The organism is Tenacibaculum caenipelagi, from assembly GCF_004363005.1.
Taxonomy (GTDB): Bacteria; Bacteroidota; Bacteroidia; order Flavobacteriales; family Flavobacteriaceae; genus Polaribacter; species Polaribacter caenipelagi.
Map to the genome: position 1 here is coordinate 264,287 of NZ_SNYH01000003.1, position 115,343 is coordinate 379,629.

General features: G+C 30.7%; 120 protein-coding genes (1 of these 120 cut by a window edge). 70 read left to right on the top strand and 50 right to left on the bottom strand.

The window, feature by feature from the left end; all coding sequences use genetic code 11:
* The 11 genes from DFQ07_RS07760 to DFQ07_RS07810 all read left to right on the top strand — a co-directional run.
* Positions 1-1,032: DUF4249 domain-containing protein (locus DFQ07_RS07760; RefSeq protein WP_166627752.1), on the top strand; the 1,032-nt coding region annotated here is incomplete at its 5' end.
* Between the two features lie 143 nt (positions 1,033-1,175).
* The gene (locus tag DFQ07_RS07765) at positions 1,176-2,378 is read left to right on the top strand and encodes a DUF4249 domain-containing protein (RefSeq protein WP_133535725.1); all 1,203 of its coding nucleotides are present in this window, start codon (positions 1,176-1,178) and stop codon (positions 2,376-2,378) included.
* Between the two features lie 14 nt (positions 2,379-2,392).
* Positions 2,393-4,060 (top strand): hypothetical protein, encoded by a 1,668-nt coding sequence (locus DFQ07_RS07770; protein WP_133535726.1) that lies wholly within the window; start codon positions 2,393-2,395, stop codon positions 4,058-4,060.
* 167 nt (positions 4,061-4,227) lie between these two features.
* A complete protein-coding gene (locus DFQ07_RS07775) occupies positions 4,228-4,992 on the top strand; it encodes a ParA family protein (protein ID WP_133535727.1) in 765 nt (254 codons plus the stop codon).
* A gap of 9 nt (positions 4,993-5,001) precedes the next feature.
* On the top strand, positions 5,002-5,889 hold the full coding sequence (locus tag DFQ07_RS07780) for a ParB/RepB/Spo0J family partition protein (RefSeq protein ID WP_133535728.1): 888 nt from the start codon (positions 5,002-5,004) through the stop codon (positions 5,887-5,889).
* Positions 5,890-6,468 (top strand): DUF5683 domain-containing protein, encoded by a 579-nt coding sequence (locus DFQ07_RS07785; RefSeq protein WP_133535729.1) that lies wholly within the window; start codon positions 5,890-5,892, stop codon positions 6,466-6,468.
* 1 nt (position 6,469) lies between these two features.
* The gene (gene dapB / locus DFQ07_RS07790; protein WP_133535730.1) at positions 6,470-7,171 is read left to right on the top strand and encodes a 4-hydroxy-tetrahydrodipicolinate reductase; all 702 of its coding nucleotides are present in this window, start codon (positions 6,470-6,472) and stop codon (positions 7,169-7,171) included.
* Between the two features lie 78 nt (positions 7,172-7,249).
* Complete coding sequence (lepB, locus tag DFQ07_RS07795; protein WP_133535731.1) at positions 7,250-8,830, top strand: signal peptidase I; 1,581 nt, start codon at positions 7,250-7,252, stop codon at positions 8,828-8,830.
* Positions 8,830-9,450, top strand: coding sequence for a WbqC family protein (locus tag DFQ07_RS07800; RefSeq protein ID WP_133535732.1), 621 nt, complete (start codon positions 8,830-8,832; stop codon positions 9,448-9,450). The genes lepB and DFQ07_RS07800 overlap by 1 nt, the downstream gene beginning before the upstream one ends.
* Before the next feature lie 37 nt (positions 9,451-9,487).
* Complete coding sequence (locus DFQ07_RS07805) at positions 9,488-10,060, top strand: Crp/Fnr family transcriptional regulator (RefSeq protein WP_133535733.1); 573 nt, start codon at positions 9,488-9,490, stop codon at positions 10,058-10,060.
* 186 nt (positions 10,061-10,246) lie between these two features.
* Positions 10,247-10,834 carry a Crp/Fnr family transcriptional regulator gene (locus tag DFQ07_RS07810; protein ID WP_133535734.1) on the top strand — a complete coding sequence of 196 codons (588 nt, stop codon included), beginning with the start codon at positions 10,247-10,249 and terminating at the stop codon, positions 10,832-10,834.
* A 112-nt stretch (positions 10,835-10,946) separates the two neighbouring features.
* Here the strand turns inward: DFQ07_RS07810 and DFQ07_RS07815 are convergent, their stop codons facing one another.
* From DFQ07_RS07815 to DFQ07_RS07835, 5 genes are read right to left on the bottom strand one after another with little or no spacing between them, the layout of a single operon-like run.
* Complete coding sequence (locus tag DFQ07_RS07815) at positions 10,947-12,452, bottom strand: lipopolysaccharide biosynthesis protein (RefSeq protein ID WP_133535735.1); 1,506 nt, start codon at positions 12,450-12,452, stop codon at positions 10,947-10,949.
* A gap of 4 nt (positions 12,453-12,456) precedes the next feature.
* A complete protein-coding gene (wecB, locus tag DFQ07_RS07820; protein WP_133535736.1) occupies positions 12,457-13,539 on the bottom strand; it encodes a non-hydrolyzing UDP-N-acetylglucosamine 2-epimerase in 1,083 nt (360 codons plus the stop codon).
* On the bottom strand, positions 13,536-14,816 hold the full coding sequence (locus tag DFQ07_RS07825; RefSeq protein ID WP_166627753.1) for a glycosyltransferase: 1,281 nt from the start codon (positions 14,814-14,816) through the stop codon (positions 13,536-13,538). Before DFQ07_RS07825 ends, wecB begins: the two co-directional genes overlap by 4 nt.
* Position 14,817: 1 nt before the next feature.
* Positions 14,818-15,990: a glycosyltransferase family 4 protein gene (locus DFQ07_RS07830; RefSeq protein WP_133535738.1), complete on the bottom strand. Its 1,173-nt coding sequence runs from the start codon at positions 15,988-15,990 to the stop codon at positions 14,818-14,820.
* Positions 15,987-16,514, bottom strand: a complete 528-nt coding sequence (locus DFQ07_RS07835) for a methyltransferase domain-containing protein (protein ID WP_133535739.1) — start codon at positions 16,512-16,514, stop codon at positions 15,987-15,989. The genes DFQ07_RS07830 and DFQ07_RS07835 overlap by 4 nt, the downstream gene beginning before the upstream one ends.
* Before the next feature lie 312 nt (positions 16,515-16,826).
* Between DFQ07_RS07835 and DFQ07_RS07840 the strand changes: the two genes are divergently transcribed.
* Complete coding sequence (locus tag DFQ07_RS07840) at positions 16,827-18,512, top strand: helix-turn-helix domain-containing protein (RefSeq protein ID WP_133535740.1); 1,686 nt, start codon at positions 16,827-16,829, stop codon at positions 18,510-18,512.
* A 7-nt stretch (positions 18,513-18,519) separates the two neighbouring features.
* On the opposite strand, the gene DFQ07_RS07845 is transcribed toward DFQ07_RS07840, so the two are convergent.
* Positions 18,520-20,922, bottom strand: a complete 2,403-nt coding sequence (locus DFQ07_RS07845; protein WP_133535741.1) for a YfhO family protein — start codon at positions 20,920-20,922, stop codon at positions 18,520-18,522.
* A 1-nt stretch (position 20,923) separates the two neighbouring features.
* The gene (locus DFQ07_RS07850; protein WP_133535742.1) at positions 20,924-21,205 is read right to left on the bottom strand and encodes a DUF4834 family protein; all 282 of its coding nucleotides are present in this window, start codon (positions 21,203-21,205) and stop codon (positions 20,924-20,926) included.
* A 139-nt stretch (positions 21,206-21,344) separates the two neighbouring features.
* On the opposite strand from DFQ07_RS07850, the gene DFQ07_RS07855 reads away from it, so the two are divergent.
* From DFQ07_RS07855 to DFQ07_RS07885, 7 genes are all read left to right on the top strand, one after another.
* A complete protein-coding gene (locus tag DFQ07_RS07855; RefSeq protein WP_133535743.1) occupies positions 21,345-22,679 on the top strand; it encodes a transporter in 1,335 nt (444 codons plus the stop codon).
* 19 nt (positions 22,680-22,698) lie between these two features.
* On the top strand, positions 22,699-23,817 hold the full coding sequence (locus DFQ07_RS07860) for a GTP cyclohydrolase (RefSeq protein WP_133535744.1): 1,119 nt from the start codon (positions 22,699-22,701) through the stop codon (positions 23,815-23,817).
* On the top strand, positions 23,817-24,527 hold the full coding sequence (locus DFQ07_RS07865; protein WP_133535745.1) for a 16S rRNA (uracil(1498)-N(3))-methyltransferase: 711 nt from the start codon (positions 23,817-23,819) through the stop codon (positions 24,525-24,527). Before DFQ07_RS07860 ends, DFQ07_RS07865 begins: the two co-directional genes overlap by 1 nt.
* 146 nt (positions 24,528-24,673) lie before the next feature.
* Positions 24,674-25,741, top strand: a complete 1,068-nt coding sequence (locus tag DFQ07_RS07870) for a helix-turn-helix domain-containing protein (protein WP_133535746.1) — start codon at positions 24,674-24,676, stop codon at positions 25,739-25,741.
* Positions 25,742-26,260: 519 nt separating this feature from the next.
* Entirely contained in the window at positions 26,261-26,902 is a 642-nt protein-coding gene (locus DFQ07_RS07875) for a DUF4159 domain-containing protein (protein WP_133535747.1), read from the top strand.
* The gene (locus DFQ07_RS07880) at positions 26,886-27,803 is read left to right on the top strand and encodes a bile acid:sodium symporter family protein (protein WP_133535748.1); all 918 of its coding nucleotides are present in this window, start codon (positions 26,886-26,888) and stop codon (positions 27,801-27,803) included. The genes DFQ07_RS07875 and DFQ07_RS07880 overlap by 17 nt, the downstream gene beginning before the upstream one ends.
* Positions 27,800-28,846, top strand: coding sequence for a lysophospholipid acyltransferase family protein (locus DFQ07_RS07885; RefSeq protein WP_133535749.1), 1,047 nt, complete (start codon positions 27,800-27,802; stop codon positions 28,844-28,846). The genes DFQ07_RS07880 and DFQ07_RS07885 overlap by 4 nt, the downstream gene beginning before the upstream one ends.
* On the opposite strand, the gene DFQ07_RS07890 is transcribed toward DFQ07_RS07885, so the two are convergent.
* The 4 genes from DFQ07_RS07890 to DFQ07_RS07905 form a co-directional block, all read right to left on the bottom strand.
* Positions 28,827-31,757: a glycoside hydrolase family 3 N-terminal domain-containing protein gene (locus tag DFQ07_RS07890; RefSeq protein WP_133535750.1), complete on the bottom strand. Its 2,931-nt coding sequence runs from the start codon at positions 31,755-31,757 to the stop codon at positions 28,827-28,829. The two genes, DFQ07_RS07885 and DFQ07_RS07890, sit on opposite strands and share 20 nt — an antisense overlap.
* Before the next feature lie 77 nt (positions 31,758-31,834).
* A complete protein-coding gene (locus DFQ07_RS07895; protein WP_133535751.1) occupies positions 31,835-32,320 on the bottom strand; it encodes an ABC transporter ATPase in 486 nt (161 codons plus the stop codon).
* Between the two features lie 96 nt (positions 32,321-32,416).
* Positions 32,417-33,244 carry a 3'-5' exonuclease gene (locus DFQ07_RS07900; RefSeq protein WP_133535752.1) on the bottom strand — a complete coding sequence of 276 codons (828 nt, stop codon included), beginning with the start codon at positions 33,242-33,244 and terminating at the stop codon, positions 32,417-32,419.
* A 75-nt stretch (positions 33,245-33,319) separates the two neighbouring features.
* The gene (locus DFQ07_RS07905) at positions 33,320-34,174 is read right to left on the bottom strand and encodes a PPK2 family polyphosphate kinase (RefSeq protein ID WP_133535753.1); all 855 of its coding nucleotides are present in this window, start codon (positions 34,172-34,174) and stop codon (positions 33,320-33,322) included.
* Between the two features lie 145 nt (positions 34,175-34,319).
* On the opposite strand from DFQ07_RS07905, the gene DFQ07_RS07910 reads away from it, so the two are divergent.
* The 3 genes from DFQ07_RS07910 (at position 34,320) to DFQ07_RS07920 (ending at position 36,016) form a co-directional block, all read left to right on the top strand.
* Entirely contained in the window at positions 34,320-34,862 is a 543-nt protein-coding gene (locus DFQ07_RS07910) for a flavodoxin family protein (RefSeq protein WP_133535754.1), read from the top strand.
* Positions 34,863-34,940: 78 nt separating this feature from the next.
* Positions 34,941-35,219 carry a putative quinol monooxygenase gene (locus DFQ07_RS07915; RefSeq protein WP_133535755.1) on the top strand — a complete coding sequence of 93 codons (279 nt, stop codon included), beginning with the start codon at positions 34,941-34,943 and terminating at the stop codon, positions 35,217-35,219.
* A gap of 5 nt (positions 35,220-35,224) precedes the next feature.
* Entirely contained in the window at positions 35,225-36,016 is a 792-nt protein-coding gene (locus DFQ07_RS07920) for a helix-turn-helix domain-containing protein (RefSeq protein WP_133535756.1), read from the top strand.
* Here the strand turns inward: DFQ07_RS07920 and DFQ07_RS07925 are convergent.
* Genes DFQ07_RS07925 through DFQ07_RS07945 form a run of 6 tightly spaced genes read right to left on the bottom strand, consistent with a single transcriptional unit; the run spans position 36,013 to position 39,517 of the window.
* Positions 36,013-36,768, bottom strand: coding sequence for a LytR/AlgR family response regulator transcription factor (locus tag DFQ07_RS07925; protein ID WP_133535757.1), 756 nt, complete (start codon positions 36,766-36,768; stop codon positions 36,013-36,015). The genes DFQ07_RS07920 and DFQ07_RS07925 overlap by 4 nt on opposite strands.
* 17 nt (positions 36,769-36,785) lie before the next feature.
* On the bottom strand, positions 36,786-37,097 hold the full coding sequence (locus DFQ07_RS15730) for a 2TM domain-containing protein (RefSeq protein WP_208107681.1): 312 nt from the start codon (positions 37,095-37,097) through the stop codon (positions 36,786-36,788).
* A 6-nt stretch (positions 37,098-37,103) separates the two neighbouring features.
* On the bottom strand, positions 37,104-37,394 hold the full coding sequence (locus DFQ07_RS15735; protein ID WP_208107682.1) for a 2TM domain-containing protein: 291 nt from the start codon (positions 37,392-37,394) through the stop codon (positions 37,104-37,106).
* A 16-nt stretch (positions 37,395-37,410) separates the two neighbouring features.
* Entirely contained in the window at positions 37,411-37,701 is a 291-nt protein-coding gene (locus DFQ07_RS07935; RefSeq protein ID WP_133535758.1) for a 2TM domain-containing protein, read from the bottom strand.
* Positions 37,702-37,706: 5 nt separating this feature from the next.
* Positions 37,707-39,059 (bottom strand): 2TM domain-containing protein, encoded by a 1,353-nt coding sequence (locus DFQ07_RS07940; protein ID WP_133535759.1) that lies wholly within the window; start codon positions 39,057-39,059, stop codon positions 37,707-37,709.
* Positions 39,060-39,100: 41 nt separating this feature from the next.
* Complete coding sequence (locus DFQ07_RS07945) at positions 39,101-39,517, bottom strand: DUF2141 domain-containing protein (RefSeq protein WP_133535760.1); 417 nt, start codon at positions 39,515-39,517, stop codon at positions 39,101-39,103.
* A 151-nt stretch (positions 39,518-39,668) separates the two neighbouring features.
* Between DFQ07_RS07945 and DFQ07_RS07950 the strand changes: the two genes are divergently transcribed.
* Together DFQ07_RS07950 and DFQ07_RS07955 are read left to right on the top strand one after the other, a co-directional pair.
* Entirely contained in the window at positions 39,669-40,163 is a 495-nt protein-coding gene (locus DFQ07_RS07950; RefSeq protein ID WP_133535761.1) for an RNA polymerase sigma factor, read from the top strand.
* Positions 40,164-40,167: 4 nt separating this feature from the next.
* On the top strand, positions 40,168-40,821 hold the full coding sequence (locus tag DFQ07_RS07955) for a hypothetical protein (RefSeq protein WP_133535762.1): 654 nt from the start codon (positions 40,168-40,170) through the stop codon (positions 40,819-40,821).
* A 39-nt stretch (positions 40,822-40,860) separates the two neighbouring features.
* Here DFQ07_RS07955 and DFQ07_RS07960 read toward each other — a convergent pair whose 3' ends face one another.
* On the bottom strand, positions 40,861-41,880 hold the full coding sequence (locus tag DFQ07_RS07960; RefSeq protein WP_133535763.1) for a threonine aldolase family protein: 1,020 nt from the start codon (positions 41,878-41,880) through the stop codon (positions 40,861-40,863).
* Between the two features lie 36 nt (positions 41,881-41,916).
* Here DFQ07_RS07960 and prfB point away from each other — a divergent pair, with 36 nt between their 5' ends.
* Together prfB and arsC are read left to right on the top strand one after the other, a co-directional pair.
* Positions 41,917-43,011 carry a peptide chain release factor 2 gene (gene prfB, locus DFQ07_RS07965; RefSeq protein ID WP_133535764.1) on the top strand — a complete coding sequence of 365 codons (1,095 nt, stop codon included), beginning with the start codon at positions 41,917-41,919 and terminating at the stop codon, positions 43,009-43,011.
* Positions 43,012-43,035: 24 nt separating this feature from the next.
* Positions 43,036-43,377, top strand: coding sequence for an arsenate reductase (glutaredoxin) (gene arsC / locus DFQ07_RS07970; RefSeq protein WP_133535765.1), 342 nt, complete (start codon positions 43,036-43,038; stop codon positions 43,375-43,377).
* A 34-nt stretch (positions 43,378-43,411) separates the two neighbouring features.
* Here arsC and DFQ07_RS07975 read toward each other — a convergent pair whose 3' ends face one another.
* From DFQ07_RS07975 to DFQ07_RS08030, 12 genes are all read right to left on the bottom strand, one after another.
* Positions 43,412-44,365 carry a glycosyltransferase gene (locus DFQ07_RS07975; protein WP_133535766.1) on the bottom strand — a complete coding sequence of 318 codons (954 nt, stop codon included), beginning with the start codon at positions 44,363-44,365 and terminating at the stop codon, positions 43,412-43,414.
* Positions 44,365-45,144, bottom strand: coding sequence for a DUF3050 domain-containing protein (locus DFQ07_RS07980; RefSeq protein ID WP_133535767.1), 780 nt, complete (start codon positions 45,142-45,144; stop codon positions 44,365-44,367). Before DFQ07_RS07980 ends, DFQ07_RS07975 begins: the two co-directional genes overlap by 1 nt.
* 71 nt (positions 45,145-45,215) lie before the next feature.
* Positions 45,216-46,028, bottom strand: a complete 813-nt coding sequence (locus DFQ07_RS07985) for an enoyl-ACP reductase FabI (RefSeq protein ID WP_133535768.1) — start codon at positions 46,026-46,028, stop codon at positions 45,216-45,218.
* A 51-nt stretch (positions 46,029-46,079) separates the two neighbouring features.
* The gene (gene recN / locus DFQ07_RS07990; RefSeq protein WP_133535769.1) at positions 46,080-47,732 is read right to left on the bottom strand and encodes a DNA repair protein RecN; all 1,653 of its coding nucleotides are present in this window, start codon (positions 47,730-47,732) and stop codon (positions 46,080-46,082) included.
* A gap of 106 nt (positions 47,733-47,838) precedes the next feature.
* A complete protein-coding gene (gene porD / locus DFQ07_RS07995; RefSeq protein WP_133535770.1) occupies positions 47,839-48,729 on the bottom strand; it encodes a type IX secretion system protein PorD in 891 nt (296 codons plus the stop codon).
* Entirely contained in the window at positions 48,722-49,933 is a 1,212-nt protein-coding gene (gene coaBC, locus DFQ07_RS08000) for a bifunctional phosphopantothenoylcysteine decarboxylase/phosphopantothenate--cysteine ligase CoaBC (RefSeq protein WP_133535771.1), read from the bottom strand. Before coaBC ends, porD begins: the two co-directional genes overlap by 8 nt.
* 1 nt (position 49,934) lies before the next feature.
* Positions 49,935-50,255 (bottom strand): DNA-directed RNA polymerase subunit omega, encoded by a 321-nt coding sequence (locus DFQ07_RS08005; protein WP_133535772.1) that lies wholly within the window; start codon positions 50,253-50,255, stop codon positions 49,935-49,937.
* Between the two features lie 3 nt (positions 50,256-50,258).
* Complete coding sequence (locus DFQ07_RS08010; protein WP_243743949.1) at positions 50,259-51,071, bottom strand: outer membrane protein assembly factor BamD; 813 nt, start codon at positions 51,069-51,071, stop codon at positions 50,259-50,261.
* A gap of 133 nt (positions 51,072-51,204) precedes the next feature.
* Entirely contained in the window at positions 51,205-51,717 is a 513-nt protein-coding gene (locus DFQ07_RS08015; protein ID WP_133535774.1) for a ferritin, read from the bottom strand.
* A gap of 100 nt (positions 51,718-51,817) precedes the next feature.
* Entirely contained in the window at positions 51,818-52,693 is an 876-nt protein-coding gene (gene dapA, locus DFQ07_RS08020) for a 4-hydroxy-tetrahydrodipicolinate synthase (RefSeq protein ID WP_133535775.1), read from the bottom strand.
* On the bottom strand, positions 52,693-53,205 hold the full coding sequence (locus DFQ07_RS08025; RefSeq protein ID WP_133535776.1) for a DUF6913 domain-containing protein: 513 nt from the start codon (positions 53,203-53,205) through the stop codon (positions 52,693-52,695). Before DFQ07_RS08025 ends, dapA begins: the two co-directional genes overlap by 1 nt.
* A 28-nt stretch (positions 53,206-53,233) precedes the next feature.
* Positions 53,234-54,307, bottom strand: coding sequence for an esterase-like activity of phytase family protein (locus DFQ07_RS08030; RefSeq protein WP_133535777.1), 1,074 nt, complete (start codon positions 54,305-54,307; stop codon positions 53,234-53,236).
* A 75-nt stretch (positions 54,308-54,382) separates the two neighbouring features.
* On the opposite strand from DFQ07_RS08030, the gene DFQ07_RS08035 reads away from it, so the two are divergent.
* Positions 54,383-54,772: a DoxX family membrane protein gene (locus DFQ07_RS08035; protein ID WP_133535778.1), complete on the top strand. Its 390-nt coding sequence runs from the start codon at positions 54,383-54,385 to the stop codon at positions 54,770-54,772.
* A gap of 39 nt (positions 54,773-54,811) precedes the next feature.
* Here the strand turns inward: DFQ07_RS08035 and DFQ07_RS08040 are convergent, their stop codons facing one another.
* From DFQ07_RS08040 to DFQ07_RS08075, 8 genes are all read right to left on the bottom strand, one after another.
* On the bottom strand, positions 54,812-55,270 hold the full coding sequence (locus tag DFQ07_RS08040) for a GyrI-like domain-containing protein (RefSeq protein WP_166627754.1): 459 nt from the start codon (positions 55,268-55,270) through the stop codon (positions 54,812-54,814).
* 22 nt (positions 55,271-55,292) lie between these two features.
* A complete protein-coding gene (locus DFQ07_RS08045; protein ID WP_133535779.1) occupies positions 55,293-55,925 on the bottom strand; it encodes a hypothetical protein in 633 nt (210 codons plus the stop codon).
* Between the two features lie 76 nt (positions 55,926-56,001).
* A complete protein-coding gene (locus DFQ07_RS08050) occupies positions 56,002-56,682 on the bottom strand; it encodes a helix-turn-helix transcriptional regulator (RefSeq protein ID WP_133535780.1) in 681 nt (226 codons plus the stop codon).
* A gap of 5 nt (positions 56,683-56,687) precedes the next feature.
* Entirely contained in the window at positions 56,688-57,344 is a 657-nt protein-coding gene (locus DFQ07_RS08055; protein WP_133535781.1) for a lysoplasmalogenase, read from the bottom strand.
* Between the two features lie 65 nt (positions 57,345-57,409).
* Positions 57,410-59,404 (bottom strand): NAD-dependent DNA ligase LigA, encoded by a 1,995-nt coding sequence (gene ligA, locus DFQ07_RS08060; RefSeq protein ID WP_133535782.1) that lies wholly within the window; start codon positions 59,402-59,404, stop codon positions 57,410-57,412.
* A gap of 5 nt (positions 59,405-59,409) precedes the next feature.
* A complete protein-coding gene (locus DFQ07_RS08065) occupies positions 59,410-59,973 on the bottom strand; it encodes a hypothetical protein (RefSeq protein WP_133535783.1) in 564 nt (187 codons plus the stop codon).
* Between the two features lie 120 nt (positions 59,974-60,093).
* Positions 60,094-61,536: a glyceraldehyde-3-phosphate dehydrogenase gene (locus DFQ07_RS08070; protein WP_133535784.1), complete on the bottom strand. Its 1,443-nt coding sequence runs from the start codon at positions 61,534-61,536 to the stop codon at positions 60,094-60,096.
* A 137-nt stretch (positions 61,537-61,673) separates the two neighbouring features.
* Positions 61,674-63,056: a trypsin-like peptidase domain-containing protein gene (locus tag DFQ07_RS08075; protein WP_133535785.1), complete on the bottom strand. Its 1,383-nt coding sequence runs from the start codon at positions 63,054-63,056 to the stop codon at positions 61,674-61,676.
* Positions 63,057-63,192: 136 nt separating this feature from the next.
* Between DFQ07_RS08075 and dapF the strand changes: the two genes are divergently transcribed.
* From dapF to DFQ07_RS08095, 4 genes are all read left to right on the top strand, one after another.
* Complete coding sequence (dapF, locus tag DFQ07_RS08080; RefSeq protein ID WP_133535786.1) at positions 63,193-63,969, top strand: diaminopimelate epimerase; 777 nt, start codon at positions 63,193-63,195, stop codon at positions 63,967-63,969.
* Complete coding sequence (locus tag DFQ07_RS08085; RefSeq protein ID WP_133535787.1) at positions 63,969-64,493, top strand: GNAT family N-acetyltransferase; 525 nt, start codon at positions 63,969-63,971, stop codon at positions 64,491-64,493. The genes dapF and DFQ07_RS08085 overlap by 1 nt, the downstream gene beginning before the upstream one ends.
* A complete protein-coding gene (gene mltG / locus DFQ07_RS08090) occupies positions 64,486-65,514 on the top strand; it encodes an endolytic transglycosylase MltG (protein WP_133535788.1) in 1,029 nt (342 codons plus the stop codon). Before DFQ07_RS08085 ends, mltG begins: the two co-directional genes overlap by 8 nt.
* Before the next feature lie 222 nt (positions 65,515-65,736).
* Positions 65,737-66,300: a peptidoglycan-binding protein LysM gene (locus DFQ07_RS08095; protein ID WP_394346859.1), complete on the top strand. Its 564-nt coding sequence runs from the start codon at positions 65,737-65,739 to the stop codon at positions 66,298-66,300.
* 46 nt (positions 66,301-66,346) lie between these two features.
* On the opposite strand, the gene DFQ07_RS08100 is transcribed toward DFQ07_RS08095, so the two are convergent.
* From DFQ07_RS08100 to dnaA, 3 genes are read right to left on the bottom strand one after another with little or no spacing between them, the layout of a single operon-like run.
* Complete coding sequence (locus DFQ07_RS08100) at positions 66,347-67,051, bottom strand: SAM-dependent methyltransferase (protein ID WP_133535790.1); 705 nt, start codon at positions 67,049-67,051, stop codon at positions 66,347-66,349.
* Positions 67,051-67,506 carry a low molecular weight protein-tyrosine-phosphatase gene (locus DFQ07_RS08105; RefSeq protein ID WP_133535791.1) on the bottom strand — a complete coding sequence of 152 codons (456 nt, stop codon included), beginning with the start codon at positions 67,504-67,506 and terminating at the stop codon, positions 67,051-67,053. The genes DFQ07_RS08100 and DFQ07_RS08105 overlap by 1 nt, the downstream gene beginning before the upstream one ends.
* Before the next feature lie 37 nt (positions 67,507-67,543).
* Positions 67,544-68,968 (bottom strand): chromosomal replication initiator protein DnaA, encoded by a 1,425-nt coding sequence (dnaA, locus tag DFQ07_RS08110; protein ID WP_133535792.1) that lies wholly within the window; start codon positions 68,966-68,968, stop codon positions 67,544-67,546.
* Between the two features lie 174 nt (positions 68,969-69,142).
* On the opposite strand from dnaA, the gene DFQ07_RS08115 reads away from it, so the two are divergent.
* The 4 genes from DFQ07_RS08115 (at position 69,143) to secA (ending at position 73,944) form a co-directional block, all read left to right on the top strand.
* On the top strand, positions 69,143-69,547 hold the full coding sequence (locus DFQ07_RS08115) for an acyl-CoA thioesterase (RefSeq protein WP_133535793.1): 405 nt from the start codon (positions 69,143-69,145) through the stop codon (positions 69,545-69,547).
* Between the two features lie 25 nt (positions 69,548-69,572).
* Positions 69,573-70,145 (top strand): cob(I)yrinic acid a,c-diamide adenosyltransferase, encoded by a 573-nt coding sequence (locus tag DFQ07_RS08120; RefSeq protein WP_133535794.1) that lies wholly within the window; start codon positions 69,573-69,575, stop codon positions 70,143-70,145.
* A 99-nt stretch (positions 70,146-70,244) separates the two neighbouring features.
* On the top strand, positions 70,245-70,466 hold the full coding sequence (locus DFQ07_RS08125; RefSeq protein ID WP_047789198.1) for a DUF2795 domain-containing protein: 222 nt from the start codon (positions 70,245-70,247) through the stop codon (positions 70,464-70,466).
* 127 nt (positions 70,467-70,593) lie between these two features.
* On the top strand, positions 70,594-73,944 hold the full coding sequence (secA, locus tag DFQ07_RS08130) for a preprotein translocase subunit SecA (protein ID WP_133535795.1): 3,351 nt from the start codon (positions 70,594-70,596) through the stop codon (positions 73,942-73,944).
* Positions 73,945-74,007: 63 nt separating this feature from the next.
* On the opposite strand, the gene DFQ07_RS08135 is transcribed toward secA, so the two are convergent.
* A complete protein-coding gene (locus tag DFQ07_RS08135) occupies positions 74,008-75,099 on the bottom strand; it encodes a DUF2911 domain-containing protein (RefSeq protein ID WP_133535796.1) in 1,092 nt (363 codons plus the stop codon).
* Positions 75,100-75,360: 261 nt separating this feature from the next.
* Here DFQ07_RS08135 and DFQ07_RS08140 point away from each other — a divergent pair, with 261 nt between their 5' ends.
* Positions 75,361-76,233, top strand: coding sequence for a UDP-2,3-diacylglucosamine diphosphatase (locus tag DFQ07_RS08140; protein WP_133535797.1), 873 nt, complete (start codon positions 75,361-75,363; stop codon positions 76,231-76,233).
* 93 nt (positions 76,234-76,326) lie between these two features.
* Positions 76,327-77,343: a glycosyltransferase family protein gene (locus tag DFQ07_RS08145; RefSeq protein WP_133535798.1), complete on the top strand. Its 1,017-nt coding sequence runs from the start codon at positions 76,327-76,329 to the stop codon at positions 77,341-77,343.
* Here the strand turns inward: DFQ07_RS08145 and DFQ07_RS08150 are convergent.
* Positions 77,330-77,995, bottom strand: a complete 666-nt coding sequence (locus DFQ07_RS08150) for a uracil-DNA glycosylase (RefSeq protein ID WP_133535799.1) — start codon at positions 77,993-77,995, stop codon at positions 77,330-77,332. The two genes, DFQ07_RS08145 and DFQ07_RS08150, sit on opposite strands and share 14 nt — an antisense overlap.
* 37 nt (positions 77,996-78,032) lie before the next feature.
* On the opposite strand from DFQ07_RS08150, the gene DFQ07_RS08155 reads away from it, so the two are divergent.
* The 12 genes from DFQ07_RS08155 to DFQ07_RS08210 all read left to right on the top strand — a co-directional run bounded on the left by DFQ07_RS08155 (position 78,033) and on the right by DFQ07_RS08210 (position 89,597).
* On the top strand, positions 78,033-80,243 hold the full coding sequence (locus tag DFQ07_RS08155) for an endonuclease MutS2 (RefSeq protein WP_133535800.1): 2,211 nt from the start codon (positions 78,033-78,035) through the stop codon (positions 80,241-80,243).
* 187 nt (positions 80,244-80,430) lie between these two features.
* Complete coding sequence (locus DFQ07_RS15575; protein ID WP_166627755.1) at positions 80,431-80,607, top strand: hypothetical protein; 177 nt, start codon at positions 80,431-80,433, stop codon at positions 80,605-80,607.
* 149 nt (positions 80,608-80,756) lie between these two features.
* Complete coding sequence (locus tag DFQ07_RS08160; RefSeq protein ID WP_133535801.1) at positions 80,757-81,071, top strand: hypothetical protein; 315 nt, start codon at positions 80,757-80,759, stop codon at positions 81,069-81,071.
* A gap of 163 nt (positions 81,072-81,234) precedes the next feature.
* The gene (locus DFQ07_RS08170; RefSeq protein ID WP_133535802.1) at positions 81,235-82,014 is read left to right on the top strand and encodes a hypothetical protein; all 780 of its coding nucleotides are present in this window, start codon (positions 81,235-81,237) and stop codon (positions 82,012-82,014) included.
* A 211-nt stretch (positions 82,015-82,225) separates the two neighbouring features.
* On the top strand, positions 82,226-82,645 hold the full coding sequence (locus tag DFQ07_RS08175; protein ID WP_133535803.1) for a hypothetical protein: 420 nt from the start codon (positions 82,226-82,228) through the stop codon (positions 82,643-82,645).
* A 182-nt stretch (positions 82,646-82,827) separates the two neighbouring features.
* Positions 82,828-83,814 (top strand): helix-turn-helix domain-containing protein, encoded by a 987-nt coding sequence (locus tag DFQ07_RS08180; protein WP_208107683.1) that lies wholly within the window; start codon positions 82,828-82,830, stop codon positions 83,812-83,814.
* A 122-nt stretch (positions 83,815-83,936) separates the two neighbouring features.
* Positions 83,937-85,574, top strand: coding sequence for a serine hydrolase domain-containing protein (locus DFQ07_RS08185; RefSeq protein WP_133535805.1), 1,638 nt, complete (start codon positions 83,937-83,939; stop codon positions 85,572-85,574).
* Between the two features lie 163 nt (positions 85,575-85,737).
* On the top strand, positions 85,738-86,238 hold the full coding sequence (locus DFQ07_RS08190) for a GNAT family N-acetyltransferase (protein ID WP_133535806.1): 501 nt from the start codon (positions 85,738-85,740) through the stop codon (positions 86,236-86,238).
* Positions 86,239-86,406: 168 nt separating this feature from the next.
* A complete protein-coding gene (locus DFQ07_RS08195) occupies positions 86,407-87,138 on the top strand; it encodes an acetolactate decarboxylase (protein ID WP_133535807.1) in 732 nt (243 codons plus the stop codon).
* Positions 87,139-87,227: 89 nt separating this feature from the next.
* Positions 87,228-87,665: a GyrI-like domain-containing protein gene (locus tag DFQ07_RS08200; protein ID WP_133535808.1), complete on the top strand. Its 438-nt coding sequence runs from the start codon at positions 87,228-87,230 to the stop codon at positions 87,663-87,665.
* Complete coding sequence (locus tag DFQ07_RS08205) at positions 87,665-88,876, top strand: winged helix-turn-helix domain-containing protein (RefSeq protein WP_133535809.1); 1,212 nt, start codon at positions 87,665-87,667, stop codon at positions 88,874-88,876. The genes DFQ07_RS08200 and DFQ07_RS08205 overlap by 1 nt, the downstream gene beginning before the upstream one ends.
* Positions 88,877-89,036: 160 nt before the next feature.
* The gene (locus DFQ07_RS08210; RefSeq protein ID WP_133535810.1) at positions 89,037-89,597 is read left to right on the top strand and encodes a hypothetical protein; all 561 of its coding nucleotides are present in this window, start codon (positions 89,037-89,039) and stop codon (positions 89,595-89,597) included.
* Positions 89,598-89,660: 63 nt separating this feature from the next.
* Here DFQ07_RS08210 and DFQ07_RS08215 read toward each other — a convergent pair whose 3' ends face one another.
* Positions 89,661-90,548: a LysR family transcriptional regulator gene (locus tag DFQ07_RS08215; RefSeq protein ID WP_133535811.1), complete on the bottom strand. Its 888-nt coding sequence runs from the start codon at positions 90,546-90,548 to the stop codon at positions 89,661-89,663.
* A gap of 137 nt (positions 90,549-90,685) precedes the next feature.
* Here DFQ07_RS08215 and DFQ07_RS08220 point away from each other — a divergent pair, with 137 nt between their 5' ends.
* The 10 genes from DFQ07_RS08220 (at position 90,686) to DFQ07_RS08265 (ending at position 100,052) form a co-directional block, all read left to right on the top strand.
* The gene (locus DFQ07_RS08220; protein ID WP_133535812.1) at positions 90,686-91,078 is read left to right on the top strand and encodes a rhodanese-like domain-containing protein; all 393 of its coding nucleotides are present in this window, start codon (positions 90,686-90,688) and stop codon (positions 91,076-91,078) included.
* Between the two features lie 11 nt (positions 91,079-91,089).
* Entirely contained in the window at positions 91,090-91,533 is a 444-nt protein-coding gene (locus tag DFQ07_RS08225; protein WP_133535813.1) for a GNAT family N-acetyltransferase, read from the top strand.
* 407 nt (positions 91,534-91,940) lie between these two features.
* The gene (locus tag DFQ07_RS08230) at positions 91,941-92,336 is read left to right on the top strand and encodes a VOC family protein (RefSeq protein WP_133535814.1); all 396 of its coding nucleotides are present in this window, start codon (positions 91,941-91,943) and stop codon (positions 92,334-92,336) included.
* Positions 92,337-92,618: 282 nt separating this feature from the next.
* Positions 92,619-93,950: a TolC family protein gene (locus DFQ07_RS08235; RefSeq protein ID WP_133535815.1), complete on the top strand. Its 1,332-nt coding sequence runs from the start codon at positions 92,619-92,621 to the stop codon at positions 93,948-93,950.
* Between the two features lie 10 nt (positions 93,951-93,960).
* On the top strand, positions 93,961-95,181 hold the full coding sequence (locus DFQ07_RS08240) for an efflux RND transporter periplasmic adaptor subunit (protein WP_133535816.1): 1,221 nt from the start codon (positions 93,961-93,963) through the stop codon (positions 95,179-95,181).
* 2 nt (positions 95,182-95,183) lie between these two features.
* The gene (locus DFQ07_RS08245; RefSeq protein ID WP_133535817.1) at positions 95,184-95,933 is read left to right on the top strand and encodes an ABC transporter ATP-binding protein; all 750 of its coding nucleotides are present in this window, start codon (positions 95,184-95,186) and stop codon (positions 95,931-95,933) included.
* A complete protein-coding gene (locus DFQ07_RS08250; protein ID WP_133535818.1) occupies positions 95,930-97,150 on the top strand; it encodes an ABC transporter permease in 1,221 nt (406 codons plus the stop codon). The genes DFQ07_RS08245 and DFQ07_RS08250 overlap by 4 nt, the downstream gene beginning before the upstream one ends.
* Positions 97,151-97,155: 5 nt before the next feature.
* Positions 97,156-98,190, top strand: a complete 1,035-nt coding sequence (locus DFQ07_RS08255; RefSeq protein ID WP_133535819.1) for a sensor histidine kinase — start codon at positions 97,156-97,158, stop codon at positions 98,188-98,190.
* A 6-nt stretch (positions 98,191-98,196) separates the two neighbouring features.
* Entirely contained in the window at positions 98,197-98,940 is a 744-nt protein-coding gene (locus DFQ07_RS08260) for a LytR/AlgR family response regulator transcription factor (RefSeq protein WP_133535820.1), read from the top strand.
* A gap of 152 nt (positions 98,941-99,092) precedes the next feature.
* Positions 99,093-100,052, top strand: a complete 960-nt coding sequence (locus DFQ07_RS08265; RefSeq protein WP_133535821.1) for an MBL fold metallo-hydrolase — start codon at positions 99,093-99,095, stop codon at positions 100,050-100,052.
* Positions 100,053-100,188: 136 nt separating this feature from the next.
* On the opposite strand, the gene DFQ07_RS08270 is transcribed toward DFQ07_RS08265, so the two are convergent.
* Positions 100,189-100,671, bottom strand: a complete 483-nt coding sequence (locus tag DFQ07_RS08270; protein WP_133535822.1) for a group I truncated hemoglobin — start codon at positions 100,669-100,671, stop codon at positions 100,189-100,191.
* Positions 100,672-101,050: 379 nt separating this feature from the next.
* On the opposite strand from DFQ07_RS08270, the gene DFQ07_RS08275 reads away from it, so the two are divergent.
* Positions 101,051-101,464 carry an amino acid-binding ACT domain-containing protein gene (locus DFQ07_RS08275; protein WP_133535823.1) on the top strand — a complete coding sequence of 138 codons (414 nt, stop codon included), beginning with the start codon at positions 101,051-101,053 and terminating at the stop codon, positions 101,462-101,464.
* Positions 101,461-101,937: an OsmC family protein gene (locus DFQ07_RS08280; RefSeq protein WP_133535824.1), complete on the top strand. Its 477-nt coding sequence runs from the start codon at positions 101,461-101,463 to the stop codon at positions 101,935-101,937. Before DFQ07_RS08275 ends, DFQ07_RS08280 begins: the two co-directional genes overlap by 4 nt.
* A gap of 73 nt (positions 101,938-102,010) precedes the next feature.
* On the opposite strand, the gene DFQ07_RS08285 is transcribed toward DFQ07_RS08280, so the two are convergent.
* Both DFQ07_RS08285 and DFQ07_RS08290 read right to left on the bottom strand, forming a co-directional pair.
* Positions 102,011-102,235, bottom strand: a complete 225-nt coding sequence (locus tag DFQ07_RS08285) for a hypothetical protein (protein ID WP_133535825.1) — start codon at positions 102,233-102,235, stop codon at positions 102,011-102,013.
* Entirely contained in the window at positions 102,222-103,610 is a 1,389-nt protein-coding gene (locus DFQ07_RS08290) for an MATE family efflux transporter (RefSeq protein WP_133535826.1), read from the bottom strand. Before DFQ07_RS08290 ends, DFQ07_RS08285 begins: the two co-directional genes overlap by 14 nt.
* A 115-nt stretch (positions 103,611-103,725) precedes the next feature.
* On the opposite strand from DFQ07_RS08290, the gene tpx reads away from it, so the two are divergent.
* From tpx to ribB, 6 genes are all read left to right on the top strand, one after another.
* Positions 103,726-104,223, top strand: coding sequence for a thiol peroxidase (tpx, locus tag DFQ07_RS08295; protein ID WP_133535827.1), 498 nt, complete (start codon positions 103,726-103,728; stop codon positions 104,221-104,223).
* 6 nt (positions 104,224-104,229) lie between these two features.
* A complete protein-coding gene (locus DFQ07_RS08300; RefSeq protein ID WP_133535828.1) occupies positions 104,230-104,610 on the top strand; it encodes a diacylglycerol kinase family protein in 381 nt (126 codons plus the stop codon).
* 27 nt (positions 104,611-104,637) lie between these two features.
* Positions 104,638-107,088, top strand: a complete 2,451-nt coding sequence (locus DFQ07_RS08305) for an FtsK/SpoIIIE family DNA translocase (RefSeq protein WP_133535829.1) — start codon at positions 104,638-104,640, stop codon at positions 107,086-107,088.
* A 39-nt stretch (positions 107,089-107,127) separates the two neighbouring features.
* The gene (locus DFQ07_RS08310) at positions 107,128-107,781 is read left to right on the top strand and encodes a LolA family protein (protein ID WP_133535830.1); all 654 of its coding nucleotides are present in this window, start codon (positions 107,128-107,130) and stop codon (positions 107,779-107,781) included.
* 91 nt (positions 107,782-107,872) lie between these two features.
* The gene (locus DFQ07_RS08315) at positions 107,873-109,324 is read left to right on the top strand and encodes an LptF/LptG family permease (RefSeq protein WP_133535831.1); all 1,452 of its coding nucleotides are present in this window, start codon (positions 107,873-107,875) and stop codon (positions 109,322-109,324) included.
* Positions 109,324-110,466, top strand: a complete 1,143-nt coding sequence (gene ribB / locus DFQ07_RS08320; protein WP_133535832.1) for a 3,4-dihydroxy-2-butanone-4-phosphate synthase — start codon at positions 109,324-109,326, stop codon at positions 110,464-110,466. The genes DFQ07_RS08315 and ribB overlap by 1 nt, the downstream gene beginning before the upstream one ends.
* 187 nt (positions 110,467-110,653) lie before the next feature.
* On the opposite strand, the gene DFQ07_RS08325 is transcribed toward ribB, so the two are convergent.
* Positions 110,654-111,013 carry a winged helix-turn-helix transcriptional regulator gene (locus DFQ07_RS08325; RefSeq protein WP_243743950.1) on the bottom strand — a complete coding sequence of 120 codons (360 nt, stop codon included), beginning with the start codon at positions 111,011-111,013 and terminating at the stop codon, positions 110,654-110,656.
* Positions 111,014-111,131: 118 nt separating this feature from the next.
* On the opposite strand from DFQ07_RS08325, the gene DFQ07_RS08330 reads away from it, so the two are divergent.
* The 3 genes from DFQ07_RS08330 to DFQ07_RS08340 all read left to right on the top strand — a co-directional run bounded on the left by DFQ07_RS08330 (position 111,132) and on the right by DFQ07_RS08340 (position 114,229).
* Entirely contained in the window at positions 111,132-112,001 is an 870-nt protein-coding gene (locus DFQ07_RS08330; protein ID WP_133535834.1) for an SDR family oxidoreductase, read from the top strand.
* Between the two features lie 116 nt (positions 112,002-112,117).
* Entirely contained in the window at positions 112,118-112,891 is a 774-nt protein-coding gene (ygiD, locus tag DFQ07_RS08335; RefSeq protein ID WP_133535835.1) for a 4,5-DOPA-extradiol-dioxygenase, read from the top strand.
* A 624-nt stretch (positions 112,892-113,515) separates the two neighbouring features.
* Positions 113,516-114,229, top strand: coding sequence for a hypothetical protein (locus DFQ07_RS08340; protein ID WP_133535836.1), 714 nt, complete (start codon positions 113,516-113,518; stop codon positions 114,227-114,229).
* Positions 114,230-114,308: 79 nt separating this feature from the next.
* On the opposite strand, the gene DFQ07_RS08345 is transcribed toward DFQ07_RS08340, so the two are convergent.
* Together DFQ07_RS08345 and DFQ07_RS08350 are read right to left on the bottom strand one after the other, a co-directional pair.
* The gene (locus tag DFQ07_RS08345) at positions 114,309-115,232 is read right to left on the bottom strand and encodes an AraC family transcriptional regulator (RefSeq protein WP_133535837.1); all 924 of its coding nucleotides are present in this window, start codon (positions 115,230-115,232) and stop codon (positions 114,309-114,311) included.
* Positions 115,229-115,343: the final stretch of an alpha/beta hydrolase gene (locus tag DFQ07_RS08350; RefSeq protein ID WP_133535838.1), read on the bottom strand. The gene runs 410 nt beyond the window's last position; only the last 115 of its 525 coding nucleotides appear in the window; its start codon lies off the right edge, out of view; it ends in the stop codon at positions 115,229-115,231. Before DFQ07_RS08350 ends, DFQ07_RS08345 begins: the two co-directional genes overlap by 4 nt.

Consider the following 115,343-nt stretch of genomic DNA (forward strand, 5'->3'; position numbering starts at 1 on the left):
CTAAATGATTCTGTTCCTAAATACGAGTCTAATGCTAATGTTAGAATTATTGACAATAATGAAAATACATATACCTTTTCTGAAGTCGAAGAAGGTCTTTATGAGTCTGATGATATTTTTAAAGCCGAATTAAATAATTCCTATACTTTACACATTAGCACAAGTGATGGCAATATATACAGCTCAACACCTGAAAAAATACATGGTGTTAATGAAATTAACGACATCTCTATAGAAAAAGATATTACTCCAGAAAATATTGAAGGATTAAAAATTAATGTTATCAGTAATACAGAAGACCCTAATAGCATTTATTACAGATACGAATACGAGGAAACCTATAAAATCATAGCTCCTTACTGGTCTTCTGCTGACTTAATCCCTGTTTCTAGAGAGTTTCCTTTTTCGGTAACGTTTATACAAAAAGATTATGAGTCAAAAGTATGTTATAAAACAATCAATTCTAACACCATAATACAAACTGAAACTATTGGTTTAGATAAAAATAATGTAAATTTCACTGTACGCTTTATAGAAAAAAACGACTTTATTATTTCACATCGATATAGCATATTAGTGAAACAATATATACAAGCCCCTAATGCATATAGATACTTTAAAACCTTAAAAAAACTCTCTGTATCTCAAGGCTCATTTACACAAAATCAACCAGGTTTTATACCAGGGAACATTACCAACAGCAAAACTTCTGATGATAAAGTACTTGGTTTCTTTGAAGTGACTTCTTACTCCGAAAAAAGATTCTTTTTTAATTATTTAGACATGTATCCTGATGGAGATGTAGATTATGTTTCAGATTGTAACTTTATCGCTCCTATATTAGTTGACGGTCGTTATCCTGAGCTCTTCTCCCCTTTGATTGCTACCTTGGATAACGGAGAATATCTTTATTATACAACCAATGAGGAACCTACCAAATATGAGCCTGGTCCATATTATTTAGTTCCAAAAATTTGTGGTGATTGTAGACTCTTAGGAAGTAATATAAAACCATCATTTTGGATAGATTAAAAAAGCTCTATGAAAACAAAAATATATTTATTCCCCCCTACTACCTTTTACTTCGGACTTCAAGGGGTTGATAACGAAGAAAAAACCGTCACCTTAATAAAGTTTTAAAAATAAAAAACATGTAATATTAAATTTAAATTGCAATGAGTTTTAGAATAAAAACATATATATATATAAGCGCTTTACTAACTTTTTTTAGTTGTATTGAGCCCATAGATATTAAAGAAATTAATTATGAAAATTATCTTGTGGTTGAAGCCAATTTAACAGATCAATTAAAAAAGCATACTATAAAACTCTCAAGATCTTTTATGTTAAATGATTCTGTTCCTAAATACGAGTCTAATGCTAATGTTAGAATTATTGACAATAATGAAAATACATATACCTTTTCTGAAGTCGAAGAAGGTCTTTATGAGTCTGATGATATTTTTAAAGCCGAATTAGACAATACCTATACTTTACACATTAACACAAGTGATGGAAATGAATATAGTTCAACTCCTGAAAAAATCTCGGGCATTAATGAAATTGATGATATAACAATAGGAAAAAGTATTACTGCTGAAAATATAGAAGGATTAAAAATTAATGTTATAAGCAATACGGAAGATGTTAATAGCCTATATTACAGATATGAATATGATGAAACCTATAAAATAGTAGCCCCATATTGGTCTCAATTTGAATTAGTTCCTGTTTCTAGAGAATTCCCTTTTTCTGTAACATTTGAAGTAAAAGACTACCAAGCTAAAGAATGTTATAAAACACAAAAATCTAATACAATCATACAAACAGAAACCACTGGTTTAGATAAAAACAATGTAAACTTTACTATTCGATTTTTAGAAAAAAATGATTTCATAATTTCTCATCGATATAGTATCCTAGTTAAACAATATATCCAATCTGCAAATGCATATAGATATTTTAAGACATTAAAAAAGCTATCTGTTTCACAAGGCGCCTTTACTCAAAACCAACCAGGTTTTATACCAGGAAATATTACTAACAACAAAACTTCTGACAACAGAGTACTTGGTTTTTTCGAAATTACTTCATACTCTGAAAAAAGATTTTTTTTTAACTACTTAGACATGTACCCTAATGAAAGTATAGATTACATATCTGATTGCGATTTTATTGCACCTCAATTAACAGCTGGTCTTGCTCCTCCTTTAGTCTCACCACTAATAAACATAATTGATAAAGGTGATTATCTTTATTATAAAATAAACCCAGAACCTAGTGAATCTGCTCCTGGTCTATATTATTTAGTTCCTAAAATTTGTGGTGACTGTAGAGTTTTGGGTAGCAATATAAAACCTTCATTTTGGATAGATTAAAAAACTTACTTACTATGAAAATAAAAATATATTTATTGTTTTTACTGTTATGTACAACAGTTAACCTTTCATCACAAATAAAAATCTCTCAAGATTTATATCAAGAATCCAAAACACTTCCAAAAGAGCAAATTTTTGTCCACTATAATACAAACCTGATTCTTTCTGGAGAAAACCTTATGTTTAAAATTTATAATTTAAACAAAAACACGCTCATTCCAAGCAATCTTAGTAAAATAGCTTACTTAGAATTGGTAGACACCAATAAAAACCCCGTGATAAAAAGAAAAATTGCACTCGAAAAAGGAGAGGGATATGGAGACATTTTTATTTCTTCAGATATTAAATCAGGTAAATACAAATTAATTGCTTATACAAAATGGATGAAAAACAACAATTCTTATTTTGAAGATGATATACTTATTATAAATCCTTTTGAAGAAAAAATCGCTCTAAATTACGAAGAGTCTAAAAATAAAAAGATTACTGCATACAACTATATTTATAATACGCGAGATTTAGTTACTTTAAACTTAAAAGAACTTATCAAAGATAATGGTATCTATTCTATTTCTGTTAGAAAAGAAAATGAAGGATACCTTAATAAAAAAAGTACACCACAAAATTTCAATACTTTTTCAAAAGAAATTTCTTTTGAAGAAGAAAATACAATTTTTATTCCTGAGTTTAGAGGTCAATTAATTATAGGTAAATTAACCCCCACCTCTACTAACAAAAATATTAAAAACATAAAAATAGGTATATCAATTATTGGCAATGATAAAATCTTTAAAATTACAAGTACAGATAGTAAAGGGTATTTCTTTTTTAACATTTCCGAACCTTTTCGTTCAGAAGAAGTGATCTGTAAGTTAATTGATGAAGATATTTCAAGTGATTATAAAATCTCTTTCCCTAAAGAAAAAGAGCTAAGCTTAACTGACCTTACTTTCACCATTCCAAAAACAACCCAACAAATAATAAAAACTATAAATGACAGAAGCATTTACACACAAATTCAAAATGCTTATAATGAAACAATACAAGATTCTATTATACCATTTAGTACAAAGAATTCAATTTTCAAAAATAAAACCATCGTATATAATCTAGATGATTACACTAGATTTAATACTATGAAAGAAACTTTTGTAGAGATCATAAACAATGCTTGGATTACAAAGAAAAATGGGAAGAATAAATTTTACATTAGAGATAGTGAAACATTTACTAACTCTAATATAGAGCCATTAATAATAATAGATGGCTATATAATAACAGACCACCAAGAGCTAGTTGATATAGATCCTAAAAAGATTCAAACAATTTCTTTATTAACAGAGAAGTACAAATACAATTCAAAACTATATGAAGGGATTATTTCATTAAACTCTAAGAAAGAAAGCTATATCCCTAAAAATCAAAACAATCTAGTAAACTATTCAATACAACCTATTTCATCTAATAAAATATATTTTCAGAAAGAATATTCGCTGGATAATAAAAATGATCGAATTCCTGATTTCAGAACTCAACTTTTATGGGAACCTAGAATTTCTACTAAAAACAATGAGCTTTCTTTTTTTACCTCTGACATTAAAGGCAATTTTATTATTGAAATACAAGGTTTTAATAACAGTGGGAAGCCTGTAAACATTATTAAACATCTACATGTAAAATAACCTTATAATTAAAATTTAGGTTTGAGTTCCTTTTAAAACATCTCTCAAACACACACCAAAAAGCCACAGAATCAACTTTGTGGCTTTTTTATTTTTAAATAATATCTTTCACTTTCAAAAACCATAAATAATTGTAAATTTACCTCTTTCAAACTATACAAATTATAATGGGTAGAATTATTGCAATTGCAAATCAAAAAGGTGGAGTAGGTAAAACTACTACATCAGTAAACTTAGCTGCCGCTTTAGGTGTTTTAGAGAAAAAAGTATTATTAATTGATGCTGACCCCCAAGCAAATGCTACTTCTGGTTTAGGTTTAGATGTTGAAAGTGTAGAAATTGGAACATATCAAGTTTTAGAACATACAATTTCAGCTAAAGACACAATTTTAAAAACCGATTCTCCTAATGTCGATTTAATTCCTGCTCATATTGATTTAGTAGCCATAGAAATTGAATTAGTTGACAAGCAAGAGCGTGAGTACATGCTTAAAAAAGCTTTAGAGGATATCAAAGACGAATATGACTATATTTTAATTGACTGTGCTCCTTCTTTAGGTTTAATCACCTTAAACTCGCTTGTTGCTGCCGATTCAGTTGTCATTCCAATTCAATGTGAGTATTTTGCTTTAGAAGGATTAGGAAAACTTTTAAACACCATCAAAAGTGTACAAAAAATTCATAATCCCAATTTAGAGATTGAAGGACTGTTATTAACTATGTTTGATTCTCGTTTACGTTTATCAAACCAAGTAGTTGATGAAGTTCGTAAACACTTCAGCTCTATGGTTTTTGAAACAATAGTACATCGAAATACTCGTTTAAGTGAAGCACCTAGTTATGGAGAAAGTATAATTTCATACGATGCAACCTCTAAAGGTGCTGTAAATTACTTAAATTTGGCGAACGAAATTTTAACTAAAAACGTATAATCACTTTAAATGGCAAAGGCAACAAAAAAACAAGCTTTAGGTAGAGGTTTATCGGCATTATTAAAAGAAACTGCTGAAGTGAATTCGGCAGCAGATAAAAATGCTGACAAATTGGTAGGAAATATTATTGAATTAGACATTAATTCTATAGATGTCAATCCATTTCAACCTAGAACTTATTTTGATGAAGAAGCTTTGCGTGAATTGGCTAGTTCTATTAAAGAATTAGGAGTAATTCAACCTATTACCGTTCGTAAATTATCTAGTGACAAATTTCAATTAGTTTCTGGAGAGCGTCGTTTTAGAGCTTCTAAACTTATTGGTAATAAAACTGTTCCTGCATACATTCGTTTAGCGAACGATCAGGAAATGTTAGAAATGGCGTTGGTTGAAAATATCCAACGTAAAAACTTAGATCCTATTGAAGTTGCTCTTTCTTATCAACGTTTAATTGATGAAATTCAACTTACTCAAGAAGAACTAAGTACTCGTGTAGGTAAAAAACGTTCAACGGTTACTAACTATTTACGTTTACTTAAGCTAGACCCTATTATTCAAACAGGAATGCGTGATGGTTTTATTTCAATGGGGCACGGTCGTGCATTGATTAATGTTGATAGTAACTCTGATCAATTAAACATTTATGAGAAAATTGTTCGTGATAAACTATCAGTACGCCAAACTGAAGAACTTGTAAAAAACTTAAAAGCTGGTAAGGTTGCAAAAACAGCCAAAAAGAAAGCTTTACCTAATTATATTTCTGAAAGTGTTAAGGATATTAGCGACTATTTTGGACATAAAATTGACGTTACAGTGAACAATCGTGGAAAAGGTAAAATTTCTATCCCTTTTCATTCTGAAGAAGACTTTAATCGTATTAAAAACTTACTAAAGTAATTGAAGATACGTATAATCATATTCGCTTTTTTTAGTCTTTTTTTGTTTCAAAATACTTTTGCTCAAAAAGATTCTATTGCCGTTAGGGCAAAACAACTTCAGTTAACTAGTGATAAATACAATCCCTTGTCACCTTCAAAAGCAGCTTTTTATTCGGCTATTTTTCCTGGAGGCGGACAAATTTATAATGGGAAATATTGGAAAGCTCCGATAGTATGGGCAGCAATGAGTGCTAGTGCTTATTTTTATTTTGACAATAGCAATCAATACGATCGATATAGAACAGCTTTTAAACTTCGTACACAAGGTTTAAAAGATGAATTTACTAGAGAGGATGGAACTGTTCTTATTTCTACAGCGGGTTTAGAAAGTGCACAGAAAACTTTACGTAAAAACAGAGATTTATCATTGTTAACTGGTGTACTTTTATATGTTTTACAAATTGTTGAAGCTAGTGTTAATGCACATTTATTACAATTTGACACAGATGATAGTTTATCTATAAAACCAGTAATAACTCCCGATCCTTTATTTATTGAAGCTCCAAAAGTTGGTCTAACACTAAAATATTCTTTTTAAGATGAAAATAGCCTTACTTGGTTATGGTAGAATGGGTAAAGAAATTGAAAAAATTGCTTTACAAAGAGGTCATGAAATTGTTATAAAAGCTTCTGGGAAAGAAGTGTATGATATAACAGAAGCTGATGTAGCAATAGACTTCAGTGTCCCTTCTTCTGCTTATAACAATATTAGTAATTGTATTAATAATAATGTCCCTGTAGTCTCAGGAACTACTGGTTGGTTAGACCAATACAATGATGTTGTTAGCTTGTGTAATGAAAAGAAAGGTGCTTTTATTTATGGTTCTAACTTTAGCTTAGGTGTTAATGTTTTTTTTGAGCTCAATAAACAACTAGCTAAAATGATGAGTACTTTAGAACAATACAATGTTGCTATAGAAGAAATTCATCACACAAAAAAATTAGATGCACCTAGTGGTACGGCTATTACTTTAGCAGAAGGTATTATCGAAAATACCAATAAAAAAGCATGGGAATTAGACGAAAAAACTTCTGAAGAAAACATTCCTATAACAGCTATTAGAACTCCAGATGTACCAGGTACCCATACTGTAACCTATACTTCTGAAGTAGATACCATAGATATAAAACATACTGCACATAACCGTCAAGGGTTTGCTTTGGGTGCTGTTATTGCTGCCGAATGGTTACAAAATAAAACGGGTGTTTACACGATGAAAGATGTGTTAAATTTAGGTTAATTACGTAACAAACAAAACCAAAGAAACACTAATAAATTTAGAATTTTATTCCAAAAGGGAATACAAAACATATAGATTATGACATTTACTGAATGGTTTTTATTTTTCTTATTTATACAAGTTATTCATTTTTTAGGTACTTGGAAACTATATACTAGAGCAGGTAGAAAAGCATGGGAGGCTGCAGTACCGGTATACAATGCCGTAGTACTAATGCAAATTATCAACCGTCCTAAATGGTGGGTCATTTTACTATTTATACCAATAGTAAACCTTTTAATGTTCCCTATAATTTGGGTAGAAACTTGTAGAAGTTTTGGTTTTAACAAAAGACCAAACACTATTTTAGCCATTCTTACTTTAGGGTTGTACATCTTTTATATAAATTATGCTATCGATGCAAAACATATTGAAAACAGAAGCTTAAAACCAAGATCTCCTCTAGGTGAATGGATTAGTTCTATTTCTTTTGCTATTATCGCTGCCACCTTAGTTCACACTTATTTTATGCAACCTTACACCATTCCTACTTCATCGTTAGAAAAAACGTTGTTAGTTGGCGACTACTTATTTGTGAGTAAGTTTCATTACGGTGCTCGTGTTCCAATGACAACTATTGCTGCGCCAATGGCTCATGATACAGTTCCTCTTTTAGGAACAAAATCATTTTTATCTGATGATAAAAACAAAAATGGCTTATTAAATAAACTATCATTACCATACATGCGTTTACCTGGTTTTCAAAAAATTAAGCGTAATGATATTGTTGTTTTTAGTTGGCCTTCAGACTCACTTGCTACAATGTGGGGTGATAATTCTGGGAAATTCACTTATAAACCTATTGATAAGCGTACTAACTATGTAAAACGTGCTGTAGGTGTTCCTGGGGACAGTTTAGAAGTTCGTGAAGGTTATGTTTTCATTAATGGAAAAAGAACCGTATTACCAGACAGAGCCAAACCTCAATGGCTACATATTGTAGACACTAACGGAGAAAAATTTAGTCAAGGAGCCATCGCTAGATACAACATCAGAGAATGGGGAATGCAAGGAGATAAATATGTGTTGAATTTAACTGATGAAGAGGCTGCTTTAATTGCTAAAAATCCAATTGTAAAAAATATAGAAAAACACTTAGCTCCTAAAGGTTCTTACGATAAAACCATTTTTCCACATGATCCAAGATATGCTTGGTCTAATGATAATTTTGGTCCTATCTACATTCCAAGAGAGGGTGCTACGGTTGAATTAAACTCTAAAACAATTCCGTTTTATGAGCAGATTATCCGAAGATATGAAAACAATGATCTAACCATTTTCGGAGATGATATTTATATCAATGGTAAAAAAGCTAAAACATATACCTTTAAGCAAGACTATTATTGGATGATGGGTGATAATCGTCAACGATCTTTAGATGCTAGAAGTTGGGGATATGTACCTTTTGACCATGTCGTTGGTAAACCTGTAATGATTTGGTTAAGTTGGGATGCTAATGCACCAAACTTTTTAGCTAAACTTGGTTCTATACGTTGGGACAGAATGTTTACAACCGTTGGAGGAAGTGGTAAACCCGTTTCTTATTTATGGTTAGTGCTACTATTAATTGGAGGATATATTGTATCCAGTTTTAGAAAAAGTAAAAAGAAGAAAGCGTAATGTCACTTTTTATTCCTACGTACTTTGCTCCTATTTCGCAATATTCAGCTATTTATCAAACCGAAGCTGTTATTTTTGAAATGGAAGATAATTATCAAAAACAAACGTACCGTAATCGCTGTTATATATATGGCGCAAATGGTAAATTAGCTTTAAATATTCCTGTAAAACACAAAACGAAACAAGGAAGAAAGAAAACGAAAGACACCTTAGTTGAAAATAATTTTCCGTGGCAACAACAGCATTATAAGTCATTACAATCTGCTTATCGCTCCTCTCCTTTTTTTGAATTTTTTGAAGAAGATTTATTAAAAATTTTTAACAAAAAATACACTTTTTTACAAGATTTGAATATTGACACTCATCTGTTTGTTACCGATGCTTTACAAATGGATCAAAGCTTTTCTAAGACTACCAGTTATGAAGTCACTCCTAACATTACTGATTATAGAGCCTTAGCTATAGCAAAAAAAGGTGTAGAAATAGAAATGGACGCTTATATTCAAATGTTTGATGATAAATATGGTTTTATTCCCAATTTATCTATTTTAGATTTACTGTTTATGGAAGGACCAAATACAATTAGTTTTTTAGAAAAAATTGATGTAAATTTGAGGTAGTCCCTCCAGTTTTACACTTTAATTTTCAGACTTTTTTATGGAATTTTTCAGAAATTTCTCACTAAACTTTTACCCTTTATCAGAAGATTCTTTAGAGAAAATATCTGAGCTATTGACATTAAAAACATTTCCTAAGAACTATGAACTGGTTAGTTTAGGTCAAAACCCTACCAATGTATACATTTTAAAATCTGGTATAATTAGAGCGTATAATATTGATGAAAAAGGCAAAGAACGTACCAAAACAATTTATACACCTATAATGACATCGGGTAATTTAGGTGCACTTATTAAAAATGAACCTTCTACTTTAATATATGAATGCTTAACTGATTGTGAGGTTTTAGAATGTGATTACCAAAGCTTTTACAACTTATCTCTACAGCATCATGAAATCTCTATATTTCACTATAAAATACTAGAAGCCATATACATTAGGGAGGAATCTAAAATTTTAGAATTACAAATTCTAGATGCTACTCAGCGATATAAAAACCTTCAAGAAAAATTTCCTGGAATTGATAATTTGATTAATCAATACCATATCGCTTCTTACCTAAATATTACTCCTGTTCAGCTTAGTAGAATTAGAAAAAATTATATTAATTAACATATGTTAATGTCTATAGTATAAAAACAATATATATTTGTCAATGTACTACATACAATTGTACATTTTCCCCTTAAAATCAGACCTAACACCCCTAAAATTGGGTCTGATTTCTTATTATTTATCCTTTTATTTTTAGTAACTTCGTTTTAACAACTTACCATATTCTTATATAGCTTGTTAACTATGAGTGATGATATTAAAAATTTTCTTCATCAGTATATTAATTTATCTAGTGATATTGTTTCTATTTTTGAAGACTTAGTTGTGTTTACTGAACTTGAACCAAGTGAATTTCTTACAAAAATAGGTGAGTTTCCTAATGATTTTTTTATTATTAAAAGTGGTATTATACGCTCTTATTTATTAAATGAAAATGGTACTGAAGCTACACGAGCGTTTTTTACCGCTGGTGACATTACTGGAGCTAGTTCTGCTATGATGAGAAGAATGCCATCAGAAGTAAATTATCAAGCTTTAACAAAAGTAACAGGATATAAAGGTGATTTTTATAAGTTTTTAGAACTTACTTTGCAATATCACGAACTAAGCTTATTTTATATAAAAACACTAGAAAACGCTTATTTAAAAGCTGAAAATATAATTTTAGATGTATCCACACTTTCGGCTACTGAAAGATATTTAGATTTAAAAAAAAGAATTCCAAATATTGATGATTTAATTACACAGCGAAATATAGCTTCGTATTTAAACATTTCTCCAGTGCAACTTAGTAGAATTCGGAAAAAGCTAATTAATGAAAAACTTTTTTAACATATCGTAACAATAAAACCAATTATAAACTTATATTTGTGGCCGAAACAACCCCCTTATATTGTTTCGTCCCCCTTAATTAAAGACTTACCCCTTGTGTGTGTAAGTCTTTTTATTTTATATATCTTTTTATAAGGTTGTTTATCTGTTCTGATATAGACAATTTCACTACTACCGCCCCGTAAATAATTATAATAACAATACTCTTTAAAATAATATTAATTATTGGATGAATAGGAAATCCAAATAAGTAAAACTCAGATACCGAAAAATTCCAAAAGTAAAAACCAAAAAACATAACCAAAATGATAAAGATCATTAACAATGTTTTATTGGTAAATGGCGTCATGCTAAACTTTAATTTAACAAACCACAGTTTAAAAGCATTAAACACTAATACTGTTATTAAAGTAGCTAATGCCAACCCTTCAGTTCCCATACCCAAATCATTATAAAAATAGGTATTTAAAAAATATACTGATAGCGCCATACCTACCCCAACAGGCAGAGTTATACGATAAAATTTTGAGTTATTAATGATGGCACCATTACTACCTAACAGCATTAAAAATAGTTTTGCTGAAGAAATAAGCAACACAACTAGCCACCCTCCTTCTCCATAGTTTTTATTAGGCATTAATCTGAATAACTCCTCAACATTACAATTCACTAATACAAAAAACAATCCTCCAACCAACAACAAATTAATTGAACTTTTCTTATACAGGTTTTCAGTTTCTTTCGGATTATTTTCATTGATTGCTTTAGAGGTTAATGGCTGCAAAATTTGCCCCATTGCCCTACTTGGTGCTTCTATAAATGATCCTATAAATACGGCTACCGTATAATATGCTGCTGTTTCAAAACCTTCTTTACCAGGAATCATAACTTTATCAATATCTAAAATAATAGCTCCCGCACTTCCTGCTAGAATAATATAGAAAGTATATCGTAAAACTTCATTAAAATTATCAGGTAAAGAAAATGAGAACTTTGGAGTGTATAAACGAAAAGCATATATCATCATTAATAAAGTTCTCAAAACATAAGCAAACGACATATAAACGATAAACTCTTGCTTAGTAATAAAATGAAAGTACACCGCAAGTAACATTACCATCACAGAAACTCTATTATACAGCTCTTTTAAAACATTTCCAAAAACTGATTGCATTTGTACTTTCGCCCACGAATAAAACACTTCAAAATAAGCACAAGCTACCGCTATTATGTATATATATATTGTATAATTTTCAATAATTAAATTCTCTTTCGAGTTGCTCTTTGCTACAAAATTCATAATCCAATTATGAAAAAAGTCCCAAAAATACCCTATTGGAATGGCTATAAAAAGTGGTAATAAAATTACAGAGTTTAAAAATTTGTCTTGCTCTACTTTTGAAGTATAACTAGAAAAAAACTTGATAATTGTAAAGTGAATTCCGAAAGCTGTTATAGGCATTATCAAATTAGACGCCGAAAACACATAAGTTGCTAATCCATAATACTCATCACCTAAAAATCGTGTATATAACACTATGGTATTAATCCCCCCTATTAAAAAACCTAAATAAATTATAAGGGTATTTTTGAATGATTGTTTAAATACGATTCCCAAAGTATTACTGAATTAGTTTTTTTATTGATTGATAAATTTTTTCTCCTACATTATCGCCATACAATGCCTCTTTAAAGCTTTTTGTTGTTGCTGAAAATCTATTGAAGTCTGATACTAACTTGTTTGTATCTGTTCCTGAAACACTTGCATAACCATTATCTACTAGTTCTTTCCATTCAGTTTCTTCACGAGCTATAACACAAAATTTTTTATTAAAGAAAGCTTCTTTTTGTAGTCCTCCACTATCGGTAACTACTAAACAACAATTTTTCAACAATTCTAACATTGAAAAATAGCCTATAGGTTCTATAAAAGTAATGTTTGGTTGCAATTGATATTTTTCTAGCATCTTTTTTGTTCTTGGATGTAAAGGTAGAACCACCTGTTTTATTTTATGAATCTCTTCTAATGCTTTAAAAATATTGGTTAACTTCTCCTTACTATCTGTATTCTCTTGTCTATGAATAGTTGCTAATACAAATTGGTTCTTCGTTAAATTTAAATCACTTATAATAGACGATTTTTCTTCAGAAACTTTACTGTAAAACTCTACAGCATCTTTCATTATATCTCCGTGCTTTTCTATCAAAATATCAAAGCTACCGAAACCTTCTTTTTTTAAATTATTTACAGAAACTTCTGTAGGACAGCTTAATAAACTTGCTATTCTGTCGGTTAAAATACGATTTACTTCTTCAGGCATTTGCATGTTAAACGAACGCAATCCTGCTTCAACATGTACTACTTTTACCTGTAATTTTTGTGCTGCCAAAGCTCCTGCCAATGTCGAGTTCGTATCTCCATATACAACTACAGCATCAGGCTTTTCAACCAGTAAAATTTCTTCAATTTTTTCTAGCATTTGACCTGTCATAGCTCCGTGATTTAACCCATTGATATTTAAATTATATTTGGGTTTCGGTATTTGCATTTCTTCAAAAAAAACAGCACTCATATTGGCGTCAAAATGTTGCCCAGTATGCACTATTATTTCTTCAATTTCATTATGCTTTTGAATTACTCTGCTTAACACTGCACCTTTTACAAATTGTGGGCGCGCTCCTAATATAGTTACTATTTTTTTCAAGAATTAACGACTTGTTTAAGTATCATAGATAATTGTTCTGTCAATTTCTTTCGATGATATTGCGATATATTGTTGGAAGCAACTTGTAACACACCATCTTTAAATTGATTATACAAATGCATTATTACCTGTTTCATTTTCATTTTATCATCAAAATCAACAATCGTCCCTGCATTAGTTTTAGTCAATATTTCAGCTAAATCTCCATCTTCAGGTCCTACAGCTAAGATAGGACGTTTTGCTTGTAAATATTCAAAAATTTTACCTGTTATGATTCCTTTAGCACTTGGCACTTTATTAACTGCTAACAACAAAACTTGTGACATTTTTTGATATTGTAATACCTCATTATGTGGTACGTATTCAATCTTGGTTATATTTTTAAACTCATATTTATTCAAAAATATTTCTACTTCATCAGCTATTTTACCTATGAGTTTTATTTCTAAATCCTCAGCAAACTCTTTATTCTCAATACTTAGCTCTGACAATGCTTCCCAAAGTATTTTCGGATTTCTATCAGCATTCATCAAACCAATATGGGTAATTGAAAACTTTTCATCTAGCTTCACACTCTTTTCCTCATTTAATTCGGAATCAAAACCATTAGTAACAACGTGAATATTGTTTGAAAATTTTTCGTAGTTCTTTTTCATTGTTTTACCAACTACTAAAGTAGCATCAGCATATCTTATTACTTCTTGCTCTAATTGATGGTGCTTTGCTTTAGCTTTTTGTGTCAGCGGTAACTGATGAAAATAATCAATATCTGTCCAAGGATCTCGAAAATCTGCAATCCATTTTACACCTAGTTCTTTTTTTAGTTGCAATCCTATTAAATGTAAACTATGAGGAGGTCCTGTAGTTATAATTGCATCAATAGAATTTTCTTTTAAATATTTTTTGAGTCTTTTTACTGAAGGTTTTATCCAGAATTTACGAGCATCGGGAATAAAATAATTGGCTCTAACATACTGCATTACTTTCCCTATAAAACTTGGATTTGGATCTAAAAAACCTGCACTTATTTTAGTTTCTTTTTTCTTAAATATTGACAGTAAATCATTAGGTTCCCATATCGGGTTTTTAACTACTTCAACTCTCTCTGGCACATCTTGTTCTAACGAAGTATCTATAATTGGGTACTTTGCTTCATCAACTGTAAAAATCACAGGTTCTATATTAAAGCTTCGTAAATACTTAACAAATTTTAACCATCGCTGCACTCCAGATCCACCTGCTGGCACCCAATAATATGTAATAATTAATACTTTCAAGTTATAGGTTATTGTATAAGTTTATCAATCCTTTAGATGTTATATCCCATGTAAATTCATTTCGAACAAATTCTTTTCCATTTTCTCCAAATTTATCTCTTAACAATTTATTCTTATACAACATTATTACCTTAGTTGTAAAATCTTCTACATTTTTTGCCTCATGCACCAAACCTGCATCTACTTTAGTTATCAAGTTCTTTTGAGCTGTTGCATCACTTACCAATAACGGCTTACCTAAGCTCATATATTGAAACAATTTGTTAGCATGTGTAGTATCGTGATGTAAATTTCTGTGCAGTGGAGACAAACATATATCACTTTGTTTTATATAATAAGGAAACGTTGCTTCCTCTTGCCATCCTTCAAAACTTACTTGCTCTTCAACATTTAATTGTTCAGAAAGTTTTTTCAATTCAATATTAATACTTCCAACAATAACTAATTTGATATTTTTTATTTCTTTCTTTAGAATTAACAAACTTCTAATTGCTGTTTTTAGCCCTCTTCTTTCTCCTGTATCACCTATATACAATAAGTTAAAATTGCTTTTTGCTGTCTTATCTTCAAAATCATTTAATTCTGTAAAAAAAGACTTTCTGACAGTATTGGGTACAACTACAACATTTTTTTGAGCTATTGATGTTCTTTTACAAACTTCATTTTTTGCTTCTTCTGTAACAACTACTAATTTATTTACTTTTCTAATAAATTCCTCTTCTTTTTGTTTCCACCGTTGGGTTGATATCAACACATTCTGTGGAAACCTTTTTAAATGAGGATAAAATTTCATTATCTGAGGTCTATTTTCGTGCAAATCTAACACGACTGGTAATTTTATTTTTTTATTTGCTAACAAAACTGCCTCTGCAACAACCATATCGTGTACATGAAGTGCCTCTATCCCATATTTTTTCAGAAAATGAGTAACCTTTTTCTTCATTATATGAGAGTATATCGGAATTGTATAAGCTAGTGCAGATAGTTTATATTCCAACATACTAGATTTATATCTTTTAACTTTGATTTCGTTTATAAGCTCTTCTGAAGGCTCATCTGAATAAGTTAAACAAAACAAAAAAACTTCGTGACCCGCTTTTATTAATTCTATTGCTTCATTTTGTACTCTCGGATCAGGAGGAAATGTTTTATCCAAAATCATTCCTATCCTCATTTCAAACTCTTTTTCTCTGCAAAAACGGCATAATACCTAGGTGTATATCTTCTTAAAATAGGTCTAATTCCTAATTTATTAATAGGGCTTGTCCATTTTTCGGTATCAACAATATTCCATCCTGATTTTTCTAATAACCAATCGTATTGCCAATCCTCAAACTCATGATAGTGCCTATCCCACATATCTGTTTTACTTCTGTAAGCATTAGTAAACCATAATTTAAGAGGAACTGTGGTGATTATTTTAGTGGCCTCAATCTCTCTTAGCACATTAAATGGAGCTAGTAAATGTTCGAAGATTTCAAAAGCAGTTACTGCATCAACTTTATATTCTTTTACTATATGAGGTAATACATCTAAATCTTCTCCATCAGTATTGTATACGGTATATCCATTTTCTTCCATTATTTCTGAAAAAGGATTGCGAACTCCCAAATCTAATATAGTTGCAGGTGCTGGAAGATGTTTTTGTAAAAACTCAAGTGTATGTTTGTATCTCTTTTTTGGTAGTTTAGAATACATGAAATTTATTTTAAAACAAATGTATTATTATTTTATCATTCCAAGCAACAAAGGTAAAATACGTTTTACAACATTTATAAAACACAAAAGCGAAGGATGGTTCCTTCGCTTTTAATTTTTCAATTTTCCATAGCAATCCGTACTTCTATTATCAGTACTTTTTACTTACTTCAAACTTAGTACTGTTTAGCTTATAAAAAAAATACTATATACCATATTTTATAAAAAGCATGATTAAAATAATGTATATTTGAATTCCTTACATATCCCCTTATTAAAAGCTTTTTCTTTATTTGATTGATTTTATATAAAATGACCAGATTTATAATTATAATACTTTTATTCTGCTCTACAAAAGTTATATCCCAAACAAAGCACTTAGATTCTATTCACTTAAGTAGGATTAACTATTTTAAAAATATAAATAGCGATAGTTTATTCTACTATTGTAATAAACTAGGAGAATCAAATAACATCTGTAAAAAACTAGAAGCTTCTACTGGTAGAGCCTATGGTTTTTATAAACTAAAAAATTATGATGAATCCGAAAGAATAGCTAATCAAGTAATAAAACAGGTTGATTCCATATTAGAAAAGGAAAATTTAACCTGTCTTTTAGACAGAAAAACAGCTGCTTTAAATAGACTTTTCTGGATTAAAAAAAATCAAGAAAAATATGAAGAAGCATATTCTGTTCTTATAAAATGTGAGAATGTAATTATAAATCACCCTATTAAAGATCAAATAAATTTCAGAAATATATTGGGGATAACTCTAAGTAAAGCAATTATAAAAAATAAACTTAATATGCAACAGAGTGCTAAAGACATTTTGTTAGACGCTATCTCTGAAATTAAAAATCCTATTTTAAAAGATCATCAAAAAGAGGACTTTTTCATTCAATGGCAAGCCAATACCTTAAACTGCCTTGGAAACATCTATCTTTCTATAAATAATAAATCCCCTAATAAAGTATACTTAGACTCTGCCGATTATTATTTTGATAAAGCATATAAAACGACCGGACTTTTCACCCCCCTTCATAATGATTCTGAAATCATTTATAACTTTAAAAAAGCTGAAGTTTTAATGGCTAAAAAAGAGTTTTCTAAGGCTATTGATTTAATTGATAATTATAAAAATATAAGCAATGGATATAACTACTTTAATACGGAATATTTTCAAAAAGCTATTTGTTTTCATAATTTGAACAATTCTGATTCTGCTATTTACTATTCAAATCATTTTTTAAAAGATTCTAAAAAGCTTGAGCCAAGTAAATTGATTACTATATACGATATTCTTTCTAATGAATACAACAAGCTAAATAAATTAGACAGTGCCTATAAATACTCAAAACTTACATTAAATCAATACAATTTAGCAAGGAAAAACAAAGACAAAACTTTTAACTTATTCTATAACAACAACTTTAATAAAACTCAACAACTTAACAATACTATAAAAAAAAGAGAATCTGACAAACAACGTAAGCTTATTATATCTTTTGTAGTATTATTATTAACTCTTGCTATTATTACTTTCTATCTTCTTAAAGGTGAAAGAAAAAAGAAAGAAGAGCTTCTTCTTCAGATACACCAAAACAAACCTATAGAAATTGAAAAAAAAGAGTACAATATTGACAAGGATTTAGAAAATAAAATTCTTAACGAATTTAAAAACGTGACGAAAAACTTAGATTTTTTAAAACCTGATTTTTCAATAAACTATATTGCTAATAAACTAGAAACCAACACTACTTATATCTCTTTTGTTTTCAACAAATATCATCGCGAATCTTTCAAACAATATTGTACCAAACTAAAAATTAACTACGTAGTAGAAAAGTTAAAAACAGACAAGAACTTTAGAAAATATTCTATACAAGCCGTAGCTGAAGAAATTGGCTACACCAATGCTTCTGCTTTTACTAGAGCATTTAAAAAACACGTTGGTGTAACCCCTTCTATCTTTTTAAAAAATCTTGATATTAATTAATATAACTCTATCCTTTTTTTACTTTCCTTGTTAAAACAAACCAACCTATTGGTATTATGAGTAACAAAGTATAACATACTACAGATAATAAACTTCCTGTTTTAATAACAGTTGGTTCAAACTTAAAAGTTATTGTATGTTTTCCTTCTGGAACTTCAAGTCCTCTCAACACATAGTTCACTCTATAATAAGGGCTAGCCTTCCCATCAATATAAGCATTCCACCCATATTTATAGTATATTTCAGAAAACACTGCAAACTGTTTTTCTCTTGTTGCTGTTTCATAAACTAGTGTTGTAAGATTCTTTTTAACTAAATTGATGTTAGCTGTTGAATCTTTTTGAAATTGATAAGAACCTTTAAACTGAAATTCTCTGGTATTGATTACTGCTTCTTTCTTTGTTTGTATACTATCTAAAGCTTTTATCTCTTGGTCTGCTGAATTTACTTCCTTTAAAGAATTCACAAACCACGCATTACCATTAGCTTCAGGATTTTCTTGAACTTGTTCATCGCTAATTATAAAATACTTAGTGTTTAACATATTTAACACTTCCATATTATTTTTAGCTATTTGATAATCAAATAATTCTTGATATCGCTTCATTTTCGCTGCATGATATCCGCCAATTGAATTATGAAAATATGAAGTTCTTCCATCTTGCAAGGGACTTACACTAAAGTTTGCTACTCGATAATAACTTTTATCTTTTAAGATTTCTGTATCTGCTTTACTTTCAACAAATGGTTTTTGCACTTTCCTTGCTAAAGTAAAATCTTCTTTATTAACATAGTTGGTATCTATCGATACTAAATCAAACATAATTAATCCCCCTAAAGCTATCAACACAGGAATCTGCTGCAATTTTCCTTTTAAATAAAACCACAACAAACCTCCTACTGCTAAAACTAGTACAAGAGAACGTAAACTATCATTAAATAACATTGCCTTTCTATCAGCAATTAATGCATCTATTAACTCTGGAAGTTGTTGATACTGTCCATCTCGCAATCCTTCAAAAGCAAACAAACTAGAACCAAACAACATGAATAATACCGAGATACCTCCTACAATATAAAAAGCTTTTTTTACGGCATTTTCTTTTTCTTCAGAAGAGATTTCTGATGAGAAAAATTCTTTTAATGCTAAAACACCTAATAATGGAACACACAACTCAGCAATGACTTGAATTGATGAAACTGCTCTAAACTTATTGTATAACGGAACATAATCAATAAAAAAGTTTGTAATTACAGGAAAATTCTTTCCCCAACTTAATACAATTGAAAAAATGGTAGCTGCAACCAACCAGTATTTTAATCGTCCTCTTACTAAGAAAATTCCTAAAAAGAATAAAAAGAAAACAATTACACCTATATAAGCTGGAGCTTCCACAATAGGTTGTTTACCCCAATATGTCAATGTTTGACTTGAATATTCTTTTGCTACATTTTTCCCTGCATTTTGCTCTAAAACTTGATAAAAACTCGAATTTTCTCCTAACTCTTCAACTGTTCCTCCTCCCATAAAACGAGGAATCATCAAGTTAAATGTTTCGGCTATTCCATAGCTATATTCAGTTATATATTCCTTATCTAACCCAGTAGACTTTTCTTTTGGCGTTCCATCAGGATTAATTGTTAGTTCTGATTTTCCTCTCGTACTATAATCAGCATATTCTTTCATTGCCAACAATCTGGTAGAATTAGCTCCGATACCAATTAACATCGCTGCGACCAAAATAGCTGATTGTTTAAGGAACACAGGTAATGTTCTCGATTTGAAAGCTTCAACACCTTCAACAATTGCCAAAATCAACAAACAAAATCCTAAATAATAAGTCATTTGCGGATGATTTGAATAAATCTCTAAAGCCATTGCCAAAGCCGTTAGAATAAATCCGAGTAAATATCGTTTTCTAAAAATATAAATTACTCCTGCAATCACCATTGGCATGTAGCCTATAGCATGTGCTTTCGCATTGTGTCCTGCTCCAAAAATAATTATCAGGTAGGTAGAAAATCCAAAGGACAAACTACCTAAAATAGCTAGCTTCCAGTCAACTTTCAAAGCTGTAAGTAATAAGAAAAAACTAATGAAGTATAAGAAAAGATAATCTGCTGGTCTTGGTAAAAAACGGATTGCTTTATCAATATAACGTACAAAATCATTCGGATAGTAAGCACTTACCTGATAAGCTGGCATACCACTAAAAGCATTATCTAGCCAATAAGGCTCTTCTCCTTTTTCTACTCTATATTCTTTTATATTTTTCGACATTCCTATAAACTGGGTAATGTCATTTTGTTTGATTTGTTTTCCGCTTAAAACTGGATTAAAATACAACACCGAAGCTATTGCAAAAACAACAACTGCTATTGCAAAAGGTAAAATTTTCTTTAAGTTCATGTTAGTCTATTTCTTCATAGTCAACGTACTCGCCAACCGAATTATTACTTTCTTTACCACTATTTGGTTTTTTATCAATAACCGTTTCCCCTACTTCAACAGTTGAATCTTGTTGTTGGCTTCTATACTGTTGTTCTGCTTTCTTTTGCACTTTATCAACAGCTTTCTTTATGAGGTATGGTCCAAAAAGTTTAGCAAAAAATTTTATAGCGTAATAAACTAAAAGAATAATTAATATGGTTTTTAAAAAATTCACAGGTCCAGCTTCATTTAAATATGTCATCTTTTTCTTAAAATAAAAAAATCAATCAAAAATAACAATTTGAAGCAAAAGGAAGCGTTAAGAGTTTACAAAACTTATATTATATAGGTAATTGTATTTTTACGTATGTTTGTACAACCTGAAAATTTGGATTTATTATATGATTAAGAAACTTCTTATCCTTTTTGTTTTTTGCTCTATTTTAACTGCTAACGCGCAATATACACCTGTTATAAATTCAAATAAACCAGGTTTTTCTGAAAGCCCTTATAGTGTTGGTTCGGGTGTTTATCAATTTGAAACAAGTGTTTTTTATAGAAAAATGAATGCTACCCCTACCTTTAGTAATCCTGAAGCTCTTGGTTTAAATTTATTTTTTAGAACTAGTTTTTTTTCTGAAAAACTAGAATTCAACTTCAATACTTCTTTACAAAGAGATAAAATAGCATTTAAAAATATTTTTGAATCATCATATAATAAAACAGGGTTAAGTCAATTTAGCCTAGGAGCAAAATATATGATTTATGCTCCTAAATATGATGATAAGAGTAAAGAAATTAGAAGTTGGAAAGCAAGACATTCTTTTGATTGGAAACGATGGATACCGCATGTTGGGGTTTCAGTAGGTCTAAACATTGGAAACTTTTTAACAGATTATCATGAAAGAGGTGGTTTTAGTCCTAAGATAGGTCTTTTATTACAAAATGAGTTTTCCGATAAGTTAAATGTAATTACCAATGTTCATTACGATTATATTGGTACAGATTTTTCTCAATTTTCTTACATTATAACTGGTACTTATAACTTTGATGATTACTGGTCTGGTTTTGCAGAAATGCAAGGTATTTTTGAAGAATATGAAAAGAAAACTAATATAGGTGCAGGAGCAGCGTATTTATTTAATGAGAACTTACAATTCAACGCTTCAATTAGAGCTAATTTACAACAAGACGAAATTGGGTTTTATTCTGCTATAGGAGTTTCATATAGAATTAACAAACATCAAGATGAATTTGTTGAAATTGATGAATTTGGAAACAAAATAGAGAATGAAAAACAAGTTAAATATGACGAAGACAGAAATTTCTTTGGTCGTATGTTTAGTAAAATAGGAAAACTATTCTCTAAAAAACGTAAACAAAAAGTTGATTTAGATATTTCAAATAAAACTGATGAAGATTTATTAAATGAAAAACCTAGAAGAGAGCGTCAAGAGTCATTGGTAGATATGATAGCTAAAGAGGATAAAAAGCAGAAGAAAAAAACCGCAAAAGAAGAAAGAAAAGCTGCCAAAAAAGCACAAAGAAAAGCCGAAAAAGAAGCTAAACGTAAAGAAAAAGAACGTTTGAAACTTGAAAAAGAAATTAAAAAGGCAGAAGAGGAAGAAGCTAAACGTAAAGAAAAAGAACGCTTAAAACTTGAAAAAGAAATTAAAAAACTAGAAGAAGAAATTAAAAAAGAAGATCAAAAAGAACAAGAAAAAGAGGACAACTAAAAAGTCTTACATTTGTTATATGATTCAAATTAAAGAAATAACCACCAAAAAGGAAATGAAACAATTTGTTAAGTTTCCTTTTTCTCTTTATAAAAACAATAATTACTGGGTTCCTCCTATCATAAAAGACGAAGTTGAAAGTTTTGACAAGGACAAAAACCCTGTTTTTGAGCATGCAAAAGCTCGTTTCTTTATCGCTATAAAGAACAATGAAATTGTTGGTAGAATTGTAGCTATTATCAATACTTATGAAACTGAAAAACAAAACATCAAAAAAATGCGTTTTGGTTGGTTTGATGTGATTGATGATATCCAAGTTTCTAAGGTTTTGTTGGATAAAGTCGCTGAAATAGGGCGTGAAAACAATTTAGAATATATCGAAGGCCCAATAGGTTTCAATAATTTAGACAAAACAGGAGTTCTTACTGATGGTTTTGACCAAATCGGTACAATGATTACATGGTACAACCATCCATACTACTCCAAACACTTAGAACAATTAGGCTTTAAAAAAGAAAAAGAATACATAGAAAGTACATTTTCTTTTAACGATGTTGATATTAAAAAATATCAAAAGGCAAGTACTTTAATTCAAAAAAGGTATCAATTAAAACCTTTAAACTTTACATCTACCAATAAAATAATGCCTTATGTTGATGAGATGTTTGACCTGTTTAGTAAAACATACTCAAAACTATCAACTTACGTCCCTATTTCTAAAGCTCAAATAGCCTACTTTAAAAAGAAATATATAAGTTTTATCAATCCTGAATACATCAAATTTGTTGTAGATAAAGATGACAAACTTGTAGCCTTTGCTATTGTTATGCCTTCGTTTTCATCAGCTTTACAGAAAGCCAATGGTAAGCTTTTTCCTTTGGGAATTTTTCATTTACTAAATGCAAGAAAAAACTCAAAAGACGTGACTTTTTATTTAATCGGTGTGCATCCTGAATACCAAAACAAAGGTGTTACTGCTGTTATTTTCGATCAATTTTATCCTGTTTTCTCTTCAAAAGGTATTAAAAACTGTATAAGAACCCCCGAATTAGAAGATAATCATGCAATTCATCAAATTTGGAAAGAATTTAATCCTAAAATTCATAAACGAAGAAGAACATATAAACTTGATTTATAATGCAATTATTTTACAATCCTAATTTAATAGCTACTTCAAAGGAAATTACTTTCGATAAAGATGAAAGTCGTCATATAATTCGCGTATTACGTAAAAAAGAAGGTGATATACTTCTTATTACAAATGGAAACGGATTACTTTTTTCTGCAGAAATTATTGTTGGAAATGACAAAAAATGTCTCGCTCGTATAATCAAGTTCGAAGAAAAATCACGTACAAGAAATTATTATTTGCATGTAGCCATTGCTCCTACTAAAAACAATGATCGTTTTGAATGGTTTTTAGAAAAAGCAACTGAAATTGGTATTGATGAAATTACCCCAATTATTTGTGAAAATTCTGAAAGAAAAATTGTTAAAATAGATCGGTTATCAAGAATTGTACAGTCGGCAATGAAACAATCTTTACAATGTACACTTCCAAAACTAAATGAGCCTATAAAATTTTCAGATTTTATCGCCCAACATTTTACAAATGAGATTTTTATTGCTCATTGCGAAGAAAATATTGAAAAAAAGTTTTTAAAAAACATAGCCACTCCTAACTCTTCATATACAATTCTTATTGGACCAGAAGGTGATTTTTCGACAAGTGAAATTCAACAATCATTAAACAAAAATTTCACCCCTATATCTTTAGGGTTAAATAGATTAAGAACAGAAACAGCAGGCTTGAATGTAGTGCAGAGTATTAACTTCTTACATCAGTAATTCATTTTTTGTATATTTATCATGAAATAAATTGATAAATTTTGACTACTGCTGACCTATTTAATCTTTTTTTATTAATAAGTGCTCTTCATGGCTTTGCTTTTAGTGTTATACTTTTTTGTTCTAAGAATGGAAGAGAAAAGAGCATGCTATACTTAAACCTTTTAATTTTAGCCATTTCATTAAACAACATACAATCTTGGGCATTAGAAAACGAATTACTTCAGTATAAGTTTGCTTTAGATTACATACAAATACCCTGGCACTTTTTAGCAATGCCTTTCTTGTATATGTTCTTAATTCATTATTTAAATCTTGCTGAAAAATCATACAAAATTCTAAAAATTATTATCCCTGTATTTCTTCTATTGGTAGTAAGTCAAATTAGTTTTGTTATATATTACAGTGATACAGTTTCAAATGAAAATCTTGCTTATACATATGAAAGATATACTTCTTTTGAAGAAATTTTTAGCTTAGTCACTTCCCTAAGCATTTTTGCATACTCATTTTATATATTATACAAAAAAGAAAAACTATTTCCGAAAATACTATCATACGACAATTTAAAATGGATTTACACTTTCTTTAAGCTAACCTCTGTCGGTTATTTTCTTTGGATTTTAGCTTTAATCATTAAAGTTAGCATGAATTTTACAGGTTTTCTATTTTCTTATTATCCTTTAAGAATTTATACGACAGTACTTATTTATTGGTTAGGATATCAGGGGTTAAAACAAATTAGAGTATTAAAAGAACGAGAAAACATTAGAAAATCATTGCTAATCGATTTAAATGGTGATTTCAGCGTAGATACTATTAAACTTAACTCTAAACAACAGTTTTCAGACAATTTAACAGAAAGACAAAAAGAACAATTTACCGAAATTGACAGTTTTATTAGAACTAAGAAAAAGTTTTTACAAACAAAATACACTCTTCAACATTTATCTTCTGATACAGAATTGAGTTCAAGTACTCTTTCGTTAATTATAAATAATGTAGCTAAAAAATCGTTTACAGACTATTTAAATGAAATGAGAGTCGAACAAGCTAAAATATTATTGCTAGATTCAAATTATGCCGATTATACAATTACCTCTGTTGGTTTAGAATCTGGTTTTAACTCAAAATCAACATTTTACACCGTTTTTAAAAAACATACAGGATATACTCCTTTTGAATTTAAAAATTTATCACTAGCAATTAACTAAACTTATTGCTTTTTATAAAAAAAGAGTTCGAAAACATCCAGTTTGGATGTTTTCGAACTCTTTTTTTTGTTTTATACATTATATTTACTTTGTGAAAATTAGAAATTGAATATAATTGAAAATAGTTGAAGGGGTTTTCTATTTATTTTAAGATTTCTAAGAATTTGTTGAGAACCACTCTCAATACGAAAAAGAGAAAGGTATAAAGCTAAAAACACCAATAATTATTATTGGTGTTTTTTATTGAAATGTACACCTCTTAATAAAGGAAAAATTACCTTTTTTTTATTTTTTTATAAAAAAATTTATCCTAAAACGTCCAGACTGGATGTTTTAGGACTAACTATCACTTTGCTTACATTATATTCACTACATAAATTATACAATTATTGAAACAAAGAAATTTCAATAAAATGTACAATTTACATTTAAGGGGAAAAGAAAACACCAACAATTTTATTTGTTGGTGTTTTTGTTGTCCTTTTATTATATTGCCTCCTTAACACAACTTTAAAGCAAATGAGATTTATTTTAGTTTTACTTTTTTTTTTAAACAACTCTAATATTCATTCTCAGCAGGTTGCTATTATACAATATAAAGGTGGTGGAGATTGGTATGCAAATCCAACGGCTTTACCCAATTTAATAGAGTTTTCAAACACGAATGCAAGAACTCAAATAGACAAAAATATCCAAACAGTTACATTAGATGATGAAGCTATTTTTAACTACCCTATTACTTTCATTACAGGACATGGAAATATTTTTTTCACTAATGATGAAATTAAAGTCTTAAGAGATTATCTAACTTCTGGTGGCTTTTTACATATATCTGACAACTATGGAATAGATCAATATATACGAAGAGAGTTAAAAAAAGTTTTTCCTGAATTAGAGCTTCAAGAAATTCCTAAAAATCATCCTATTTACCATCAAACTTTTTCGTTCCCTAATGGCCTTCCTAAGATTCATGAACATGACAGCAAGCCTCCCAAAGGTTATGGGCTATTTTACAATGGAAGACTAATCGTTTTCTACGATTATGAAAGTGATTTAAGTGATGGATGGGAAGCTCCAGAAATACACAATGATCCAATAGAAATAAGAGAAAAGGCTTTAAAAATGGGGACAAACATTATAGAATATGCCTTTAAACATTAATAACACACAAATAGATGATATTAAAATAAATTTTGATACCGAAGCCTTATGGATGTTAAATCTCGCCTTAGCTATTATTATGTTTGGAATAGCTTTGGATATTAAAGTTGATGATTTTAAAAGACTAATTAACAATCCTAAAATTTTATTTGTTGGTTTATTATCTCAGTTTATTTTACTACCTTTTTTAACATTTGTTCTTGTTTATATAATAAAACCTTATCCAAGTTTTGCTTTGGGTATGATGCTTGTTGCTGCATGCCCTGGAGGGAATGTTTCTAATTTTTATAGTAAAATGGCTAATGGTAATGCAGCCTTATCGGTAAGTTTAACTGCTTGTGCTACTATTATATGTTTAATAATGACACCCTTAAATTTAGAATTGTGGGCCAGTTTATACAAACCCACAAACCTGATTTTAAAAAATGTATCATTAAATCCTTTCGATTTATTTAAATTGGTGCTACTCATTTTAGGAATTCCAATTGTTTTAGGAATGTTCGTTAATTACTTTCATCCTAAAATGGCGAAAAAAATAAATACACTATTACGACCATTTTCTATCTTCTTTTTTCTATTATTAATTGTAATTGCTTTGTATGACAATGCTGATATTTTTAACAACCATATTCACCATGTATTCTTTTTAGTTATTTTTCATAACATTTACGCTTTTGGTATAGGTTATATAACTGCTAAATTGTTTAAACTAAATAAAAAAGACTATAAAACAATTACTTTTGAGACAGGTATTCAAAATAGTGGCTTAGGATTATTATTAATTTTTAGTTTCTTTGATGGCTTGGGAGGAATGGCTTTATTAGCCGCTTTTTGGGGTATTTGGGATATTTTTTCTGGAATGACACTTGCCACCTATTGGGGAAGGAAAAACAACAAATGAGAACATTAGTATATTACTTTTTTAAATTTTATGTTAGAGTAGGTTTATTCTTTTACTCTAAAAAGATAACTGTTACAGGAAATAAAAACATTCCTAAAGACGGAGCTATTGTATTTGCTGCGAATCATCCAAATGGTCTGCTGGACCCTTTATTAATAGCCACACATACAAAAAGAAGAATAAGTTTCTTAGTACAAGCAGCTATTTTTAACAATCCTTTTGTGTCCAATTTTTTTGATTTATTGGGAATGATGCCTATTTATCGAATTAAAGACGGAATTCAACAGTTAAATAAAAATGAGGCTATTTTTAATAAATGTGAAGCTTTATTAAAAGGCAACAAAGCACTATTAATTTTCCCTGAAGGAAGCCATAATAAAAATAGAACTATTAGAACTTTAAGTAAAGGGTTTACACGAATTATATTTAAAACGTTAGACAATTATCCTAACACTCAAATTCATATTGTTCCTGTTGGAATTACTTATCAAAATGTTTCAAACTTCCCGTCTAAATCTGCCATTCAATTTGGTACTCCTATTTTAGCCAATGATTTTTATGATAAGGAAAACTTCAATCAATCAGCAAAAATCATCAAAGATCAAGTTTCTAATCAGTTAAAAAAACTAAGTGTACATATAAAACATGATGAAAATTATGACGCTGTTTTATCTAGTTTAAACAATGCACAAATTGATTTTACTCAAGTTAGCACTGTTAATTCAATAATTAAAAAGAAGAATTATCCTGAAAAGAAAAAGCGCAGTAAAAACTACGCTTTTCTCTTATTTTGTCTAATTGCTATAAATAGTATTGTGCCTTTTTCTATCTGGAAAATGATTAGTAATAAAGTTGATGAATTTGAATTTATTGATACTTTTCGTTTAAGTATAAATGCTTTTTTATTTCCAATCTTTTACTGTATTCAAAGCTGGGCTATTTATCTAATTTTTAATTGGCAAATAGCTTTCATTTATTTTATAAGCTCCTTTCTCCTTGTATTTATGTATGTAAAATTATCTCCTACTCCGCCATCAAAATAGCCTCTTGAATATCTTGCTGTATTTTGGTACGGATGTTACTTTTAACCAATCCATAATTTTTCATGGTAGGATATGTTCTATTAGATAAAAACACATAAACAACACCTGTAGCAGGGTCTGCCCAAGTATAGGTCCCTGTAAAACCACTATGTCCAAAACTCTCATCAGAAACACATCCGCAAGTTGCTTTTATATCAGGATTTAATTGTGGTTTATCAAAACCTAAACCTCTACGAACCTTTTTATCTTCATAATAACGCTTGTTAAACTTATGTATCGTTTCGGGTTCAAAATATCTTTTCCCTCCATATGAACCATCTTGCAAAAACATCTGCATTACTTTTGCTACATCATTAGCATTGGCAAATAATCCTGCATGACCTCCTACTCCACCTAACATGGCTGCTCCCATATCGTGTACATAACCATGCACCAGTTGATGTCTATAATAATCATCTTTTTCTGTAGGAACTATTTCGCTTTTATCAAATTTATTTAAAGGTAAATAAGTCATCCTATCAGCTCCTAATGATTGATAAAATTGTTCATCAACCAACTTATTTAAAGGTCTCTTGTACTTTCTTTCTAAAATTTCTTTAAATATATAATATCCTAAATCACTATACTTATACCCTGGTTTTTTTCGTTGTTCTGAATCTACAATATGCTTGTAAATTGAGTCTTTATAATCTTTTGCTAAATACAGGTTTTTAGCCACTTTTATGCTAAATCGTGGAGTGCGTTTTTTTCGATAGTATTTTGTTGAATTTTTACCCGTTTTTTCGTCTTTAGTATCTAAATAAAAAGGAATCCATGCACGCAAACGTCCATAATGAGACAATATCTCTTTTAGTAATAAAGTATCTTTATTAGAATCTTTAAACTGAGGCAACACATCACCTAAATTAGAAAATAAGCTGATTTTTCTTTCTTCTTCAGCCTTCATAATCATTGGTAACGATGCTAAAATTTTAGTTAATGAAGCTAAGTCATATACATCTGAATTTTTAACTGCTCTATTTTTAAATAATGTATGATATCCAAAACTTTTATTGTAAATAACTTTCCCGTTTCTAGCTACTAATATTTGCCCACCAGGAGACATTTTTTGACTTAAAATAGTATCTATTCGCTTATCTATTATTGATAGTTTCTCTGAAGATACTCCTGCTTCTTCCGGAATAGTATATTGCAACACACCTAAACCTTGTATTTTCAATCCGTCCCCTACCTTGAACTCATCTTTAATTGAAACAGGTAGCTTCCCTTTTAAGTCAAAAGCTCCAAAAAGTGCCTGCGCAGAAAGCTCTTGAGATAACCTACTATTTTGATATGAAACTACAATTCCTTCTATATTATTAAATGATTGCACTTGCAGTAGACTATAAGGACTTGTAAAAACATCTAAAATCACTTTCTTTGTTCTAGCTATTTCTTGTAACCAAACTAAATCTTTGTTAGAAAACTTATAGCTTTTCCATGGATTCTTATTAGACTTGTGAAAACCAACAACTACTAAATTATATTTTTGTAACTTTTGTAGCAGAACACTTAAATGTTTTTCAGAAATCCTATCAACTTTAGTATAATTTTTAAGCATTTCATAAAACTGGGTTCCATCATCATTTCCTAAAGAAACATAAGCCACCTTTTTATCTTGAAGATTTTTAATAGGCAAAATATCTTCTTTATTTTTTATTACCGTAATAGAATTCTTAATTAATTTTCGGTACAAAACCTCATCATAAGGAGAATTCAAGTCTTTTGAAATATGCTCGGTAGCAACAGGTTGATATTTGCTTAATCCTACTAAGTATTTTGCCTTTAATATCTTTTTTACAGAATGATTTAAACGTTCTTCTGTTAGTTTCCCTTCTTGTATTGCTTTTTTAATCAAGGTTATTGAACCAGGAACGTCTTGAGGAATTAACAACAAATCATTCCCTGCTAAAATAGCAGCTAAATCAATCTCTGCTGAAGTTGAATAATTCGCAGCTCCTTTCATATTTAACCCATCTGTAATTATCAACCCTTTGAAGCCTAGCTTATGTTGTAGTAAATTTGTTACTACATTTTTTGATAACGATGATGGTAATTTCGGATTAGACTCCAAAGCAGGAATACTTAAATGTGCTGTCATTACACTTGCTACTCCTTCATTAAACAACTTCTTATATGGATATAATTCTATCGAATCTAATCGTTCTTCTTTAAAATTGATAGTAGGTAAAGTTTGATGCGAATCAGTTTCAGTATCACCATGTCCTGGAAAATGCTTTGCGTTGGCTAAAACTCCAACACCTTGCATTCCCTTTATAAAGGCCTTTGCTTTATGAGTTACATTCTCTTTATTTTCACCAAAAGAGCGGTTTCCAATTATCGGATTATTCGGATTTGTATTGATATCTACTACTGGGGCAAAATTCATATGAATACCAACTCGCTTACAGTGCTCTCCTATTCTTTTTCCAGTTTCTTTTAACAATTCATCATCTTGAATTGCTCCTAAAGTCATATTCCAAGGAAAACGATACGTGTTTTTCAATCGCATATCTAACCCCCATTCACCATCGAACCCAATTAAAAGAGGAACTTTTGCTAACTTTTGGTACTTATTATTTAATTTTACTTGCTTCTCTGGAGTACCTTGCATAAAAATAATATTACCAACATGATATTTTGTAACCATATTAGAAATAAAATCTTCATGGGTTTTATCCTTATTTGAATAAGCTTGTATCATAAATAATTGCCCTATTTTTTCATCAATAGACATATTTTTCATGATACTATCAACCCAAACATTTTGCCTTGTATAATCTTTCGATAGTAATGGATCTACTTCTACTTGTTGAGCTTGTAGTATTTGTATAAAAATAAGAGCGAATAAAGTAAGTGCCTTTTTCTTCATATATCTTACGCCTTTAACCTTTCAGACGTGACTTAAATTAAAGTTAATAATGTATTCTTTCGAAGTAAAATCAATAGTTATACCAAAAAGCGTGCATGCCAACTTTCTTTTGCCGGCACTTCCCATTTGGTTTCAAAATCTTCTTTAGTATTTACCATATTGTTGAATACTACAGTTTCTGGAGTTATTTTTTGCTCTTTAACAAAATTTTGAAATTCTGGAAGCTTGACTATGTTGATGTTTTCTCCGTCTTTAAAAGAAACATTCATTTTATCCATTAAATCTAACTTTAGTTCTTTTTCCAACTCTTGTACAAAACGTACTGAAGCATCTATTGAACAACCAGAAACATTGTTAAAGTTTTCATCTACTGCTAATACCAAAAACTGTTTATATTTAATCGTAAACGATCCTTTTAAGTCATCTCCATGACGTGTCCAATTATCAATAAAAAGTAATGCTTTCGCACTAATGTGTTCTATTTCTTCTTGTGAAAGTTCTCTATCTGATTGATATACCCATACTCTTGAGTTTATGGGTAATTTTTTATATTCTGTAAACATTTTCCTTAGTGATATTTATTCATTATTAATATACCAATTAAATTCTCTAAATTAGAAAACTAACAAGTTATATGCTTAAAAATAAATGTTAAAAGATTATCTTAAATTAAACTTTTGTTGAAGAGCTTGTAGCTTTTCTTCATCGGTCATTGTATCTTTTGGTGCAGACATGCGTTCTTTAATTTCTCGTAATACTTTTTTAGTGTACAATGGAAAATCTGCATTTTGAATCCAAGCATTATAGCCAGGATTTTCTTTTAGTACTTCTTCAACTGTTCTTCCTTTATATTTTCCAAAAGAAAAAATTTCCTGATCATCATCATTAAACAAAATAAAACCTGCAAAATCAGCCCTTTTTCCATGAGTAGAAAACTCACTTAGTGCTTCTACTGTGTTTTCTAAATCATCATACTTATCAACCTGTGCTAATAAGATTTCGTAAGTTGCATTGGTATCTGCTTCTGCTCCATGGGCTCCTTCTAACTCTTTTCCACAATAAAATTGATATCCTGCGCTTAGTGTTCTTTGTTCTTTTTTATGAAAAATAGTTTGTACATCAACCGCTTTACGATCATTCATATCAAAATCAATACCTGCACGCAATAATTCTTCTGCTAATAACGGAATATCAAATCGATTTGAATTAAATCCAGCCAAATCTGCGTCAGAAATCATTTCATTTATTTGTGATGCTAATTCTTTAAATGTAGGCTCGTTTACTACTTTTTCGTTAGTAATTCCATGTACTTCTGTCGACTCTGCAGGAATTTCTATTTCTGGATTTACCAACCATGTTTTACTTTCTTTATTTCCATTTGGAAATACTTTTAAAATTGATATTTCTACAACTCTATCTTTTGCTATATTTATTCCTGTGGTTTCTAAGTCAAAAAATACTATGGGTTTTGTTAAATTTAATTTCATTCTCTTGATTATGGGGTTCAGTACAAAAGGTTCTAAAAGATGCTTTTAATTTAAATTACATCTTCTCCTTCTTTATTATTCGTTGTTTAATTGTTCTTTAAATTCGTTTATTTTATCTAACACCTTTTGTGGCAATGTTGGCTCTTTAAAGTTATACTTTTCTAATTCTTCTTGCAAGATTTTTGCTACAATATAACGAGCGCTTGGTTTATTATCTGCTGGTATTACATACCATGGGGCATAACTTGTTGATGTTCTTTGTAATAAATCTTTATAACATTCTTGATAATTATCCCACAGTTTACGTTCTTCTAAATCTCCTTCTGAGAATTTCCAATTCTTTTCTTGTATATTTAAACGACGTAAAAGTCTATCTTTTTGCTCTTCTTTTGAAACGTTTAAAAAGAACTTTAAAATAATAGTTCCACTATCAGAAACATGTTTTTCAAACTGATTGATACGTTCCATTCTACTATAGTAAAACTCATCAGTCAAATCATCTAAACTTTTTACTGACGGAATATTTTCGGCAAACACATATTCTGGATGCACTCTTGTAACCAACACATTCTCATAATGTGTGCGATTAAAAACTCCTATTTTCCCTTTAGCTGGTAGCGCTATATAATGGCGCCATAAAAAATCGTGTTTTAATTCTATATCGGTTGGCACTTTAAAACTATGTACTACTACCCCGCGTGCATTAACATCTTTAAATACTTCACGAATTAAACTGTCTTTTCCTGCCGTATCCATTCCTTGTAAGCAAATCAACACACTATACTTACCTTCTGCATACATAGTATCTTGTAACTCACTTATTCTTTTTCTCGCTTTTTTTAGTTTCTTCTTAGTATTATCAATCTCTTCTTTAGTCGAAAACTCTTTTAAATCTTTTTCGCCAGAAAATATATAGCTGTCTATATTCATTAATTCTTTTTATAGCATAAAAGTACAAAAATATAGACTCTTTTGCATTGATTTTTTCTTGGTTATTATCAATTCTTACAATTAAGAACGTAGTAACTGTACGAATTATTTTTAGAGTTTTATCTCACTAATTAAATTTAAGAAAATGAAAAATACTGTTATCATACAAGCAAGTTCAAAAAGCAACGGCAACACGCATAAAATTATCAACTACCTCAACAACAATCAAGCTATTGATGTTATTGACTTAAAAACAAAAAATATTGGCTTTTTTGAATATGATTTTAGCAATGCTGACGATGATTTCATCCCACTAATGGAAAAAATTATTCATAAATACGATACACTAATATTTGCTACTCCTGTGTATTGGTATAGTATGAGCGCTACACTAAAAACATTTTTTGATAGACTTTCAGACTTACTACATTATAAAAAGGATTTAGGTAGACAGTTGCGAGGTAAAAACATGGCTATGATTAGTAATTCTGGTGCTAATGACCTTAGAGATGGTTTTGAAATGCCTTTTATTGAAAGTGCAAAATATTTAGGCATGAACTATCTTGGTAGTACTCATGCTTGGTTTACTGAAAACGGAAACGATATACATCCTGATGCAAAAGTTAAGATTAATGAATTTAGAAATATTTTAACTACTAAAAATTTTAAGGATGTTTTAACCCGTTAGAATTTTAAGATGTCGTTTTTTTACAATTTATAAGAAACCTTTGACTGTACTTTTGAGTTTTAATTTTAATTCATCACAATGCAAAAAGTAATTATAGCTCAAATAGCAATTCAACAGGGAAAAGAAAACGATTTTTTAAAATTGGCAATAGAAATGGTAAAAACAAGTAACGCTGAAACTGGATGTATTACCTATCGATTACATAAAGACCTATTTAATGAAAGTAATTATTTGTTTTATGAAGAGTATATTGACAGCAAAGCTGTAGATGCACATAATAACTCTACACACTTTCATCAATTTATAAAGGATATTACTCCTTTAATTACCAAAGAGCCTATTATAAACATTTATTAATCTAAATGAGTGTAAAACACTATAAACCATCAAAATACCTATCTCCTTATATTGATAGGTATTTTGTTTGTTCTCAAACCAAAAGTCTACCCTTAATTTTACCAGGCACTGGTTTAGAAGTGCTTTTTCATATTGGTACTCCTTTATCCATCGATAACAAAAAATTAGATATTGCTCATGTTATTTGTCCGAGAGAAAAATTAATTTTTGATTCAGCTAACAATGTAAATTATATTTCTGTACGTTTTCATAGTGGTGGCTTTAGACATTTTACTTCTATTCCACATACACAAATTGTTAATCAATATTTATCTGTAGAAGAAATATGGCAAAATGAAGGCAAAGAGCTTTTAGATATTCTTTTTTCATTACCTAGTGTAGAAGAAAAAATTAAATTAATTGATTTCTTTCTATGCAATCAATTAAAGAAACACCATTTTTCTGATATCGTTAATTGGGATTTAGTAATTAAAACTCTATACAAAAACTTCAATTCAATATCTCTTCATAAATTGGCACATCAAAGTAATCTAAGTTACCGTCAATTCGAACGTATTTTCAAACAAAAATTTGGAGTCTCTCCAAAAAAATTTCAACGAATCACCAGATTACAAAAAACCGTAAAACAAGTATTGCTAACAAGCAATAAGCATTATTTGTCTACTGCTTTAGATAACGGTTATTATGATCAGAGTCATTTTATACGAGAATTTCAAAGTTTTACAAATCTTAAACCTTCAGAGTATTTTGTAACTAAAAACTTTGAAAACCATTTTTATTACAAACCTTTAAGCTAGTCAATCCAGTTTTTAAAATCTTTTACTCGCTCACGACTTACAATTATTTCTGCTTCATCATAAGAATGCAACTTTAATTGTAATCGAGAATTTGTGTAGGATACCATATCTTTTATCGCATTTATATGTACCATAAAAGTTCTGTTTGCACGAAAAAACTGTTCTGGATTTAATTGTTCTTGCCAATGTTCTAATGAATTATCTATCAAATAACTTCTATTAGAATTTGTATGTATATAAGTAGCCTTATTTTCTGAGTAAAAACACTCAATTTCATCTACATGAATTATTTTTAAATGCTGTCCAACTTTAATCGTAAATCGCTTTTTATATTTTCTATCAATCGGATTAATTAACAGTTTACGAATTTCATCTACATTAACCTTTAATTCTGTTTGTTGTGGTCTATTCTCTTTAAACTTATTAACAGCAACTTGTAACTCATCTTCATCAATAGGTTTTAATAAATAATCTATTGAATTTAATTTAAAAGCTTTTAACGCATATTCATCATATGCTGTTGTAAAAATAATCGCTGATTTTACATTAACTTCTTCAAAAATTTCAAATGACAATCCATCAGAAAGTTGAATATCTAAAAAAATTAAATCTGGATGTTGATTGTTTTGAAACCAATTGATGGCTTCTTCTACAGAATGCAGCATTTTTTGTACTTCAATATTCAACTCTGCCAACATTCTATTCAATCTTCTCGCTGCTGGCTTTTCATCTTCAATAATTATAACATTCATAGTTTAGTTTTTAGCAATTATTTATCCATATATTCTTTAATCTTACGTTCTTCCCAATCTTTACTAAAAAGACTTTTTACACCAAATACTCCTAACCAATGAAAAAGCATTCCTATCCCCCAAAAAAGCCAAGTTCCGTAAACTCCAAAATTACTTATAGCTTGTGTAAATGTATATTTATCTTCATTCATTAGCCCTACAATAACAATTATTGAGATAAATATATTAACTGCTACATAAATTAGTAAATGCCTATAAAAACCTTTTATCTTATCTACTCTTTTTTTTGCTAGTAAATATCTTTGTTCTTGTGAATAATCTCTTTCCATTGTATTTTATTTTTTATTTTCTTCCATTAATTCTCTTATCTTCTTTTCTTCCCAATCTTTTCCTAGGCCCACTTTATCAAATCCAAAAACTCCAAGCCAATGAAAAAATACCCCAAACAACATTCCTATTATTGCGAAATAGAACCAATGAAACTCTGGAACAAACTTTAAGTTAAAAAAAACTAAAACTGGTATTATAAAAACAGTAACTAGTAAGTGAATATAAAATCCTTTAATCTTTTCTACTCTTTTTTTAGCCAATATATATTTCTGCTCTTGTGTGTAATCTCTTTCCATTCTTTTGTGTTATTTTCTATTTTATATCTTCTCTCATTAGTTCTTTTATCTTCTTTTCTTCCCATTCTTTTCCTAAACCTAATCTATATCCTCCAAAAACCATAAACCAGTGTATTAATAAAGTTATTAACATACCCATTATTGCATACCAGAAGAAATAAAAACTAGGCACAAATAAAATGTTAATGGTAGTTACTACAACTAAAGAAAGTATTGTTACAAATAAGTGTATATAAAACTTTTTTATTTCTGTAACCTTCTTTTTTGCTCTTATATATTTTCTCTCTTGTATATAATCTCTTTTCATCTTATTTATAGTTCTTTATCTTCTTCCATTAATTCCTTGATTTTTCGATCTTCCCAGTTTTTACCTAAGAATAAATTATAATTGCTTACATCTAAAAAATGGAAAAGCAACCCTATTCCCCAACCTATCATAGGAAACCAAAACCATTGAAACTTCGAATATGTTTTAAAGTTAATAAATATTAAAAATGGTATTACTAAACAATACGCTATTAAATTTTGATAAAACTCTTTTAATTTTTCTACTCTTTCAACAGCTTTTACATACTTGCTGTTTTCTAAATTATCTGTATTAATTGTCATGTTTTTTGATTTTGTTAACAGTGGTAAACTCACTGTAAATGTTTTATTATTGTTCGTTATTTCTACATTATCATCTGTAATTAATCCATAACGATCTACTATATTTCTCAATCCTACTTTGGTACTTTTACCAATAGCTTCTTTAGGGTTTATATTATTTTGGACTTGTAAAAATCCGTCCTTTTCAAAAATGTGAATACTTAAAGGTTTAGATACCGAAACCACATTGTGTTTTACTGCATTTTCTAACAACAATTGAAGTGATAACGGAACAATTTTTAATTCTGGGTTACTAATTTTATCAGGCACTGTAAATGTCACCGCTTCTTCAAAACGCATTTGTAACAATTCCATATATGTTTTAGCAAACTGCAATTCTTCTTCAATAAGCACTAACTCTTTATTACGTTGTTCTAATACATAGCGATACACTTTTGAGAGCTTGGTTGTAAACCTTTCTGCTTGTTTTGGATTTTCACTTATCAAAGAAGTCAATACATTTAAACTATTGAATAAAAAATGTGGATCAATCTGACTTTTTAAGGTTTCAAACTTTGCTGTTTCTGTTTTAGCTACTATTTCATGTTGTGTGGTTTCTTGTTTTAATGATGCTTTCCAATTCACCATAAAACCTCGTGCGTGAAAAAACGTAGCTATTCCTAATGAAAGTATTATTATAAATAGATGCATCCATAAAAACTGCCCCTTAAAAAAGTCTTCAATATTATTATTAAAAATTACAAAGTACTGTACATAATGAATTAACAAAATAGCTACTATTGTATATAGTACAGTTGTTATAACTCCTGACCAAACTCTTTGAGTTGTTTGAGTTACCCAATCCCATTTTGTATTCAAATAATCGTTTATTAGTCCATTTCCTAACCCTAAAATAAAAGAATACAATCCAGAAAATAAAAACACCAATCCTGCATCTTTTAGAGTAAATGCTCTATTTAATAACGTAAAAAAGATTCCGAAAACAATGGTGAGTTTTAAACAAACCCAAACATCTTTTTTAAAATTTTCAAATGCTTTTTTTGATGGTGCTTTCATCTTTCTTATTATTCTTTAATTATGTATAATTAATCTAATTTTTAAAATTTGATTTCGAAAGATACATCTTTATCTTCAACTAAAAACTTTGCTTCTTCATACTGAGGAGGACCAAAACGTGATAACCTGTTATTGGTAGCTCCATAATCTTCTATAGGCATACCATTGGGTTGAAAGTCCATTTTATCATTATTATTAGCATCATGAAAACAAATAATAGCGTATTCACCTGCAGGTACATTTTCAAAAATCACAGTACTATTTCCTTCTTTAATAATTGATTTTTGAGCTTGTAAAGGCATCTTCCTAAAGTTCTCTTTGGTATATAAAGCATACTTTACTGTTCCTTTGTCTGAAGTTGCATTTACAACTGTTGCTGTAATTTTTTGATTTTGAGCAGATACTATTTCAATAGTAAACAATACTGCAATAACTAAAATGTGTGTTAGAAATCTCATTGTATAATTTTTTATGGTTAATTATGATACAAATATCTACCTGACACTTAAACTTCAGAATAAAAAACAACCGAACTGTATTATTTTTAGGATGAGTTGTAACAATTTGTATTTTTGGGCTACTTATAACATATCAACTGTATTAAACTTAGTGGAAAAAGAACTAGAAGATAAATTTTTAAACGATTTCGAAGCCAATCAAAACATTGTGCATAAAGTATGTAGAATCTACACGACTAATCAAGATGCACATAATGATTTGTTTCAAGAAATCACAATACAGCTATGGAAAAATTATAGCAAGTTTAGAGGTGAGGCAAAGTTTAGCACTTGGATGTATCGAGTAGCGTTAAATACTGCTATTTCTTTATACAGAAAATCGACTAGAACGATACAAACACAAGACATCACAGAATATTCTTTTAAAATTAAGGCAGAGGATTATGACGACACAGAAGAACTACAGTTGAAAGCTTTATACAATGCGATACGCCAATTGAACGATATTGATAAAGCACTAATATTTTTATACTTGGAGGACAAATCTTACAAAGAAATTTCGAATACTTTAGGTATTAGTGAAGTAAATGCTCGCGTGAAGATGAATAGAGCGAAGGATAAATTAAAAAAAGTATTAAACCCATAAATTAATGGATTTAGATAAATATAAAAAAGCTTGGGAGAATCAACCTGAAGAAACAAATAAAGTTTCTAAGATTGATATTTATAAAATGGCACATTCTAAGTCATCATCAATAGTAAAATGGATTTTTATTATTGGAATATTAGAACTTATTTTTTGGGGTGGTTTAAACCTCATATTTGTAGGATCCTCTTATTCTCAAGTATATGAAGAACTTCATTTAAATGCTCTTGTCAAAATCAGCATATATCTACATTATTTTGTAATAACACTATTCTTAGTTCTTTTTTACAAAAACTATAAATCTATCTCAATCTCAGATAATACTAAAAAACTTATCAATAAAATTCTAGACACTCGTAAAACTGTTAAATACTACGTGTATTTCAACCTTTTTTATATGGTGTTAGCAAACATTGTTGTTATGTGTTTTATTTTTTATGATTTAGATGGACTTATACAATACTATAACAACCATGGAATAGTATCGTCTGATATTAATAAAAATCAATTAATAGTATCTTTAATAATTGCCATGACAGTGACACTTAGCTTTATGTTCTTAATTCTATGGCTATTTTATAAAATAATATACGGTAGATTGCTTAAGAAGCTTTATAAAAATTATAAAGAATTAATTAAATTAGAAGAAGTAAACTAAAAAAAAGAGAGGCTGTAAAAACAGCCTCTCTTTTTTAATTTAAAATGATTTTAACTCTTGTAATAATTTATCATGCATTTCATCGGTATAATCTAAATGTGTTACAATACGTATCTTTCCTTCTCCCATAGAAATCAACAAAACGCCTTTATCTGCCATTTTTTTCATAAAATCATCTGGCTTTATTGAATCATTTACATAAAAAATAACAATATTCGTTTCAATAGACTCCACCTTTTTCACATACGAACAGCTTTCTAGTATCTTTCCTATTTCTTTTGCTTTTTGATGATCTTCAGCTAAACGCTCTACTTGATTATCTAACGCATAAATTCCTGCTGCTGCCAAAAAACCCGCTTGTCTCATTCCTCCACCAAACAACTTACGCACACGTAATGCTTTTTCAATATGCGTTTTGCTCCCTACCAAAACAGAACCTACAGGAGCCCCTAAACCTTTCGATAAACAAACCGAAATAGTATCAAACAATTCTCCGTATTGCTTCGGAGTTTCATTTTTAGCCACCAAGGCGTTGAATAAACGTGCTCCATCTAAGTGATAAGTTAAATCATTACTTTTAGCTACTTTTTGAATTTTCTGTAACTCTTCAAAATCCCAACAAGCTCCACCTCCTTTGTTGGTTGTATTTTCAACACACACCAATCTACTATATGGGGTATGAATATCATTTCTACCTCCTACCAAACTCTCTAATTGCTCTGCAGTAAACATACCCCTATCTCCATCAATCAAACAAGAAGTTACTCCTGCATTAAATGCAGCTCCACCTCCTTCATAGTTATACACATGGGCCCATTTATCGCAAAACATTCTATCTCCTGGTTGCGTATGAATCTTTATAGCTGTTTGATTAGCCATGGTTCCCGAAGGAAAAAATAATGCAGCTTCCATCCCAAACATATCAGCTACTTTTTCTTGTAACAAATTAACTGTTGGATCTGCTTTAAAAACATCATCTCCTACTTTAGCATTCATCATTGCTTCCAACATACCTTGAGTTGGCTTTGTTACAGTATCACTTATTAAGTTTATTTCCATTTCTAACTACGATTTTTAAAATGTATTTTTGCATCTATGATTACACACGAACAGCTTAAAAATATCGCTGAACGAATTGGCAAGTTAAAAGGATATTTAGAAATTGACAAGAAGTTAATTGAAATTTCAAATGAAGAAGAGAAGACAGCTAACCCTGATTTTTGGAACAATCCAAAAGAGGCAGAAGCAGTAATGAAATCACTTCGTTTTAAGAAAAAATGGGTAGACGATTACAACACTGTTGTAGCTATGAATGATGATTTAACTGTACTCTACGATTTTTATAAAGAAGGTGATGTTGAAGATAGTGAAGTTGAAGAGCAACATGAAAAAACAGCTACTTTTTTAGAGGATATCGAATTTAAAAATATGCTTTCTGAAGAAGGAGATAGTTTAAGTGCTACTATACAAATAACTGCAGGTGCAGGTGGAACGGAGAGTTGTGATTGGGCTGAAATGTTAACTCGAATGTACACTATGTGGGCAGAAAAACAAGGTTATAAAATAAAGACCTTGAACTACCAAGAAGGTGATGTTGCTGGTATAAAAACAGTTACTTTAGAGTTTGAAGGTGATTATGCTTTCGGATGGTTAAAAGGTGAAAATGGCGTGCATCGTTTGGTGCGTATTTCTCCTTTTGATAGCAATGCTAAACGTCATACATCTTTTGCTTCTGTATATGTATATCCTGTAGCTGATGATTCCATCGAAATTGAAGTAAACCCTGCAGATATTGAAATCACAACTGCACGTTCTAGTGGTGCTGGAGGACAAAATGTAAACAAAGTTGAAACGAAAGTACAACTAGTACACAAACCTACAGGAATTCAAATTCAATGCTCTAACTCACGTTCTCAGCATGATAACAGAGCTACTGCAATGCAAATGTTAAAATCTCAGTTATATGAAATTGAATTACAAAAACGATTGGCAGCCCGAGAAGAAATTGAAGCGAACAAAATGAAAAATGAATGGGGAAGTCAAATTCGTAACTATGTAATGCATCCTTATAAATTGGTGAAAGATGTCCGAACTGCTCATGAAACTGGGAATGTAGATGCAGTTATGGATGGAAATATCAATCCGTTTTTAAAAGCCTATTTAATGATGATGGGACAAAAAGAAGATTAATAACAAACAACAAAACTCTTAAAAATGATAAAAATATACCACAATCCACGTTGCTCTAAATCACGTCAAGGTTTAGCTATCGTAGAAGATTCATCAAAGGAATTTGAAGTTGTAAAATATTTAGACAATATTCCTTCTGAGAAAGAATTAAAAGAAATTATTACCCTTTTGGATATTTCTCCTATTCAATTGGTTCGTAAAAATGAGCAAATTTGGAAAGACAACTTCAAAGGAAAAGAATTATCAGATGCTGAAATTATAAAAGCTATGGTTGAGAATCCGAAATTAATCGAACGTCCAATTGTTATCAATGGTGATAAAGCAGTGATTGGTCGTCCGCCAGAAACTATTAAAGAAATTATCTAAACTATTTTAAAAGCTCCCAATTTCTTGAGAGCTTTTATTTTTTTAGAAACCTCGATTCTAAAAAACCAAGCCCGTAACCATAAAACTGAGTAATAGTTGTAACAACACTCAACAAAGCTACTTTTAGATTTTTATTTTGAATTAGAGAATCTAAAAAAATACAGGTAAAGTAAATTCCGTAAAAAGCTAAGAGCTGCCAATACCAAAAAAATGCTGCTATAATCGCAAAATCAATCCCAATAATAAATAAACTCGGAAACCAATAGGTTAATTTTGCTGTTTCAGGATACTTTTTATTTAAAATAGGTCTAGCTGTACCAAAAGCAAAAGTTTGCTTAAAAAACTGTTTTATTGTACTTCTACGCTTATGATATACAAAAGCTTTAGCTATCAATTGTGTATCAAAACCATTTTCCCATAAACGAAAAGTTAAATCGATATCTTCTCCTGCTTTCATCTTTGAGAAACCACTCGTTTTTTCAAAAGCAATTTTTGATAAACCTAGATTAAAACTTCGAGGCTGGAACTTTCCTAAGGCCTTTTTCTTACCTCTTATTCCTCCAGTTGTTAGTACCGAAGTCATTGAGTAATTTATCGCTTTTTGTAAAGCTGTAAAACTAGGATGTGCAGCATCTGGACCTCCAAAAGCATCAGTATAATTTTCTTCTAGTACTTTTTTTACTTCAGAAAGGTACTGTGGCGGAACAATAACATCTGAATCTAAAATGATAAAATAATTCCCTAATGCTCTTTGCATTCCGTAATTACGGCTTGCTCCTGCTCCGCTATTTTCTTTATAGTAGTAGTTTAGATTGAGTTCAGATGTATATTTTTTTACAATTTCTTCAGATGAGTTTTCAGAACCATCTTCAACAATTAATACCTCAAAATTGTCTTGAAAATCTTGCTTGGTCAAGCTTTCCAATAACTCATCAATCTCTTGTGGTCGATTATAAACAGGTACTATTATTGAAAATTGTAAACTCATTACACTAAAACTTCTTGATTAATCTGTTTAGCGATTCCATTCCAAAGTTGAATCCTTTTTTGCAACGATTCTTTAGCATAAAACAATACATCATTCCATTTTTGTTGATCTTCTCCACATAACTCTTCTATCATTTGTAATGATAATGGTCCGTGTTCATCACCATCCAACTCAATATGTCTATTCAGATAATAGGTAAGTTTACTGTACGAACTCCCCTCTTTCTCTTCTGTATTTTTTACAATTTCTAAAAACATATCAGGAATTACATCTTCCCTTCCAAAGGTAAAACTTGATGCAATGATATGTGGTTCTCCTGTTTTTATAACCTCAAAAGAAAAGTTTACAAAGTCTTTAACTTCATCAATATTTGAACAATCTTCTATTGCTTGCTCAACAGGTTTACCATCAATAATATCTGAAATAAAACTTGAAATTTGAGCAGTACTAGCTCCAGCTTGACGCATAGCATCAATATACATTTCAAAATGACTTTTAGGCTCTCCTAATTCATTTACATCTGTTTCTTCGCCTAATACAATTTCGTTGATAAAACGAGCTGTTTTAGTATTTACAGCAGGTAACCAAGGTAAGGTTACACAAGTAAGCTCTCTTTGTAAAGCTTTTAACAACGACATAAAATCCCACACAGCAAATACATGTGATTCCATAAATAGTTTTACATCGTCAATATGCTTTAACGAATTATATAATTCGTGCTCTTTTAACTGTTGCCTTAATGGTACTAACTCCTTTTCTATCTGTAAAATATTGTTCATTTTGTAGCTATCAATAAAAAATGCAAATCTAACGATTTGCATTTTATCTATATTCTATTTCATTAAAGATCTTACTCTTCAATAAATCTTTCCATTACTGCATCACTTACTCCCATATTAGAGAAACCTCCATCGTGGAATAAGTTTTGTAAAGTTACTTTTTTAGTTAAATCAGAGAATAATGAGATCGTGTAATCTGCACATTCTAATGCTGTTGCATTTCCTAATGGAGACATTTTTTCAGCATATGAAATAAATCCATCAAAACCTTTAACTCCTTGACCAGCTGTTGTTGGAGTTGGTGATTGAGAAATTGTATTTACACGTACTTTATGATCTCTCCCGAAGAAATATCCAAAACTACGAGCAATACTTTCTAAATATGCTTTATTATCAGCCATATCGTTATAATCTGGGAATACACGTTGTGCAGCCATGTAGGTTAACGCAACAATACTTCCCCACTCGTTCATAGCTTGTTTGTTGTATAAAACGTTCATTACTTTATGAAAAGACACTGCAGAAACATCCCATCCTTTTGTAGTAAAATCGTAATTCTGATCTGTATAGTGTTTTCCTTTACGTACATTTACTGACATACCAATTGAATGTAAAACGAAATCGATTTTACCTCCTAAAATTTCCATAGACTTTTCAACTAAGTTATTTAAGTCGTCCATAGAAGTTGCGTCAGCAGGAATAATTTCTGATCCAGTTTTAGCTGCTAAATCTTTGATACCTCCCATACGCATAGCAATTGGTGCGTTGGTTAACACAAACTCAGCTCCTTCTTCGTGAGCACGCTCAGCTACTTTCCATGCAATAGAATTTTCATCTAATGCTCCAAAAATAATTCCTTTTTTTCCTTTTAATAAATTATACATATTTAAAATATTTTTAGTCTATCGTTGTTTGTTCTGAAAGCAAATATACTCTTAATTTAATAATTCTTTTGCATGAGTTAACGCACTTTCAGAAACATCTTTGCCGCTTAACATTTCAGCAATTTCTCTAATTCGTTCACTTTCTGATAACAGTTTTAAATTTGAAGTCGTCACACCTGCTTCTTCTCCTTTAAACACTTTATAATGCTGTATTCCTTTTGAGGCAATTTGAGGTAAATGTGTAATGGTTATCACCTGCATATTCGCTCCCATATCCTGCATTATTTTGGCTATTTTGTTAGATACTTCACCTGAAACTCCAGTATCAATTTCATCAAAAATAATGGTAGGCAATTGTATGTTTTCTGATAATATTTTTTTGATAGACAACATGATTCTCGACAATTCTCCTCCTGATGCTACCTTTTTCAACTCACCAAAATTCCCTCCTTTATTGGCAGAGAACAAGAACTCTAAATTGTCTTTTCCGTTAGATAAATAATCTTCGGAAGGTTGTAATTCGATAGCAAAACGAGCATTTGGCATTCCTAATTCTGATAAAAGGTATTCTAATTCTTTTTTCAACTTTGGAATGACCTTATTTCGTGATGTAGTAATCATATTGGCTACTTCATCTAACTTTTGAGTAACTTCTTTAATTTCTGCTTCCTTTTTTCCTATCAATCCCCCAGCATCTTCAACTTGTGCTACTTTTTCCGCTAACGATTCATGGATTTCTTGTAACTCTGTTATCGTTGCTACAGAATGTTTCTTTTGAAGATTATATATTAATTGTAGTCTATCATTCAACTCTTCTATTTCATTCGGGTTGAACTCTACTTCTTCATTCGCACTTTCTAACTCAGTAACTACATCGTCTAACTCGATTTTAACACTCGTTATACGGTTGGCTAATTCTTCATATTGTTTTGAAAAAGAACTGATTTTTTGCAGTTTGTTTTCTAAGGTATATAATAAGGTTTGAATCCCTATTTCTTCATTTATAGAAATCCCCAATGCCTCTGACAAATTCAATTTTATTTCTTCAATATTATTTAATTTATCTAGCTTTTCTTCTAAAACTTCTTGTTCACCTGCTTGTAACTTAGCCTCTTCTAACTCATTAAATAAGTGTAAATTATATTCGTATTGCTCTTTTGATTTTTCAGTTTCTTCCTGAAGAATTTTTAGCTCTTTTCGTAATTTGTTATACGTGCGTAACCCTCTCTTATAAGATGCTATTTTTGCTTGATTTTTCGCTAAAGCATCTATTACAGAAAACTGAAAACTCACATCAGAAAGTTGTAACGTTTGATGCTGTGAATGAATGTCTATCAACTTTGTTTTTAAAGCTGAAAGCACTGATAAAGTTACTGGAGTATCATTTACAAAGGCACGTGATTTACCTGAAGGCAAGATTTCTCTTCGAATAATCGTCTCCACTTCATAATCAATATCCAATTCTTCATACAATTCTTGTAAAGAATAGCCTTCAACCGAAAATTGTGCTTCAATTACACATTTTTTTTCGGTGTCTTTTAGTGAGGATAAATCAGCTCGATTACCCATTACCAAACCAAGAGCTCCTAATAAAATAGACTTTCCTGCTCCTGTTTCACCAGTAATGATAGATAAACCTTTTGTAAAATCAATCGATAACTGATTGATTAGCGCGTAGTTTTGTATGGATAAATGTGTTAACAAATTTTATTCTTTAAAGGGAATAAAAGTAAGGATTTTTGATTGAATTATATCACCCTAAAATAAAGGACATATATTCTTTTTCAATTCTATTGATTAGAATTCAATCTTACTGAATATTCTTCCACTTATCTTTATAAGTTGGAGCAATTTTATTTAAAACTGTAAGCATTTGAGATTGATTTCTAGAAGCTATTCCATCAGAAAAAACATTTACGATTTCATCTCCTTTGGCATCCAAGAAAACACGAATCATATAATTACCGATAGTTATATTATGCAACTTATCTAAATCAATCACACTTTTTTCAATAGCTTCTTTCGCTGAGCTTTTATCATCTGCAAACTTATCAAAACCGTTGCGGTGATAATTATAATAAATACTACGCAGTGTACTAAACTTTGATGATAATAAATTATCTATCAAAGCAAAACGATTTTGTTTTCCTACTTGATTTTGCCAACCAGATTCTCCACTTGATTGTGCTAATAACATAATATTTTCAGCTTGCTTTAGATGAGTTTCTCCACCTTTTAATGCAAAGGTATCTGCGTCAACCCCTAAAATAGTATATACATAAAAAGCAATCGTAGAAATTAAATTAGAGTCGTAAGTGGTTGGATTGTAAATTAACGGATCAAATTCGTTATAACGAAAGTTAAAATTTGTGTCGTTAATATTTAAAACAGGAGTTGCATATGTAGAATTGTACACAGGCCTTGTTGACTGTACTTGTAACGTTGCTGAAAAGTTGCTCCCATTTTGCTCATCAATAATGATATTAAAAGCACAATTAATACGTTCTTGTTGTTTGAAGTTTCTGTTTGTCCATTGTTTATCGTTGATAAACTCGGTTAGTGCTTTTTGTAAGGTTTGATATACTTGTTTATTACTACTCTGAACTTTATCTGAATTGATAACTACAGTAGCATTCAACTCTTGAGATTGAGAAGATAAAACAACTGAAAAAAGAAAAACTATAAAGAAAAACTTACGCATTTAATTTTTGTATTATTTCGTTAACGATATCTTTTGACACTGCTGCTTTCGACTTTAAATCGAAAGATTTCTCATTCAAATCAGCATCAATGATTGTAATTTTATTAGTGTCGGTTGCAAAACCAGCACCTTTATCACGTAACGAATTTAATACAATAAAATCTAAATTTTTGCGTGTAAGCTTACTTTTTGCGTTTTGTATTTCATCGTTCGTTTCTAATGCAAATCCAACTAACAACTGATTTTTCTTAATTTCTCCAAGAGATTTTAAGATATCTTTAGTTGGTTCTAACTCAATACTTAACGCTGCTTCTTTCTTTTTTATTTTTTGGGTTGCCACATTTTTTGGTCTATAATCCGCAACCGCAGCTGATAATACAGCTACATCAACATCAGTATAATATTGATGACACGCTTCGTACATATCTTGTGCTGATTTCACATCTATTCTATGAATAAAAGAATGGTTTGCTTGTTGATGTGAGGGACCAGCAATTAAAAACACCTCAGCACCTAAGTTAGCTGCTGTTTTAGCAATTTCGAATCCCATTTTACCCGAAGAATGATTTCCGATAAAACGTACTGGGTCTATTGCTTCATAAGTTGGCCCTGCAGTAATCAATATTTTTTTTCCTCGAAGAGGTAATTTAGATAGGATGTCTTTTTCTATAAAGTCAACAATATCTTCTGGTTCTGCCATACGACCTTCACCAACCAATCCACTTGCTAATTCACCCGAAGTAGCTGGTATTAAAATATTACCAAAACTTTGTAAACTTTCTAAACTTGCTTTTGTTGATGGATGCTGGTACATGTCTAAATCCATCGCAGGTGCAAAATATACTGGACATTTTGCTGATAAATACGTAGCCAATAATAGATTATCGCAAGTACCTTTGGTCATTTTAGACAAGGTATTAGCTGTAGCAGGAGCAATAATCATCAAATCTGCCCACAAACCTAAATCTACATGATTGTTCCAAAGTTCATTTTCATCCTCGGTATCATAAAAAGTAGAATGAACTGGATTTTTTGAAAGTGTAGAAAGTGTAAGAGGTGTTATAAAATCTTTAGACGCAGGAGTCATAATAACCTTGACTTCTGCGCCTGATTTTATAAATAGGCGAACTAAGTTCGCTGTTTTGTATGCCGCAATACCTGCGGTAACACCAAGTAAAACTTTTTTACCGCTTAGTACAGACATATTATTTTGTCTCTGGATTTCTATAATATACTTTATCGTTTAACCATTCTTCCACTGCAATTGCATGTGGTTTTGGTAAGCGCTCGTAAAATTTAGAAACTTCTATTTGTTCTTTGTTTTCAAAGACTTCTTCTAAGCTATCATTATAAGTAGCAAACTCATCTAACTTATCTACTAATTCCTTTTTTAAATCAGAATTAATTTGCGTAGCTCTCTTAGCTATGATTGAGATAGCTTCATAAATATTATCTGTTGGAGCTTCGATAGCTTCTCTGTTGTAAGTTATTGTACTTAACGCCGCTTTCGTTTCTTTATAATCCATTTTTTAACTTTTAACTAATTGCTCTTGTTCCTTGTTTAATGCTGTTAGCATTTGATTTGATTCTTCCATGAATTTAGATTCTGGAAAATTTCTTTTCAATTTATCGTACGCTTTTACTGCTTCCTTTATTCTTTCCGCTTTTCTTCGTTGCGTACTCTTCATTGCAAAATCGTGCGCTGCTTTTAAACGATAATATAAAGCTTCTTCTTTATACTTTGTTCCTAAATAGTCTTCTAACAAATTATCAAAAGCAACAATTGCTGCTTTGTAATTTCTAGAATCATATTCTGCAGTTCTATAATATGTCTTTGCTATTTCAAAAGACTTCTTTTCTAATTTTGCTCTTAACTCTGCATGATACTTATTAGCTTCAGCTAACTTATCAGAATCTGGATAATTATCAATAAACTTTTGAAAAGCTTCTAAAGCTTTATTGGTATCTGTTGGATCTAAACTAAAGCTCGGTGCTGCTTTGTAATAACTTAACGCTGATAAAAAAACGGCTTCTTCTCTTTTAGAACTTTTCGGGTAATTCCCTGCAAATCTATTAAAATAGTATCCAGCTAAGCTGTAATTCTTCTCATTAAAATTAGACTGTGAAACCATAAACTGAATACGTTCCATTTGTGGTTTCCCTCTATACGAAGGAGTTATCTTTTCAAACAAACGTAAGGCTTTTCCGTACTTTTGTGCTTCGTACATTTTCACAGCCATCTTGTATTGTTCTTCAACAGTTCCTTTGTTCAATACTTTTTGGTATTCTCCACATGAAGACAATACTAAAAGCATTACAGCAATATACGCTAGATTTTTCATTTTTTGCATCTGGCAAAATTAGTGATTAATTATGGATTATTAAAACGTTTTTTTACTCTGAATAAAGCACCACAAGAAACTATAAATTCTGTTATAAAATATTCAAAGAATCCCTAAATGTTTGTTAATCTTATTACTGAGGAGTTGTTGCTGATTGTGCCACTATTTGTTTTACATCATTATCGAACAAATACAAGCCTCCTTTATCGTCACCAATTAAATTGATTTTATCTAAAATATTACGCGCTAATGCTTCTTCTTCTATCTGCTCTGACACATACCATTGTAAAAAGTTATGGGTAGCATAATCTTGTTCTTGTAATGTAATATGTACTAAGTCATTGATTGATTTAGAAACCATCACTTCATGATCAAACAATGCTTGAAACATATCTTTAAATGAACCAAATTTTGTTGGAGGTGCCGATAAATCTGAAATACGTGCATGACCTCCTCGTTCATTTACAAATTTTACCAATTTTAACATATGCATTCGCTCCTCATCTGAATGTGCATACATAAACTGCGCAACACCTTCAAATCCTTGTATTTCTGCCCAACATGCCATCGATAAATATATTTGTGACGACTCTGCTTCAACTTTTATTTGCTCATTTAATGCCTGTTCTATTACTTTTGATAACATATTTTTCTTCTTTTGATTTGATTCTTATACAAAGATGCTAAAAAAAGACTACAATATCGAAACTGTAGTCTTTAGTCTTATTAATTTTTGTTTAGACAAATTACAGATTATCTATAAAATCTGATATTTTGGTTTGTAATTCTTCTGATGCTTTTACCAATGGCAAACGTACCTCATCTAAACAAAGACCTAACTTTAACAATACAGCTTTAATTCCTGCAGGATTATTTTCTTCAAAAATATAATTTACAACATCCATCAACTTGTAGTGTATATCATAAGCCTCTTTTGCTTTTCCTTCTAATCCTAACTGAATCATTTTTGAAAACTCTTTTGGCAATGCCTGTCCTATTACAGAAATCACTCCTGCTCCACCTGCTAGCACTACTCCTAATGCTAAATCATCATCACCTGAAATTACTAAAAAGTCTTCTGATTTATCTTTTAACAACTCATAGTACTGTTGTTGATTATTTCCTGCTTCTTTAACTGCAATAATATTTTCGAAATCTCTAGCTAATCGTAAAGTAGTCGCAGGCTCCATATTCTTAGCTGTTCTTCCTGGAACATTGTATAAAATAATTGGCTTTGGACTTGCTAATGAAATTGCTTTATAATGCTGATAAAAACCTTCTTGAGTTGGTTTGCTATAATATGGAGCTACAGATAAAATTGCATCAATATCATTTAAATCTAACGAAGTAAGCTCATCAATAACAACTTGTGTATTATTTCCTCCAACTCCAAGTACTAAAGGTAAACGCCCTTTATTCTCTTCTGCAACCACCTTTATTATTTCAAGCTTTTCTTCTTTGGTGATCGTTGCACTTTCTCCAGTAGTTCCATTTATTACTAAATAGTTTGTGCCGTTTTCAATATTATAGTTTACTAACTTTCTAAGTGCATCGAAATCTACACTTAAATCTTCGTTGAAAGGAGTTACTAAAGCCACTCCTGTTCCTACAAACTTTTGCATTATATTTTATTTAAAATCGTTAGGTATTTTTTTAATTCTTGATTTAAAACCGCTTCGTTAAAATTAACATCAGATACAACAATATCGTATAATCTATCATCAATTTCAGCAAAACCTGCTTTGAAATCTGCTTGCGATAACAAAGTTACCATATTCGTTAGCAAATTTGATGTTTTTGTATAATTTATAAGTAGGTCGTATTCATTTTTAACGAAATTTTTCAAATTGTCGGATTTTAAACTCGCTTTAAATCCAAAATCTTTATCGGTAAAAAATTGTGGTGATGGTTCATCTTTTTTAGAATATTCTCTATAAACTAAAACTGTTACCTCTTCTTTTTTCAATGGAAAATTGTTTGCTAAATTCGCCAATACAACATTTACCAAAGCCTCATTATCTAACAATATTGCAACCTTTTTCACCTTGGTTGTTTTATGTTTTTTATCACTTTGTTTAGCTATTAGCTTATCGTATTCCTTTTGAATGGACTTACTTTTTAATGTACTTATCATTTATGAAAATTAGGGATAGCTAATTTATTTATTTCTCTTCAATTTCAATCAATAAAAATTGATTCAATTGCTTGCCGTATACTTGAAAATTATCATCTGAAGCTACAATTAACGATCTGTTTCCGTTCGATAACTTTGGTCCTAAAGTAATCGCTTCTATATTATCGATAATTTTATTTGTTAATTGACTTTGAATTGCACTAAAATCTAACAGCAATTCCTTCTTTAACGAAATATATTTTTCATTTTTTAAGGATTGTATCTCCAAGATATTTGTTGAAGTATCATCTATAGTTGCTTTGAAAATCCTAACCACATTACCATAACTTCCATAACCACTCTGATACGCTCTTTCAATGACAAAAAAGTGGTCTTTCTCGTATTCTAAAATAGCCGTTACTCCATTCAAGTTTACATTTCCTTTGGCTGGTTTGTCTATTTTTTCTAATTGATAAGCAAATTGTTTAGTTGCTTCTTTTGACTCATTATCAAAATAAGTAATCCTAATAGGAGATTGTGTTTCATGAAATGTTGGTTCTTCACCGTCTGCTTCCAAAGGTGCTTCCATAGCAACCCAAAAACCTTTTCCGTCTATACCTTTTGAAGACCCTTCAAAAACACCATTATGTTTTGGTTTTGCTTCCGAAGTAGCTTTGAAATAACTAGGTATGGTCATTTCACTTTTGAATTCTCCATTAAAATCTACTTGAAAAATACTCGGGTCTTTTTTATATCGAATAGATCCTTCACTAGTTAAATTAATCAAACCTTTATCCACAAAAATAGACTCTAAATCTAATACATGGTTTTTAGAAAACTGACTAGCCGTATCTAACTGTATTAACTTATTAAATTCTATCGACTTGATAGAATCTTTTTGAATGGTTATATCTGCCACTAAAATCCTAGGATTGGCAGCATCATCTATCACCATATAATAACTATTATTGTAATAATCAATTCCAGAAATTCCTCCAATAACTGTACTGTCAATTTGCAATGAATCTTTAACTATATATTCATTTAAAAACTTAAGTGAAATGGCTTGTTTCTTACAAGCTACCAAACCTACAATCGATAAAGCAAGTGCTATTTTTTTCATACTTACAAAAATATTGTTTTTAGTTTATGTAAGCATTAAAAATTGCCTCGTCTAATACAACAAACTCCATTAAACATGAAAAAATACATACCTTTTATATTGAAGTTGATTGCAGCTATTATTATGCTTCAAACTCTATTTTTTAAATTCACAGGAGCACAAGAAAGTATTGATCTGTTTACTAAAATAACAGGAAGTAATGAAGCGTATATGCGATTAGGGACAGGTATCTTAGAACTTATTGCTTCTATTTTGTTATTCATTCCAAATAAAACATGGCTAGGTGCTTTCTTAACTATAGGGCTTATGGGAGGAGCAGTTATGAGTCATTTAACTATTATAGGTATAGAACATAACAACGACGGTGGCGCCTTATTTATAAGCGCTATTATAACTTTTGTTTCTGGGCTGATTTTATTAATTTTTAATAAAAAAGATATTCCTATTATTGGAAGTAAATTATAGTTCTAAAACATAAAAGGGCAGTTTAAAACCGCCCTTTTATTAATTTACTCCTATAAAAATTTCTATTTCAGCATTTGTTGGATCTGCTGCTTTCGATCCATAAACTTCAAAATCGGAAGTGTAAGCTCTGTTAATATCTTCATTCCATATCTCTATCCATTTGTTATACACAACACCTTCAGTCAAATTTCCTTTTGCTACATGTTTTTCATAGCTTGGAGCTTCAATTTTCTTGCTAATCATTCCTTCTGGAATATTAGTTATTTCATCCACTCTACAACCTATAATTGTAGTATACGGTTTAGTATAGTCTGACTCATAATCTGTATAAACAGCGTAAATTTCATCAGAAGATTTATTCGGAATTTGTTTGGCTATATTTTCTGACATAAACCGCTGCCATAAAGCAGGTATATCTTCCATAGCTTTTTGATCTTCATTAGTAGTCCTTACTGAAATTCCGACAACATAAAATGGTTCTCTTTGTTTTGCAATCATTATAATATTTCTTTTTCTAAGATTAAGCTATTAAGTACCAAAAATCAAGTTGCATTGTAGATTCATCTATCATTTCTAAAAATGTTTTACAAAACTGATTCTCTAAATATCCAGTACAAATTTGTTTTGTTTGCCCCAAAGTTTCTCCGAGAACAACCTCTGTGTAAACTTTATCAGGTAATGTTCCTATAAAATGTTCTTTTGTATTTTTAAAATTATGCAAATAATCCTTTTCTATCGTTTGTGAAACTAACAACAAAGAATCTAAACTGTCTTTTTCTTTTAATTTAAAAACACCATACTCTACACATGAAAAACTCTCAGGTACTTCAAAATTTTCTTTATTAATTGTATTGTAGTGTACTTGTACATTACTGGGTTCAACCATATCAAAAAAAAGTTTTACCGATTGATTACCCTCTGCCGATTTTTCAAGTTGCTTTAAAGATTCTTTGTCTTCAGCAAAAAGAACATTAGCAAACTTTCCTTCCATATTTCTAACTAAACAATGGAATATGATTCCGCTTTGTTGTTGTAAGAAATTTGATTCAAAATTCAATACAGCTTCAATTAATTGATTAGGGGTTGTACCTTCTTTCACTTCAAATGATGTAAATTCCATCATCGCTGCTTTACTATTGTTTAGCCTTATCATTTATTAAGTTTTTATTAATGATGCAATAATAAAAACAGGTAGTGTCAACCTTATGTCAAGGGTTGTTTAAATCTTTTTAACAAGACTCAAAAAACTCCGCTAAGGTCATATTATGAGGTTTAAAAGTGATATAAGTGGTTATTAAACTTTGTATACAATCTAACCTAAAGGCTCTAAATTCATTTCTTAATCGACAGTATGCTATTAACAACCAGTTTTCATTAGTACTATATAGCGCAAAAGGCTCTACTGTTCTCTTTGTAAAGTTATTTTCAAGCGATAAATAATCTAATTCTAGTAAATGATAGTTTGTAATTGCTGATTGAATTTGAATAAGGTAACTACTCGATTGTTCATTATTTATATTTGCTCTAAAAATAATTCTTTGAGAGAGTAAATTAGCTTTGTCTTTTTGAGAATCTCTTAAAACTGCTTTAATTTTAACTATCGCTGCTATATAATTTTCAACAAAAGAAGTATCCTTGTTTTGTAATATCAATTGTTCTGCTGTTATCAGCGCATTGGCTTCCTCTTCAGAAAACATAATAGGGGGCAATTGATATCCTTCTTGTAAAAAACACCCTTTTCCTTCTTCAGTAATTACTGGAATTCCAGAATCCTCAAGTGTTCTAATATCCCTATAAATTGTCCGTAAACTTACTTGAAACTTATCTGCCAACTCTCTAGCTGTTAGTAGCCTTTTTGATTGTAATAAAGTTACAATTTGAGTTAACCTCGTTAACCTCGGTTTTTCCATAAAAACTAGTTATCCTTAGCTATTATAGACTTAACAATTAAGTATTGAGAAACGATATATAACACTATAATAGCAATATCAAACAATCGCTTTGGTGTGTAAAAATTATTTAACGCTATTAAACTGTCAGAAGTTATAAACAACACTGCTCCTAATAACAACCATGAATTTGCTGTTGTTTTTTGTTGGCGATAGTTCAACAATGCGGCAGTTCCAAAAGTTGAAATAGTTATACCATAAACAATTACTGGTAATAACATATCACCTAAGTTAGCGTAAATTAATCCTAACAATACCACAAATAATAACACAAAAGGCATGGCTGAAGTTATCATTTTAACTGTTAAATCTTTAAACAATAAATCGGTTGTAATTTTAATATAGACAACATGAGCTACTAAAAAGGATGCTAAACCAAACACAAAGAAATTGGTTTTATCTAACAGAAACACATCTCCCCAGAACGAAAAAAACAGAGCTGACAACAACCAAAAACTAGGCCTTTTTACCGATACTAAATATACTATTGCTAGCGTTGTCATTAGCAATGGCTTAAAGATCATTTCGATTGTTTTATTTTGTGTAATTACTGCATACACATCGGCAATAGCAACCAATAAAAACACAATGGAAGCTAAGGTTATTTTAGTTTGTTTGGTCATTATAATAGTTAATTTTACTCTTTCACTTCTTTTTTAGACTATTTCAACACATTAATGTTACAACATTAAATCATATCTATAAAATCTTGTTCAGAAATAATTGGAATCCCTAAACTTTCAGCTTTTGTAAGTTTACTTGGTCCCATATTATCACCTGCAACAATATAAGTTGTTTTTTTAGAAATTGAACTCGACACTTTTCCTCCGTTGTCTTCAATCGCTTTTTTGAGTTCGTTTCTACTCATTTGATGAAAAACTCCTGAAACTACAAAGACTTTCCCTGCTAACTTATCAGTCTGTCCTTCTAAACTTTCAGCAGAAACTTCTAGTTGAACTCCGTATGATTTTAATCGATTTACTAATTCTATATTCCCTAAATCATTCGAAAAATCAATAATACTTTGTGCTATTCTATCACCAATTTCATCAACCGAAATTAGTGTTTCGAAATCAGCATTCATTAAATTATCTATCGACTTAAAGTGTTTTGCTAACTTTTTAGCTACAGTTTCACCTACAAAACGGATTCCTAGTGCAAACAACACTTTTTCAAACGGAATTTCTTTTGATTTTTCAATTCCTTCAATCATATTTTGTGCAGATTTTTCAGCCATTCGTTCTAACGGAATAACTTGTTCTACCGTTAAGTCATATAAATCCGCGTAGTTTTTTATCAATCCTTCTTTACGTAGTAAATCAACCGTCTCTCCTCCCAAACCATCAATATCCATGGCTTTTCTACTAATAAAATGCTTGATTCTTCCTGTAATTTGTGGCGCACACCCAAATTCGTTCGGACAATAATGTTTTGCATCTCCTTCTGTTCTTACCAATTCAGTATGACATTCAGGGCAGTGGATTGCGTATTGAGTCGGAACAGAATCTTCTGGTCGTTTTATTAAATCAACACCCACAATCTTCGGAATAATTTCTCCTCCTTTTTCTACAAAAACGGTATCTCCTACTCGCACATCTAACTTTTCGATTTGATCTGCGTTGTGTAATGATGCTCTTTTCACAATCGTTCCTGCCAACTGCACAGGCTCTAAATTTGCAACTGGCGTTATTGCTCCTGTACGACCTACTTGGTACGTAATTTCATTTAACACTGTAGAAACCTGTTCCGCCTTAAACTTATAAGCAATTGCCCAACGAGGTGCTTTTGATGTATATCCTAATTCATCTTGTTGTTGAAATGAATTTACCTTTACCACAACTCCATCAGTTTCATAAGGTAATGTATGACGTTTAACATCCCACTTTTTTACAAAGTCTAGTACTTCTTCTATCGACTTAGCTAAAACAATTGTATCAGGAATTTTAAATCCTACTTTTCTAGCTGCTTCTAAACTTTCAAAATGTGAAGCATATTTACGCTCTCTGGTTACCAACTGATACAACAAACAATCTAACGGACGTTTTGCAACTTCTGCGCTATCTTGTAATTTTAAACTTCCACTAGCTGTATTACGCGGATTTCGATACGGTTCTTCATCATTAGCAATTCGTTCTTCGTTCATTTTACGAAACCCTTCAAGCGGTAAAATGATTTCTCCTCGCATTTCAAAATCGGCAACAAAGTCGCTATTCGGTAATAATGGGATAGACTTTATTGTACGAATATTGGTTGTTACATTATCTCCTTGAAAACCATCTCCACGTGTCACCGCTTGTACAAACTGCCCCTTTTCATAAGTAAGATTGATAGAAGCTCCATCGTATTTCAACTCGCATGTATATTCTATTTGATCTGTTCCAAGAATCTTTTGGATACGTTTTTCCCAATCCAATAAATCTTCTTTTGAATAGGAATTATCCAAAGAATACATTCTATGTTTATGGGTAACAGTTTCAAAATTCTTCGTTACTTCTCCTCCTACTCGTTGCGTTGGTGAATTTGGATCGAAAAATTCTGGATTTTCATCTTCTAACTGCTGAAGCTCTTTTAATTTTATATCAAACTCATAATCAGAAATGGTTGGTGAATCCAACACGTAATAACTATGATTATGTTTATGTAACTCTTCTCTTAATTGTTGTATCTTCTCCTGAACTGTCATCTAAACTACTTTCTAACGGTACTTGTAAAATGATTAATTTTTGAATTGATTGGATTTCCTGAAGCACGTCTAAAAGATGCCAATTGACCTGCATGCCAAATAGCATCTGCAATGGGTCCGTTAATAGCATTCCATAACGGATGCTCTTTTTCTCCAAAAATGATTTTGTGCTGTGATACATCCTCACTTTTTCTAAAAATATCACTAGCTAACTTTAAGTTTTCTAAAGTTATTTTTCTCTTTTCCTTAAAGGTCATTCCTGATTTTGGCTCTTTATAAGGAACTTTCAAAGCAGCATTTTCAATTACCTGTGATAAACTTAAAATATGATCTATTGTTTCCTCTGCAGTTTTTGCTTCTGCACTTGGCTTATATTGCAAATCCTTTTCAGTTAACCCTTCTGTGGACCAATAATAACGAAACCCTAAACCATCAATCATTCTACTAATTACAGAACCAGCCGTAAACTCTTCAGCTTCTTTAGGTATTTCGTAGTAAGGTAATTTAGTTTGTGAGTTTGTTGTAATTGCAGCAAACAAAAACAACATTGGTGTAAATACTGCCTTCATCAAGTAAAATTTTGATGCTAATTTAAGGAAAAGATTTATGAGTTATTATATAAGATTTCACAATAAAAAAGCCAGAGTTAATTAACTCTGGCTTATTCTTGTTTTATTAAAAATATAATCCTAATAATAAGTATAACGACGCACTTTAGCAATATGTTTAGCTAAACGCATTACTTGGTGAGAATATCCATACTCATTATCATACCATACATAAATTACAATAGTGTCTCCGTCTGCGATAGTAGCTTTACTATCAAAAATAGATGGCGCTGTTGTTCCTACGATATCAGAAGATACTAACTCATTACTTAATGAGTACTGAATTTGCTCTACTAAATCTCCTTCTAATGCATATTTTTTCATAATCGCATTTACAGACTCTACTGTAGCAGGAGTGTTTAATTGTAAGTTTAAGATTGCTAACGATCCGTTTGGTACTGGTACACGAATAGCACTTGATGTTAACTTACCTGCTAATGCTGGTAACGCTTTTGCTACTGCTTTTCCTGCTCCTGTTTCAGTAATTACCATGTTTAAAGCAGCTGCTCTACCTCTACGATATTTCTTGTGCATGTTATCAACCAAGTTTTGGTCGTTTGTATATGCGTGGATAGTTTCTAAGTGTCCTTTTTTAATTCCGAAATTATCTTCTAGCACTTTTAATACTGGTGTAATAGCATTCGTAGTACAAGAAGCCGCTGAGAAAACATCAATGTTATCAGGATTGTTCTCTTCGTGATTTACACCGTGAACAATGTTTGGTACACCACCGCCTGGAGCAGTTAATAATACTTTGCTTGCTCCTTTAGCTTTTAAATGACGACTTAATGCTTCTTCATCTCTAAAAGCACCAGTGTTATCTATAATTAATGCATCATTAATTCCGTATTCAGTATAATCGATATCTTCTGGTTGATTAGCAGAGATCATATATACTGTAGTTCCGTTAATGATTAATGCATTGTTATCAGCATCTACTTGAACAGTTCCTAAGAAATCTCCGTGTACAGAATCTACGCTTAATAATGAAGCTCTTTTTTCTAATACTGTTTGGTCAATATTACCACGAGTAACCACAGCTCTTAAACGTAATTGAGAACCTTTACCCATTTTACTACTCAACTCACGAGCTAATAAACGACCAATACGTCCAAAACCATATAATACTACATCTTTTGGTTTAATATCTTCTGCCTCTGTAGCATCTTTTAATTGCTCTTTTACAAAAGCTACTTTATCTGCAGAAGCGTCATCTTGTAAATGATATTCGTAAGCTAATTTACCTATATCTAATTTTGATGGTGGTAAATCGATTAATTGAATTGCCTTTGCAATTTCTAAAGCATCATCAATAGAAATTGGCTTTGCTACAAACTCTTTTGCATAGTTAATTAAGTTTAAAACCTCACTAGCTCTTTTGTCTACTAATTGGTTTCTAAATAATACTAACTCGATAGATTTATCATACCATAAATCGTTAACGATGTTAATAAACTCAACAGTAGCTCTTCTAACTTGCGCTTGATTTACTACTTCTTTTTCGTAATTTGTTATTGTTGACATAGTTGTGTGTTAACTAAAATTAAAAAATTTGTGCAAAAATAGGTATTTCTTCTCGATTTTATATTGGTTTTATTAAAGAAAAAGTCTCGTTAAAATTAATTTTAACGAGACTTTAAACATTTGCATTACTACACTTGTTAATACTTATATTTTTCTACTTGTCCTTCTGGACTAATTAGTTCTAAATACATTCGTTGCGAACCATTATAACTATCAAAAAGTGAAGCTGCCTCAGAAGCATTAGCTACCGGTTTTCCATTTATTTTTGATACAATATACCCTGGTCCTACTTTAAAATATCTAAACCCTTCATTATTTGTTGCTACTATTTTAGCCCCACCTGTTATACCTAACTTCTTTCTTTCCTTTTTTGATAAATCTTTTAATTGTACCCCAAAAGAAAAAGAAGTAAATGTACTTTTCTTACTTAATTTAACAGTCTTAACTAAATCTTCCCCATCTCTATTTACAGTAACATTCACATACTCACCAGGTCTTTTTGCTGTTAACTGCCCTTTTAAATCTGAAAACTTAGAAATTTTTACGTCATTTACTTGAGTAATGATATCTCCTTCTTTTAAGCCCGCTTTAACAGCGTCACTATTTTCATCAATAGAACCTATTTTAACACCCTCTAAATCCTTTACGCTACTATCAACTCCAATTCCCAAAATAGCTTCCTGAACAGCTCCAAACTCTAATAAGTCATCTACTACTTTTTTAGCAATATTTGAAGGCACCGCAAAAGAGTAGCCTATAAACGACCCTGTTCTTGATGAGATAGCTGTATTAATCCCAATTAATTCTCCTCTTGTATTCACCAAAGCACCACCGCTATTACCTGGGTTAACAGCAGCATCTGTTTGAATAAAAGAGTCAATATTAGTATTACCATCTAAGTCTCGTCCTTTAGCACTTACTATACCCGCTGTAACTGTAGATGTTAAGTTATACGGATTTCCTACTGCTAACACCCACTCTCCTACTTTAATATTATCTGAATTCCCAAAAGGTAAATTTGGCAACTCAAAATCAGCTTCTACTTTTAACAATGCAATATCATTGCTTTTATCAGCTCCTATTAACGTCGCTTTTAATTTTTTTTGATTGTTTAGAGTAACTTCTAAATCACTTGCACCTTCAATTACGTGATTATTAGTTACAATATATCCATCAGGAGAGATAATAACTCCACTTCCTGTTCCTACTTGCTCATATTTCCTTGTACCACTCCCACTTCCATAAAACAATTCTGCCAATGGATTTTGTTGTGTTCGTATAGATGTATTTTTAACATGCACTACTGCATGTACCGTTTTATCAGCTGCTTCAGTAAAATCTGTTGGAGTTGATGTTGAATTTATAACTGTTGGCGTATAACTCGCCTTTACGGTTTGCATTGTTGGTTCTACCGCTTTTTCAACAATCACTTGCGGTCTCTCTAATAATGTTTTGTATCCTGCAAGTGCTATTGCGCCTCCTAAAAACGCAATCCCTAAAGTTCTAAATATTTTCTTCATATGCTTACAAAATTTTATACTTCAAATATACTATTTTAACATTTCAGACAAATGTGTTTAACTTCTATTTAACGGTTTTTAACCGCTATTTAACAGTCTTCTTTCCTTGATAAAATATGTATCTTTGTCCATTATTATGGAATTAGACTTTTACAAATACCAAGGAACTGGAAACGATTTTATCATGGTAGATAATCGTTCAAAAACCTTTCCAAAAAACAATACTGACATAATTGCAAAATTATGTGACAGACATTTTGGTATAGGTGCTGACGGTTTAATTTTACTTGAAGAAGACACAAACACCGATTTTAAAATGGTGTACTACAACTCTGACGGTAATGAAAGTACCATGTGTGGTAATGGTGGACGTTGTATTGTCGCTTTTGCTCATAAATTAGGACTTTTCAAAACAAATACAACTTTTGTTGCCATTGATGGACTTCATCATGCTTCTATTTCTAATAACATCGTATCGCTACAAATGATTGATGTTAACGAGGTAAAAATTACTGACAATTACGTTTTCACCAACACAGGATCACCACATCATGTACAACTTGTTAAAAATCTTACTGAGTATGATGTGTTTTCTAACGGAAGAAGAATCAGAAATGAAATTTATGGTACAGAGGGAAGTAATGTTAATTTTGTAGAACGAATAAACCATAACACCTTTAAGGTTCGTACCTACGAACGTGGTGTTGAAGATGAAACTTTAGCTTGTGGTACAGGAGTTACTGCTGTTGCTATTGCCATGCATGCAACTCAAAAAGCAAACAGTACATCAATTAATTTACCTGTAGAAGGTGGAGAACTAGAAGTTTCTTTTGAAGAACAAAACGGTAATTACACTAATGTTTTTTTAAAAGGACCTGCTACATTTGTATTTAAAGGAAAAATAAATTTTTAGTGCATACGTTAACAGGAACATATATCAATTTAAGAGCTTTGGAGCCTGAAGATTTAGAGTTTTTGTTTCAAATTGAAAACAACGAACTCTTTTGGGAAGTTAGTCATACACAGACTCCTTTTTCTAAATATTTATTAAAACAATATTTAGAAAATGCTCATTTAGATATTTATGAGGCTAAACAATTAAGGTTAATTATAGAAGAAAAAGCCACCAATAAACCTATTGGAATGATTGATTTATTTGATTTTAATCCTCAGCATAGAAGAGCTGGAATTGGAATTTTAGTACATCCTGATTTTCAACAAAATGGTTTTGCTTCTGAAGCTTTGCAATTATTAACTAAGTTTTGTTTCACTCATTTACAGTTACATCAACTATATGCTAATATTACTGATGATAACATTCAGAGTATACACCTTTTTCAAAAACATAATTTCATGAAAATTGGTGTAAAAAAAGATTGGACATACCACAACGGAACATATAAAAACGAAATTTTATTTCAATTAATAAATGAATAAGAAGATACTTTTAGGTAGCATAGTTGCTATTTTTTTAATTGGCGGAATTATTGGGTTTAACTACTATCAGAAAATATTTGGAAAAGCAGTACAAAAAGACGGAGCTATTTACATAGGTTCTAATGCTACATTTATAGATGTAAAAAAACAACTCACTGAATTTGTTAAACATCCTGAAAATTTTGTTTGGTTGGCAGAAAAGAAAAAGTTTACCCAACCTAAAGGAGGTAAATACACTTTAAAAGAAGGAATGAGCATGAACGATGTTATCAATCTTTTAAGAAGCGGAAATCAAACTCCTATTAAATTATCATTTAACAACCAGGACACTTTAGAAAAATTGGCAGGAAGAATCGCTGAACAAATTGAAGCAGATTCAATTACTCTCTTACAAGCGATGAAAGAACCTTCTTTTTTAGCAACCAATAACTTTTCTGAAAAATCTGCTTTAGGAATGTATATTCCAAATAGTTATGAATTTTACTGGAATACTTCAGCTGAAAAGTTTCGCGATAAAATGTTACGCGAATACAATCGCTTTTGGACTCCTTCAAGACTAGAAAAAGCCAAACAACTTAATCTTACCAAAGAAGAAGTAATCACGTTGGCTTCAATCGTTCAAAAAGAAACTGCTAAAAAAGTAGAGCGTCCAATTGTTGCCGGACTATATCTAAACAGATTAAAAGATAATTGGCCTTTACAAGCTGATCCCACAATTATATATGCTATCAGAGAAATAAACGGTCAAGATTTTGTTGTAAAAAGAGTTCTAAACAAAGATTTAGAAATCAATTCTCCTTATAACACTTATAAAAACACAGGGTTACCTCCTACTTTAATTGCAATGCCAGATATTTCATCTATTGACGCTGTATTAAATCGTCAAAAACATAATTATTATTATATGTGTGCTAGCGTAGATAAAATTGGTTTTCATGAATTTGCTAACTCTTTAGCACAACACAATAGAAATGCTGCTAAGTATCAACAATGGATACATCAGCAGGGAATAAGAAGATAAATTAACAAAATTTTATTTTCATAAAAAGAAGTTGAATTTTATATAATCGCTAATAAAATTCAACTTTTTTTATTAACACAATAATAAAAAAACCAAAAAACCACTAATTTTTCAACAGGTAAACACCTGTAGTTTATTGATTTTTAATGTTTTATAAAAAATAACCGTATCTTTGCCTAGCTAAACAGAAAGTTATTAGTTATCAGAAATTTAGTATTAATCATTGGGGGGATTATATTACTAACTAGTTTCACCGTCATAAATGACAAAAAAGAAAAAGCTGTTACTACACCGGTACCAGCACACGAGATTGAAAAGGTAAATATTCCCTTTTTGCAAAAAGACTTTGTTGGTTTTAAAGAAGCGCTAGCTTTTAAAGAATCACAAGGTAACTACAGAGTAGTAAACGAACTTGGTTATTTAGGTAAATACCAATTTGGTAGAGAAACCTTAAAAAGATTCCGAATTTACAATACCGATTACTTCCTTAAAAACCCAAAATTACAAGAACGCACGTTTGTTGCTTATTGTAAATTAAACAAATGGATTTTAAGAAAAGATATTAAAAGAAGTGTTGGTAAAACTATTGGAGGAGTTAAAATTACCGAATCAGGCATTTTAGCTGCAGCTCATTTAGGTGGAGCTGGTAACGTAAAAAAGTTTTTACGTTCAAACGGAGCTATTAAATTTAATGATGCCTTTGGAACTTCGATACAATCGTATCTTAAAAAATTTGCCAATTATGATGTTTCAAACATTAAAGCAAATAAGAAACCAATCGTATAACAAGAAACAATTAAAAAAGTAAAGCACCGATAACTCGGTGCTTTTTTTATTTATGAATGATAAAAATTGCTGGTCTTTTATGCAAATCTGGCTTAGCGTTTTTCCATTCTTTTACCGTTAACGTTTTAATATATTCTGTTGGTAATGTTATATCGCAAGCAACACAAACTCTAGTCTCTGGAGACAATATAGCACGTAAATCATCTAACATTTTCTCATTTCGATACGGAGTTTCTATAAAAATTTGCGATTGATTTTTATCTTTTGAAAGTTTCTCTAGTTCCTTAATAGCTTTCTTTCTATCCGATCTATCAATAGGTAAATATCCGTTAAATGCAAAACTTTGCCCGTTCATTCCCGATGCCATAATAGCTAATAAAATAGACGATGGTCCTACTAAAGGCACTACCTGAATTCCTTTTTGGTGGGCTAATTTAACTATGCTAGCTCCAGGATCTGCAACTGCAGGAACCCCTGCTTCAGACAACAACCCAACAGACTTTCCTTTTTCACAAACATCCAAATAATTTTTTGTTTCCAAATCATCTGAATATTTATCCAACAACATCAACTCGAGTGATGGTTGCGATTTTGTAGGCGTGATTCTTTTAATAAATCTTCTGGCAGATTTCTCGTTTTCAACAATAAAATAATCTAGTTGTTCAACTACTTTTTTTACTGATAAAGGCATCACCTCTAAAGGCTCTGTATCTCCTAAAGTTGTAGGAATTAAATATAATTTACCTTTCATTATTTTCTAATTTTTGAAGCTATAATTTCACAAACTTCATCTAACATTTGATACACATTTTCAAAACCTTGATTTCCTCCATAATACGGATCTGGTACCCCCATATCTTCACCAGGATACAATTCATTCAAAATCATTTTTACTTTTTTGCGCTGTGTAACATTATCAGACATCGCCACAATATCATCATAATTACTTCTATCCATAGCAAAAATCATGTCAAACTCATCAAAATCTTTTTTCGTAAATTTTCTTGAACGTTGATTTGTAATATCAATTCCGTATTTTTTTGCTACTTCAATTGAACGCTTATCAGGCAATTCACCCACATGATAACCAGCTGTACCCGCTGAATCAATTTTAAATTTTTCTAATGATAATTTTGATTGTAAAATCCCCTCAGCTAATGGTGAACGGCAAATATTACCTAAGCATACCATCAATATTTTTTTCATACAAAATAAAAAAACCTCACGTTGTGAGGCTATTTGTTTAAAGCGTTAGTTTCTTCGTTAAATCTTCAACATATTTTTTAAACTGCTTATCAGTTTCTGTCAAATTATCAACCGTTTTACATGCGTGCAACACAGTGGCATGATCTCGTTTTCCTATTTGACTACCAATACTTGCTAGTGATGATTTTGTCATCCGCTTTGCAAAATACATTGCTAACTGACGCGCTTGTACAATATGTCGTTTACGAGTTTTTGACTGTAAGGTTGCTACATCCATATCAAAGTATTTTGATACTACTTTTTGAATATAATCAACCGAAAGTTCTTTCTTGGTATTTTTAACAAATTTATCTACAATTTGTTTTGCTAATTCAATTGTAAACTCTTTTCTATTAAAAGAAGCTTGTGCAATCATTGATATAATCACTCCTTCTAATTCACGAACATTAGACTTAATATTTTTTGCGATGTACTCTACAATATCTTCAGGCATTTCTACCCCATCTCTATACAGTTTGTTTTGTAGTATAGAAATCCTTGTTTCGTAATCAGGAGCTTGTAATTCAGCTGATAATCCCCATTTAAAACGAGATAATAAACGCTGTTCAATATCTTGCATATCAACAGGTGCCTTATCAGAAGTTAAAATAACCTGCTTTCCGTTTTGATGCAAATGGTTGAATATATGAAAGAATACATCTTGTGTTCCTGCTTTACCAGATAAAAATTGCACATCATCAATAATCAACACATCAATCATTTGATAAAAATGAATAAAATCATTTCTGGTATTAGATTTTACCGAATCAATAAACTGCTGTGTAAATTTTTCCGAAGAAATATATAAAACAGTTTTATCAGGATATTTGTCTTTAATTTCAACTCCTATAGCATGCGCCAAATGCGTTTTTCCTAAACCTACACCTCCATAAATTAACAAAGGATTAAACGATGTTCCTCCTGGTTTATTAGCCACAGCCATACCAGCAGATCGTGCTAATCTATTTGAATCACCTTCAACAAAGTTTACAAAATTATAATTTGGGTTTAATTGCGATTCAATTTTCACCTTCTGTAACCCTGGAATAATAAACGGGTTTTTTAACTCTCGTTTTGACTCTAGAGGAATGGTTACTTTTTGAGGTTTTAACGGATTACGGTTAGAACTTGGAATTTTAACTGTCTGCGGACTGTTACTACTGTACGTATTTTCCATACGCACATCATAAATTAACTTCGCATCATTCCCCAACTCTCGCATTAAAGCAACTCTTAATAGCTTGATATAATGCTCTTCCAACCACTCATAAAAAAATTTACTAGGTACCTGTACCGTCAAAGCTTCGCCTGCCAATTTAATGGGTCTTATTGGCTCAAACCAAGTTTTGTACGCTTGGGGTTTAATATTATCTTTGATAAAAGACAAGCATTCCGTCCAAACTGAATCGGCTGTTTTAGTCATATTTCGGTAAAAAACAATTTAGTTGTTATTTTTCTATTCAAGTTTAGGGGACACAAACATTAATGTCTGAGCGAACAAAAGTGTGAATAAAATTTAGCATAAAAAAATCAAATTGCTATTGACTTTTATTTTTTTTTTGCGTATCGTTAATGCAACTTAAATTTTAAAAAAATCTTGCAAAAACATCACACATCCATACGAGTTCGGTATGCTGAAACTGATCAAATGGGAGTAGTCTACCATGGAAACTACGCACAGTTTTTTGAAATAGGTCGTACCGAATGGCTACGTTCTATGGGCGTTACTTACAAATATATGGAAAAAACAGGAATCATACTGCCTGTTATTTCTTTATCTTGTAACTTTAAAAAATCAGCCTTATATGACGATGAACTAACCATTACTACTATTCTTAAAAAGTCACCTTCAGTAAAAATTGAATTTGACTATGAGATTAACAATCAAAACAACGAATTAATATGCACAGGCAATACTGTACTTGCTTTTATTAACAATAGAACTAAAAAACCAATGCGTTGCCCTGATTATATTTTAGATAAATTAACAATCACAAAATAGCCAAATTGCTTAAACAAATAACTACATGAAAATATATACCAAAACAGGAGACAAAGGTACTACTTCACTATTTGGAGGTACTCGAGTACCAAAATATCACTTGCGGATTGAGAGTTATGGAACCGTAGATGAGCTTAATTCTTATATCGGATTAATTAGAGATCAAAATTTAGATAGCTCATTAAAAAAAATATTGACAAAAATTCAAAGTGACTTGTTTACTTTAGGCGCTATGTTAGCTACTCCACCTGAAAAAGAAGTCCTAAAAAGTGGTAAAGAACGGTTAAATATTCCTAAAATTAACAACAGTTCCATTCAATTTTTAGAAGATGAAATTGACCTGATGAACAACAGCTTACCTCAAATGACGCACTTTGTGTTACCCGGCGGACATCAAACCGTGTCATTTTGTCATATCGCCCGCTGTGTATGCCGTAGAGCTGAGCGTTTATCTGTCGCATTAAATGAAGAAGAACCTATTCACAATACCGTTTTAATGTATTTAAACAGACTTTCTGACTACCTTTTTGTGTTGGCACGAAAGTTGACCCAAGACTTACAGGCTGAAGAAATTAAATGGATTCCTGAAAAGCTTTAACAAAGTTCTTTAATTATTGATTCACATTTTTTAAAAAAAACTTGACTTTTTACAAAAAAAAATTATTTTTGCGGAAAATCTTACTAAACAGATAAAGAAATGTATTGGACACTTGAATTAGCATCTTATTTAGCAGATGCACCTTGGCCTGCAACTAAAGACGAATTAATTGATTATGCAATTCGTACTGGGGCACCGTTAGAAGTGGTTGAAAACTTACAAGATATAGAAGATGAAGGTGAGGCGTACGATTCTATTATTGAAATCTGGCCAGATTACCCTACAGAAGAAGATTATCTTTGGAATGAAGATGAATACTAATAAAATACAACCATAAAAAGTCTCTTTCATAGAGGCTTTTTTTTTGCTTACTTTTAAGCACTCAAATAACAAACATAAAACATGCCAATTAAAGACATTTAATTAGCTATAAAACAATATTTTACAAATGAGCGTTTTAAATTCGATTATAAAACTATTTGTTGGTGACAAACAACAAAAGGACCTAAAATCTCTACAACCTATCGTTGAAAAAGTACGAGCTTTTGAGAATTCATTAAGTAATTTATCTCATGATGAGCTACGAGCAAAAACAATCGAATTTAAATCGAAAATTAATGATGCTACCAAATCTTTTATTGATAAAATAGCTGAACTTGAAGAAGAAGCAAAAATAGCAGACATTGATCGTCAAGAAGATATTTATACTGAAATTGATCAATTAAAAGACGAAGCTTACGAAGCTTCTGAAGCTGTTTTATTAGACATCATGCCTGAGGCTTTTGCTGTAGTAAAAGAAACTGCTAAACGTTTCACCAACAATACTGAGCTAGAAGTAACAGCAACTCCGTTCGACAGAGAATTATCGGCAACTAGAGAACATATTACCTTAGAAGATGACAAAGCTTACTGGGCAAATTCGTGGGATGCAGCAGGAAAACCTGTTACTTGGGATATGGTACATTACGATGTACAGTTAATTGGTGGATCTGTATTGCACCAAGGTAAAATTGCAGAAATGATGACAGGTGAAGGTAAAACTTTGGTTTCTACCCTGCCTGTATACTTAAATGCATTGACTGGAAATGGAGTGCATGTAGTAACCGTAAATGACTACTTAGCAAAACGTGACCGTGCGTGGATGGCTCCAATTTTTGAGTTCCACGGATTAAGTACCGATTGTATCGATTATCACCAACCAAATTCTGAAGCTCGTAGAGCTGCTTATAATGCCGATATCACTTACGGAACCAACAACGAATTTGGTTTTGACTACTTACGTGATAACATGGCAAATTCTAAAAAAGATTTAGTGCAGCGTGCGCCAAACTATGCCATTATTGATGAGGTGGATTCTGTTTTAATTGATGACGCACGTACTCCGTTAATTATTTCTGGTCCTGTACCGCAAGGAGATCACCATGAATTTAACGAATTAAAACCTTTAGTAGCCGATTTAGTTTCACTTCAAAATAAATATTTAGTGGGTGTTTTAGCAGAAGCTAAACGCTTAATTAAAGAAGGAGATACTAAAGAAGGAGGATTTTTATTATTAAGAGTTTATAGAGGTTTACCAAAAAATAAAGCATTAATTAAATTTCTATCTCAAGAAGGAGTTAAACAAATTCTTCAAAAGACAGAAAACTTCTACATGCAAGACAACAACAAGTTAATGCCAGAAGTTGATGCCGAATTATGGTTTACTATTGAAGAAAAAAATAATCAAATTGATTTAACCGATAAAGGGATTGCACACCTTTCTGATATCACGAAAAATGAAACATTCTTCGTATTACCAGACATTAGTGTTAAAGTAGGGCAAATAGATAAGAGTGATGCTACTCCTGAAGATAAAGCTAACCAAAAAGAAGAATTATACCGTGAGTTTAGCATAAAGAGTGAGCGTATTCATACCATGAACCAACTTTTAAAAGCATACACTGTTTTTGAAAAAGATGTGGAGTATGTGGTTATGGATAACAAAGTAATGATTGTAGATGAGCAAACAGGTCGTATTATGGACGGTCGTCGTTACTCTGACGGATTACACCAAGCAATCGAAGCGAAAGAAAATGTAAAGATTGAAGATGCAACACAAACTTTTGCTACTGTTACTTTACAGAATTACTTTAGAATGTACCGCAAACTATCAGGTATGACAGGTACGGCAATTACTGAATCAGGTGAGTTCTGGGAAATCTATAAATTAGATGTTGTTGAAATCCCAACAAACAAACCAATTCAAAGAGACGATAAGCAAGATTTAGTATATAAAACTACTCGTGAAAAATACAACGCAGTAATTGATGATATTGTGAAGTTAGTAGGAGAAGGAAGACCTGTTTTAGTAGGTACTACTTCGGTTGAAATCTCTGAATTATTAGGAAGAATGTTACAAATGCGTAAGATTCCTCACAATATCTTAAATGCTAAACTACACAAAAAAGAAGCAGATGTAGTTGCTGAAGCAGGTAAACCAGGAGTCGTTACTATTGCGACAAATATGGCTGGTCGTGGTACCGATATTAAATTATCTGACGAAGTTAAAGCTGCAGGTGGTTTAGCTATTATTGGTACAGAACGTCATGATTCTCGTCGTGTAGACCGTCAGTTACGTGGTCGTGCAGGACGTCAGGGAGACGTAGGATCTTCTCAATTCTATGTAGCCTTAGATGATAACCTAATGCGTTTATTCGGTTCAGAAAGAATCGCTAAAATGATGGATAGAATGGGATTAAAAGAAGGTGAAGTAATTCAGCATTCTATGATTTCTAAATCTATTGAAAGAGCACAAAAGAAAGTAGAAGAAAATAACTTTGGTATTCGTAAACGTTTATTAGAATACGATGATATTATGAACGCTCAACGTGAGTTTGTATACAAACGTCGTCGACATGCTTTAGACGGAAAACGCTTACAAATTGATATTGCAAATATGATTTATGACACGTGCGATTCAATTGTAAGACAAAACAAAGAAGCTAAAGATTTCCAAAACTTCGAGTTTGAGTTAATTCGTTTCTCTTCAATGACTTCTCCTTTTTCTGAAGAAGAATTCAATAAAGCAACAGAGCAAGAATTAACAGATAAATTATACCAAATAGTAACAGAACACTACAAAGAAGATGCTGGTAGAAATGCTGAAAATGCATTTCCTGTAATTAAAAATGTTTTTGAAAATGAAGGTGATCGTTACGAGCGTATTGTAGTTCCTTTTACAGATGGTACTAAAACTTTACAAGTAGTTACCAACTTAAAAGAAGCTTACGAAAGTGAAGGTAAATCATTAATAAACGATTTTGAAAAGAACATTACCTTAGCGATTATTGATGAAAACTGGAAAGATCACTTACGTAAAATGGATGAATTAAAACAAACCGTTCAAAATGCTACGTATGAACAAAAAGACCCGTTGTTAGTATACAAGTTTGAAGCTTTCGAATTGTTCCAAGAAACAATTGATAAGATTAACAAAGAAGTATTATCATTCTTATTCAAAGGGCAACTACCAAGTCAGGAAGCTTCGCAAGTATCAGAAGCTCGCGAACAAAAACGTGAACAATTAGACTTACGTAAAGACGAAGTTCAAAACTCAACACAGCAAGCTATAAGTAATGCTCGTAACCAACAAACTCAGGAGCAACAAATAGTAGAAACTGTTGTACGTGAACAACCAAAAATTGGTCGTAACGAAAAAGTTACTATTAAAAACGTAATGACCGGTGAGGAAAAAGAAGTAAAATTCAAACAAGCCATTCCTTTATTAGAAAAAGGAACTTGGGTGTTACACAACAAGTAATTCTAAATATATATAAAAGCTCGGGTAAACCCGAGCTTTTTTATTTTGATAGAGTAATAGTTACTACATTTCTCCTAACTCTCTTAACAATTTCTCTGAATTAGCTTTTACATTAGCTGGAGGGTTTAATGATAAAGACTTCTTTAAAGCCTTTACAGCATTCTTTTTATCCCCTGCTTCCTTATAAGCTTCTCCCAAGCTATCATATGCATTTGCACTAGTAGGATTATTAGCTACATTTCTTTTCAAATACTTTATTGCGCGTGCATAATCCTTCGCATTTATCATGGTATACCCCAATCTATTTAGTTGATTGATATTAGCCATTGACGCTGCTTCATCCATCAATTTACCATACTCTTCTACCCTTCCTAATTTGTTCAATATTTGTGCTTTTATAGACAGGTTATTAAATGTCTTTTGACTAAAAAACTGTCCAGCTATCGCTTTATCAATCCAAACTAGAGCTTCGTTTAAATCTCCTCCATTATTTAAAGAGAAATTAGCCGCTTGCTCCCATGTTTGCCTACTAAACCCAGGCTGATCTTGTAGTTTCTTGCGGATATCTTCTAAAACAACCTTCGTAACATCAACTTCGATCTTAAAAGGTATCTGTTTCTTTTCCCATTTTAAAGAAGCTATGGCTGAAGTTGCATCAACATTTGTAAAATCAAAAGTAAGCTGCTCTACAAAAGGGATTGTTTTTGCTTTTACATTAACCCTCAAAGCATCTTCCTTTGGATTATAAAAAAAACTCCCCCAAGCTGTGTAGTTTTTAGAGAAAATTATTGTTGCTGTATTATCCTCGCTTATAACCATATGCAATCCATATTTACCTGCTTTTAATGGTTTTCCTTCAATAGACACATCATCAGTAAACTTTACAATTGTATTCTCATTGGCTCCTGCACGCCATGGCGATTCTTTTGCTGTTCCAAATCTTAAATCGTTCATTCCATACGGAACTAACTTTCCCCATACTTCTCTATTTCTAACACTTGGGCGAGAATACTTAATATAAATATCTGTTATCCCTATACGTTGAGAAACAGTTGCCTGTTGGCTTCCTCTAGGCAAGTTCAATTGTGCATGCATGTCAACACTTAACAGCATTAAAAAGCACACAAAAATTCCTGTAAATTTGTTTGATTTCATCTTTAATTTTGGTTTAGTTAAACTCTTTTGCTTCTCAATTTAAAAACAAATAAAGAATCCTTCTGTTAGTAATACGTTAAAGTATAATTTCTAGAAAATTTAATTAACTGTTTTTTAACACATAACACTAAAACCAATTTACTTCTACATAACCTTCACTGTACTTTAAATTAAAGTACTCATTACCAATACTTCATATTTAATTTACTTTTTAAAAACATTCAAAAAATAACTTTGAAAAATATCGAAGAATATTTTAGAATGCAAAAAAACAAAAGGCGTAAACTAGACATTGTAGTAATATCAGACGTTCATTTAGGGACTTTTGGTTGTAGAGCTACCGAACTCCACAATTACCTAAAAACCATCAATCCAAAAATTTTAATTTTAAACGGAGACATTATTGATATTTGGCAATTCAACAAGCGTTATTTCCCTAAACCTCACATGAAGGTCATCAAGCAATTGATGAATTTTATAACCTCAGGTACCAAAGTATATTACATCACGGGAAATCATGATGAAATGCTTAGACGATTTAAAGGATTTCGTTTAGGAAGCTTTGAAATTGTAAACAAAATAGTCTTAGATATAGACGGTAAAAAAGGATGGTTTTTTCATGGAGATGTCTTTGATATAACAATGCAACATTCAAAATGGCTTGCTAAATTAGGAGGTCTGGGCTATGATTTTTTAATCTTAATTAACACCACTGTTAACTGGATTAGTCACAAGCTTGGGTATGGCAGATTATCGTTCTCTAAAAAAATTAAAAACAGCGTAAAAAGCGCTATTAAATTCATAAATAATTTCGAGACTACAGCTGCTGAAATTGCAATTGATGAAGGCTACGATTATGTTGTTTGTGGTCATATTCATCAACCAGAAATGAAAACAATCAATACAGATGCAGGAAGCACAATTTACTTAAATTCTGGCGACTGGATTGAAAATTTAACTGCTTTAGAATATAAAAATAAAACGTGGTCTTTATACGAATATGAAAAGGATGAAGTGGCTCAAAATATCCACTTAGATTATACTGTAAAAGATTTAGAACTTGTGAGTTCTGAACATAATAACAGCGAACTTTTTACTGAATTACTCAAAGAGTTTAATATTAAAACCCAATAGTTATGAAGCCCATAATAGGCATTTAATTAAAAAATAGTCAACACCTATCAACATTGTTAAACAACTGAAAACAAACAATTAAAAAATAAACAGATGAAAATACTATACGCTTTTCAAGGAACTGGAAACGGGCATGCAAGTAGAGCGTTGGAAATTATTCCACATTTGCAAAGACGTGGTGAAGTTGACATACTTGTTAGTGGATCTCAATACGAAATAACACTTCCTTTTGAAATAAAGTATAAATTACACGGACTTGGATTTGTATTTGGAAAAAAGGGAGGTATCGATTTAATTAGCTCTTTAAAAAGCTTCGACCTTAAAAAAGTATATCAAGAAATTAAAACACTTCCCGTAAAAGATTACGATTTAGTAATCAACGACTTTGAGCCTATTTCGGCTTGGGCGTGTCTTTTTAAAAATGTCCCGATTATTTCTTTAAGTAATCAAAATGCTTTATTAAACGAGAACAATTCCTCTTATAAAAAATTTAGGCTAGAACGATTAATTATAAAATACTACGCTCCAGCAAAAAACAAATTTGGATTTCATTTTAAAACACACTCATCTTCTACTTTCTTACCTATTATTCGCAAAGAAATTCGTTACAGAAATATTACCAATAAAGGGCATTATACGGTATACTTACCGTCGTATAGCGATGAGAAAATTATAAAAATGCTTTCAAAAATAAAAGGTATAAAATGGCAGGTTTTTTCTAAGAAAAGTAAAGAACATCAGTTTTTTCATAACATCACCATCCTTCCAATTAACGACAACGCTTTTATACGTAGTATTGCTTCTTCTAAAGGTATTATTTGTGGCGCAGGTTTCGCAACACCTACAGAGGCTTTATACCTACGTAAAAAGCTATTAGTTATCCCTATGAGAAATCAATACGAACAACAATGCAATGCTATTACATTAAAAGAAATGGGAGTTCCTGTTGTAAAAAAATTAAGCAAAAAACAGCTTCCTAAAATTGAAAAATGGATACACTCTAACAAAATAGTTGAAGTTCACTATCCTGATGTTACCGAAGATATGTTAGATGCAATTATTTTACCATACTACAACAAAACGGTTCTTCCTGAAATTACCATTGAATAGTTGCTGAACATATACTTTGCAAAAAATCGTTGGTTTTAGAAAAATGTTTGTTCTCAAACCAATAACCACGGTTGGCACTTAACGGTGATGGATGTCCTGAAGTTAAAATATGATGCTTCTTTTTATCTATAAGTTTTACTTTTTTCTTAGCAAAACCACCCCAAAGTAAAAACACCACGTCTTTTTTTTCTTCAGATATTTTTTGAATCACAGCATCGGTAAATTGCTCCCATCCTTGTTTTTGATGACTTCCAGCTTCTCCGGCTCTAACCGTTAAGGTAGCATTTAACAGTAACACTCCTTGTTTTGCCCAACGTGACAAATCACCACTTTTGGGGTACGGAATATTTACATCTTTTTCTATTTCCTTAAAAATATTGATTAGCGATGGCGGATGTGTAATGCCATCATATACCGAAAAACACAATCCGTTTGCCTGCCCTACTCCATGATAAGGGTCTTGTCCTAAAATCACCACTTTTAAGTCATCTAAAGCACAAAAATCAAACGCAGCAAAAATTTCTATCTCTTTAGGATAACAAGTATATTTAGTATATTCATTTTTAACAAAGCTGGTAAGATTTTCAAAATATGGTTTCTCAAATTCTGATTGTAAAATATTTTTCCAGCTATCATTAATTTTTACTTGCATTGTTTGTTATTTTTGTCGTGGTTTCAAATATACTATTTTGACTAAAAACATTACAGAAAAAACGCTTCAAGATTTAGAGTTTACAACGGTTTTAGAACAAGTTGCTACACACTGTATCTCTAATTTAGGAAAAGAGAAAACCCTACAAATTCACCCTATTTCAAACAAGAAAAAATTATTTTTTGAGTTGAATATGGTTAACGAGTATCTAGCCTCTTTTGAAAACGAAAACAGAATTCCGAATCATTATTTTGAAGATATTTCTGAAGAAATTAAAAGACTCGCTATTGAAAATAGCTTTTTAGAAACTGATGGATTTTTAAAAGTTTCATCGGTTTCAGAAACTGTAAATGAGCAAAAAAAGTTTCTAAAAAAATTTGAAACCTATTATTCTACCCTATACACACTTAGTGAAGAGGTGGAATTCACTACTGTTATTGTAGATAACATTAAAAAAATTATCACTCCTTATGGAGAAGTTGCCGATAACGCCTCTCCTACTTTAAAACAAATACGAAAGGATATCGGAGCTGTTAGAGGTAAAATTTCTGAAAGTTTTTCTCGTGCTTTGAGTAAAAATATTGCTAGCGGATATTTAGATGACATTAAAGAAACAGTTATCGATAATCAACGCGTATTAGCTGTTTTGGCAATGCACCGTCGCAAAGTTAAAGGGAGTTTATTAGGATCATCAAAATCAGGAAATATTGTATATATCGCTCCGCAAGCTACGTTAGCTTATAGTAGAGAGTTACAAAACCTGCTGTATGAAGAAAAACAAGAAGTGGTACGTATATTAAGAGCTTTAGCTACTGAAATACGCCCTTATACTCCACTTTTAACCGAGTATGTTACATTTTTAACACATTTAGATGTGGTGGGTGCCAAAGCTAAGTATGCAAAAAGCATTAACGGATTGCTCCCTAAAATTACCAAAGAAAAAAAGATCTTTTTAAAAGATGCTTTCCATCCTATTTTATGGCAAAAAAACAAGGCCAAGAATATTGAAACGATACCACAAACGCTTCAACTAAATGAACAACAACAAATCATTGTAATTTCAGGACCCAATGCCGGAGGAAAAAGCATCACTCTAAAAACTATTGGCTTATTACAACTTATGCTACAAAGTGGATTGTTAATTCCTGTTCATGAGCGTAGTGAAACAACACTTTTCAATACGATTTTAACCGATATTGGAGATAATCAATCTATCGAAAATCAATTAAGTACCTATAGCTACCGATTGAAAAACATGCGTTATTTTTTGAAAAAATGTGACGACAATACCCTGTTTTTAATTGATGAGTTTGGTACAGGTTCTGATCCAGAATTAGGAGGTGCTTTAGCTGAAATTTTCTTAGAAGAGTTTTATGAGAAAAAAGCTTTTGGAATCATTACCACGCATTATGCGAACTTAAAAGTACTAGCTGATGAATTAGACAATGTTACCAATGCCAACATGCAGTTTGATGAGCGTTCTTTAGAACCCTTGTATAAACTATATATCGGACAAGCAGGAAGTTCTTTTACCTTTGAAGTAGCACAAAAAAATGGAATTCCGTACAGCTTAATTAATCGAGCAAAAAAACGTGTTGAAACTGAAAAAATTCGATTAGATAAAACGATTTCTAAACTACAAAAAGAAAGAAACCGCTTACAAAAAACCTCTGAAAGTTTAGATAAGCAAAAATCGAAAGGACAAGAGCATATTGAAAATCTGCAAGAAAAAGAATTGAGAATACGTGAAAAACTAGAAGGTTTTCAAGAACTGTATGATAACAACCAGCGCATGCTTTCTTTAGGTAGAAAGATAAATGAGTTGCTGAATAAATATTTTCAAACCAATAATAAGAAAGAATTGTCAACCAACTTTTTTAAATGGGTGACTGCCGAAAAAACAAAACATTTAAAAAAGAATCCGCCTAAAAAGAAAACCAAAGTAGAAAAACAGCAAGAAAAAGTTGAAACTCAAAAACAACAAGAAGCTATTCAAAAAGTAGAAAAAGAAGTGCTACAAAAAGTAGTGAAAGTACGTGAAGAAAAGAAAAAAGAGGCCGAAAAAATTGCCAAAGAAAAGGCAGCTTATGTCTTTAAAGTAGGAGATCGTGTTCGCTTAGCAGATGGAAATGCCGTAGGAACTATTGATAAAGTAGAAAAGAAAAAAGCATTTATCAATTACGGTTTATTTACTACAGAAGCTAAAATTGAACAATTAGAATTGGTCGAACGAGCTAAGAAAAAATAATAGCCATTTTAAAAAACAGTCAAGTAACTTTTTATTTTTTTTGAGTCTTCGAGCAATACAGCTATATTGCATAACAAAACAAGAAGAATAAAATTGCTAAAAACTCCGCTTATCACCTTTAAAAACCCGGATAACAGTACTTTTAGTTCTTTTATAACAAGTTGCCATTAATTTAAAAAATTACGTTTTGAAAGAACTTCTTATTAATTTATCAGCATTAGCCATCTTTTTTGTTCTCTATTTAATCTTCAAGAAATTCTTACCAAGCTACGCAGATGAAAAAGGAAAAAATCAAGCAACAAAAGAGGATATTGAGGAAATCACATCTCTTGTTCAAGGGGTTGAAAGTAAAGTAATATTCTAACAAATAATATAATTGACTACTCTTCTTTAAAAAGACAATATATAATCGATTATTTTGCGTCATATAATAATTGGGAAAGAACAATAACTAGTGCAAATCTTAAAGGATTTGGAAATTTCAAGGAAGAAAATAAAAAGAATATAGAAAGGATGTATGAGGCAAAACACTCTTATAATCTTAAAGAAGGGGAAATTGAATTATTTATTGACGAACGGGAATTTTATAAACAAAGAAGAGAACTTACAACAAGGACATTAAAATATCAGCATCAATTCGAACAAGCTAATGACAATTTAATTTCTCTTGACCTAAGTAAAGAATCTAATCCTAATTATAACGATGATATTGTAAATCTATTAGATGAATACAGAAAATCTACTATATCTAATTTGAAAGGGATTTTTGAAGAACGAAATAAGGTCATTCAACTATTGAGTTCTTACATCAAAAAATTAATGGAATAAAAACTAATGGCAACACCGTATATAAAAAATTGCTAGTTTTAGCTAAACCAAAGTTAGTTGCTTTTTTGCTAGCTTCTGATTTTCCTTCGGAAAATCCTCGAACAAAAAACCGCAACTTTTCATATACGTAAACGTTAGCAGTTATTAGAAAAAACAATATAGAATGAAAACATTTATTGCCTTTTTTGACGTTCTTGGATTTAAAGAATTCATATATAATAATGATTTAACCGAAGCTAAACGTCTTTTTAATCACTTATTAAGAGACTCGCAAACAGCCATAAGTGGAGAAAAGTATATTAAAATAAATTCTGGAATGATTGTCCCTGATTTAAAAAATCAAAAGGTAAATTGTTTACACGTTTCTGACAGCATTATTTTCTGGACTAATACTGATAGTGAAGAAGATTTTAAAGAATTAGTAGAAGTATGTTACTCATTTTATTGGAGGAGTTTACAAGCTACTTTTCCTTTACGTGGTTGCTTAACTTATGGAGAAATTGATTTTAATCCAAGTACTATAAAAAATGACAATGGAATAGATTTTTATAATTATTCTTTGATTGGCAAAGGACTTGTAGATGCTTATATAAAATCTGACAATATTGAATATGCTGGTTGCATACTTGACGAATTAGCAATTGAAAAAGTAAGTGACAGTCTAATTAATGATTTAATATATGACCAAAAAATTTGTATGTATAAAGTACCCTACAAAAATGGAGAAAATTATGAACACGTATTTAGACCAATAAAAGGAGACCATAATGATGTTTCTTTTAGGAATACAGCACAAAGTATAAAAGGATTATTCACATACGCATCTAAAACTGAATTGACAAATATGCCCGAAAGCGTTAAGAAGAAAATGAATAACACGATTGATTTCATTAGCTTTTTCCGAGAAACAGATAGAGATTTAAAAAATCCGAATAAAAAATAACAACTGTTAACACAGTGTATAAAACATAGCTAATAAGTGCTAAACTGAAAAGTTCGTACTTATTTGCAAAGTCCGCCAAATTTTTAGATTTGGCTTTTAAATAGAAAAGTTAAAAATAAAATATAAAAATTCGGCTCTGTGTTAATCCGAAAAATTAGCGTCTTTTTACACGCTACGTTTCATACACAAACCGTGTACCATTTGACCAAATATGAACGAGCCGATAATAATTGAGGAATTAGGACTTATTTACGGAAGAGATGCAATCTTTTTAGACAAAATTGAATTTGACGAAACCCATTCTGTCAAACTGATTGGAGAATTTAATGGTTCTTTATGTGAAAATGTCAACAACGAAAAGGATAAATACATTCCATATGAAATAAGTTTTAAAGGAATTCTTGAATTTAAGATGACTGAAGTTGACTTTTATAATGACAAAAATTATATTTCAAGTTTTGAAAAGGTAATTGACTCTGAAAGAATTTCTGAATTCAAAAACTTATACGACGGAGATATTAAAGTAAAAGATTCTCACGAGCATTTTATTTTTCACACTTATGACGATGTGATTGAAATAATCGCGTGTGAATTTAAACTAACGCTAAAAACGCTACACAACAATATATAACCACAATTCCGAGTAGATCAAACCTAGTCTAATTCACTCAGAATTGCTAAATTAGCCGCAACGGTCGGTTATACAAGACCGTTTGGCAACAATAACAGACACCTATAAAATGCTAATCTAACTTGGACATTACTGAACTTATCAATGACATTGGAAAAATCATCGTTTTTTTAATGATATTAATGTCAATCTTCCTGATTACTGTAACTTCAACAAAAAAACTATCAAACTCTTTATTTGCAGCCTTTCTTTTAGTCACTGCTTTTGACTTTTTAGGAATGTTTTTGTCGATTCAAAACACAACTTTAAATAGTTTAAAAATAGCTTCGGTTTTACTTCAAATGCCGTTGTACTATTTGTATGTACAATCTGTCTGTTATTTTAATTTTAAACTAGAAACAAAACATTTACTACATCTACTTCTATTTTTAATCATATTTATACTATTTATAGCTACTTCTATTTCTGACAAAAGCTATTTATTTTATCAAATAATTACTAAACTACAGTATTACTGTTATATAATTGCCGTATTAATTACTTTAAATCATTTCAAAAAGTTATACCAAGAAAATTATTCAGCCAATCATTATAGTATCTATAAATGGCTATTCCAAATCACTGTTTTATTTTTAATTGGAAGTAGTTTTGTGTTATTTAGGAATTTTATTTCATATGGAAAAAATAACATTTTACTAAATAGCTTGAACTTATTAATAAGTTTTTTTGCTTTATTTGTTATTTGTTGGTTTGTTTTAAAAGCATTGTATAGTCCCAATTTATTTTTAGGTATTGACAAAAATTTAACTCCTCTTAAAGCCATAAAAAAAATAGATATTGAAGTCGAACAAACCTTAAAGCAACTTTCAAGTTATATGGTTTATCAAAAACCATACTTAGACTCTGAACTTAACCTACAAAAGTTAGCATTGCTTATCAACCTTTCCGAAAAACAACTTTCCCAACTTATCAACCAACAAATAGGGAAACACTTTTTTGATTATATCAACGAATTTCGAATAAACGATGCCAAAGTGCTATTGAAGGAAAACCCCGATTTAACCGTTCTAGAAATATTATATAAGGTAGGTTTTAATTCAAAATCATCTTTTTACACTGCGTTTAAAAAGCAAACTTCCCAAACCCCAACTGCATATAGGAAATCATAGAAAAATAAGTGTCCGACTTTAAATCGAACCCTTTTTTTGATATAAAATAGTCCGATTTCCTATACCCGTACTCTTTATTAAGCAAGATATTTCACTTTTGTCTAGAACAAAAACATATTAAAATGAATCATAAAGTTTTCATCATTTTCTCGTTGCTAATTCTAATTGGCCTATCTCAAATTAGTTTTGCTCAAACTAATACAATAGAAGATCAGTCTTATACTACGGTTGATTCTTTATTTAACTCTTTTTATCAAAATAACAAAACAGGAGCAGCTTTTGCTATAATTAAAAATGGAGAAATTATTTACAAAAACACCAAAGGTTTAGCTAATATAGAATATGGTATTCCAATAACTGACTCTACAGCATTTCACATTGCTTCAGTGTCTAAACAGTTCACCACATATTTAGCACTTCTTTTAGAGCAAGAAGGCAAACTTTCTTTTGAGGATGATATTAAAACCTATTTACCAGAATTTAAACATTTAGATAATAATATTAGTATAAAAAATTTAACAAATCATACACATGGATTGCCTAATTTACATGAATTAGCCAGTTTGAAAGGGCGAAAAATAATGTCTCATCAACAGATTATACAAATGCTACTGAAGATTAAACATACAAATTTTAATGTAGGAGATAAATACGAGTATAATAATACAGGTTATGCACTGCTAGCCGAAATTATAGAACGTGTGGGTAAAAAACCGTTTAAAGAACAATTGAAAGAAAGGATATTTTTACCTCTTGGCATGTACCATTCTGAAGCGGTTGATGATAAAAATACAGTAGTTAAAAACAAAGCTTACTCATATCGTTTAACAAATAACAAATATGAAAATTATCTTTTAAAACTTTCAGCTATTGGTTCATCAGGAATTAATACTACAATTAATGATTTGTGCTTATGGGCAAAAAATTATCAAGCCCCAATAATAGGTAGCAGAGAATTCTATAATAAAATGGAGCAACCAACCTATTTAAGTTCAGGTAAAAAAATAAATTATGGTCTTGGATTACAATTTGGAACTTATAAAGGGCTTGAAATTGTGTTTCATGGTGGAGGTGATGTTGGATACCGTTCTTATATATTACATATACCCAAACATAAGTTATCTATAATAGTATTAGCAAATACAAATGACTTTTCGGCTCTTGATGTAGTATATGAAACAATAGACATTCTTTTGAGTGATTATATAAAAACAAAAACTCTAACAAAATTAAAACTTCACAATAAACAGTTGAAGAAATATGTGGGAACTTATGAACTTCAACCCGGAGTTTACTTCAATATTGTTGCAAAAAATGACACCTTATATTTTCAAGAATTTGGAACAAAAAACTTAAACCCACTACCTTACATGAATGGAAGTTCTTTTGAATTCCCATATATCAATCATTCAAAATTTATTTTCTATGACAATAAGTTTGATTTTTGTATTGCTGATTTTACTTATGAGTGTTTTAGAACAAGTATAGAACAACCTAATATGGATAAGATATACTTAAATAATTTTACAGGAATCTACAAGAATAAAGAACACAGAATAGTTTATGAATTAACTGTTAAGGACAATAAACTTACTTTAAAGCGTACCTTTGGAGAGAATATAACTTTGAATCCTCTTACCTTGAAAAGTTTTTTTTCATCAAAAATTGGGAAGTTAGATTTTATCTATGATCCAAATAAGCTAGTCAAAGGATTTAAACTATCAGGACAAAACTTTAGGAATATTATCTTTGAAAAATAATATTCCTACCAACATTGTATAAAAACAATAACAGTTTAAGAGCAAATTTGAACTATTTTTCTCTTAAAATTAATATCTTCCTGCTGAAAATTATACTTATTAAAATCACTACTACACTCATACCAAACTATTATAGAGCAATTAAGACTAACTCGAATGAACAATGAATCCAGATATGGCAAACAATAAACTTCACATACAACTCAGACCTACAAAAATTTCAGACCTAGATAGCTTGTTTCAATTTCAGCTTGACAAAGAAGGTGGATATTTGGCTGCATTTATGCCTCAAGACCCAACAGATAAAGCTGCATATATTAACAAACATACAAAGCTATTGGGTAATCCAACGGTAAACAACCAAACCATCATTCTTTATAATACGATTGTAGGGAGTATTGCTAAGTTTGTTATGGAAGGTGATAACGAAATTACTTATTGGATTGATAGAAAATTTTGGGGACAAGGCATTGCTACAAAAGCACTAAAAAAATTTCTTACAATTGAAACCAACAGACCTATCTTTGGGCGTGTTGCCTTTGATAATTTTGGCTCACAGAAAGTTTTGGAAAAATGTGGTTTCATTAAAATCGGTTCAGATAAAGGCTTTGCCAATGCACGACAAACAGAAATTGAAGAATTTATTTACAAACTTGACAAATAAAAACACCCTGTAACAATGTATAACCGCAATTAAAGTGGGGTCAACTACATCCGAATTATCTGGAATTGTTAAGTCTACTGCTAAACCAAAAATAATTACTAATTTAACCTGTAACTGCCAGTTATACTAGACCGTTGGCGGTAATTTGTAAAAACGAGAATATTAAAAATGAACATTAAACCATTTGTATTCGGACTCCTGTCACTTGGACTGATTAGTTGCAATTCGACTCTGAAAGAAAAGAACACGAATAAAACAGAAACCTATCCTGACATTAAAATTGTCGGTGCTATGAAAAACGTAATGAGGAAAGGAGAGTTAGATGCCGCCATTAACCTTGACACAATTTCGGATAAAAATGGACTTTATGGACTAGGTCCTGTGAGTTATTTAACAGGTGAATTGCTCATTAACAATGGAAAAAGCTATGTGTCAAAAGTGACTTCTGACACGACAATGAACGTTAAAAAAACATTTAAAACTTCAGCACCATTCTTTGTTTACGGAAACGTAACGGAATGGAATGAAATTGAATTGCCTTCAAACGTCAAGACAATTCATGAATTGGAAAAATTTATTAATGAGAAAACAACTGATTTTAAAAGACCTTTTGTCTTCAAACTAATCGGACAAGTTTCAAATGCCATTATTCATATTCAGAACTTGCCCGAAGGAACGAAAGTATCTTCACCTGATGAAGCTCATCAAGGACAAACAAACTACGATATTGAAAATAAAGAATCCAAAATAATTGGATTTTTCTCAACAGAACATAAAGGTGTTTTTACACACCACGACTCATTTTTACATATGCATTTAATAACTAAAGATGAGAGTAAGATGGGACATTTAGACGAGTTAAAAATTGGAAAAATGAAATTATATTTACCAAAAAAATAAAAACCACACACAACAACGTTATAATAAATTGCTAGAGTCTGTGCCTCAGCTTGAACCAACATTCTGCATAAAAAAACAAATGAAAAAATATGGACAATTTTAAAATTATAGGCATTTCAACTGAAACGACAAACGAATCCATGACAAATATTGAAACTCTGTGGGGCAAGTTTTGGGGAGAAAATATAGCTGACAAAATACCAAATAAAGAAAGTGATGAAATCTACGCTGTATATACAGACTATGAAAGTGATTATACAGGAAAATATACTTTAATAATTGGCTTTCCAGTAACTACATTGAACAGCATTCCTGACGGTTTTGTTGGACGAAAAATTTCAGTTGGTAAAAATGAAAAATACATTTCGAAAGGAAAAATGCCAGAAGCGATACTAAAAACTTGGACTGAAATATGGCAAAACACACAACTAAAAAGGGCTTACCGTGCTGATGTAACTGTTCACGGGAAAAAGTATTATGAAGAAAATAATGCTGAAGTAGAAACCTATATTTCAATTTCCGAATAGTGCAAAGACCAATAGAATTGACAATAGGACAGTTACAAAAAATAACATTACAAAGCCAAGGGCTGTTACAAGCATCGCCATTCGGAAAAGGGAAAAAAGCGGTACTAAAAGCCTTGGAACATCTAGGATATTTACAGATAGACACATTATCAATTGTTGAACGTGCGCATCATCACACTCTTTGGACAAGAATCCCTGATTATAAAACGAAATATTTAAATGAATTGGTAAAAGAACGTACAATATTTGAATATTGGTTTCACGCTGCTTCATACCTTCCAATGAAAGATTTTCGTTTTGTGTTACCACAGATGTTAGAAGTCAAACACAACAAATCGCACTATTACAATGCTGACCCAAAAGTAATGCAATATGTAATGGACACAATTCGTGCAGAAGGACCGAAAAAAGCAAGAGACTTTGAGAACGAAACTAAAAAACCAGGAAGTTGGTGGAATTGGAAGCCTACGAAAATTGCATTGGAACGACTCTTTTTACAAGGAGATTTAATGATTTCTGAACGCAATGGAATGCAAAAAACATATAATATTACTGAAAAGGTTTTACCCGAAAATATTGACACTACTATTCCAAACAACCTTGAGTTTGCCAAATATTTAGTAACTACTTATTTAAGAGCTTATGGATTTACAACAGTAAAACAAATCACACATCTTAAGACAGGAAATTCAATAAGAAAAAACGTAAACGAAGTTTTAAATTCAATGCTCGAAGAAGGTTCAATACTAAAAATCGACATCGATGGCCTTCCCTCTGTTTTTATTCAAAGTAATTTAATGGAAAAGAAAGTCAAAAAAGATGATTTAAGCATTAGACTTTTATCACCGTTTGACAACTCGATTATTCACCGCGACCGACTTAAACAATTTTTTGATTTTGATTATCGCATTGAATGTTATATACCCAAAGAGAAAAGGCAATACGGTTATTTTTGTTTACCTATCTTATTTGGCGATATATTTATAGGTAGAGTGGACTGCAAAGCGCACCGAAAGGAAAAATTACTTGAAATTATACACTTACACATCGAAAATCAAAACATCGATTTAGAGTTATGGTTGGAGCCTCTTATGAAATCACTAAGACAGTTCACAACTTTTAACGGTTGTGAATCCTTAAAGCTAACTAAAGTAAGTCCATCAAAACTAACTGCAACATTAAAAAAGGCAATAAAAAAAAACGAAAAATAAAGGCTATAAGTAATGCGTACCCTAACAATATATAACCACAGTTATGGCGGATTCGACTACGTCCAAATCCATTCGGAATTGCTAAAACTGGTTCTAAATCAAAAATGATAGTTAGTTTACCTTATAACCATTATGTTAAAACCTCTAAAAAGATTCACTAATGAAACCTTTAATTTCTTTTACATTATTATTTTCTCTTGCAGTAATGGGGCAAAAGTTTCATACTGATTTTAAATACAATGACTCCTTAAATAATGGCATAAGAATACAAAATAGTTATCCAAAAGGAGGACAAAAATATACAGATCCTTATAGTGAAAAAGAATATGTATATGTAATATTTTGGACTCGTATCAGTAATGAAACAGCTTCTAATTTAAAATTAGAAATACATTTCCCACATGATTCATTCACAATTCCCTCTTCTCTTAATACAATATTCAATTTGTTTTTACCAAAGGAAAAAATGGCGATTGAAAAAGATGTCTTGTTCAATTATGGTTTGGATATAAATTCAGTTTTAAACGAAAACATAAATAAACCATCCGAATTAACAACAATCATTCCCCCAAAAAACTCATACCTTTTTTATACAGTTGCAATTTCTAATAAAGGTGTTAATGGTGTAGTACGAACTGGATTTGAATTAGAAAAACGAGACTTGATTTATAAAATAAACGGCTATAAAATTATTTGTGGGAGAATTGTAACCAAAAACTAAAATATATTTAAACTGATAACTAACGATTATACATAATTGTTTAGCTGTAAGAAAAATAAGTCATTACTTTGAAAAAGCTTCTTCAAAGTTGGAAATAAAATCATTGATATAATTTTTATCCTTATCCGTTTTTCGAAAAACCAAATAATGTTTTCTTTTTAATCCATCTCTTCCAATTCGCTTAAACTCCAAATTATCAGATAACTTAAAAGATTTTAATGCCCATTGAGGCATACACATAATTCCCATATTAGCATCAACCATCTCCAAAGCAACTTCCGTTAAAGGAATAGCAGAAATTTTTAACGGGGTTATTTTATTTGGTTTTAAAAACAAATCATAAACTGAGACCGTTTCTAAAGGGAAAGAATGAATTATTAAATGTGTTTCTGAAAAATCATTAGTATCTAAAAATTCTTTCTTACTCAAAGGATTTTCTTTATGAACAATTGCAAAAACCTCATCTTCAAAAATTTCTACGTTTGACAAGATCTCATTTAAAGGTTTTTGAGTAACAATGGCAATATCAATCTCATTCGATAAAATTTTTGAAATAGGTTGATGAGTAGCTTCTAAAACCAAATCAACATTTATTTCTGGATATAAAAGTCCCATTTTTTGAATAAATGAGGAAAGGCCATGATAAAAACTATAACATTCTGTACTAACTTTGATAGTACCAACAGAACCTGTTCGTAACTGTTCTATATTTTGGAAGCCTTTTTCAATGCTTTCTAAAATAGAATTACCTAATTTATACAGTTCGGTGCCTTCTTCTGTTAATTGCCATTTATTTCGCTTTCTATAAAATACTTTAAACCCTAAACGTTCTTCTAATTCTCTTAATTGATGACTCAATGCTGATTGTGTTAAAAACAATTTATTGGCAGAATTGGCAATACTGCCCTCTTCTTCAATTGTTTTTATAAGTCTAAAGTATTTGATTTCCATAGCTTACAAAAATAACAATTTGTTGCCTATGTTCAGTTTGAAAAAATTTCAGCTTCAATTTTAAAACACTCAATTTCAATATTCAAAAAACCGGTTCTTGGCCGGCTAATTTTGGCTAAAATTAAAATCTATTAATTATGCAAAAACAAATTGAATTTTACGAAAACAAACTCGCTTTCGAAATGGATCCCTCAGATTTATATCATGCTTTTGAGAATGACACAGAATACATAGCGGTAGATGCAAGACAAGCTTTTGGATATAATAAAGAGCATATTCCAACGGCAATTAATCTTCCTCATAAAGAAATTACTGAAGAAACAACAAAACATTTAGACAAATCTAAAACCTATGTTTGCTATTGTGACGGAATTGGTTGTAATGCGTCTACAAAAGGTGCTTTAAAAATGGCTAAATTAGGGTTTAAAGTTAAAGAATTAATGGGCGGAATCGAATGGTGGAAATTTGATGGTTACGCAACTGAAGGATCACACCCAAACAAAGGTTCAATGTTTGAATGTGCTTGTTAAAATAGTATATAATGATTATACGATTCGCCAAAACTACCGACTTACCACAAATTATTGATTTATGTGAGCAACATGCTGAATTTGAACACGCTGAATTTGAAAAAAAAGACAAAGAAAAATTACTAATGAAGTCAATTTTTGGAAAATTTCCAAGCTTAAAATGTTTAGTGGTAGTAAGTGAAAATACAATTGTTGGGTATGCAACCTACATGAAGCAGTTTTCGACTTGGAATGCAGATTTTTATATTTACCTCGATTGTTTGTTCCTTACAGAAAAAACCCGCGGAGAAGGGTTAGGAACAGCCCTAATTGAAAAAATTAAAGAATATACAAAAACTGAGAGTTGTACTATTATTCAATGGCAAACACCTTACTTTAACAAAAAAGCAATTCGGTTTTACCAAAAGATTGGTGGGGTTTCAAAAACAAAAGAAAGGTTCTCTATGAATATTTAAGCGTAAAGCTAACAAGATATAAATACAATAGCGATTTAAGTACTAACTTAAATCGCTATTGTATTAAAAATTGTATCTTCCCCTATAGAAATTATATATTAATTTATACAAAATCGCTATCTACTAATGAAAAAAACGGATTAATTAACCTGATACTTTTATACTATGGATTTTTGAAAAACCATTAGATAATTAACTCAAAATATATTAGACTAATTACCCTCTTCTTTTTTCTAGAATAAAGAATACAATTACCTTTCTATTTTAAGAAAAGAATTAAATTTGATTATAATAAGGAGAAAATAAAACCAACACACTAACAACAGCTAAAATAAATACACATAAACTAAATAAAAAGATGTGTACTAGCCTTAACAAGACTATAAGTCTCAAAAACGAAAATACAAATGAAATATGGATACACTATAATTTATGTTGAAAACGTAAAAGAAACTATTGAATTTTACCAAAAAGCTTTTGGATTTCAACAAAAATTCTTAACCCCAGAAAATGATTACGGAGAATTGATTTCAGGAGAAACAACTATCGCCTTTGCTTCAATTGAATTGGGCAATTCAAATTTTAAAAACGGATTTATCAAAACCAAAAAAACTGAAAAGCCATTCGGTATAGAAATGGCATTTGTTACGGAAAATATTGAAACGGACTTTAAAAAAGCGATTGAAATGGGAGCGACTGAATTTGAACCTTTGACAGAAAAACCTTGGGGACAAAAAGTAGGTTACCTAAGAGATAACAGTGGTATTCTTATTGAAATATGTACTCCTATTAGTTCAAAATAAACACAATATAACTTAAAAATTCTACTTACTACAATATCAAAAATAGAAAAAATGGCTCTCAAAATCCGCTACTTTTTATACTCAAGAACAAATCAATTTTTGTTCTCCTAAAAACTCTTCTAACAATGTCTTTTCAGGTATTAAAACATGTTCCCTTTTTAACTTAATATTTCATCGATAAAATTAGCCTTTCTGTATAGTCAATAACTGTAAACATCTATTACAATTTATTAAGACACCAATATACTTCACTTTTGAAGCGTAAATTAAAATACGCTAACAATGAAATTATGTCTTATCATAGCAACCTTCTTTTATTTACAGGTTAGTTTTTCACAGGTAAAAGATTCTATACCATTAAAAGTATGGTCGCTTGAAAAATGTATTGCTCACGCTATAGAAAATAATATTACTATAAAGGAAGCTACTCTAAATAAAAGTATTACAGAAACAGATTATAAAGCTGCAAAATCATCTAGACTTCCTAATTTAACCGCTTCTGGTTCAACTTCTTTTTCAAACGGAAACTCTATAGATCCCATCACGAGTAATTTTGTTTCTGACCAAATATATAGCACTAATATTGGGCTGAATAGTTCTATAATTTTGTTTCAAGGAAATCAAATCAATAACCAAATTATCCAGAACGAACTCCTTTTAAAACAAAGCATTTTTATTGAAAAAGAAGTTAAAAACAATATCACCTTAAGTGTTTTAGAAAACTATTTACAAATTCTTCACGCTAAAGAAGGAATTATCATTGCCGAAAACAACTTACAATCAACTGAAAAAGAAGTTGAACAAGCTAAAGCAAGATTAGATGCTGGTACGATTACTTTAAGCGATTATACCGAAGCGCAAAGTCAAGCAGCAACAAATAAATACATCCTTATTAACGCCAAAAACACATATCAACAATATCTAATTAGTTTAAAACAGTTGTTAGAATTAGATCCAACCCACAATATTGAAATTAAAAATTTAGATAATAATACAGATTTTCCTCTAATGGCTTTAAACGAAATAGCTATTTACAAAAAGGCTTTAAATGTTTTACCAGAAATTAATGCGAGTAATTTAGAAATTGAAGCTAGTAAAAAAGGAATGGATATTGCCAAAGGAGGATATTTACCAACTTTATCACTTACAAGTAGCTTAGGCACAGGTTATACAAGTGTTAATGAAACAATGACTTTTTCCAATCAACTTGATTTTAATTTTAATCAAAAAATTGGACTCTCTCTTTCAATTCCTATCTTCAATAGAAATCAAACAAAGGCAGCCGTTCAAAAAGCCACTATTAATATAGAAAAAGCTGAAATAAGCAAAACAAACACTCAAAAAGAAATTTATAAAAAAGTAGCTACAGCATATCAAAATGCCATCGCTACTCAAGAGCAACTTGTAGCTGCTAAAACTTCGATGAAAGCAGCCGAACAATCATATAAGTTGGCTAAAAAGAAATATGAATTAGGTAATTTAAGTACTGCTGACTTAGTAATTAGCCAAAACACCTATACTAATTCTCAACAAAACTATTTACAAGCTAAATATCTAAACATTTTGTACCAACAATTATTAAAATTCTATCAAGGAAACCGTATAACACTTTAAAAAATATAGAATGAAAACTAAAAAAAATATTACCATCATTGGCATTAGCCTAGTCATTGCCATATTAGCATTTTATAATCTATCCCCTCTAGAAGCCCCCGTATCTATTGAAGCTAAAACCGTTTTAGCTAAAAAAGACGATGTTAGCACCTTAGTTACGGCTACAGGAACTGTTGAACCCATCACTCAAGTAGAAGTTGGTACACAAGTATCTGGTGTTGTTAAAAAAATTTATGTAGACTACAATGATGTTGTAAAAGAAGGACAACTCATTGCCGAATTAGACAAAACCAATCTTAAAGCTGCATTAACACAAGCTCAAGCTAGTTATAGCAATGCTTTAAACCAACATAATTATACCGAAACAATATATAATAGGCAGAAAAACTTGTATGACAATAAAGTTATAAGTAAATCTGATTATGACGATGCTCTCTATAATTTTCAAACAGCAAAAAATACTGTAGTACAACGCTTATCTGAGCTTAAAACAGCGAAAACAAATTTAGAATATGCCAATATCTATTCACCTATTAATGGAGTCGTTTTGTCTAAAAATATAGATGAGGGTCAAACCGTTGCAGCAAGTTACAGTACCCCTACCTTATTCACCATAGCACAAGATTTAAAAGAAATGCAAGTGGAAGCCGATGTTGATGAAGCTGATATAGGAAACGTAGAAGAAGGACAACGAGTAACCTTTACTGTTGATGCTTATTTAGGCGAAACCTTTGAAGGAGAAGTTACACAAGTACGTTTAAACCCTACAACCACCTCTAATGTAGTAACTTACACAGTAGTTATAAAAGCTCATAATCCAGATTTAAAACTAAAACCAGGGTTAACAGCAACTATTTCAATTTACACTTTAGAATTAAAAAATGTATTAACAATTCAAGCTAAAGCGGTAAACTTTAAACCAGATGCTGATGTAATGTCTCAATACTTTACTCAAAAGAAGCTTACTCCCAAAATAAATAATACTTCGCCAAAGAAAGATACAAAAGAAACAACTGTACTTTGGGTTTTAAATAACGATGAATCAATTACTTCAAAACCAGTTACTCTTGGTGCTAGTGATGGTGTTAACGTCCAAATTTTAAGTGGTATTACTGAAGGAGAAAAGCTAGTATATAGCCTTAAAACAGCGGCTCCTTTATCTCAGACACAAGATGCAAACGAAAGCCCTTTTATGCCAAAACCTCCAGGTGCTAACAAAAAAGGAAAGTAATCATGACTAAAGAAATTATTAAAATACAAGACCTAAAGCGTAAGTTCACTATGGGTTCAGAAACAGTCCATGCACTTAAAGGTATTTCTTATAGCATTACAAAAGGTGAATTTGTAACTATTATGGGCTCTAGTGGTTCTGGGAAAAGTACTATGTTAAACATTTTAGGTTGTTTAGATCAGCCAACCTCTGGTACATACGAAATTGATGGTGTTAATATTAAAGATTTAAGCAAAAATGAATTAGCCACTGTGCGAAATGAAAAAATAGGGTTTATTTTTCAATCATATAACTTACTAGCAAGAACTACAGCTATAGAAAATGTAGAGCTCCCTTTACTATACAACAGCAAAGTCACTACTGAAGAACGAAAAAAGCGCGCTATTAAAGCTTTAAAAATGGTTGGTTTAGGAGAACGATTATACCATACCCCTGCACAACTTTCAGGAGGACAACAACAACGGGTAGCTATTGCAAGATCATTAGTTAACAACCCAGTAATCATTCTTGCTGATGAGGCCACAGGTAATTTGGATACCAAAACATCTTACGAAATCATGGCTTTATTTCAAGAGTTAAATCAACAAGGAATTACGATAGCCTTTGTAACTCATGAACCTGATATCGCCACTTTTAGCAACAGAACTATTATATTAAAAGATGGAGAAATAATACAAGATTATAAAAATCATAATATACAGTCAGCTACAGAACATTTAGCCGCATTACCTATAGAAAATAATTTGTCATGAGAATTTTAAACTTACTTAAAATAGCTTACAAAGCCATTATCTTAAATAAAATGAGAACCTTACTCACTATGCTGGGTATTATTATAGGAGTTGCTTCTGTAATTGCAATGTTAGCTATTGGAGAGGGTTCTAAAAAAAGTATACGCTCTACCATTTCTAGTATGGGGTCTAATATGATTACTATTAGTCCTGGAGCCGATATGCGTGGAGGAGTAATACAAGATGCCAGTGCTATGGAAACCCTGACACTAAATGATTACAAAACCATAAAGGAACAAGCTAATTTATTAACCTACTCTACTCCAATGGTAAATGGTGGCGGACAAGTAATCAATGGCTCGAACAACTGGCCTTCTTCAATTTACGGAGTAAACCCTGAATACTTATATATAAAGCTTGTAGGCTTACAAAGTGGTAGTATGTTTACCGAAGCTGAAGTAAAATCAGCTGCTAAAGTAGCTTTATTAGGGCAAACAGTTGTAGATAATATATTTGCTGAAGGTGAAGAGCCTGTAGGAAAGACTATTCGATTCAATAATATTCCTTTTAAAATAATAGGTATCCTAGAAAAAAAAGGAGAAAACACTTTTGGTCAAGATCAAGATGATGTGGTAATTGCCCCTTATACAACAGTGCAAAAGCGTATTTTGGCTATAAATCATATAAACCAAATTGTAGCTTCTGCAGTTAGTGAAGAGCAAGCTCCTAATGCTGTAACTCAAGTTACTGAAATTTTAAGATCTCAACACAAGCTTTCAGATAATGAAGATGATGATTTTAATGTCAGATCTATGGAAGAACTTATTTCTACTTTTAGCTCTACTAGTGAGATGCTAACTGTTTTATTGGTTGCAATTGCAGGAATTTCTTTATTAATTGGGGGTATTGGTATTATGAACATTATGTATGTTTCAGTAAAAGAACGTACCAAAGAAATAGGTTTACGTATGGCAATTGGAGGAAAAGGTTCTGATATTTTAATGCAATTTCTAATTGAAGCTATTTTAATTAGTGTTACCGGTGGATTACTTGGTGTAATCTTGGGTTTAAGCGTCACCCTTTTTATTGAAAAATTCTTAAATTGGCCTACAGATGTTGCTTTATACTCTATTGTTATATCATTTGCGGTATGTGCCATTACAGGTATTTTCTTTGGATGGTATCCTGCTAGAAAAGCTTCTGCTTTAAATCCTATAACTGCTTTACGTTACGAATAACAAGTATGAATAAAAATAATAAGATAACACTTTTTGCACATGTACTTATTTGGCTTGTATTAATAAGTATGCCATATATTTTGTCTTATGGTCAAGAACAAAATATTAATAGAATAATAGCCCATTTTTGGGTCCCGATGCTATTCTATGCTATTATCTTTTATATTAATTATTTCTTTTTAATTGATCGATTTTTATTTCAAAAAAACACCTTATTATTTGTACTTATAAACACTTTAATGATTGCTACTTTTATTGCTTTAAAAGAGCAAATAGAAAGTTACTTTTTTTTAAATCTTATTAAAAAACCTACAGATAACAATGGTAAGGCTCCACCTCTAAAAATGATTATTTATGCTCAAATGCTATCTTATTTAGCTCCACTACTATTTTCTATCGCTATTAAAACAACCAAGCGTTGGGTAAAAGCAGAAGCTGAACGTAAAGAAGCTGCTAATTTTAAGTTACAATCAGAATTACAGCATTTACATTATCAATTACAACCGCACTTCTTTTTTAACTCTTTAAATAATATTTATGCATTGGTAGATGTTTTACCTAATCAAGCAAAGACCTCTATTCATAGTTTAGGTAAGTTAATGCGTTATATGCTGTATGAAACTAATGTAGAGTTAGTTGAACTCTCTAAAGAAATAGATTTTCTAGAGAAATATATTGAATTAATGAAACTGAGAGTATCTGATAATATTACTATAAACTATTATTTTCCTTCTGAGAAAACCAACATTAAAATAGCTCCGCTACTTTTTATTTCTTTAATTGAAAATGCTTTTAAACATGGAGTCTCTGCTAACAAAAAAAGTGAGATTACTATGAAAATGAGTCTGGATGCCAAAACAGTTATTTTTAAAATAGAGAATGATAATTTCCCTAAAAAAATGAACGATAAAAGCGGTTCAGGTATTGGCTTACAAAATTTAGAAAAGCGTTTACAGTTATTATATCCAAACCAATATACTTTTGAAACAATACTTAAAAACAATCGTTTTTCTGTATTTTTAAAGATAGAAACTACTTAATTCTTTATGAGTACCTTAAAAATTTCTTGTATTGCTGTTGATGACGAACCTATGGCGCTAAACTTAGTAGAAAGTTATATAGAAAAAACACCTTTCTTAGAGCTTAAAACTAAATGTAGTAACGCCTTAGAAGCTATGAGTTTTATTAAAAACACCCCTGTAGATTTATTGTTTCTAGACATACAAATGCCAGACTTAACAGGTGTAGAATTTTCTAAAATGCTACCTAAAAACACCAGAGTTATTTTTACCACAGCTTTTAATGAATATGCTCTTGAAGGTTTTAAGGTAGAAGCCTTGGATTACTTACTAAAACCTTTTGACTATACCGAGTTTTTAACTGCAGCCAATAAAGCATATCAATGGTTTGAACTCGTAAAAGGACAACAAACTACTCCTGATTTGACTTCTTCTAAAAAAGAATTTTTATTTGTAAAGTCTGAATACAAACAGCTTCGTATTAAACTATCTGATGTATTGTATTTTGAAGGATTAAAAGATTACATTAAAATTTGGTTAAAAAACAACAACACTCCTATCCTAACCTTAATGAACTTAAAGTCTTTGGAGCAAGAGTTACCCAAATCGCAATTTATGCGTGTACATAGATCATTTATAGTAGCTTTAAATAGTATTAATGTAATAGAACGTAGTCAAATAATTATTAATAAGCAACGTATTACGGTTTCAGAACAGTATAAACCCCAATTTTTAGAGTTTATTAATAACAACTCACTTAACTTAAAATAAATTTGTTAGTTATACCACATTTAGAGATATTAAACTATCTACAAAGCTATTTTCAGAGCAACTCACATTATTCTTATCTAAAAATTTGTACTTTTAAAACTTACCATTACGCTAATACTTAAAATACATTAGTATTCATTTAAACTTATACAATGCATAAATACTACGTCCTTTTTTTAACTCTTTTTTTTCTTTCTTGTTCTAATAAAAAACCTTCAGAAACAACAGAATCTAAACAAAGTCTTAGTAACATTTCTCTTGTAATTCTTGGTACTGTTCAAGATGCAGGTTCTCCACAAATTGGTTGTAAAAAAACATGCTGTGATGGTCTATTTGAAACCTCTAATAATGACCGACAGGTTATATCATTAGGTTTAATTGATTCAGAAAATCAAAAAACCTATATGTTTGAAGCTACTCCTAATATTGGAACACAAATGAAAATACTTACCAAATATGAAACAGAAAGTGATAATGAGTTAGCAGACGGTATCTTTTTAACACATGCACACATAGGGCATTATACAGGTTTAATGTATTTAGGAAAGGAAGCTATGAACGCAAAAAATACACCTGTTTATGTCATGCCTAGAATGAAAAAGTTTCTTACCGAAAATGGACCATGGAATCAACTTGTAGAAAGAAAAAATATAATACTTCATGAAATGGAAAGTGAAAAACCAATTAGCTTATCAGAATCTGTTGAAGTAACACCTATTTTAGTTCCGCATAGAGATGAATATTCTGAAACTGTAGGGTATAGAATTAAAGGGCCAAATAAAAGTGCGTTGTTTATTCCAGATATCGATAAATGGGAAAAGTGGGATAAAGATATTATTTCAGAAATAGAAAAGGTAGATTATGCCTTTTTAGATGCGGCTTTTTATAGCGGAAAGGAAATCAATAATCGAGATATCAGTGAAATTCCTCACCCTTTCGTTATTGAAAGTTTTAAAAAGTTTAAAGATTTGAGTGAAAAAGAAAAGAATAAAATTGTTTTTATTCATTTTAACCATACAAACCCATTGCTAAACTCCAATAGTGAAGAAAGCCTGTTAGTGATTGAAAAAGGTTTTAAAGTAGGAAAGATGAGAGATATGTTTAATTTATAACTAAAAAGCTCGAAACTAACTATAAGCCTTAATTACATATTATTATCTCTCAATCAATTTCTAAAATCCTAAAACAATAATATTGTAAAAATCTGCCCATTTTTTGAGCAGATATTACTCAATTAAATCAGGTCTTTTATTTTTTAATCACATCCCATTTCAAGGAAAATAACACAGCTAATACTTCATTTCTGGAATTTCTATCAATCTTATGTGAGTCCAAAACTAATAATATATCATCTATCGCATGTAAAAATTCGGCTTCTGATATATTTAAGCCCTGATGAGCTGAAGGTATATCTCTTCCTTTATATTCTTCTGGACCACCAGTTCCTGAACCAAAAAAATCTTTCACATGTTGTTTGAATTGTTTTAAATACTCTGGATCTTTTGTTAATGGTACAAAAAACTGTTTGATATTGTCATTTTTTAAATGTACTTCAATAATATCATCTACTATTGATGATATTCCCTCTGCACCTCCAAGTTTTTCATAGAGTGTTTTCTCTGCAACTACTGCCACTGACTCTTTAGAAGGTTCTATTTCTTTTTTTACCTCAGTTTTACAAGCAAACAAGGAAAAGACAAATACTAGTAATAATAAATAGTTAGATTTCATTTGGTTAATTATTTAGATTAATACAATTTTCAGAAAAGGTATCAGATGATTTCAAGGTTTATTCTTGAAAACACTGAAAAATCATTTTTCTCATTTAATAAGTATTGGGGATTCTATCGAGACGAAACTCGTAAGCGCATCTATTTAATTTACTGTCTTAAATATAACGATTTGTTTATCAAAACAATAGACTTATGTAAAATTACATTTTTTTTATAAACTTCAACAAGAATTACAATGAAATAATAATTCTACAGAAATAAAGTAATGAATGATACAGTTTATTAATAAAGTTTTATTAATCATCTATTGTTCATTTTTAAATGAATTGTTTGAATAATTATTCATTTTTCTTTGTTGAAAATTAAAAGTTACAACAATGCAAGACATAGAAATTTTACTTGATAACAAGCCAGGTCAATTAGCTCTTATGGGAGAAATACTAGGCAAACACAAAATTAGTTTAGAAGGTGGTGGCGTTTTTGAAAATGGAAATTTCTCTATAGCCCATTTTTTGGTTGAAGAGGCTAACAAAGCTAAAATAGAACTAGAAAAAGTTGGAATAAAAGTTACCAAAATAAGTGATGTAATTATTCAAAAACTTCGACAAGATGTACCTGGTCAATTAGGTTTGTTCTGCAAAGAATTAGCTGAAGCTGATGTTAATATCCTTACACAGTATAGCGACCATGCTAATCAATTAATTATCATCGTAGACAATTACGAAAAAGCAAAAAAAGTATCCGATAAATGGGTGAAAAAATGGTGGAACAGTGATGATTATGTAATATGAAAAAACAACACAACTATTCCGCAACTATAGAATGGACAGGAAACAAAGGAAAAGGTACTTCAAATTACAAAGAATATGAAAGGAGTCATAAGATATCTATTAATAATAAGCCAACCATTTTATGTTCTTCTGACCCAGCCTTTCTTGGTGATAAAACTAAATACAACCCTGAAGAACTTTTACTTGCTTCATTATCTTCTTGCCATATGCTTTGGTATTTGCATTTGTGCTCTGAATCGAATATAATTGTAACTAAATATATAGATAATACTACAGGGATTATGAGTACTAAACCAAATGGTAGTGGGTATTTCTCAGAGGTAAGCTTAAATCCTATTGTTATAGTTTCAGAAAACTCAATGATAGAAAAAGCTAATGAATTACATAAAAAAGCTAATGGACTTTGTTTTATAGCAAATTCTGTGAATTTTAAGGTATTTCACAACCCTAGTTGTTTAATCGAAGTTAAATAGTAAATATTTAGTTCTTCTACTTAAAATAGAGTCAGCATTTTTAAGTAGAAGAACTAAACAAAAGTAGCTACCTCTATTCTAGTCCCTCCATTTCAGCATCATAAAACAATCCTGCTGCTTCTATTAGCCCTTCCATTTCATTCGCTAAATCTTGCTCATTTTCATCAGATAAATCTTCAAACCATTCAATTTCATCATCCTTTAAATTGATTAAAAAACGTGGGTACTCAGTATGCAATACAAAAATATCTTCTGGGTGATTACTATTATCTGCTAATAAAAATTTAGGTAAGTTCATTATGTTTTGTTTTAATCAATTGTAAAGTTAATTTATTAAATCGTATAAAAAGTAAAATTGAAGCTGTAGTTAGTCCTGCTAAGAGCCCTAACCAAATTCCAAAGCTGCTATATGTTTCTTTTGTTCCTAAGAAAAAACTAATAGGAAACCCAACAACCCAATACGATATAAAAGTAATTAATGTAGGTATTTTTACATCTTGTAACCCGCGTAAAGCACCTAACATTACCACTTGTATACTATCGCTAATCTGAAAAATTGCTGCAGCAATTAATAAATTGGCTGCAATTTTCATCACCTCCATATTATCAGTATAATTTTTAGCATCGCTTAAATCAACATATAAATTTGGTAATGATTTGTGAAACACAAAAAAGATAGTTGCAAATATAACTGCCAGTATGGTTCCTAAGAAAAATATAGAAAAAGCTATTCTTCGTAATTCTTTATAATTTTCCAATCCTTTTTGATTTCCTACTCTAATCATAGACGCTACACTTAACCCAGTAGCTACCATAAAAGTCATAGAAGATAAGTTTAGGGCAATTTGATTTGCCGCTTGTGGATTTTTACCTAGCAATCCGCTTAACCAAATTGCCGCTGTAAAAATACCTACTTCAAAAAACATTTGCATCGCACTAGGAGTACCTAAATCGATAATTTTTCGAAGCATTAAAGTATCTAAAACAAAAAATTTAATATTGGTTACCAAACGTTTTGAACGTTCTTTTTTACTCAATAACCACCATAAATATAGCACCATTACAAATCTTGCCAATAGTGTACCATAGGCTGCTCCAACTATTCCTAACTTAGGAAAACCAAACTTTCCATAAATTAACAAGTAATTCAACAAAACATTTAGCACATTGGCTATTAAGGTCGCATACATAGGATAGCGTGTCATTGACATCCCATCACTAAACTGTTTAAATCCTTGAAAAACTATCATAGGAATTAATGAAAAAGCAACCAAATCTAAATAAGGAATTGCCAACTCAACCACTTCAACTGGTTGTTTCATTAAATACATTAAAGGTTTTGAAAAAAACACTAGTAAAAACAGTATAATCCCCATCATTGTACACAAGAAAAGTCCATGTTTAAAAGTAGATTTTGCTTGTTCAAAATTATTTGAAGAATCTGCCTCGGCTATTAAAGGAGTAATTGCTGTAGAAAACCCAATTCCTAACGACATAGCTATAAACATAAAACTATTCCCTAATGAAACGGCTGCTAGTTCTGCTGTTCCAAGTTGTCCAACCATAATATTGTCAATAAAACTTACAAAAGTATGTCCCAGCATTCCCAACATTACTGGTGCAGCAAGTTTTAAGTTATATCTAAACTCCGAAGTATATTGCTGTAAATTCAATTTTTACCTTTTTTTTCAGACCGCGAAGATAACTTTTTTAAAGGTGTGCTACGTTTATCTCCTTCATTTTTTAATTAATTTAACTACCTTTGATTTTTATTAAAACGTATATAAAATGGCTTCAATAACTCTAAAAGGTAACACAATAGAAACAATAGGTAATTTACCTAAAACTGGAACTAAAGCAATTGATTTTTCGTTAGTTGCAACTGATTTATCTGTTAAAAATTTAGGCGACTTTAGCGGTTCTAAATTAATTTTAAATATTTTCCCAAGTGTCGACACAGGTACTTGTGCTACATCTGTTAGAGAATTTAATAAAAAGGCTGCTAACTTAGAAAACACTAAAGTTTTATGTATTTCCAGAGACTTACCTTTTGCTCAAGGTCGTTTTTGTGGCGCTGAAGGTATTGAAAATGTAGTTATGCTGTCTGATTTTGCCGCTGGTCGATTTGGTAAAGACTATGGTTTAGAAATTGTTACAGGGCCTTTAGCAGGTTTACACTCTCGTTCTATTGTTATTATTGATGAAAAAGGTATTGTAACCTATACCGAACAAGTAAGTGAAACTGTAAACGAACCTAACTACGAAGCCGCTTTAAAAGCATTGTAAACATTTATGAAGAATCCTAACGATGGCTATTTAAGAGGTCGTTTACGTAGTATAAAGTTTGCTGTAAAAGGAATGTGGTTATTAATTACCACAGAAGATAGCATAAAAGCGCAACTTACATTTGCTATAGTTGCTACTATCTTCGGATTTTATTTTAAGATCTCTGCAACAGAATGGATGATTCAGACTTTAGCTATTGGTATTGTTTTAGTAGCAGAAGCTTTAAATACGGCTATTGAAAAAATAGCTGATTTTATACATCCTGATTATCATAAAAAAATAGGTTTTATTAAAGATATTGCTGCGGGTGCTCCTGCATTTGCAGCCCTAATATCATTAATTATTGCGGGCATAATTTACCTTCCTAAAATAATAGCTATATTGTAGCGTTCAATTTATTTCTAATAAAAATACATGGCAAAAAAAAAGACAACTGTACAAAAGAAACAACCTAAAAAATCTATTTTCAAAAGGATTTCTTCCTTTTTTTCTAACAGACAAAATCAAACTGTTTTAGGTTTTTTTTTGTTGTTGTTTTCTATATTTTTAACTGTTGCTTTTATTTCTTTTTTCTTTTCATGGCAAGAAGATCAAAGTACTTTATCACAATTTACAGATAAAACAATTCCTACTAAAAATTTATTAGGGAAAATAGGAGCTAAATTAAGCCACTTCTTCGTGTATAGAGGTTTTGGATTGGGTGCTTTTATTATTCCTGTAACCTTATTTTTAACTGGCGCTCGCATTTTATTACAAACCAACTTAAAACGTATAGTTACTTCATGGAACTGGGCTATTTTAATTACGCTTTGGCTGGCTACTTCTCTTGGTTATGTTGAAAAAAAGAATGCGCTTTTATCTGGTATTGTTGGATTTGAATTGAATGAATACTTACAAACTTTTTTAGGAAAAACTGGTTTGGCAATCTTGTTAATATTTTTCTTTATCGCTTATCTAATTATTCGCTTCAGTATTACTCCTGAAGCTATTAGTGAAAAGGTAAAAGTTCATAAAGAAAAAAACAATACTAAGACTACTCTTAATAATCATGCTGATACAAACCGAGATGACACAACAATTATAGAAGATACTCCTCAAGCTCAGGAATTAAAAACTGACAAATCAGATTTTGAATTATCTGTAGAAAATTTACAACCTACAATTTCTAACTATTCTGGGGTCAACAATACTCCTGAGAAAAAAGATAATGACGAAATTTCTCTAGATGTTCACCAAATTAATGAACCTGTTCTTAAAGTTTCAGATCAAACAAAAAACGAAGTAGAAGTTGCTATTGAAAAAATAGCCGAAGAGAAAAGTGTTTCTGAAAACTTATCTGACCAATTAATAAAAGATTTTGGTGAGTTTGACCCAACTTTAGAGTTAGGTAACTTTAAATTCCCAACCTTTAACTTACTTAAAGAATACAACGAAAGTATATCTGTTGATCCGACCGAATTAGAAGCCAATAAAAATCAAATTGTAGAAACTTTAAAAAACTACAAAATTGGTATTGCACAAATTAAAGCAACAGTTGGTCCAACTATTACCTTATATGAAATTGTACCTGAAGCTGGTGTTCGTATTTCAAAAATTAAAAATTTAGAAGATGATATCGCTCTATCTCTTTCAGCATTAGGTATTCGTATCATTGCTCCAATTCCAGGAAAAGGAACTATTGGTATTGAAGTTCCTAACAAAAAGGCCACTATCGTTTCTATGCATTCGGTAATTGCTTCAAAGAAGTTTCAAGAATCCCCTATGCAACTTCCTATTGCTTTGGGAAAAACGATTTCTAACGAAACTTTTGTAATAGATTTAGCGAAAATGCCTCACTTACTAATGGCTGGAGCTACTGGTCAAGGTAAATCGGTTGGATTGAATGCTATTTTAACATCACTTTTATATAAAAAACATCCTGCGGAAGTAAAGTTTGTATTAGTCGACCCTAAAAAAGTAGAATTAACATTATTCAACAAAATAGAGCGTCATTATTTAGCAAAGCTTCCTGATGAATCTGAAGCTATTATTACCGATACCACAAAGGTTGTAAACACTTTAAATTCGTTATGTATTGAAATGGATAATCGTTACGACTTATTGAAAGAAGCAATGGTTCGTAACATTAAAGAATACAATGCAAAATTCAAGGCCCGTAAATTAAATCCTGAAAACGGACACCGCTTTTTACCATACATCGTATTGGTTATTGATGAATTTGCCGATTTAATTATGACTGCTGGTAAAGAAGTAGAAACTCCTATCGCTCGTTTAGCACAATTAGCACGTGCGATTGGTATTCACTTAATTGTGGCGACGCAACGTCCGTCAGTAAACGTAATTACGGGTATTATTAAAGCGAATTTCCCCTCTAGAATTGCTTTTAGAGTAACATCTAAAATTGACTCTAGAACGATTTTAGATGCACCAGGAGCCGATCAATTAATTGGACGTGGAGATTTATTATATTCAGCTGGAAATGATATTACACGTATTCAATGTGCTTTTGTAGACACCCCTGAAGTAGAAAAAATTACTGATTTTATTGGGTCACAGCGTGCCTATCCTGAAGCTTATTTACTACCAGAGTATGTTGGCGAAGAAGGTGGCACAAATCTTGATATTGATATTTCAGACAGAGATAAACTGTTTAAAGAAGCAGCCGAAATTATTGTTACTGCACAACAAGGTTCGGCATCGTTATTGCAACGTAAATTAAAATTAGGGTACAATCGAGCTGGTAGGTTAATAGATCAATTAGAAGCTGCTGGTATTGTTGGGCCTTTTGAAGGTAGTAAAGCGAGACAAGTTTTGGTAACCGATTTAATTGCGTTAGAGCAATTATTAGAAAGTGAACAGAATTAATAATTATAAACTATTCCGAAAGTGGAAATAAGAAAGACGATGAAAAAAATAGGATTATTATTTATTGGATTATGTATTAGCATTAGCGCTATGGGACAATCAAATTCTTCAGAAGCAAAAAAATTGCTTGACGAAGTATCAACTAAAATGGGCGCTTATAAAAATATGGTAATTGGTTTTAACTCTTCATTAGTAAATAAAGCAGCTGGTATTACTAACGATCCTCCTATTAGAGGTGAAATAACTTTATCTGGTGAAAAATACAACCTTGATTATTTAGGAAACACTTTTATTTTCGATGGTAAAAAATTAGTCGTTATTAATAAAGATGAAAAGGAAGTAAGCATCACGAATGGTAATATAGATGAAGAAGATGGATTTATCTACCCTTCGAAATTATTAACTTTTTACAAAGAAGGATATACTTTTACTATGGGAGCTTTAAAGAACAGTAACGGTCGTAAAGTACAATATATAAACTTAACTCCTATAGATAGTAATTCTGATATTGTTAAAGTACAATTAGGTATTGATGCCAAAACAAAACACATTTATAAGCTTACACAAATAGGCTCAAATGGTGCTGAAACTACGTTTACCATCACTAAATTTAAAAGCAATCAACCTATTTCAGAAAAATCATTCTCATTCGATAGAACTAAGTACACAAAACTAGGTTACTATATCGACTAAAAAATTACGCAAAAGTTTTGTTATCGATTTGTATAAAATCCTTAACAAAACTTTTGTGTTTATATGCTACTAACCTACTACCTTTGCTTCTGTGAAAACATTAGACAGATATATATTAAAAAGCTTTTTAATTCCTTTTCTAGCAACCTTCTTTATCATTTTATTTGTGTTGGTAATGCAAGCCTTGTGGTTAGCTTTTGATAATTTTGCAGGTAAAGGAATTAGTGTAGGAATTATTTTAAAATTTCTTTGGTATACCACTCTAATTGTAGCTCCACAAGCGCTACCTATTGGTGTTTTACTATCTTCAATCATGACTCTTGGGAGTTTATCTGAAAACTATGAATTTGCTGCCGCAAAATCTGCGGGTGTTTCCCTACAACGAATGGTGCGTCCAATAGTTTTTTTAGCCATATTTTTGAGTGGTATTAACTTTTTGTTTCTAAACTATGTATATCCTTACGCCATGCTAAAGCAGCTAAATATGAAGGTAAACATAAAAAAGAAACAACCTGCCATAGCTTTAGTTGCTGGTGGTTTTAATACTGAAATCCCTAATTTTCAAATAAAATTTAAAGAAAAATATGGTGAAGACGATAACCTTTTAAAAGAGGTTATGATTTATGATTTATCTTCAAAAAAAGGGAATAATAAAATTATTACTGCCAAAAGAGGTGAAATTCTTTCAGAAGAAGGAAGTAGATACATGACCTTGGTTTTAAAAGATGGACATTATTTTGAACATCATTTAAAAAATGGTGCTTCACTTAAAGAACGAGAAAAAATGCCTGCATCGTATGCTGATTTTGACGAATATACTATCAGTATTGACATTTCTTCTTTTAGCGATGATAACATTGATGACTTGAAGTACACTAAAAACTTCAACATGTTAAGCTTGGCACAGTTAAAAGATACCTTGCCAACAATGAAGCAAAGCTATGACGATTTCATAGCTAGTAGAGCTAAAAACTTATTTTTAAGTATTGATATCGAAGATCTATATCAGTATCCAGATTCATTGGTTAACAATGAACTTTCTTTAAACATTTTAGATAACTTTGATTTAAGAGAAAAGCAGAACATTATATTAACTGCAACTTCTAAATTAGAACGCACTATTAATAACAATAATTCTAACAAAGAAACCTTAAAGAATAAACGAAAATATTTAAACCTATACGATATTGAATTTTACAATAGAGTAGCCTTTTCGCTCTCTTGTTTGTTGCTTTTCTTTATCGGAGCTCCTTTAGGGTCTATCATTAGAAAAGGAGGTATGGGTTTACCTATGATTTTAGCGATTGCTATTTATGTTTTATACTTTTTTTCCAATACATTTGGAAGGAATTTAGCTGAAGAAAGCTCACTAACTGCCATTACAGGATCTTGGTTAAGTGTGTTTTTAATGTTACCTTTGGCTATAACTTTAACCGTAAGAGCAGCTAAGGATAAAGGACTTTTTGATATTAATAGTTTTTTAGCCCCGATAAAAAACTCTATAAAAAATTTATTCTCTAAGAAAGAGAAAACAACAGAATAATGACAACACAAACACCAACAAACATTCATTTAAATACAATTGAAGAAGCTATAGAAGACATCAAAAACGGTAAAGTTATTATTGTCGTTGATGATGAAGATCGTGAAAACGAAGGAGATTTTGTTGCAGCTGCGGAAAAAATCACTCCAGAAATGATCAACTTTATGGCTACACACGGTAGAGGACTAATTTGTACTCCTCTTACCGAAACTCGCTGTAAAGAACTAGAATTAGGAATGATGGTAAGTAACAATACCGATCCTATGGAAACAGCTTTTACTGTATCGGTTGACTTACGAGGAAATGGAGTAACCACTGGTATTTCAGCATTGGATAGAGCTAAAACCATTCAAGCTTTAATAAACCCAGACACCAAACCTTTTGATTTAGCTAGACCAGGACATATCTTTCCTTTAAAAGCAAAAAATGGTGGTGTTTTAAGAAGAACAGGGCATACTGAAGCTGCTATCGATTTTGCTCGTTTAGCAGGATTACAACCAGCAGGAGTTATCGTTGAGATAATGAATGAAGATGGCACCATGGCTCGTTTACCCCAGCTTATTGAAGTTGCTCAAAAGTTCGATTTAAAGATTGTTTCTATTGAAGATTTAGTAGCTTACCGTATGGAGCACGATTCTTTAATTGAAAAGAAAGAAGACTTTAACGTTCAAACACGCTTTGGTGATTTCCGTTTACGTGCTTACCAACAAACTACTAACAATCAAATTCACATTGCTTTAACCAAAGGTACGTGGAGCAAAAACGAACCTATCTTAACTCGTGTAAACTCTACTTTGGTAAACAATGATATTTTAGGAACTCTTACCAACAATGCTGATAAAAAGTTAGATCAAATGTTTAAAGTGATTAATGATGAAGGTAGAGGTGCTATCCTATTCATTAATCAGCAAATGCAAGCTTTAAACTTATTGAATAGACTTCGTATTTTAAAAGAAAACCAAGCTAAAGGAGAAATGAAAGCTCCGAATGTGGTAATGGACAATAAAGATTTTGGTATTGGTGCCCAAATTTTACACGATTTACACATTCATAAACTACGCTTAGTTTCTAACACCAAGCAAACCAAACGTGTAGGTATGATTGGTTATGGATTAGAAATTGTTGATTACGTAAACTACTAATCCAAAAACAATATAAAACTAAAAATCCCGAGTTAACTAACTCGGGACTTTTGTATGCTATATTAAACTTCTTCTACTCTCTATTTTATTTTTTATATTTGGCTCCCCCCTACTTACCCTAACAAAAAAGAGAGTATTAGTAATTTTTTGATGTACATAGACCATTATCTAAACACTCCAAAAGAGTTTATGCATTATTTTCTAGAACTGACTCTCTATGAGCAAGTCCCCATGCAACCATAGAATCTAAGACCTGTATTATTTTTCTACCAGATTCAGTAAGTTCATATTCTATTAAAACTGGTTGACTATCATAAACTTTTCTTTTTACAACACTATTCACCTCCAAATCTTTTAATTCCTTAGATAACATTCTTGGAGTAATCTTATCAATACTTTGCTGAATGTCCTTAAATCGTTTATTACCATACAACAAAGCTGCAATTATGGGCATTTTCCATTTACCGCTCAATACATTTAATGTATCATTAATAGCTAAGACATAACTTGTAGGACACTTCTTTACCTCTGGGTAGGTTTGAATCAATTCAAATTTCATAAAATCTATATTACTATACTTTTGTATACTAGTATTTTTTAGTACTTAACTATACTTTAGATACCAAATATACTAATTTTGTGTAAACAATTTAAATATATCAAATATGATTTTAATAACAGGAGCCACAGGAGGATATGGCAATAGTACCATTCATGCATTATTAAATAAAGGAATACCTGCTTCAAACATTGCTGCATTGGTAAGAAATAAAGAAAAAGCTTCAGACTTAAAAAGCAAGGGTATTGAACTAAGAATTGGAGATTATTCTGATTACAACTCTTTAGTCAAAGCATTTCAAGGAATAGACAAATTACTATTCGTCTCAGGAAACGATATTAAAGCAAGAGAAAACCAACACAAAAAGGTTATAAAAGCAGCTATAGAGGCTAATATCAATCATGTGGTTTATACTTCTTTTATCAGAAATACAAGTGTAGAAGATTCTGCAATAGGATTTTTACAAGACTCACATGCGAAAACCGAAAAATGGCTAAAAGAAAGCAGCCTGAATTACACCACACTTCAAAATGCTTCCTATTTCGAAAATATTCCAATGTTTATAGGAGAAAATGTTTTAGATACTGGTGTTATATCTTTACCCGCTAAAGAAGGAAAATCTAATTCAGTTTTAAGAGATGAATTGGCTGAAGTTACAGCACATATTTTAGTTTCAGAAGGTCATAATAATAAAATATATTCGCTAACAAATCCAGAGGCTTTTAGCTATAAAGATGTGGCAGAAATATTGACAAAAATATCAGAAAAAGAAATTATTTATCAATCACCTAAAGCAGAGGATTATCAAGAAACATTAAAACAATATGGAGTTCCTGAAGAATACATTGAATTGTTAACCGCCTTCTCTTTAGCTCAAGTCAAAGGAGAATTAGAATTATCTGACAATAGTTTAGAAACCTTACTCAATAGAAAACCTACAACTATAAAAGAATATTTGAGTAACGTATTTAACTAAAATGAATCGTAAAGATTTCATAAAGCTTGCTGGGATAAGCACATTATCAATACCTATGATATCATCATTTTCAAAATTAGAACAATTAACACAGTCACTTCAATAATACAGAAAAAATGCCTGTTTTATTTCTAGGACATGGTTCTCCTATGAATGGAATTGAGGATAATGAATTTGTTCAAGGTTTTAAAAAACAACGAAGAAGTTTAGAAAAACCCAATGCAATTATAGTCGTTTCTGCTCATTGGGAAACCAAAGGAACATTTGTTACTGCAATGGAGCAACCAAGAACTATTCATGATTTTGGTGGATTTCCTAAAGCACTTTTTGAAGTGCAATATCCTGCTCCTGGTCACCCTCAACTTGCAGAACAAATAACAAAAATTATTGAACCTGCTGAATCAGTTCATCTTGATTATAAATGGGGGCTTGATCATGGTTCATGGACTGTTGTTAAACATCTTTTTCCTGAAGCTGATGTGCCAGTTATTCAATTAAGTTTAGATTATAATAGAACACCTGCCGAACATTATGCACTAGCAAAGCAGTTAACTACACTAAGACACAAAGGGGTTCTAATTATAGGTAGCGGGAATATGGTTCATAATCTAAGAGAAATTTCTTTTAGTAAAATCCATACGAATTTTGGTTTTGATTGGGCTATAGAAGCCAATCAAAAAATGAAGGATTGGATTTTAAAAAATGATCATCAATCGTTAATTGACTTTAGAAAACACGGAAAAGCTTTTGACTTAGCAATTCCAACAGCAGAACATTACCTCCCTTTGCTCTATTCTTTAGCATTAAAAGATGACACTGATGAAGTTTCTTTATTCAATGACCAAGAGGTAGGCGGGTCTTTAACAATGACTAGTGTTCGGATAGGTTAAAACAACACGTAAACGTAGTTTATAAATAAAAATAATATAAAAATCCCGAGTTAGCGAACTCGGGATTTTTTATATTTGAAAGAATTAAATTGTTATGGATAAATTAATCAAAAAGAAAACATTATTTCGAGTAATCATAACCCTAGCTATAATTTTAATTACACAATTAAAAATTATAGAATACTATGGGGAACTTTCTAGTTGTTTAATTCTTATACTTTTAATATTTGACCTTTTTGAAAAAAATCATTCAAACCATTTAAAACCTGAATTGGTATATTACTCTTCTTGGGTTATAATTGGGCTATCAACTTTTTCAATTCGAGGAAGCTATATAGGTCCATATACTTCTATCTTTTTAATATTTGTAATAAAATTAACCACTTTAGTATTCTATTATTTAAAATACAAAAGTCTACTTGTAACAAGAACATTATTATCAAAGTTTTGTTTAGTGACTATAGCTCTTTATTTCATTGAATTATTATCTAATTCGACTCATGGGTTTAGTCACATTACATTATTTTGGACAAAAATAGCTTCAATAGAACTTTTTATAATTTTAATAATTAAAAAGAAAAGAATTAAATATCAATTATTCTTTTTGGATTTTTTATGGAAAAAATGAGTAAAACTGAATATGATTTAGAGAAAATATCAAACACTTTCACAAGAATTTTGAAAGAGTTTAAAGAATTAGAGTATGAAAAAAACCTGACCTCTATAAATCATAAATTGTTTGATTTCAGAACTTCATATCTTGCCCCAACCTATCATTTAAATCGATTTGATAAAGCAACAGAAGAATATTTTAAAATAGACTTACCAAATACTTTTAGTAAAGGAGTTATCGATGAGAATGATATGAATTTATTAGCTATAAAACTTCATTTAGAATTCAATGCAGTACTTTACTCAATCAAAATGTCTTTGGATAGAATTGTATTTTTCATGTCAAAATTCTATAAAGGAATTACACCTCACAATACTTTTGGAAGGATTAATGACAATGGAAAGCCCAGATCAATGATGGCAGAAGTAGTTAGATTAAAAGACTCTGATAAAATAATGGAATTGATATTTAAAAATTATAGCGAATGGATATCCAATGCTATTAAACCTCGAGATACAATAACGCATTATGAAAATTTGACATTAAGCTTTTTACAATTAGACAATTCGAAATTCGCCCCTGTATTTAGTCATAGAGAAAAACAAATTGAAAGTCTTGGGAGAGAAGAACTAAAAAAATATATAGATAAATGGTATATCTTTATCAATAAACTTTTTGAATTAATATTGATCGAAAAAATAAAAACTACCAACAACAACACATAACCTTAATTACAATAAATTTAACTACGTCCGAATTCACTCGAAATTACCAAAGAGACACCTTTAACCCTGTTAACCTTTTTTACTCCAGAGGAATACAAATATCTACAATACATTTTCCTTCTGGATGTTCTTGCGGATTGTTATGATATATTTCAAACGGATCTATCGCTGCTTTTTGATAACCGTGTTCACTCATCCACACAAAACTGGTTTCCCAAGCTTGTTGAAACTCGTCAAAACCAATTTCAAACCTAGAAACAATACATTTTGTCGTTGGTAAAACTTTTGTATTCACCTCCCCGTCTGTAGCTACTTCACCATTCAACGTCATACAAGCACTCATACGTATATAATCTGGGTCTGTAATTTTAGGGCTGTCATGATAAATCGTAATCATTTTTAAGTCTGGTTGATTCATCAATCCTTTAGGAGTTGCCCAACGCATTAATCTAGTATATGCATCTCCTATTAAGTCCATTTTTCCTTGATGGCTTATGTATGCTAGGTTCATTTCAGGAACCATTTTAACTTCTGTTTTAGCATTCATTTTAATCCAATTTAAAGCATTTTGTATGTTACAAATGTATTCTTCAAATCGAATTTCAACTTGACCGTTCTTGCTTTCCTCTTTACAAATCTTGCTAAATTTATTAGGACTCTCTTTTTTAAACTCAACAGGACTCAATCCGTAAAACTTTTTAAAAGCTCTTGAAAATGATGACAAACTGGTAAACCCAACTATTTCTGCTACTTCTGTAATTGTTTTTTCCTGTTGATGTAACAGAAACGAAGCCGCTTTTTCTACTCTTTTTCTTGTGATAAAATCATTTACCGTTTCTTTAGTTACTGCTTTAAAAAGTCTGTGAAAGTGGAACGGGGAAAAATAAGCTTCTTTTGCTATTTCTTCTAAAACAAGTTTGGTATTTAAATTTTCTTCAATAAAAGAAATCGCTTTACTTATTCTAGTTACAATCGTTGAGGGTATTTTTGTTGAAGACTTCATCTTTTACTTTTTATTTCTAAACATAGCTTTTTAGCAAACTCCTTATCTCTATATAGTTCGTGGGTCCCTTTTGGAATTATATGATAGTCAACTTTCATTTTCTCAAACCAA

Coding starts and splice junctions, on each gene's coding strand:
- DFQ07_RS07765 (WP_133535725.1), top strand. CDS start 1,176: ATGAGTTTTAGAATAAAAACATATATATATATAAGCGCTTTACTAACT.
- DFQ07_RS07770 (WP_133535726.1), top strand. CDS start 2,393: ATGAAAATAAAAATATATTTATTGTTTTTACTGTTATGTACAACAGTT.
- DFQ07_RS07775 (WP_133535727.1), top strand. CDS start 4,228: ATGGGTAGAATTATTGCAATTGCAAATCAAAAAGGTGGAGTAGGTAAA.
- DFQ07_RS07780 (WP_133535728.1), top strand. CDS start 5,002: ATGGCAAAGGCAACAAAAAAACAAGCTTTAGGTAGAGGTTTATCGGCA.
- dapB (WP_133535730.1), top strand. CDS start 6,470: ATGAAAATAGCCTTACTTGGTTATGGTAGAATGGGTAAAGAAATTGAA.
- lepB (WP_133535731.1), top strand. CDS start 7,250: ATGACATTTACTGAATGGTTTTTATTTTTCTTATTTATACAAGTTATT.
- DFQ07_RS07800 (WP_133535732.1), top strand. CDS start 8,830: ATGTCACTTTTTATTCCTACGTACTTTGCTCCTATTTCGCAATATTCA.
- DFQ07_RS07805 (WP_133535733.1), top strand. CDS start 9,488: ATGGAATTTTTCAGAAATTTCTCACTAAACTTTTACCCTTTATCAGAA.
- DFQ07_RS07810 (WP_133535734.1), top strand. CDS start 10,247: ATGAGTGATGATATTAAAAATTTTCTTCATCAGTATATTAATTTATCT.
- DFQ07_RS07830 (WP_133535738.1), bottom strand. CDS start 15,990: ATGAGGATAGGAATGATTTTGGATAAAACATTTCCTCCTGATCCGAGA.
- DFQ07_RS07835 (WP_133535739.1), bottom strand. CDS start 16,514: ATGTATTCTAAACTACCAAAAAAGAGATACAAACATACACTTGAGTTT.
- DFQ07_RS07840 (WP_133535740.1), top strand. CDS start 16,827: ATGACCAGATTTATAATTATAATACTTTTATTCTGCTCTACAAAAGTT.
- DFQ07_RS07845 (WP_133535741.1), bottom strand. CDS start 20,922: ATGAACTTAAAGAAAATTTTACCTTTTGCAATAGCAGTTGTTGTTTTT.
- DFQ07_RS07850 (WP_133535742.1), bottom strand. CDS start 21,205: ATGACATATTTAAATGAAGCTGGACCTGTGAATTTTTTAAAAACCATA.
- DFQ07_RS07855 (WP_133535743.1), top strand. CDS start 21,345: ATGATTAAGAAACTTCTTATCCTTTTTGTTTTTTGCTCTATTTTAACT.
- DFQ07_RS07860 (WP_133535744.1), top strand. CDS start 22,699: ATGATTCAAATTAAAGAAATAACCACCAAAAAGGAAATGAAACAATTT.
- DFQ07_RS07865 (WP_133535745.1), top strand. CDS start 23,817: ATGCAATTATTTTACAATCCTAATTTAATAGCTACTTCAAAGGAAATT.
- DFQ07_RS07870 (WP_133535746.1), top strand. CDS start 24,674: ATGCTATACTTAAACCTTTTAATTTTAGCCATTTCATTAAACAACATA.
- DFQ07_RS07875 (WP_133535747.1), top strand. CDS start 26,261: ATGAGATTTATTTTAGTTTTACTTTTTTTTTTAAACAACTCTAATATT.
- DFQ07_RS07880 (WP_133535748.1), top strand. CDS start 26,886: ATGCCTTTAAACATTAATAACACACAAATAGATGATATTAAAATAAAT.
- DFQ07_RS07885 (WP_133535749.1), top strand. CDS start 27,800: ATGAGAACATTAGTATATTACTTTTTTAAATTTTATGTTAGAGTAGGT.
- DFQ07_RS07890 (WP_133535750.1), bottom strand. CDS start 31,757: ATGAAGAAAAAGGCACTTACTTTATTCGCTCTTATTTTTATACAAATA.
- DFQ07_RS07895 (WP_133535751.1), bottom strand. CDS start 32,320: ATGTTTACAGAATATAAAAAATTACCCATAAACTCAAGAGTATGGGTA.
- DFQ07_RS07900 (WP_133535752.1), bottom strand. CDS start 33,244: ATGAAATTAAATTTAACAAAACCCATAGTATTTTTTGACTTAGAAACC.
- DFQ07_RS07905 (WP_133535753.1), bottom strand. CDS start 34,174: ATGAATATAGACAGCTATATATTTTCTGGCGAAAAAGATTTAAAAGAG.
- DFQ07_RS07910 (WP_133535754.1), top strand. CDS start 34,320: ATGAAAAATACTGTTATCATACAAGCAAGTTCAAAAAGCAACGGCAAC.
- DFQ07_RS07915 (WP_133535755.1), top strand. CDS start 34,941: ATGCAAAAAGTAATTATAGCTCAAATAGCAATTCAACAGGGAAAAGAA.
- DFQ07_RS07920 (WP_133535756.1), top strand. CDS start 35,225: ATGAGTGTAAAACACTATAAACCATCAAAATACCTATCTCCTTATATT.
- DFQ07_RS07925 (WP_133535757.1), bottom strand. CDS start 36,768: ATGAATGTTATAATTATTGAAGATGAAAAGCCAGCAGCGAGAAGATTG.
- DFQ07_RS15730 (WP_208107681.1), bottom strand. CDS start 37,097: ATGGAAAGAGATTATTCACAAGAACAAAGATATTTACTAGCAAAAAAA.
- DFQ07_RS15735 (WP_208107682.1), bottom strand. CDS start 37,394: ATGGAAAGAGATTACACACAAGAGCAGAAATATATATTGGCTAAAAAA.
- DFQ07_RS07935 (WP_133535758.1), bottom strand. CDS start 37,701: ATGAAAAGAGATTATATACAAGAGAGAAAATATATAAGAGCAAAAAAG.
- DFQ07_RS07940 (WP_133535759.1), bottom strand. CDS start 39,059: ATGAAAGCACCATCAAAAAAAGCATTTGAAAATTTTAAAAAAGATGTT.
- DFQ07_RS07945 (WP_133535760.1), bottom strand. CDS start 39,517: ATGAGATTTCTAACACACATTTTAGTTATTGCAGTATTGTTTACTATT.
- DFQ07_RS07955 (WP_133535762.1), top strand. CDS start 40,168: ATGGATTTAGATAAATATAAAAAAGCTTGGGAGAATCAACCTGAAGAA.
- DFQ07_RS07960 (WP_133535763.1), bottom strand. CDS start 41,880: ATGGAAATAAACTTAATAAGTGATACTGTAACAAAGCCAACTCAAGGT.
- prfB (WP_133535764.1), top strand. CDS start 41,917: ATGATTACACACGAACAGCTTAAAAATATCGCTGAACGAATTGGCAAG.
- arsC (WP_133535765.1), top strand. CDS start 43,036: ATGATAAAAATATACCACAATCCACGTTGCTCTAAATCACGTCAAGGT.
- DFQ07_RS07975 (WP_133535766.1), bottom strand. CDS start 44,365: ATGAGTTTACAATTTTCAATAATAGTACCTGTTTATAATCGACCACAA.
- DFQ07_RS07980 (WP_133535767.1), bottom strand. CDS start 45,144: ATGAACAATATTTTACAGATAGAAAAGGAGTTAGTACCATTAAGGCAA.
- DFQ07_RS07985 (WP_133535768.1), bottom strand. CDS start 46,028: ATGTATAATTTATTAAAAGGAAAAAAAGGAATTATTTTTGGAGCATTA.
- porD (WP_133535770.1), bottom strand. CDS start 48,729: ATGCGTAAGTTTTTCTTTATAGTTTTTCTTTTTTCAGTTGTTTTATCT.
- coaBC (WP_133535771.1), bottom strand. CDS start 49,933: ATGTCTGTACTAAGCGGTAAAAAAGTTTTACTTGGTGTTACCGCAGGT.
- DFQ07_RS08005 (WP_133535772.1), bottom strand. CDS start 50,255: ATGGATTATAAAGAAACGAAAGCGGCGTTAAGTACAATAACTTACAAC.
- DFQ07_RS08010 (WP_243743949.1), bottom strand. CDS start 51,071: ATGAAAAATCTAGCGTATATTGCTGTAATGCTTTTAGTATTGTCTTCA.
- DFQ07_RS08015 (WP_133535774.1), bottom strand. CDS start 51,717: ATGTTATCAAAAGTAATAGAACAGGCATTAAATGAGCAAATAAAAGTT.
- dapA (WP_133535775.1), bottom strand. CDS start 52,693: ATGCAAAAGTTTGTAGGAACAGGAGTGGCTTTAGTAACTCCTTTCAAC.
- DFQ07_RS08025 (WP_133535776.1), bottom strand. CDS start 53,205: ATGATAAGTACATTAAAAAGTAAGTCCATTCAAAAGGAATACGATAAG.
- DFQ07_RS08030 (WP_133535777.1), bottom strand. CDS start 54,307: ATGAAAAAAATAGCACTTGCTTTATCGATTGTAGGTTTGGTAGCTTGT.
- DFQ07_RS08035 (WP_133535778.1), top strand. CDS start 54,383: ATGAAAAAATACATACCTTTTATATTGAAGTTGATTGCAGCTATTATT.
- DFQ07_RS08040 (WP_166627754.1), bottom strand. CDS start 55,270: ATGATTGCAAAACAAAGAGAACCATTTTATGTTGTCGGAATTTCAGTA.
- DFQ07_RS08045 (WP_133535779.1), bottom strand. CDS start 55,925: ATGATAAGGCTAAACAATAGTAAAGCAGCGATGATGGAATTTACATCA.
- DFQ07_RS08050 (WP_133535780.1), bottom strand. CDS start 56,682: ATGGAAAAACCGAGGTTAACGAGGTTAACTCAAATTGTAACTTTATTA.
- DFQ07_RS08055 (WP_133535781.1), bottom strand. CDS start 57,344: ATGACCAAACAAACTAAAATAACCTTAGCTTCCATTGTGTTTTTATTG.
- ligA (WP_133535782.1), bottom strand. CDS start 59,404: ATGACAGTTCAGGAGAAGATACAACAATTAAGAGAAGAGTTACATAAA.
- DFQ07_RS08065 (WP_133535783.1), bottom strand. CDS start 59,973: ATGAAGGCAGTATTTACACCAATGTTGTTTTTGTTTGCTGCAATTACA.
- DFQ07_RS08070 (WP_133535784.1), bottom strand. CDS start 61,536: ATGTCAACAATAACAAATTACGAAAAAGAAGTAGTAAATCAAGCGCAA.
- DFQ07_RS08075 (WP_133535785.1), bottom strand. CDS start 63,056: ATGAAGAAAATATTTAGAACTTTAGGGATTGCGTTTTTAGGAGGCGCA.
- dapF (WP_133535786.1), top strand. CDS start 63,193: ATGGAATTAGACTTTTACAAATACCAAGGAACTGGAAACGATTTTATC.
- mltG (WP_133535788.1), top strand. CDS start 64,486: ATGAATAAGAAGATACTTTTAGGTAGCATAGTTGCTATTTTTTTAATT.
- DFQ07_RS08100 (WP_133535790.1), bottom strand. CDS start 67,051: ATGAAAGGTAAATTATATTTAATTCCTACAACTTTAGGAGATACAGAG.
- DFQ07_RS08105 (WP_133535791.1), bottom strand. CDS start 67,506: ATGAAAAAAATATTGATGGTATGCTTAGGTAATATTTGCCGTTCACCA.
- dnaA (WP_133535792.1), bottom strand. CDS start 68,968: ATGACTAAAACAGCCGATTCAGTTTGGACGGAATGCTTGTCTTTTATC.
- DFQ07_RS08120 (WP_133535794.1), top strand. CDS start 69,573: ATGAAAATATATACCAAAACAGGAGACAAAGGTACTACTTCACTATTT.
- DFQ07_RS08125 (WP_047789198.1), top strand. CDS start 70,245: ATGTATTGGACACTTGAATTAGCATCTTATTTAGCAGATGCACCTTGG.
- secA (WP_133535795.1), top strand. CDS start 70,594: ATGAGCGTTTTAAATTCGATTATAAAACTATTTGTTGGTGACAAACAA.
- DFQ07_RS08135 (WP_133535796.1), bottom strand. CDS start 75,099: ATGAAATCAAACAAATTTACAGGAATTTTTGTGTGCTTTTTAATGCTG.
- DFQ07_RS08140 (WP_133535797.1), top strand. CDS start 75,361: ATGCAAAAAAACAAAAGGCGTAAACTAGACATTGTAGTAATATCAGAC.
- DFQ07_RS08145 (WP_133535798.1), top strand. CDS start 76,327: ATGAAAATACTATACGCTTTTCAAGGAACTGGAAACGGGCATGCAAGT.
- DFQ07_RS08150 (WP_133535799.1), bottom strand. CDS start 77,995: ATGCAAGTAAAAATTAATGATAGCTGGAAAAATATTTTACAATCAGAA.
- DFQ07_RS08160 (WP_133535801.1), top strand. CDS start 80,757: ATGTATGAGGCAAAACACTCTTATAATCTTAAAGAAGGGGAAATTGAA.
- DFQ07_RS08170 (WP_133535802.1), top strand. CDS start 81,235: ATGAAAACATTTATTGCCTTTTTTGACGTTCTTGGATTTAAAGAATTC.
- DFQ07_RS08175 (WP_133535803.1), top strand. CDS start 82,226: ATGAACGAGCCGATAATAATTGAGGAATTAGGACTTATTTACGGAAGA.
- DFQ07_RS08180 (WP_208107683.1), top strand. CDS start 82,828: ATGTCAATCTTCCTGATTACTGTAACTTCAACAAAAAAACTATCAAAC.
- DFQ07_RS08185 (WP_133535805.1), top strand. CDS start 83,937: ATGAATCATAAAGTTTTCATCATTTTCTCGTTGCTAATTCTAATTGGC.
- DFQ07_RS08190 (WP_133535806.1), top strand. CDS start 85,738: ATGAATCCAGATATGGCAAACAATAAACTTCACATACAACTCAGACCT.
- DFQ07_RS08195 (WP_133535807.1), top strand. CDS start 86,407: ATGAACATTAAACCATTTGTATTCGGACTCCTGTCACTTGGACTGATT.
- DFQ07_RS08200 (WP_133535808.1), top strand. CDS start 87,228: ATGGACAATTTTAAAATTATAGGCATTTCAACTGAAACGACAAACGAA.
- DFQ07_RS08210 (WP_133535810.1), top strand. CDS start 89,037: ATGAAACCTTTAATTTCTTTTACATTATTATTTTCTCTTGCAGTAATG.
- DFQ07_RS08215 (WP_133535811.1), bottom strand. CDS start 90,548: ATGGAAATCAAATACTTTAGACTTATAAAAACAATTGAAGAAGAGGGC.
- DFQ07_RS08220 (WP_133535812.1), top strand. CDS start 90,686: ATGCAAAAACAAATTGAATTTTACGAAAACAAACTCGCTTTCGAAATG.
- DFQ07_RS08225 (WP_133535813.1), top strand. CDS start 91,090: ATGATTATACGATTCGCCAAAACTACCGACTTACCACAAATTATTGAT.
- DFQ07_RS08230 (WP_133535814.1), top strand. CDS start 91,941: ATGAAATATGGATACACTATAATTTATGTTGAAAACGTAAAAGAAACT.
- DFQ07_RS08235 (WP_133535815.1), top strand. CDS start 92,619: ATGAAATTATGTCTTATCATAGCAACCTTCTTTTATTTACAGGTTAGT.
- DFQ07_RS08240 (WP_133535816.1), top strand. CDS start 93,961: ATGAAAACTAAAAAAAATATTACCATCATTGGCATTAGCCTAGTCATT.
- DFQ07_RS08245 (WP_133535817.1), top strand. CDS start 95,184: ATGACTAAAGAAATTATTAAAATACAAGACCTAAAGCGTAAGTTCACT.
- DFQ07_RS08250 (WP_133535818.1), top strand. CDS start 95,930: ATGAGAATTTTAAACTTACTTAAAATAGCTTACAAAGCCATTATCTTA.
- DFQ07_RS08255 (WP_133535819.1), top strand. CDS start 97,156: ATGAATAAAAATAATAAGATAACACTTTTTGCACATGTACTTATTTGG.
- DFQ07_RS08260 (WP_133535820.1), top strand. CDS start 98,197: ATGAGTACCTTAAAAATTTCTTGTATTGCTGTTGATGACGAACCTATG.
- DFQ07_RS08265 (WP_133535821.1), top strand. CDS start 99,093: ATGCATAAATACTACGTCCTTTTTTTAACTCTTTTTTTTCTTTCTTGT.
- DFQ07_RS08270 (WP_133535822.1), bottom strand. CDS start 100,671: ATGAAATCTAACTATTTATTATTACTAGTATTTGTCTTTTCCTTGTTT.
- DFQ07_RS08275 (WP_133535823.1), top strand. CDS start 101,051: ATGCAAGACATAGAAATTTTACTTGATAACAAGCCAGGTCAATTAGCT.
- DFQ07_RS08280 (WP_133535824.1), top strand. CDS start 101,461: ATGAAAAAACAACACAACTATTCCGCAACTATAGAATGGACAGGAAAC.
- DFQ07_RS08285 (WP_133535825.1), bottom strand. CDS start 102,235: ATGAACTTACCTAAATTTTTATTAGCAGATAATAGTAATCACCCAGAA.
- tpx (WP_133535827.1), top strand. CDS start 103,726: ATGGCTTCAATAACTCTAAAAGGTAACACAATAGAAACAATAGGTAAT.
- DFQ07_RS08300 (WP_133535828.1), top strand. CDS start 104,230: ATGAAGAATCCTAACGATGGCTATTTAAGAGGTCGTTTACGTAGTATA.
- DFQ07_RS08305 (WP_133535829.1), top strand. CDS start 104,638: ATGGCAAAAAAAAAGACAACTGTACAAAAGAAACAACCTAAAAAATCT.
- DFQ07_RS08310 (WP_133535830.1), top strand. CDS start 107,128: ATGAAAAAAATAGGATTATTATTTATTGGATTATGTATTAGCATTAGC.
- ribB (WP_133535832.1), top strand. CDS start 109,324: ATGACAACACAAACACCAACAAACATTCATTTAAATACAATTGAAGAA.
- DFQ07_RS08330 (WP_133535834.1), top strand. CDS start 111,132: ATGATTTTAATAACAGGAGCCACAGGAGGATATGGCAATAGTACCATT.
- ygiD (WP_133535835.1), top strand. CDS start 112,118: ATGCCTGTTTTATTTCTAGGACATGGTTCTCCTATGAATGGAATTGAG.
- DFQ07_RS08340 (WP_133535836.1), top strand. CDS start 113,516: ATGAGTAAAACTGAATATGATTTAGAGAAAATATCAAACACTTTCACA.
- DFQ07_RS08345 (WP_133535837.1), bottom strand. CDS start 115,232: ATGAAGTCTTCAACAAAAATACCCTCAACGATTGTAACTAGAATAAGT.